Origin of the sequence: Paenibacillus provencensis (assembly GCF_042678545.1) — a bacterium.
Taxonomy (GTDB): Bacteria; Bacillota; Bacilli; order Paenibacillales; family Paenibacillaceae; genus Paenibacillus; species Paenibacillus provencensis.
Genome location: NZ_JBHTKX010000001.1, coordinates 1,728,776 through 1,844,118 on the forward strand (window position 1 = coordinate 1,728,776; position 115,343 = coordinate 1,844,118).

General features: G+C 44.4%; 116 protein-coding genes and 1 pseudogene (2 of these 117 running past the window's edge). 22 read left to right on the top strand and 95 right to left on the bottom strand.

All coding sequences use genetic code 11. The features are described 5' to 3' along the window. On the bottom strand, positions 1-1,868 hold the 5' portion of the coding sequence (locus tag ACFQ3J_RS08235; RefSeq protein ID WP_251583620.1) for a stalk domain-containing protein. Its footprint begins 346 nt before the window's first position; 1,868 of the gene's 2,214 nt are visible here — the first part of the coding sequence; it begins with the start codon at positions 1,866-1,868; its stop codon lies off the left edge, out of view. A 239-nt stretch (positions 1,869-2,107) separates the two neighbouring features. Here ACFQ3J_RS08235 and ACFQ3J_RS08240 point away from each other — a divergent pair, with 239 nt between their 5' ends. Then, on the top strand, positions 2,108-3,298 hold the full coding sequence (locus ACFQ3J_RS08240; protein WP_251583619.1) for an FtsW/RodA/SpoVE family cell cycle protein: 1,191 nt from the start codon (positions 2,108-2,110) through the stop codon (positions 3,296-3,298). Positions 3,299-3,360: 62 nt separating this feature from the next. Here ACFQ3J_RS08240 and ACFQ3J_RS08245 read toward each other — a convergent pair whose 3' ends face one another. The 10 genes from ACFQ3J_RS08245 to ACFQ3J_RS08290 all read right to left on the bottom strand — a co-directional run bounded on the left by ACFQ3J_RS08245 (position 3,361) and on the right by ACFQ3J_RS08290 (position 15,699). Beyond that, positions 3,361-3,552 carry a hypothetical protein gene (locus tag ACFQ3J_RS08245; RefSeq protein ID WP_251583618.1) on the bottom strand — a complete coding sequence of 64 codons (192 nt, stop codon included), beginning with the start codon at positions 3,550-3,552 and terminating at the stop codon, positions 3,361-3,363. A 52-nt stretch (positions 3,553-3,604) separates the two neighbouring features. After that, positions 3,605-4,621 (bottom strand): endo-1,4-beta-xylanase, encoded by a 1,017-nt coding sequence (locus ACFQ3J_RS08250; protein WP_251583617.1) that lies wholly within the window; start codon positions 4,619-4,621, stop codon positions 3,605-3,607. 55 nt (positions 4,622-4,676) lie between these two features. After that, positions 4,677-5,612 (bottom strand): carbohydrate ABC transporter permease, encoded by a 936-nt coding sequence (locus tag ACFQ3J_RS08255; RefSeq protein WP_251583616.1) that lies wholly within the window; start codon positions 5,610-5,612, stop codon positions 4,677-4,679. Between the two features lie 31 nt (positions 5,613-5,643). Beyond that, complete coding sequence (locus tag ACFQ3J_RS08260; protein ID WP_251583668.1) at positions 5,644-6,561, bottom strand: ABC transporter permease; 918 nt, start codon at positions 6,559-6,561, stop codon at positions 5,644-5,646. 194 nt (positions 6,562-6,755) lie between these two features. Beyond that, on the bottom strand, positions 6,756-8,414 hold the full coding sequence (locus ACFQ3J_RS08265) for an ABC transporter substrate-binding protein (protein ID WP_251583667.1): 1,659 nt from the start codon (positions 8,412-8,414) through the stop codon (positions 6,756-6,758). A 161-nt stretch (positions 8,415-8,575) separates the two neighbouring features. Further along, a complete protein-coding gene (locus ACFQ3J_RS08270; protein WP_251583615.1) occupies positions 8,576-10,318 on the bottom strand; it encodes a sensor histidine kinase in 1,743 nt (580 codons plus the stop codon). Beyond that, positions 10,299-11,924: a response regulator transcription factor gene (locus tag ACFQ3J_RS08275; RefSeq protein WP_091155894.1), complete on the bottom strand. Its 1,626-nt coding sequence runs from the start codon at positions 11,922-11,924 to the stop codon at positions 10,299-10,301. The genes ACFQ3J_RS08270 and ACFQ3J_RS08275 overlap by 20 nt, the downstream gene beginning before the upstream one ends. A 165-nt stretch (positions 11,925-12,089) precedes the next feature. Then, on the bottom strand, positions 12,090-12,329 hold the full coding sequence (locus ACFQ3J_RS08280) for a hypothetical protein (RefSeq protein WP_091155893.1): 240 nt from the start codon (positions 12,327-12,329) through the stop codon (positions 12,090-12,092). A 232-nt stretch (positions 12,330-12,561) separates the two neighbouring features. Further along, positions 12,562-14,040, bottom strand: a complete 1,479-nt coding sequence (locus tag ACFQ3J_RS08285; protein WP_251583614.1) for an alanine/glycine:cation symporter family protein — start codon at positions 14,038-14,040, stop codon at positions 12,562-12,564. A gap of 279 nt (positions 14,041-14,319) precedes the next feature. Further along, positions 14,320-15,699: an MATE family efflux transporter gene (locus ACFQ3J_RS08290; protein ID WP_285850188.1), complete on the bottom strand. Its 1,380-nt coding sequence runs from the start codon at positions 15,697-15,699 to the stop codon at positions 14,320-14,322. Positions 15,700-15,860: 161 nt separating this feature from the next. On the opposite strand from ACFQ3J_RS08290, the gene ACFQ3J_RS08295 reads away from it, so the two are divergent. Beyond that, a complete protein-coding gene (locus ACFQ3J_RS08295) occupies positions 15,861-16,727 on the top strand; it encodes an AraC family transcriptional regulator (RefSeq protein ID WP_251583613.1) in 867 nt (288 codons plus the stop codon). 96 nt (positions 16,728-16,823) lie between these two features. On the opposite strand, the gene ACFQ3J_RS08300 is transcribed toward ACFQ3J_RS08295, so the two are convergent. The 8 genes from ACFQ3J_RS08300 to speB (ACFQ3J_RS08335) form a co-directional block, all read right to left on the bottom strand. Further along, a complete protein-coding gene (locus ACFQ3J_RS08300; protein WP_251583612.1) occupies positions 16,824-17,699 on the bottom strand; it encodes a hypothetical protein in 876 nt (291 codons plus the stop codon). 224 nt (positions 17,700-17,923) lie between these two features. Continuing rightward, complete coding sequence (locus ACFQ3J_RS08305) at positions 17,924-19,300, bottom strand: MFS transporter (RefSeq protein ID WP_251583611.1); 1,377 nt, start codon at positions 19,298-19,300, stop codon at positions 17,924-17,926. Then, complete coding sequence (gene opp4C / locus ACFQ3J_RS08310) at positions 19,269-20,156, bottom strand: oligopeptide ABC transporter permease (protein ID WP_251583666.1); 888 nt, start codon at positions 20,154-20,156, stop codon at positions 19,269-19,271. The genes ACFQ3J_RS08305 and opp4C overlap by 32 nt, the downstream gene beginning before the upstream one ends. A gap of 59 nt (positions 20,157-20,215) precedes the next feature. Further along, positions 20,216-21,166 (bottom strand): ABC transporter permease, encoded by a 951-nt coding sequence (locus ACFQ3J_RS08315; protein WP_091155881.1) that lies wholly within the window; start codon positions 21,164-21,166, stop codon positions 20,216-20,218. After that, positions 21,159-22,223 (bottom strand): ABC transporter ATP-binding protein, encoded by a 1,065-nt coding sequence (locus ACFQ3J_RS08320; RefSeq protein ID WP_251583610.1) that lies wholly within the window; start codon positions 22,221-22,223, stop codon positions 21,159-21,161. The genes ACFQ3J_RS08315 and ACFQ3J_RS08320 overlap by 8 nt, the downstream gene beginning before the upstream one ends. Positions 22,224-22,228: 5 nt before the next feature. Beyond that, positions 22,229-23,218 (bottom strand): ABC transporter ATP-binding protein, encoded by a 990-nt coding sequence (locus ACFQ3J_RS08325; protein WP_251583609.1) that lies wholly within the window; start codon positions 23,216-23,218, stop codon positions 22,229-22,231. Positions 23,219-23,247: 29 nt separating this feature from the next. Then, entirely contained in the window at positions 23,248-24,888 is a 1,641-nt protein-coding gene (locus tag ACFQ3J_RS08330) for an ABC transporter substrate-binding protein (RefSeq protein WP_251583608.1), read from the bottom strand. Then, on the bottom strand, positions 24,872-25,873 hold the full coding sequence (gene speB, locus ACFQ3J_RS08335; RefSeq protein ID WP_251583607.1) for an agmatinase: 1,002 nt from the start codon (positions 25,871-25,873) through the stop codon (positions 24,872-24,874). Before speB (ACFQ3J_RS08335) ends, ACFQ3J_RS08330 begins: the two co-directional genes overlap by 17 nt. Positions 25,874-26,219: 346 nt before the next feature. Here speB (ACFQ3J_RS08335) and ACFQ3J_RS08340 point away from each other — a divergent pair, with 346 nt between their 5' ends. Continuing rightward, positions 26,220-26,768 (top strand): ANTAR domain-containing response regulator, encoded by a 549-nt coding sequence (locus ACFQ3J_RS08340; protein ID WP_091155871.1) that lies wholly within the window; start codon positions 26,220-26,222, stop codon positions 26,766-26,768. 80 nt (positions 26,769-26,848) lie between these two features. On the opposite strand, the gene speB (ACFQ3J_RS08345) is transcribed toward ACFQ3J_RS08340, so the two are convergent. The 7 genes from speB (ACFQ3J_RS08345) to ACFQ3J_RS08375 form a co-directional block, all read right to left on the bottom strand. Continuing rightward, on the bottom strand, positions 26,849-27,820 hold the full coding sequence (gene speB / locus ACFQ3J_RS08345; protein WP_251583606.1) for an agmatinase: 972 nt from the start codon (positions 27,818-27,820) through the stop codon (positions 26,849-26,851). A 217-nt stretch (positions 27,821-28,037) separates the two neighbouring features. Beyond that, entirely contained in the window at positions 28,038-28,814 is a 777-nt protein-coding gene (locus tag ACFQ3J_RS08350) for a kanamycin nucleotidyltransferase C-terminal domain-containing protein (protein ID WP_251583605.1), read from the bottom strand. 178 nt (positions 28,815-28,992) lie between these two features. Then, positions 28,993-30,606: a catalase gene (locus ACFQ3J_RS08355; protein ID WP_091155866.1), complete on the bottom strand. Its 1,614-nt coding sequence runs from the start codon at positions 30,604-30,606 to the stop codon at positions 28,993-28,995. 201 nt (positions 30,607-30,807) lie between these two features. Further along, positions 30,808-31,563 carry an SDR family NAD(P)-dependent oxidoreductase gene (locus ACFQ3J_RS08360; protein ID WP_251583604.1) on the bottom strand — a complete coding sequence of 252 codons (756 nt, stop codon included), beginning with the start codon at positions 31,561-31,563 and terminating at the stop codon, positions 30,808-30,810. A gap of 149 nt (positions 31,564-31,712) precedes the next feature. Continuing rightward, the gene (locus tag ACFQ3J_RS08365; RefSeq protein WP_251583603.1) at positions 31,713-32,792 is read right to left on the bottom strand and encodes a Gfo/Idh/MocA family protein; all 1,080 of its coding nucleotides are present in this window, start codon (positions 32,790-32,792) and stop codon (positions 31,713-31,715) included. Between the two features lie 171 nt (positions 32,793-32,963). After that, positions 32,964-34,916 carry an amidase family protein gene (locus ACFQ3J_RS08370; RefSeq protein WP_251583602.1) on the bottom strand — a complete coding sequence of 651 codons (1,953 nt, stop codon included), beginning with the start codon at positions 34,914-34,916 and terminating at the stop codon, positions 32,964-32,966. A 202-nt stretch (positions 34,917-35,118) separates the two neighbouring features. Then, a complete protein-coding gene (locus ACFQ3J_RS08375; RefSeq protein ID WP_285850187.1) occupies positions 35,119-35,979 on the bottom strand; it encodes an aldo/keto reductase in 861 nt (286 codons plus the stop codon). A gap of 242 nt (positions 35,980-36,221) precedes the next feature. Between ACFQ3J_RS08375 and ACFQ3J_RS08380 the strand changes: the two genes are divergently transcribed. Beyond that, positions 36,222-37,001, top strand: coding sequence for an SPL family radical SAM protein (locus tag ACFQ3J_RS08380; protein WP_251583600.1), 780 nt, complete (start codon positions 36,222-36,224; stop codon positions 36,999-37,001). A gap of 271 nt (positions 37,002-37,272) precedes the next feature. On the opposite strand, the gene ACFQ3J_RS08385 is transcribed toward ACFQ3J_RS08380, so the two are convergent. Then, on the bottom strand, positions 37,273-38,739 hold the full coding sequence (locus tag ACFQ3J_RS08385; RefSeq protein ID WP_251583598.1) for a SulP family inorganic anion transporter: 1,467 nt from the start codon (positions 38,737-38,739) through the stop codon (positions 37,273-37,275). A 165-nt stretch (positions 38,740-38,904) separates the two neighbouring features. On the opposite strand from ACFQ3J_RS08385, the gene ACFQ3J_RS08390 reads away from it, so the two are divergent. Together ACFQ3J_RS08390 and csaA are read left to right on the top strand one after the other, a co-directional pair. Further along, entirely contained in the window at positions 38,905-39,453 is a 549-nt protein-coding gene (locus ACFQ3J_RS08390) for a recombinase family protein (protein WP_251583595.1), read from the top strand. A 16-nt stretch (positions 39,454-39,469) separates the two neighbouring features. After that, complete coding sequence (gene csaA / locus ACFQ3J_RS08395; protein ID WP_251583593.1) at positions 39,470-39,799, top strand: chaperone CsaA; 330 nt, start codon at positions 39,470-39,472, stop codon at positions 39,797-39,799. Between the two features lie 134 nt (positions 39,800-39,933). Here csaA and ACFQ3J_RS08400 read toward each other — a convergent pair whose 3' ends face one another. The 4 genes from ACFQ3J_RS08400 to ACFQ3J_RS08415 all read right to left on the bottom strand — a co-directional run bounded on the left by ACFQ3J_RS08400 (position 39,934) and on the right by ACFQ3J_RS08415 (position 44,099). Beyond that, on the bottom strand, positions 39,934-41,079 hold the full coding sequence (locus ACFQ3J_RS08400) for a hypothetical protein (protein ID WP_251583592.1): 1,146 nt from the start codon (positions 41,077-41,079) through the stop codon (positions 39,934-39,936). A 196-nt stretch (positions 41,080-41,275) separates the two neighbouring features. Then, positions 41,276-42,343 carry a glycosyltransferase family 4 protein gene (locus ACFQ3J_RS08405; RefSeq protein WP_251583591.1) on the bottom strand — a complete coding sequence of 356 codons (1,068 nt, stop codon included), beginning with the start codon at positions 42,341-42,343 and terminating at the stop codon, positions 41,276-41,278. Positions 42,344-42,349: 6 nt separating this feature from the next. Then, positions 42,350-43,567: a glycosyltransferase family 2 protein gene (locus ACFQ3J_RS08410; RefSeq protein ID WP_251583590.1), complete on the bottom strand. Its 1,218-nt coding sequence runs from the start codon at positions 43,565-43,567 to the stop codon at positions 42,350-42,352. 160 nt (positions 43,568-43,727) lie between these two features. Then, complete coding sequence (locus tag ACFQ3J_RS08415) at positions 43,728-44,099, bottom strand: hypothetical protein (RefSeq protein WP_091155843.1); 372 nt, start codon at positions 44,097-44,099, stop codon at positions 43,728-43,730. Between the two features lie 176 nt (positions 44,100-44,275). Here ACFQ3J_RS08415 and ACFQ3J_RS08420 point away from each other — a divergent pair, with 176 nt between their 5' ends. Further along, on the top strand, positions 44,276-45,520 hold the full coding sequence (locus ACFQ3J_RS08420; RefSeq protein WP_091155842.1) for a sialidase family protein: 1,245 nt from the start codon (positions 44,276-44,278) through the stop codon (positions 45,518-45,520). 67 nt (positions 45,521-45,587) lie between these two features. Here ACFQ3J_RS08420 and ACFQ3J_RS08425 read toward each other — a convergent pair whose 3' ends face one another. The 7 genes from ACFQ3J_RS08425 to ACFQ3J_RS08455 form a co-directional block, all read right to left on the bottom strand. Further along, positions 45,588-46,034 (bottom strand): PaaI family thioesterase, encoded by a 447-nt coding sequence (locus ACFQ3J_RS08425; RefSeq protein ID WP_091155840.1) that lies wholly within the window; start codon positions 46,032-46,034, stop codon positions 45,588-45,590. Between the two features lie 55 nt (positions 46,035-46,089). Beyond that, positions 46,090-47,766 carry a long-chain-fatty-acid--CoA ligase gene (locus ACFQ3J_RS08430; RefSeq protein WP_251583589.1) on the bottom strand — a complete coding sequence of 559 codons (1,677 nt, stop codon included), beginning with the start codon at positions 47,764-47,766 and terminating at the stop codon, positions 46,090-46,092. A gap of 84 nt (positions 47,767-47,850) precedes the next feature. Beyond that, a complete protein-coding gene (locus tag ACFQ3J_RS08435) occupies positions 47,851-49,641 on the bottom strand; it encodes an acyl-CoA dehydrogenase family protein (protein WP_251583588.1) in 1,791 nt (596 codons plus the stop codon). Positions 49,642-49,689: 48 nt separating this feature from the next. Continuing rightward, positions 49,690-50,802 carry a hypothetical protein gene (locus ACFQ3J_RS08440; RefSeq protein ID WP_379292598.1) on the bottom strand — a complete coding sequence of 371 codons (1,113 nt, stop codon included), beginning with the start codon at positions 50,800-50,802 and terminating at the stop codon, positions 49,690-49,692. A gap of 65 nt (positions 50,803-50,867) precedes the next feature. After that, positions 50,868-52,067, bottom strand: a complete 1,200-nt coding sequence (locus ACFQ3J_RS08445; RefSeq protein ID WP_091155796.1) for an acetyl-CoA C-acyltransferase — start codon at positions 52,065-52,067, stop codon at positions 50,868-50,870. 105 nt (positions 52,068-52,172) lie between these two features. Further along, positions 52,173-54,599 (bottom strand): 3-hydroxyacyl-CoA dehydrogenase/enoyl-CoA hydratase family protein, encoded by a 2,427-nt coding sequence (locus ACFQ3J_RS08450; protein WP_251583664.1) that lies wholly within the window; start codon positions 54,597-54,599, stop codon positions 52,173-52,175. 5 nt (positions 54,600-54,604) lie between these two features. Beyond that, positions 54,605-56,785, bottom strand: a complete 2,181-nt coding sequence (locus ACFQ3J_RS08455; RefSeq protein ID WP_251583585.1) for a (Fe-S)-binding protein — start codon at positions 56,783-56,785, stop codon at positions 54,605-54,607. A 378-nt stretch (positions 56,786-57,163) separates the two neighbouring features. On the opposite strand from ACFQ3J_RS08455, the gene ACFQ3J_RS08460 reads away from it, so the two are divergent. From ACFQ3J_RS08460 to ACFQ3J_RS08475, 4 genes are all read left to right on the top strand, one after another. Then, a complete protein-coding gene (locus ACFQ3J_RS08460) occupies positions 57,164-57,748 on the top strand; it encodes a TetR/AcrR family transcriptional regulator (protein WP_251583584.1) in 585 nt (194 codons plus the stop codon). A 42-nt stretch (positions 57,749-57,790) separates the two neighbouring features. Continuing rightward, a complete protein-coding gene (locus ACFQ3J_RS08465) occupies positions 57,791-58,558 on the top strand; it encodes an electron transfer flavoprotein subunit beta/FixA family protein (RefSeq protein WP_251583583.1) in 768 nt (255 codons plus the stop codon). Positions 58,559-58,757: 199 nt separating this feature from the next. Further along, the gene (locus ACFQ3J_RS08470) at positions 58,758-59,732 is read left to right on the top strand and encodes an electron transfer flavoprotein subunit alpha/FixB family protein (protein WP_091155788.1); all 975 of its coding nucleotides are present in this window, start codon (positions 58,758-58,760) and stop codon (positions 59,730-59,732) included. Positions 59,733-59,825: 93 nt separating this feature from the next. Beyond that, positions 59,826-60,218, top strand: a complete 393-nt coding sequence (locus ACFQ3J_RS08475; protein ID WP_251583582.1) for a hypothetical protein — start codon at positions 59,826-59,828, stop codon at positions 60,216-60,218. Between the two features lie 115 nt (positions 60,219-60,333). On the opposite strand, the gene ACFQ3J_RS08480 is transcribed toward ACFQ3J_RS08475, so the two are convergent. Next, on the bottom strand, positions 60,334-60,960 hold the full coding sequence (locus ACFQ3J_RS08480) for an SGNH/GDSL hydrolase family protein (RefSeq protein ID WP_091155784.1): 627 nt from the start codon (positions 60,958-60,960) through the stop codon (positions 60,334-60,336). Between the two features lie 182 nt (positions 60,961-61,142). On the opposite strand from ACFQ3J_RS08480, the gene ACFQ3J_RS08485 reads away from it, so the two are divergent. Next, positions 61,143-61,685: an isochorismatase family protein gene (locus tag ACFQ3J_RS08485; protein ID WP_091155783.1), complete on the top strand. Its 543-nt coding sequence runs from the start codon at positions 61,143-61,145 to the stop codon at positions 61,683-61,685. Between the two features lie 175 nt (positions 61,686-61,860). On the opposite strand, the gene ACFQ3J_RS08490 is transcribed toward ACFQ3J_RS08485, so the two are convergent. The 5 genes from ACFQ3J_RS08490 to ACFQ3J_RS08510 form a co-directional block, all read right to left on the bottom strand. Beyond that, positions 61,861-62,640 (bottom strand): exodeoxyribonuclease III, encoded by a 780-nt coding sequence (locus ACFQ3J_RS08490; RefSeq protein ID WP_091155780.1) that lies wholly within the window; start codon positions 62,638-62,640, stop codon positions 61,861-61,863. Between the two features lie 241 nt (positions 62,641-62,881). Further along, positions 62,882-63,601: a YebC/PmpR family DNA-binding transcriptional regulator gene (locus ACFQ3J_RS08495; RefSeq protein ID WP_047913983.1), complete on the bottom strand. Its 720-nt coding sequence runs from the start codon at positions 63,599-63,601 to the stop codon at positions 62,882-62,884. A 359-nt stretch (positions 63,602-63,960) separates the two neighbouring features. After that, entirely contained in the window at positions 63,961-65,067 is a 1,107-nt protein-coding gene (locus ACFQ3J_RS08500; protein ID WP_251583581.1) for a DUF5643 domain-containing protein, read from the bottom strand. Between the two features lie 31 nt (positions 65,068-65,098). Continuing rightward, positions 65,099-65,269: a hypothetical protein gene (locus tag ACFQ3J_RS08505; protein WP_251583580.1), complete on the bottom strand. Its 171-nt coding sequence runs from the start codon at positions 65,267-65,269 to the stop codon at positions 65,099-65,101. Between the two features lie 159 nt (positions 65,270-65,428). Continuing rightward, positions 65,429-66,034 carry a GNAT family N-acetyltransferase gene (locus ACFQ3J_RS08510; protein WP_251583579.1) on the bottom strand — a complete coding sequence of 202 codons (606 nt, stop codon included), beginning with the start codon at positions 66,032-66,034 and terminating at the stop codon, positions 65,429-65,431. A gap of 120 nt (positions 66,035-66,154) precedes the next feature. Here ACFQ3J_RS08510 and ACFQ3J_RS08515 point away from each other — a divergent pair, with 120 nt between their 5' ends. Continuing rightward, positions 66,155-66,907 carry a DUF4184 family protein gene (locus tag ACFQ3J_RS08515; RefSeq protein ID WP_251583578.1) on the top strand — a complete coding sequence of 251 codons (753 nt, stop codon included), beginning with the start codon at positions 66,155-66,157 and terminating at the stop codon, positions 66,905-66,907. Positions 66,908-66,920: 13 nt separating this feature from the next. Here the strand turns inward: ACFQ3J_RS08515 and ACFQ3J_RS08520 are convergent, their stop codons facing one another. The 6 genes from ACFQ3J_RS08520 to ACFQ3J_RS08545 all read right to left on the bottom strand — a co-directional run bounded on the left by ACFQ3J_RS08520 (position 66,921) and on the right by ACFQ3J_RS08545 (position 72,453). After that, a complete protein-coding gene (locus ACFQ3J_RS08520; RefSeq protein WP_311287143.1) occupies positions 66,921-67,586 on the bottom strand; it encodes a Gfo/Idh/MocA family protein in 666 nt (221 codons plus the stop codon). Next, positions 67,579-67,908 (bottom strand): Gfo/Idh/MocA family protein, encoded by a 330-nt coding sequence (locus ACFQ3J_RS08525; protein ID WP_311287141.1) that lies wholly within the window; start codon positions 67,906-67,908, stop codon positions 67,579-67,581. Before ACFQ3J_RS08525 ends, ACFQ3J_RS08520 begins: the two co-directional genes overlap by 8 nt. Beyond that, complete coding sequence (locus ACFQ3J_RS08530; RefSeq protein WP_251583576.1) at positions 67,901-68,968, bottom strand: Gfo/Idh/MocA family protein; 1,068 nt, start codon at positions 68,966-68,968, stop codon at positions 67,901-67,903. Before ACFQ3J_RS08530 ends, ACFQ3J_RS08525 begins: the two co-directional genes overlap by 8 nt. Continuing rightward, positions 68,958-70,526 carry an extracellular solute-binding protein gene (locus ACFQ3J_RS08535; RefSeq protein WP_251583663.1) on the bottom strand — a complete coding sequence of 523 codons (1,569 nt, stop codon included), beginning with the start codon at positions 70,524-70,526 and terminating at the stop codon, positions 68,958-68,960. The genes ACFQ3J_RS08530 and ACFQ3J_RS08535 overlap by 11 nt, the downstream gene beginning before the upstream one ends. 92 nt (positions 70,527-70,618) lie before the next feature. Then, positions 70,619-71,500 (bottom strand): carbohydrate ABC transporter permease, encoded by an 882-nt coding sequence (locus ACFQ3J_RS08540; protein ID WP_251583574.1) that lies wholly within the window; start codon positions 71,498-71,500, stop codon positions 70,619-70,621. Positions 71,501-71,517: 17 nt separating this feature from the next. Next, positions 71,518-72,453: an ABC transporter permease gene (locus ACFQ3J_RS08545; protein ID WP_251583572.1), complete on the bottom strand. Its 936-nt coding sequence runs from the start codon at positions 72,451-72,453 to the stop codon at positions 71,518-71,520. 334 nt (positions 72,454-72,787) lie between these two features. On the opposite strand from ACFQ3J_RS08545, the gene ACFQ3J_RS08550 reads away from it, so the two are divergent. Continuing rightward, positions 72,788-75,091, top strand: a complete 2,304-nt coding sequence (locus tag ACFQ3J_RS08550) for a helix-turn-helix domain-containing protein (protein ID WP_251583570.1) — start codon at positions 72,788-72,790, stop codon at positions 75,089-75,091. A gap of 97 nt (positions 75,092-75,188) precedes the next feature. Here ACFQ3J_RS08550 and ACFQ3J_RS08555 read toward each other — a convergent pair whose 3' ends face one another. The 8 genes from ACFQ3J_RS08555 to ACFQ3J_RS08590 form a co-directional block, all read right to left on the bottom strand. Then, positions 75,189-76,409, bottom strand: a complete 1,221-nt coding sequence (locus ACFQ3J_RS08555) for an aminotransferase class I/II-fold pyridoxal phosphate-dependent enzyme (protein ID WP_251583569.1) — start codon at positions 76,407-76,409, stop codon at positions 75,189-75,191. 183 nt (positions 76,410-76,592) lie between these two features. Then, positions 76,593-77,021, bottom strand: coding sequence for a hypothetical protein (locus ACFQ3J_RS08560; RefSeq protein ID WP_091155759.1), 429 nt, complete (start codon positions 77,019-77,021; stop codon positions 76,593-76,595). A 119-nt stretch (positions 77,022-77,140) separates the two neighbouring features. Beyond that, on the bottom strand, positions 77,141-77,641 hold the full coding sequence (locus tag ACFQ3J_RS08565; protein ID WP_251583568.1) for a DinB family protein: 501 nt from the start codon (positions 77,639-77,641) through the stop codon (positions 77,141-77,143). A gap of 243 nt (positions 77,642-77,884) precedes the next feature. Beyond that, positions 77,885-78,349 carry a hypothetical protein gene (locus ACFQ3J_RS08570; protein WP_091155755.1) on the bottom strand — a complete coding sequence of 155 codons (465 nt, stop codon included), beginning with the start codon at positions 78,347-78,349 and terminating at the stop codon, positions 77,885-77,887. A 77-nt stretch (positions 78,350-78,426) separates the two neighbouring features. Then, positions 78,427-78,903 carry a hypothetical protein gene (locus tag ACFQ3J_RS08575; RefSeq protein ID WP_251583567.1) on the bottom strand — a complete coding sequence of 159 codons (477 nt, stop codon included), beginning with the start codon at positions 78,901-78,903 and terminating at the stop codon, positions 78,427-78,429. Between the two features lie 11 nt (positions 78,904-78,914). After that, the gene (locus tag ACFQ3J_RS08580) at positions 78,915-79,454 is read right to left on the bottom strand and encodes a TlpA family protein disulfide reductase (RefSeq protein ID WP_091155751.1); all 540 of its coding nucleotides are present in this window, start codon (positions 79,452-79,454) and stop codon (positions 78,915-78,917) included. Continuing rightward, complete coding sequence (locus tag ACFQ3J_RS08585; protein ID WP_251583566.1) at positions 79,451-79,993, bottom strand: MauE/DoxX family redox-associated membrane protein; 543 nt, start codon at positions 79,991-79,993, stop codon at positions 79,451-79,453. Before ACFQ3J_RS08585 ends, ACFQ3J_RS08580 begins: the two co-directional genes overlap by 4 nt. Positions 79,994-80,083: 90 nt before the next feature. Beyond that, positions 80,084-80,722: a hypothetical protein gene (locus tag ACFQ3J_RS08590; protein WP_244533161.1), complete on the bottom strand. Its 639-nt coding sequence runs from the start codon at positions 80,720-80,722 to the stop codon at positions 80,084-80,086. Between the two features lie 465 nt (positions 80,723-81,187). Between ACFQ3J_RS08590 and ACFQ3J_RS08595 the strand changes: the two genes are divergently transcribed. Beyond that, entirely contained in the window at positions 81,188-81,391 is a 204-nt protein-coding gene (locus ACFQ3J_RS08595; RefSeq protein WP_091155742.1) for a hypothetical protein, read from the top strand. 95 nt (positions 81,392-81,486) lie between these two features. On the opposite strand, the gene ACFQ3J_RS08600 is transcribed toward ACFQ3J_RS08595, so the two are convergent. The 3 genes from ACFQ3J_RS08600 to ACFQ3J_RS08610 all read right to left on the bottom strand — a co-directional run bounded on the left by ACFQ3J_RS08600 (position 81,487) and on the right by ACFQ3J_RS08610 (position 84,492). Then, positions 81,487-83,310, bottom strand: coding sequence for an ABC transporter substrate-binding protein (locus ACFQ3J_RS08600; RefSeq protein WP_251583565.1), 1,824 nt, complete (start codon positions 83,308-83,310; stop codon positions 81,487-81,489). Positions 83,311-83,482: 172 nt separating this feature from the next. Then, complete coding sequence (locus ACFQ3J_RS08605; protein ID WP_091155737.1) at positions 83,483-84,199, bottom strand: 3-ketoacyl-ACP reductase; 717 nt, start codon at positions 84,197-84,199, stop codon at positions 83,483-83,485. Between the two features lie 74 nt (positions 84,200-84,273). Continuing rightward, on the bottom strand, positions 84,274-84,492 hold the full coding sequence (locus ACFQ3J_RS08610) for a hypothetical protein (protein WP_251583564.1): 219 nt from the start codon (positions 84,490-84,492) through the stop codon (positions 84,274-84,276). 218 nt (positions 84,493-84,710) lie between these two features. On the opposite strand from ACFQ3J_RS08610, the gene ACFQ3J_RS08615 reads away from it, so the two are divergent. The 4 genes from ACFQ3J_RS08615 to ACFQ3J_RS08630 all read left to right on the top strand — a co-directional run bounded on the left by ACFQ3J_RS08615 (position 84,711) and on the right by ACFQ3J_RS08630 (position 87,141). Continuing rightward, complete coding sequence (locus ACFQ3J_RS08615) at positions 84,711-85,547, top strand: TrmB family transcriptional regulator (protein ID WP_091155732.1); 837 nt, start codon at positions 84,711-84,713, stop codon at positions 85,545-85,547. After that, positions 85,544-86,272, top strand: coding sequence for an AzlC family ABC transporter permease (locus ACFQ3J_RS08620; RefSeq protein WP_091155728.1), 729 nt, complete (start codon positions 85,544-85,546; stop codon positions 86,270-86,272). The genes ACFQ3J_RS08615 and ACFQ3J_RS08620 overlap by 4 nt, the downstream gene beginning before the upstream one ends. Continuing rightward, positions 86,269-86,592: an AzlD domain-containing protein gene (locus ACFQ3J_RS08625; protein WP_251583563.1), complete on the top strand. Its 324-nt coding sequence runs from the start codon at positions 86,269-86,271 to the stop codon at positions 86,590-86,592. Before ACFQ3J_RS08620 ends, ACFQ3J_RS08625 begins: the two co-directional genes overlap by 4 nt. A 147-nt stretch (positions 86,593-86,739) precedes the next feature. Next, positions 86,740-87,141 (top strand): secondary thiamine-phosphate synthase enzyme YjbQ, encoded by a 402-nt coding sequence (locus ACFQ3J_RS08630; protein WP_091155724.1) that lies wholly within the window; start codon positions 86,740-86,742, stop codon positions 87,139-87,141. A gap of 129 nt (positions 87,142-87,270) precedes the next feature. Here ACFQ3J_RS08630 and ACFQ3J_RS08635 read toward each other — a convergent pair whose 3' ends face one another. The 8 genes and pseudogenes from ACFQ3J_RS08635 to ACFQ3J_RS08670 all read right to left on the bottom strand — a co-directional run bounded on the left by ACFQ3J_RS08635 (position 87,271) and on the right by ACFQ3J_RS08670 (position 93,638). After that, positions 87,271-87,693 carry a hypothetical protein gene (locus ACFQ3J_RS08635; RefSeq protein ID WP_091155723.1) on the bottom strand — a complete coding sequence of 141 codons (423 nt, stop codon included), beginning with the start codon at positions 87,691-87,693 and terminating at the stop codon, positions 87,271-87,273. Between the two features lie 124 nt (positions 87,694-87,817). Beyond that, positions 87,818-88,252: a MarR family winged helix-turn-helix transcriptional regulator gene (locus ACFQ3J_RS08640; RefSeq protein ID WP_091155721.1), complete on the bottom strand. Its 435-nt coding sequence runs from the start codon at positions 88,250-88,252 to the stop codon at positions 87,818-87,820. Positions 88,253-88,375: 123 nt separating this feature from the next. Further along, a complete protein-coding gene (locus tag ACFQ3J_RS08645) occupies positions 88,376-89,407 on the bottom strand; it encodes an NADH:flavin oxidoreductase/NADH oxidase (protein ID WP_251583562.1) in 1,032 nt (343 codons plus the stop codon). 240 nt (positions 89,408-89,647) lie between these two features. After that, positions 89,648-91,129: a serine hydrolase domain-containing protein gene (locus ACFQ3J_RS08650; RefSeq protein ID WP_251583560.1), complete on the bottom strand. Its 1,482-nt coding sequence runs from the start codon at positions 91,127-91,129 to the stop codon at positions 89,648-89,650. After that, positions 91,130-91,654, bottom strand: a complete 525-nt coding sequence (locus ACFQ3J_RS08655; RefSeq protein ID WP_251583558.1) for a hypothetical protein — start codon at positions 91,652-91,654, stop codon at positions 91,130-91,132. Position 91,655: 1 nt separating this feature from the next. Continuing rightward, positions 91,656-91,991 carry a PadR family transcriptional regulator gene (locus ACFQ3J_RS08660; protein WP_091155712.1) on the bottom strand — a complete coding sequence of 112 codons (336 nt, stop codon included), beginning with the start codon at positions 91,989-91,991 and terminating at the stop codon, positions 91,656-91,658. Between the two features lie 186 nt (positions 91,992-92,177). Further along, positions 92,178-93,230: pseudogene (locus tag ACFQ3J_RS08665) on the bottom strand (glutamate--tRNA ligase family protein); the annotation flags it as partial. Between the two features lie 195 nt (positions 93,231-93,425). Continuing rightward, entirely contained in the window at positions 93,426-93,638 is a 213-nt protein-coding gene (locus ACFQ3J_RS08670; RefSeq protein ID WP_379292617.1) for a helix-turn-helix domain-containing protein, read from the bottom strand. Between the two features lie 102 nt (positions 93,639-93,740). On the opposite strand from ACFQ3J_RS08670, the gene ACFQ3J_RS08675 reads away from it, so the two are divergent. Then, the gene (locus ACFQ3J_RS08675) at positions 93,741-93,953 is read left to right on the top strand and encodes a helix-turn-helix domain-containing protein (RefSeq protein ID WP_285850185.1); all 213 of its coding nucleotides are present in this window, start codon (positions 93,741-93,743) and stop codon (positions 93,951-93,953) included. Positions 93,954-94,042: 89 nt separating this feature from the next. On the opposite strand, the gene ACFQ3J_RS08680 is transcribed toward ACFQ3J_RS08675, so the two are convergent. Further along, positions 94,043-94,333 carry a YolD-like family protein gene (locus tag ACFQ3J_RS08680; RefSeq protein WP_251583557.1) on the bottom strand — a complete coding sequence of 97 codons (291 nt, stop codon included), beginning with the start codon at positions 94,331-94,333 and terminating at the stop codon, positions 94,043-94,045. A 162-nt stretch (positions 94,334-94,495) separates the two neighbouring features. Between ACFQ3J_RS08680 and ACFQ3J_RS08685 the strand changes: the two genes are divergently transcribed. Continuing rightward, positions 94,496-94,921 (top strand): hypothetical protein, encoded by a 426-nt coding sequence (locus ACFQ3J_RS08685; RefSeq protein WP_251583555.1) that lies wholly within the window; start codon positions 94,496-94,498, stop codon positions 94,919-94,921. A 338-nt stretch (positions 94,922-95,259) separates the two neighbouring features. On the opposite strand, the gene ACFQ3J_RS08690 is transcribed toward ACFQ3J_RS08685, so the two are convergent. After that, a complete protein-coding gene (locus tag ACFQ3J_RS08690) occupies positions 95,260-95,973 on the bottom strand; it encodes a DUF6060 domain-containing protein (RefSeq protein WP_251583553.1) in 714 nt (237 codons plus the stop codon). Positions 95,974-96,069: 96 nt separating this feature from the next. Between ACFQ3J_RS08690 and ACFQ3J_RS08695 the strand changes: the two genes are divergently transcribed. Beyond that, the gene (locus ACFQ3J_RS08695; RefSeq protein WP_251583551.1) at positions 96,070-96,540 is read left to right on the top strand and encodes a hypothetical protein; all 471 of its coding nucleotides are present in this window, start codon (positions 96,070-96,072) and stop codon (positions 96,538-96,540) included. 110 nt (positions 96,541-96,650) lie between these two features. Here ACFQ3J_RS08695 and ACFQ3J_RS08700 read toward each other — a convergent pair whose 3' ends face one another. The 24 genes from ACFQ3J_RS08700 to ACFQ3J_RS08815 all read right to left on the bottom strand — a co-directional run. Next, positions 96,651-97,373, bottom strand: a complete 723-nt coding sequence (locus ACFQ3J_RS08700; RefSeq protein ID WP_251583550.1) for an N-acetylmuramoyl-L-alanine amidase — start codon at positions 97,371-97,373, stop codon at positions 96,651-96,653. Continuing rightward, entirely contained in the window at positions 97,373-97,639 is a 267-nt protein-coding gene (locus ACFQ3J_RS08705) for a phage holin family protein (protein ID WP_251583549.1), read from the bottom strand. The genes ACFQ3J_RS08700 and ACFQ3J_RS08705 overlap by 1 nt, the downstream gene beginning before the upstream one ends. A 2-nt stretch (positions 97,640-97,641) precedes the next feature. After that, positions 97,642-98,079 (bottom strand): phage holin family protein, encoded by a 438-nt coding sequence (locus ACFQ3J_RS08710; protein ID WP_251583547.1) that lies wholly within the window; start codon positions 98,077-98,079, stop codon positions 97,642-97,644. 87 nt (positions 98,080-98,166) lie between these two features. Continuing rightward, the gene (locus ACFQ3J_RS08715; RefSeq protein WP_251583545.1) at positions 98,167-98,307 is read right to left on the bottom strand and encodes an XkdX family protein; all 141 of its coding nucleotides are present in this window, start codon (positions 98,305-98,307) and stop codon (positions 98,167-98,169) included. Continuing rightward, complete coding sequence (locus ACFQ3J_RS08720) at positions 98,307-98,831, bottom strand: hypothetical protein (protein WP_251583543.1); 525 nt, start codon at positions 98,829-98,831, stop codon at positions 98,307-98,309. The genes ACFQ3J_RS08715 and ACFQ3J_RS08720 overlap by 1 nt, the downstream gene beginning before the upstream one ends. Before the next feature lie 13 nt (positions 98,832-98,844). Further along, entirely contained in the window at positions 98,845-101,031 is a 2,187-nt protein-coding gene (locus ACFQ3J_RS08725; protein ID WP_251583541.1) for a phage tail-collar fiber domain-containing protein, read from the bottom strand. A 12-nt stretch (positions 101,032-101,043) separates the two neighbouring features. Next, complete coding sequence (locus tag ACFQ3J_RS08730; RefSeq protein WP_251583539.1) at positions 101,044-101,595, bottom strand: phage tail protein I; 552 nt, start codon at positions 101,593-101,595, stop codon at positions 101,044-101,046. Further along, entirely contained in the window at positions 101,588-102,715 is a 1,128-nt protein-coding gene (locus tag ACFQ3J_RS08735) for a baseplate assembly protein (protein ID WP_251583537.1), read from the bottom strand. The genes ACFQ3J_RS08730 and ACFQ3J_RS08735 overlap by 8 nt, the downstream gene beginning before the upstream one ends. Beyond that, positions 102,712-103,035 (bottom strand): GPW/gp25 family protein, encoded by a 324-nt coding sequence (locus tag ACFQ3J_RS08740; RefSeq protein ID WP_251583535.1) that lies wholly within the window; start codon positions 103,033-103,035, stop codon positions 102,712-102,714. The genes ACFQ3J_RS08735 and ACFQ3J_RS08740 overlap by 4 nt, the downstream gene beginning before the upstream one ends. Beyond that, entirely contained in the window at positions 103,032-103,439 is a 408-nt protein-coding gene (locus ACFQ3J_RS08745; RefSeq protein WP_251583533.1) for a phage tail protein, read from the bottom strand. The genes ACFQ3J_RS08740 and ACFQ3J_RS08745 overlap by 4 nt, the downstream gene beginning before the upstream one ends. Before the next feature lie 2 nt (positions 103,440-103,441). Next, a complete protein-coding gene (locus tag ACFQ3J_RS08750; protein WP_379292624.1) occupies positions 103,442-103,852 on the bottom strand; it encodes a hypothetical protein in 411 nt (136 codons plus the stop codon). Beyond that, positions 103,852-104,901 (bottom strand): phage late control D family protein, encoded by a 1,050-nt coding sequence (locus ACFQ3J_RS08755; RefSeq protein ID WP_251583529.1) that lies wholly within the window; start codon positions 104,899-104,901, stop codon positions 103,852-103,854. Before ACFQ3J_RS08755 ends, ACFQ3J_RS08750 begins: the two co-directional genes overlap by 1 nt. Continuing rightward, the gene (locus ACFQ3J_RS08760) at positions 104,898-105,110 is read right to left on the bottom strand and encodes a tail protein X (RefSeq protein ID WP_251583521.1); all 213 of its coding nucleotides are present in this window, start codon (positions 105,108-105,110) and stop codon (positions 104,898-104,900) included. The genes ACFQ3J_RS08755 and ACFQ3J_RS08760 overlap by 4 nt, the downstream gene beginning before the upstream one ends. Then, positions 105,107-107,833, bottom strand: coding sequence for a phage tail tape measure protein (locus ACFQ3J_RS08765; RefSeq protein ID WP_251583519.1), 2,727 nt, complete (start codon positions 107,831-107,833; stop codon positions 105,107-105,109). The genes ACFQ3J_RS08760 and ACFQ3J_RS08765 overlap by 4 nt, the downstream gene beginning before the upstream one ends. Positions 107,834-108,000: 167 nt before the next feature. Continuing rightward, positions 108,001-108,351, bottom strand: a complete 351-nt coding sequence (locus ACFQ3J_RS08770) for a phage tail assembly protein (protein WP_251583518.1) — start codon at positions 108,349-108,351, stop codon at positions 108,001-108,003. A 27-nt stretch (positions 108,352-108,378) separates the two neighbouring features. After that, the gene (locus ACFQ3J_RS08775; protein ID WP_251583517.1) at positions 108,379-108,906 is read right to left on the bottom strand and encodes a phage major tail tube protein; all 528 of its coding nucleotides are present in this window, start codon (positions 108,904-108,906) and stop codon (positions 108,379-108,381) included. A 13-nt stretch (positions 108,907-108,919) separates the two neighbouring features. Next, positions 108,920-110,365: a phage tail sheath family protein gene (locus ACFQ3J_RS08780; RefSeq protein WP_251583516.1), complete on the bottom strand. Its 1,446-nt coding sequence runs from the start codon at positions 110,363-110,365 to the stop codon at positions 108,920-108,922. Between the two features lie 3 nt (positions 110,366-110,368). Next, complete coding sequence (locus ACFQ3J_RS08785) at positions 110,369-110,698, bottom strand: hypothetical protein (RefSeq protein ID WP_251583515.1); 330 nt, start codon at positions 110,696-110,698, stop codon at positions 110,369-110,371. Continuing rightward, positions 110,685-111,200 (bottom strand): hypothetical protein, encoded by a 516-nt coding sequence (locus tag ACFQ3J_RS08790; RefSeq protein ID WP_251583514.1) that lies wholly within the window; start codon positions 111,198-111,200, stop codon positions 110,685-110,687. The genes ACFQ3J_RS08785 and ACFQ3J_RS08790 overlap by 14 nt, the downstream gene beginning before the upstream one ends. After that, the gene (locus tag ACFQ3J_RS08795) at positions 111,197-111,763 is read right to left on the bottom strand and encodes a phage tail protein (RefSeq protein WP_251583513.1); all 567 of its coding nucleotides are present in this window, start codon (positions 111,761-111,763) and stop codon (positions 111,197-111,199) included. Before ACFQ3J_RS08795 ends, ACFQ3J_RS08790 begins: the two co-directional genes overlap by 4 nt. Then, complete coding sequence (locus tag ACFQ3J_RS08800; RefSeq protein WP_251583510.1) at positions 111,760-112,107, bottom strand: hypothetical protein; 348 nt, start codon at positions 112,105-112,107, stop codon at positions 111,760-111,762. The genes ACFQ3J_RS08795 and ACFQ3J_RS08800 overlap by 4 nt, the downstream gene beginning before the upstream one ends. After that, entirely contained in the window at positions 112,104-112,469 is a 366-nt protein-coding gene (locus ACFQ3J_RS08805; RefSeq protein WP_251583508.1) for a hypothetical protein, read from the bottom strand. Before ACFQ3J_RS08805 ends, ACFQ3J_RS08800 begins: the two co-directional genes overlap by 4 nt. Then, positions 112,466-114,508 (bottom strand): prohead protease/major capsid protein fusion protein, encoded by a 2,043-nt coding sequence (locus ACFQ3J_RS08810; RefSeq protein ID WP_251583506.1) that lies wholly within the window; start codon positions 114,506-114,508, stop codon positions 112,466-112,468. Before ACFQ3J_RS08810 ends, ACFQ3J_RS08805 begins: the two co-directional genes overlap by 4 nt. Further along, on the bottom strand, positions 114,456-115,343 hold the 3' portion of the coding sequence (locus ACFQ3J_RS08815) for a phage portal protein (RefSeq protein ID WP_251583504.1). The gene runs 615 nt beyond the window's last position; 888 of the gene's 1,503 nt are visible here — the last part of the coding sequence; the start codon falls outside the window, past its right edge; it ends in the stop codon at positions 114,456-114,458. Before ACFQ3J_RS08815 ends, ACFQ3J_RS08810 begins: the two co-directional genes overlap by 53 nt.

A 115,343-nucleotide genomic window follows, 5' to 3' on the forward strand; every position in this document is an offset into this window, starting at 1 on the left:
TCCCCTAGAGCCAAACGCTGCGCTGTATCTCCAACATACTCAGAATAACGAATGACACGAGTCGAATTCGGATAAGTTCCTCGGTTATGCACACCATCGCGATCGAGAACTGGCAGCTCACTGAGCACTGTAAGCGGATCAAGCTTCTCATCAATCATAACGACATTGTACTCAATCGGATAATCGCTGTGCATATCGGAGAACAACGAGATGACATCTCCTTGCTTCATTCTCGTCTTACTGAGTTCTGTCATCACCAGCTTGCTCTCTCCTGGTTCCAGCGTCAGCATCGATTGTTTGGAGCCATTCTGCATGGATTCGAAATAATTGTAAACGGATTTCTTACCCGCTGCTGTTGCGATACCTGTCGGGCCAGCAAAACCAAGGTTCTCTGTCGTAATTGTGGCCTTAGTGGCATTCTTGTTCGTCGCCACTACATACATCTTCACGTTCTTGCCCACATTGTTAACATGGTGAATCATAAAGCGGGTGTCGCCCACAGAGGTTTCTTTATATACGATTCCTTCGCTGTTAACGGTTTCGGGACTGTTACTGCGAATGAGTGTGCTAGGCTCATCATAATATGAGTAGTTGATTTTTGGCAGAGCAGGCACATTAGATCCGTCAAATGAGAATTTCTCGCCAGGAGGCAGAAGCAGCTTGTTAAAGTCATCTGCCGAATAGAGTGTTTCCCCAGTGATAATAATCGTCTTCTCATAGGAAGACGTCAATCCTTTATTGTCCGTTACCGTGAGGCTGATTGTTTTGGGTCCCGGTGTGAAATGCGCATAGGCTTTATTATTCCAATCATGCTTCACAATTTGACCGTCATCCGTACTCTGGTCCGTAATTGTAATGAATTCGCCCATTCGATATTCATCCTTATCCGTCGTGAACATAGCAACCGGCGGCAGATTAGGCTGGATTACGGTTATCGTCTGGCTGTAAGGATCACTCCAGGTACCGTTCTCGTCTTGTACCATGTATGTAATGGTGTACTCGCCTGCCTCAGCATAAATATCCTGTCTTCCTTCCCAGCGTTCGTTAACAATCTCAAGTCCTGAAGGTGAAATCGCTTCCGTCACATAATTGAGTGTAGTTTGGCCTGCATAAATTTCCTTCTCCTGAATTGTGAACCTGGCAACAGGCTTAACCGACACATCCATAATGATACGCTTGCCCACATTGTCTACTTTGTAAGATATATTAAGTGCTTGAGTAATCGCTGTCAGCGGTACCATGAAGGTATTCTTCGTTTGGAAGGATGTGCCTTTCATCGTCTTCGAAACTCCATTAACCGTATACTTGCTGCTGTCGGTTTTGAAACGCAGTTCGTTGGTTCCACTCGTGATAATAGTCTCTTTGGTTCTCTTGTCATAAGTCACCTTATATCCAACACGGTCAACAAGCGCACGAATCGGAACATACGAAACGCCCTTCTTGACTTGCATTGGCTGAGGTGCGTTATATACTTGACCGCCTTGCTCCATCTTCGTGCTGTTAAAGTGCAGTATCAGCTCATTAGCGGAAGCCGCAGGTACAGGTTCGTTCGTAACCGTATTGTCGATTACTTCTGCAGGCGGCCCAGACTCCTCACCTGTTTCAGTCCCAGAAGCTGCGTTTGGTAATGGTGCTGACTCATCCGTATCGGCAGAACTGTTATTTTCAAGTTCCCCTTGAGCACCTTGTTGATCAGTTATGGCAGCTTCGTTTCCAGACTCTTGAGATGTCAGACTCTGCTCGAGAACTTCGCTCACGTCCGATTCTTGTGGAGCATTAATAACGTTGGATTGTGCACTAACCGGGATAGCTGAAGCGATCTGTGACAAGGCCAAGACGGTTAGCATGGATAGTTTCTTCAGTTTCATTCTTTGACTCCTTCTGTTCTATTTTTCTATTCTCCTCTAAAATTCATAGTATTAGACGCTCTGTAACGGAAAAAGTTTCTAATTTTATTCTATATAATTCTAATTCCCACTATAATATCCTGACCTGTCTGATTCATATAGGTAAGTAAGGTTGGATGCAGGCACTCTAGCAATTGGTAAAGATTAGATGTCTGCACTATAATTTAATAGAAGAGATAACAAATAGAGAGGAGTAAACAATGCTATCCCATCTCAAGAAAATAGACTGGACGATTGTTATCATTTTATGCTTTTTTATGATCACGAGCATTCTTCTCATTCACAGCGGCATTCAGTCTGATCCGATCATGGCCGGCTCTGACAAGACAATGCTGCTCTATTATATCCTTGGATTTGTCGTACTCTTTGGGACGGCGTTTGTTAATTACAGGCTGTTCATTAAATATCATTGGATTCTGTTTGCCGCAGGCTTATTGCTCCTTCTCTATATCGCTTTTTACGGAGACGTCCTTAATGGTGCCAAAGGCTGGATCAACTTAGGCCCTGTCAGTGTACAGCCGGCAGAAATATTTAAATTTATATTGATTCTTAGTCTTGCCGCGATTGTTGCAGCCAAGCAGCGTGAGCTCTTATTCTGGAAAGACGTTGTTCCGATTTCTCTCCTCACCTTTGTTCCCTTCGCATTCGTTATGGTGCAGAATGATATGGGAAACGCACTCTGCTATGTTGTTATTCTGCTGGGTATTCTATGGATAGGCAATATGAAAAATATGCATACCCTATTGATTATGCTGCTCATCGCCTTGCTCGTGTATGGAGGAATCAAATCGTATATCGGTTTTCATGATGAAATTACCAGCTTCTTGACGAATATAGACAAAGAGCATTGGCTGGATCGCTTTGATGCTTGGCTCCTTCCCGATGAAGCGAGCAAGGATGCCACCTACCATACCAACAATGCTAAGCTGGCTATTGCCTCAGGCGGACTATTTGGCAAGGGCTTCCTTCAAGGTGCATACATTCAGTCAGGCTTTGTCCCCTACACCTATTCCGACTCCATTATCGTAGTAGCCGCAGAGGAGTTTGGATTTATTGGTGTATCGGTTATTTTATTTCTGTACTTCATTATCGTTCACAGACTCATTACTATTGCGCTGGAGTGTAAACGCACGGAAGGTCCGATTATCATTGTGGGAATCGTATCCATGCTGCTCTATCAAATATTTGAGAATATTGGGATGTTTATCGGTTTGATGCCGCTGACAGGAATTACTCTGCCTTTTCTCAGCTTCGGAGGATCTTCATTGCTTATTAATATGGCCTGCATGGGTGTAGTATTGAGCATTCGGCTATACGATGAAGAACCTGAGGATCTATTTATGAATCCTCACTCTTCTTATCTCATGGAGCAGAAGGAACGCTCATTATAAGTAATAAAAAAAGGAACTCTATCTGATATTCTCAGGAAGAGTTCCTTGCACATCCTACATGCTTACTCGTCATGGTTGTTCATCGTTTTCCGCACTTCTTTAAAGGTCCTTGCTGCATAAATCCCTACAAATACAAGACCAATTAGTATAGGTACAACCCCAATAAATTGATCTCTCCCTGTTAACGTCATGACGAGCAGGCCCACCAGTACAAAGCCGATACCTACATATTTGTTCCATTTATTGTTACGCATTCTGTCAGCTCCACAGTCAATGTTGTTCATTCACTGCAATAATACCATATTTTCACGTTAATGCTCTATTCATTACACTGTAATATGCCAGCTTTGGCTGATGCTGCTCATCGAACAGGAAGGGCCAGTTCTTACGCCCTCTCACCGGAAAATCATCCAGCCAAGTGTAATCATCTGCTGCTCCCCAGAACGTAACCGAGCTGATTACATCCTTGTACTCTCGCAGCAGCCCAAATATTGATTCATAGCGCTGTGCCTGCAGCTCAAGCATTTCCTCCGTCGGCGCTAAGAGATCCGTTCTTCGATCATCGAATTTGAACATGGATACATCCAGCTCGGTCAGCTGTAATTGAACACCAAGACTTGCATATTTCTCAATCGCCTCACGAATTTCATTCAGCGACGGATCGTATAAATTCCAGTGTGCCTGCAGTCCTACACCATGAATTGGAGCTCCTTGATCGAGCAAGGTTCTGACCAGCTTATAAATCTTGTCTCGTTTAACCGGATTGGACTCATTGTAATCGTTATAGAACAAGAGTGCATCGGGATCGGCCGCATGAGCGAACTCGAAGGCCTTGGCTATGAATTCGGCTCCAGCAATCGTCAGCCACTTGGATGGCCGGAGCCATTCATCTTCATGATCAGATATCGCCTCGTTAACAACATCCCAAGCATAGATATCATTTTTATATCGCTTGACTACGGTATCAATGTGAGATTGTAATCTGCTATAGAGCAATTCTTTGCTGCATAATCCTCCACGGTTATCCTCAAATAGCCAATCGGTCGTTTGGTTATGCCATACAAGTGTATGTCCCCGAAGCTTCATCCGATGCTCCCGAGCGTAACTCACAATTTGATCCGCCGCCTCAAAGGTATAGGTATCCTCTGATGGATGGACACTTTCAAATTTCATTTCATTTTCCGCTGTCAAACTGTTGTAGTGATGAGCAAGCAGCTCCTTCTGATGAATAATTGTTCTGGGATTAACGGCTGCGCCGATCAAGAAATGCTCAGAGAATGCTTCCTTTAAGGATGGTGTGCTTGTGATATCATTAGGGTTCATCGCCTTCATTCCTCCTGTTTGGTTAAGCGTCTTCATTGCACATACACTGAGTATATCATCCTTTTACTCCACCAAGGGTCATCCCTTTCACAAAATACTTTTGAAGGAAAGGGTAGACAAGTATAATAGGTACACTTGCTACGATGGTCATCGTAGCCCGGATGGAAGTAGGTGTAACTTGATTTGCTCCTGCCTCTGAATTCGAGAATTGGCTGGCATAATCCTGCCCGGAGTTCATTGAAGTATTCGAGTTCTGCAATATCTTCATGAGTTCATATTGTAGTGTGCTTAACTCAGTGTTAGACGAGTTATATAAGAATACATCAAACCATGAATTCCACTGTGCTACCGCAGTGAACAGAGACACGGTGGCAAGTACGGGTACACACAGCGGCAATACGATCTTCATGAAAGTCGTGAACTCCCCTGCTCCGTCAATTCTCGCAGATTCCAATATTCCTTCGGGAAGCCCTTCGATAAAAGAACGGATTACAATGACATTAAATACTCCGATTAGTCCTGGGATGATATATACCCAGAAGGTTCCAAGCATATCCAGCTCTCGGATCAGGAGGAAGTTCGGAATCAGTCCCCCGCTGAAATACATGGTGAGAATGAATGCGATCGAAATGAATTTACGAAGTACATATTCCGGGCGGCTGATCGTATAGGCAACCATAGCGCAGCAGAATACCGAAGTTACAGTGCCAACCACAGTACGAAGTACGGAGATTAAGGTTGCATGAAATATGGTCGCTTCGTTAAACACATATTTGTAGTTCTCCCATGTGAATACTCTCGGCCATAAATAAATCCCGCCCTTTACCGAATCTGTAGCATTATTGAACGATACCGCCAGCGTATTTAGAAATGGATATAGGGTTACAACCATAATCAGCAGCATGAACAATATATTCAGTGTATCGAATATCCGATCTGAAGGCGATTTGAACCGGGCATGGGTTTTGGTTACGTTCAATGACTTAGCCATACAATAATCCTCCTTATATAGATTGAACGATCTAGAACAGTCGATCTTCACCCATTCTTTTCGCAATGGAATTCGCCGAGAACAATAGAATAAAGCTGACGATCGTCTTGAACATACCAGCAGCAATGGATAAAGAGAAATTCCCCATCTGAATCCCATACTTCAGTACAAAAATATCCAGATTCTCTGAGTAATCCACATTCATTCCATTTCCAAGCAGATATTGCGGCTCGAATCCGGATTCCAGCAAATTACCGATATTCATAATAAGCAAGATGATAACGACCGGCTTAAGTCCCGGTAGTGTTATATGCCAAATCCGCTGCAACCGCCCTGCTCCATCAATTTCTGCCGCCTCATACTGGGCAGGGTCAATCATGGTCATCGCAGCAAGATATATAATCGTGTTCCAGCCGACATTTTTCCATACCTCCGAAGCTCCTAGAATTCCCCAGAAGTATTCACCTTTGCCGAGCCATAAGATCGGTTCATTAATTAGACCCGTCCACATCAGGAGTTCATTCACAATACCGCCGTCTGCGGATAATGCGGTCGAGATAATACTCGCAGCTACCACCCAAGATATAAAGTGAGGTAAATAACTGACCGTTTGGACAAAACGCTTGAATACCACATTACGAAGCTCATTCAGCAGAATGGCCAGTGTAATTGCTGTTACAAATCCGAGCACCAGATTGATGAAACTCATGGCAAGCGTATTGCGCATAACTCTTAGAAAATGTTCATCCTGAAACAAAAAGGCAAAGTGCTGGAAGCCAACCCATTCCTGATCTAGGATCTTTTTTGCCGGTTTAAAGTCCTGAAATGCAATGCTCCAGCCCCATAGTGGCAGATATTTAAAGATAATGAGCCATATCAAGAACGGTACCGACATGAATACGAGTGTTTTCTGCTGTCCAAGCTTTCTCATAAATGTGCCTGGAGTCATTCTTCTTGCCCTCTGCTTGCGCCGTGTTTTTTTATCTAACGACGGAGTGATGGCATTTTCCATGGTCCCTGCTCCTTTCCTCTTCACCGTGAGGGTATGTAATGATCACATCAAATTATACAAATCCTGATCCGAAGACAATGTAAGGCCGGGTTCCAAGACGTATCAAGAGAACCCGGCCCGCCTTTCCTTGATTATTGACCTTCTACAACCGCAATTTTCTTCGCTACCTCTTCCGTGATCAGCTGCTCATAATCTGCTGCACCGAGCTTGTTAAACTCGGTGACATATTCTCCCCACAGGGATTCAAAGTCTGAAGGATTCGCAAGCACGAGCTGAGGGAAATACTTTCTCTGCAGATCGGACTTCTTCTGAGTGAAGATCTGAGAAGGAGAGCCTTGCTCGATCTGAATGCTCCACGCTGGATACCAAGGACGATCATCTGGGTCTGCAAACAATTGGGAGAAGGATGCAATGTCGTATTCCTCCAGCAGCTTCTTATCTCCCTCACTGTAAGACATCTGTGCAACTTCCGGCTGACGGCCTGCTCCTACGGAGTTACCATCCGGCAAGGAAGAACCATTACCGTAGCGCGGCCAGCTATATTCAAAATATTTGAAACCGTATGATTCACGGAATGCATCCGCGTTTGTCTTCTCAATCTGCTCTTCTGTCCGATAGAAGCGTCCATTCTCATCAATGGAGTAGGTCTCGCCTTCAATCCCCCAGTTAGACAACACTTGGTTCTCGTCGGTCAGCAGGTTATTAAAATATTTAATAATACGAACTGGATCCTTCGCACTGACAGATATTCCGACACCGCGGTTATTGACAAAGGAAGGCGGATCCAAATACTGGTCCTTAATACTCTCGTCATAAACGATCGGCAGTGCCATGTATTCAAGATCATCATTGCCCGCTTCACGCAAATTGTTCATCGCTTGCCCTGCCTGCCAGCGGTAATCGAAGAATCCAAGGACTTTGCCCGAGGCAAGCTTCGCCAGATACTGATCATAGTTGTCTACAAATGAGGATTTATCAAACAACCCTTCGCTGTTCAGCTTGTTAAGCTCTTGCAGGTATCGCTTGGTAATATCATCATCCGCATAGTCATTGGCTTGATGCGTTTCCATGTCGATAATGACTCCACCGTCATTCGGATATCCCGCGAGATGCATCGGTGCATTGGTAAAGGCAAAGAACTTATCTTGTGTCGTTAGTGACAAGTAGCCTGTCAGATCTTCCTCTGGATGCTTGCTCACATAATCTCTGATTAAGGCCAAATAGTCATCAAATGTCTTGATATCTGGATACCCGGCTTCCTTGAGCACTCGGCGCTGAATCCAGAAGGCACCTTGTTCAATGTTTGGCGCAGATATGTAATCACCAACCACAGCACTAAGCGGCAGGAAATAAATATTGCCATCTTCTGCTTTCATCAAGTTGTAGTACGGCTCATAGACACGCTTGATGTTAGGGCCGTATTCATCAATGAGGTCATTCAGCGGAATAAATGCACCTGCATCCAGCAGTTTGTCAATTGATGCACCTGGAACAAGAACATCCGGGTACTCATTACTCGCGATAAAGGTTCCTATTTTCGTGTTCTCATCCCCGACCAGATGCTCCATCTTGAAATTGACACCGGTTTGTTCCTCGAATATTTTGCCGATCGTTGTCTCATTCGTATTTTTGTCTTTACCGGCTGCTGCATTGAAATAACTGAAGGTAACCTTTTCTTCCTGTCCTGTTTCCTCACTGCCTGCTGTTGATCCGGGCTCGCTGGTACCGCTGGACCCACTGCTGCAAGCACTAACGATAGAGACCGAGAGAAGCAGGGTAAGACAATTCATCCATAATTTCTTTTTCACGATTCTGACCTTCCCCTTTCGAAAAGCTCGATGAATTTGTAAGCACTTTCATTATAATTTAGAAAGAATTTCTCTTTTACTAGGCAATCTATAGTGAGTACTTAGGAAATCATACTGTTTTCAATTTACTTAAATCCTATCCCTTACGGATCTACTGGAATAATTATAGATACATATGTTCCTATGCCTGGCTCGCTCTCGATCGTGAATTTGAAATTCGCCCCATAATACAGCTTCATACGATAAATGACATTCTGTATCCCGATCCGCTCGCCCATATCCTCATCCTTCGACATATAAGCATTAATCCGGTTTACCTGCTCTGTTGGCATTCCTGCTCCGTTGTCCATTATGGTGCAATACATCAAGTCGTCAATCACTTGCATATTGACCTTGATGGTGCCACCATGCTTGACAGGCTCTATTCCATGAAGGGCCGCATTTTCTACAAAAGTGACAATCGACATTTTGGGGATCAATCGGTCTTTATCCTCCGGATGGATCATTACCTCGTAGTTAATCCTGTCTCCAAAACGATACCGCTGGATCTCCAGGAAACAATGAATGAATTCCACTTCTTCCCTCAAGGTGACCATGTCACGCTTCCACACTAGAGAATTACGTAAGATTTTGGCCAGGTTGTGTATAATCTTTGAGGTTTCTTCCTCTTCTTTCATGAGACTGCGCATCCGAATCGTTTCCAGTGTATTAAACAGAAAATGCGGATTGATCTGACTTTGCAGCGCGTTAAGCTGAGCTTCCTTTCGTTCAATCTCTAGATTTTTCTTCTGAATGTCAGCCACATACACATCATTAATTAAGCTCTTCAGCTGCAGCGTCATCCGATTAAACTCATATGTAAGCTGACCAATTTCATCGATCGTTTCTGAATCGTTAATGGTGTCATAATGCTGATTCTTGACCCTCTTCATGTGCTTCAGAATACGAATGAGCCGAACATTCATGGAACGGCTGATCCAGATCAACACAATGGTTGGCAGCAAGAAGTTCAAGCAAGTCAAGGTAATGATAAAATTGCGGGATTGGCGTACTTCATAGAGAACAACATCTTTAGAGATTGCTGCTGCAATGGTCCAGCTGTTTAGATGATTCGTCATAAATGAAGGCGTCTGAAACTCCAGATATTCATCCGGCAGCTCAATATCTGCATAGGAAACAGCCCCCTTTGATACATTGACATGAGGATCCGTCGTATACTCAATCTCCCCACTGCCGTTCAATAGATATACATTCCCCTGAAGCTGACGATTGCCAAGAATCTGACGAATTGTAGACATTCGGACATCGACTTTGAGCAGCTTGGTATATTCATTTTGTGAGTAATAATAATCCATCTTTCGAATAACACTCATCTTGCCCTGCTGGTTATTCTCACCATGTCGTATGATCAGCGGCTGTGTCTGTTCTGCAGACATGATCTGTTCATACCAGGGCTCTTTTTTCACAGCATCATCTATAAGGCTAATCCCTCCGGAATACAAGAGTGTAGGGTTGTCTGAATATACCGTTATTCCTTCAACAGTGTTATAGACTGCACTTCCTGAATGCAAAATGCGCCTGAGGTAAGAATCGTATGCGGTAATATACTGGGCTGGATGAGGATATGATGTTTCTATAATCTCGTATAGCATGTGATCCGTGTAGAATTCGGAGGAAATTTCGAGTGTATCTTGAAGCTCCCGGGTGAATTCATTTTTTATCTGGGTTAGTGTCAGGTTGATATCTTGAATTCTCTGGTTCTTTACGTTATCCGTCACCCTGGTATAGAAGATGATATTCGTTGCAAGAATCGGCAGGAATACCGCCAGAAAATAAAGAAGCAGCATCTTGTCCCGCAGCCTTACATTATTCAGGCTTGGCTTCATGTGGTTTCTCCTCTGACTTGCCTTCCTTCAGCAGACCTTGGCGGTAATCACTAGGACTCATCTGCATGAGCTTCTCAAATTGAGTGACAAAATAATCCGAATTGCCGTAACCGACGCGTTCTGCAATTTCGTAAATTCGTAAGTCTGTCTGTCTAAGCAGCTTCTTTGCCTCCTGGATTCGAAGGTGGAGCAAGTAATCATTGAAATATAATCCATATGTTTTTTTGAACCGCTGACCAAGATACACAGGATTCATGTAGAACACACCCGCAATGCTCTTGAGACTGATATTGTCTTGAAAATGACTATCTATATATAGCTTGATCTTATGGATACCCCGTGTTCCTTGCTCCTTGCGAAGCTCAGCGATATAGAGTGCACTCTCTGCAGCAAATTTCGTGAATAAATCGCGGATTGCCTTCAAAGAGAGATTGTGGTCGTACCAGGAAGTCATGGGAACCCATGCATCTAGCCGGTCTTCATCTCCTCCCATGTCCTTCAGCACTTTTACAGCATGATTGACACATTGATGAATGTTCATCTTCATCGCTTCTGGTGCATAATTTTTCTCCTGGAAGCTCCGAAACATGGATTCTATAGTGACAGGAAGTGACTCCATATCGGATTCTTCAATCTGTTCCATGACTCGTCTATACATTTGCTCTTCAAGTGGCAGGTACTTTAAAGCTGAATGGTGATTATCATCCAGGATGACGATCCCTGTATCATCATAAATAAATTTATAGAGCAAAGCCTGCTTAGCACTTTCGTAGGATTCACGGATGCTCGCTATCCCTTGAACACGCTTACCGGTATATAAGAACAATCGTCCTTCTAGTTTTACTTCGGTTTGAAGGTGCTCCAGCAAATTTCGTATATTGTTACTGAACATGGACAGCATTCGCTTCGTTATAATGAAGCCAAATCGGTTACGGTGCTCCTGCAAGTACACACGATCAGCACAAGTCACATGCTGAAGCCATCTCAGTATATGTGCTTTGCATTGTTGAATAATGTCAGACTGTCTATCAGCAGACAGATGGAAGATATCATTTATTTCTGCAAACACATAGTAGATCTCTTCACCCGTGTCCATATTTAAACGCTTCTCCCACTCTCGATAAGCACCGGGTTCTCCTTTCTCATTCAGGATGAGATCCATCAGCATACTTGAATTCAAACTTTGATTCAAATGTTCTGCAGTCCGTTCCTGCTGAATACGCAGACTTAATTTTTTGAGCGTAGTGTGGAACTCTTCTTCATCAATCGGCTTCAAAATAAAATCATGAACTCCATATCTGACCGCTTGCTGTGCATAACTGAAGTCATCATAGCCGCTCACAATGATAAAGGATGGTCTGGTTCCTTCATTTTCCTCTTCACTTATCACCTGACGGATTAATCCCATCCCATCAAGAACGGGCATTCGAATATCCGTAATAACTACATCAGGCGACGATTCTCTAATCAGACTTAGGGCATCTTCACCATTGTCGGCCTCTCCGACGATACGAAATCCACATGATTCCCAATCAACGATCTTCATTAATCCTTTGCGGGTAAATACCTCGTCATCCACTAATATAGCTGTATATGTAGACTGCATCCAAAGTCCCCCCTTATAATTGCTGACTTACCGTTATCCTATATGGTAGCGTTTACATATAGGTGTGTTTATTGTAATGAGCGATGTATTTAAGTGTCAAATTAAAAATATGATGAAAATGGGTGAAATGAGAAGACCACCCCCTATAAAAGGCGATGGTCTATCCTACATAGTAAGCTTCTTATATAATTTACTGCCTTCCAAGAGCAGCCTAAGCATAACAGCGGTTTGGGCACGGATGAAAGCTCCTTTAGGACTTGCAAGTGTGGTATCGTCTACAGCCAGCTTATATTCGAACAGTAATTGCTCCACATAAGGAGCAGACCACGGACTGAACATAGCTATGCGCTTTTTCATGCCATCAGCTATAGCGTCTAAACCATCAATACTCTGCCGATTTGGCATGACTCTAGTCTAGGAACATCTTATCGCAAAGAGATTCCACGACATACCCGATGAATTATAGGTTTTACTTCATTAATTTAATGTTTAGAAATAAGAATTTTGCATAAATCCCAAAATGAACGATCCTGAAATATATAGCAAAAAAATCCCCGCCTCTCTTTCGAGAAACGAGGATTGCTGTGGATCATTGAATGATCCCAAACATATGTCACTCATGCCATGATGATATAAGTTAGAAATTCAACGTGTTGTTGCTCGGCTTATCTGCAGGCGGGTCTGGGACGTATTCCTTTTCCCAAAACTCTGCATTTCGAATACCCAGCTTAACTGGATCGAATACGGGGTCTTTGCCCTCTTTCTTCTGGGCTTCATAATCTCTAAGCACTTTGAGGGCAGGCTTGGTGAGTAGAAGAATCGCAATAATATTCAGCCATGCCATACTGCCAACGCCTATATCTCCGAGTCCCCATGCAAGGCTCGCTGTCTTCACACTGCCGTAGAATGTGGCGCCTAATATTACCAATTTGAGCACATATTCTAACCAAATCCGGCGCGTTTTTTGATTAATATAAGCAAGATTAGTTTCAGCCATATAATAGTAGGCCATGATGGTTGTGAAAGCAAAGAATAACAGCGCAATCGCAATGAACGGTGCACCAAAACCTGGCATGAAGGTCTCAACAGCCTTGATCGTGAAATCTGGACCTGGACTAACATCCCCCAGATTATTCACAATCGGTGCTGTTCCTTCTGGGATAACATTGTACATTCCAGTGATCAATATCATGAATGCCGTTGCAGTACATACAAACAGCGTATCAATATAGATTGAAAATGCCTGCACCAAGCCTTGCTTCGCAGGATGGGATACTTCTGCAGCGGCTGCCGCATGCGGCGCTGTTCCCTGTCCTGCTTCATTGGAATAAATTCCACGCTTAACACCCCAGCTAATCGCAGCCCCTAAAATACCGCCAAAGGCAGCATGCGCTCCAAATGCACTTGAGAAAATCATGCTCAATACTGCTGGAATTTCAGAGAAATTCACGATCACAATAAGGACTGCCATTATGATATATCCTGCCGCCATAAATGGAACCGCTACTTGGGCGACATTGGCAATCCGCTTAACCCCACCAAAGATAATGACCGCCAGAAGAACTACAAGAATGATGCCAGTAACGACAGGATCAATATTAAATGCCGTTGACATTCCCGAAGCGATACTATTCGCTTGAACACCTGGCAGAAGCAGACCAGTAGCCAATACGGTCACGATTGCAAACAAGACCGCATACCATTTCATATTCAGTCCTTTTTCGATGTAATATGCTGGGCCTCCGCGAAATTGTCCATCCTGCTTCGTCTTATACACTTGGCCCAGCGCTGCTTCGACAAATGCAGATCCTGCACCAAGGAAGGCAATCAGCCACATCCAAAATACCGCACCCGGTCCGCCAAAAGCGATGGCAGTTGCTACACCTGCGATATTTCCTGTTCCGACTCTTCCCGCCAAAGCCATGGATAAGGCTTGGAAGGAAGATATTCCCGCATCAGAGCTTTTTCCTTTAAACATCAGCTTAAACATATCCTTAATCATTCTTACCTGCATAAAACGTGTTGCAAAAGTATAAAAGAGTCCTGTCGCTAAACAAAGATAAATTAATGCATCGCTCCATATAATACCGTTTAACCAATTAACAAATGACTCCATTTGCAAACCTCCCGGAATTTATACTTTTACTTTTCATTGCGTCATATAAATTAACTTCATTCTCCCTACATTGAGTTATTATAGTCCGAACACACCATATCATGTCAATATATATTTCATATAAGTATCAATAAAGAGTTAGATCGCTGGCATTAGAGAAGAAACGGGCATTTTGTAATTTATACAGCAGCATGTCAATGTTTATGTCAATCGTGGGCGAAACAAATAAAGAGCCCTGTCTTATACTAAGACGGACTCTTCGTTGAACGAGCATTTCAATTATGTTGCTGCTATCGTTTCAAGAGACGGAGGGGTTACAGCTTCGTTGCTGCTCACTTCTGCCTTCTTCAAATATTTCTTTCCCCTCCATCTATAATAAGAAAGGATGCCTCTCAAATATTCGTCAGCGATCATGCAGGAATAGATTCCGACCAGTCCCCATCCCATGTGAACTCCAAGTACGTAAGAGAGACCGGTAGCTACAATCCACATCGATCCTAATGAGATATACATCGTGAACCTCGTATCTCCAATCGCATTTAGCGAACTGCCGAGTGCCATATTGAGCATTTTCCCCGGCTGCAATATTAGATTCATCCCTAGTAACGAGGCTCCAATTGCAATAATGGTCTGATCATCGGTAAACAGGCCTAATATATGTCTTCCGAATACAAAGAGTATGAACGCATTAACTACAACATATATCGCCCCGATGCCTAGTGCCCTGTAGGCGCTGCGGTATGCCTCCTGAATTCTTCCTGCACCAAACAAATGAGCAATTTGAATTTGGGCTGCCATTGCAATGGATGAACCGAGCAGGAAACAGAATGACTCCAGTGTATTCATGTATGTTCTGGCTGCCAGTTCCGCAGATCCTAGTGTTGCGATAAACGAGTACAGGATGAGCTGTGTAAAGACCCAGCAAGAGGAATTGACTCCCAGCGGCCAGCCAATCTTCATAATCTCGCCAAACAAAGGCTTGTTAAAAATCCGGAATTCCTTCCATTGAATCTTATAATCAAATGAGCGAAGGTACATGTAGAACAGCAACAATACAGCCAGAAGGCGACTTACAACCGTTGATATAGCTACCCCGGTGAGTCCCCACTGTGGGAAACCGAAGGCCCCGAATATGAAGCCATAGTTAAAGAAGACGTGAATGATATTCATCCCAATTGCAACATACATCGGCCCCTTCGTATTCCCTGTATTCCGAATCACAGTGCTCATCGTCGCCATCATGGACACAAGCACCATACCTCCGCCTACGATCGAAATGTAAGTCCCTGCGAGCGGAAGCAATCCTGCTGGGAGCTGCAGCATGGAAGAAATCTGTTCTGGAAACACAAACAGAACGACACTGCATAGAATGCCGATCAGCGTAGTCACGCTAAAAGCCATAATACCGATAATTCGGGCATCTTGCATCTTGCCTGAGCCCAGCTTCTGGGCAATCAGAATCCCTGCTCCGCTGGCGATCGTTGTAAACAACACGGTCATTGCCTGAAACAGCTGATTGGAGAAACCGACAACGGCAACGGCATCATCGGAAATCCGGCTTACCATTAATGTATCAACTGCTCCGAGCAGAAACTGCAGAAACAGTTCAATAAATATGGGCCATGCCAGCACCCATAACGTAAACTTTTTATTATCCATATCTAATATTCCAACCTCCACAACAAAATAAGCGTTTATCAAAAAATCGATCCGAACGCCTCAACATTTTAAAATTATAGATGGTATACTAAAAGGATAATATCATTTTATGAACTCAAACTTATAATATTCAAACCTAAGGATATGAAAGGGCTTTTACTATGACTATTCTTCATTTTTCGGTTCCTCCGCTGCCGGAATATATCATGAGCGGGATCTGTAATGGACCGATGGCGGGTAAGCACCCAAACCGTAAGAACATCGGCATATTTGATTTGCTCGTTGTTATCTCTGGGGAGCTTGACGTCACGGAGAACGGCACTGCCTATCGCATTAGCACAGGTAAATATTTGATTCTAAGGCCGGATGCGCATCATTACGGAACGAAAGAATGCTCAGAGGATACAACCTATTACTGGCTGCACTTTCAATCGTCTGGCTCGTGGAGCACGGATTCGTCATCTCTGAAGCTTCCCAGCCATGATTCTTCCGAGCTGCAGTTAATGGTGCCGAATTACTTCACGGTAAATATCCCTCAGTTCGGCACGCTGCCAAGCATAGACAAAACAGAGGCATTGCTTCGAACATTAACAGGACTCGTACAGCATGGTCATCATACTCAATCCTTATGGAAGCAGCAGCTTGTTTTTCAAGAGCTGATGGAGCAGCTGGCCGGGGCACTGGAGCCGCCGATCTCCTCGCCATCCTCCGCCTGTGCCAGTAAGGCCGCTGCTTATATACGTAAACATTATCGTGAGGAATTTAAAGCGCAGACCATGGGAGAACGTATCAACTTTCACCCTGTCTATATCGCACGGTGCATGCAGAAGGAATTCAATCGTTCACCCGTCGAGTATTTACTGCATTACCGCATCGAACAGGCAAAGCTGCTGCTGCTGCAAACAGATCTCTCCATTAGCCGGGTCGCTGAGGAAGTCGGCTTTAACCAAGCTGCATACTTCACATCCTGCTTCACTAAACAGGAGGGCATATCACCACGAAATTTTCGGAAGCGTCTGTTTATGTAGTGATAACTCCAGAATATCGATCAGAGCTATTCATAGAGTTCATCTCACCAAGAGTAAAGGTCCGAACCATTAATCGGTATCGGACCTTCACACAAACTACTGATCAAGCTCAATTGTATTTATGGAAGCATAAGCATGTGGTTTAAATCCTTCCGTCGGTTCTCCTTGCGGTATTGCAACCTCATATATAAACCAAGTACCATCCATATCCTTAACGATATATTCGTAAGAGTCTCCAGTAGCTTCTTCCCGAACTTTTAGAAACAGGCTTGCATCATGAATGCTATCATGCTCCAGCTCTTCAACTGCTCCAAATGCTGAGAGCTTAGTCATCCCCTCTTCTTTTAACTGTGCAAGCTCGGTATCTCCGCTCTGCTGACCAATCTTCACCTCATAGCTTGGATCGACATCCATGGACAGCACACCTGTCTCTGGATTGAAGGTGAATATATCAAATACATACAGTGAATATCCATCAGCTGCTTTTACCAGCTCTGCTTCTTTCTGCTCAGTCATACCCTCAAGCTGTAGTTCAACCTCTGTAACAGAAGGTCGTTCGTCTCCCGGCGTTTTTGGCTCTGCCGTATCAGGACCCTCGCTTCCCTGTGCAGAACTTATAATCTCAATGAGAACCCGCTGCTGTAACGTATCCTCGCCTTCAATCGGCCGCTCTTCATATTTAAATTCAAGGACGCTGTTCTCTCCCACCTCCGCAATGGCAGCCTGCATTCCCTCGCCTAACTGAAAGGCTGTCGGCTCGCCATCTATTACAATCTCAACCGTGTGCGGATCAGCAAGACCTGTAAGAGTTCCTTTGGCTTCCTTCACTTCTACCTCGGGCTCATTCGGTTCTACGATTCCCTGGTCAACTCCGGGTTCAGGGACTGGGTCTGCTTCATTAGTTTGAGCACAACCTGCAATCGCGAATGTAAGCAGCAGCAGCAATATCATTTTGGATTGGATCTTCATCATCAGCACCTCCTCTAGTTTATGACGCGATTGGATACTACAAAGTTGCTTGTAAACACATTTTAGGCTCTGACCATTCGTATGTCTTTTAGATGAAGATTGGTGAAGATTGGTCAATATATTGACCTGAACAGTAAATACAAAGGCCGAATCTAGCTGCACAAAAAACCGTCATTTGTACTTAAACAAACGACGGTTTTGTGCTGCTCCATTATGAAACAGTGAGCTTATTTCCCCAGGGTCTCTGCCCTCAACGACAAGCCATGCACAGGCTCTTCATTCTTGTTTAAATTGGAATGGATATAAAACATCACAAGTGCAGCAAATGAAGACATCGTGCCAAGAAAAATTACCGGGATGATCCCCCAGAGATCATATACATTACCAAACATTAACGGGCCAATCATTCTTCCCACATTTGAAAACCCTCCTGACAATCCCATATAGAAAGGTGCGTAATGGCCTGTTCGTTCAGAGAAAAAAGTAGGGATTGTAGGCAGCAGCAACATTTCTCCGATTGTAGCCAGGATCATACCGAGGACCAGATAAATGTACTGTTCATGGAAGAATAGAATGAAGGAAAAAGCCATAGCTGAGAATATCGCACTTACAAACATTTGCCTGACAATCGTTTGTGCAAAACGACTTTTAATCCAGGCAGTAAACGGTTGCCCAAACAAGATCACAAAACCATTGATCGTCCACAGCAGACTGTAGAACTTAAGATCCATCCCCTTCTCGTTAATGTAAGGGGCTATTCCAGTTGACCAGAGAGAAAACGAAAACCAGAAGAACATGGCACCAAGAGAAATAAACAAATATATGCTTATATTTTTCAATAAGCTTTTTCGATCCAAATGGGCCTCTTCCATAATAAACGGATTTTTTTCTTCTGCTATAGTGGATTTCTTATCCGTTTTCTGACTTGAGTGAGGATGTGAATTTGAAGCTGCGCCTCCACTCACGCGCATAAAAAAAAGCAGAAAAATTGCAAACAATAGAGTTGTCGTCCCTGTAAACGTATAGGTCAATGTGAAAGAAATGGATGCAATCAGACCACCGACCATCGCTCCAATAGACAACCCGAAATTGTTGCAGACATACATAAGGTTATACAGCGTTCTTCGATGCTCTTTCCAACGAAACCCAACATAGGCATTTAAGGATGGGAGTGCAATTCCGTTAACAAAACCAAGCAAGCACACGCACAGGATATACGCAGGCCAGCTGTCAGTGAAGGCTATACCATACAGTGCGGAAGCGGACAGAATAAACGAGCCGGCAATCAGCAATTTCGGACCAAGCCGGTAATACAAATTACCGCCTACAATTTCACCTATTACACTGCACAGCGCTTGATACAGCACGATTAATCCAGCTTCACCATAGGATTTTCCCATGATGTTGTGAACATATAGGGTAGTTAATGGCCACATGATTGCTTTGCCTGTTGAATTAACGAAGCTGGCGGCAATAAACAGCAGCGCATCTTTCGGATATATTTTCAGCAAATTGAGATTGGTAAACGATATGAGAAAGATAACAAGTGAACTCTTCATATGACCTCTACTTTCACGCCCCCGTCCTGCGTGGGTCCATCGCATCCCGAATACCATCACCTATAAAATTAATGGATAGCACAGAAAGAATTATAACCAGACCTGGCGGAATCCATAGCCAAGGCTGAGTCGTCAGTGCAGTGATGGACTGTGCCGCATTCAGCATATTCCCCCAGCTTGCAGCCGGCGGCTGAACTCCCATCCCCAGAAAGCTTAGAGAGGATTCCGATAGAATCGCGGCAGCTGCACCAAATGTAGCATTTACGAGAATAGGTCCAATCGCATTCGGTAAGATATGGCCGAAGATGAGACGCGGTGAGCTAAAACCGAGTGCTATTCCGGCCCGTACAAATTCGGATTGGCGAAGCGAGAGCACACTGCCTCTCACCAGTCTTGCAACCGCCGGCCAACCAAGCAGCGCAAGCACGATAATAATATTCGAGAGCCCCGTGCCGAGTACCGTTACAAGTACAAGAATGACCATCATGCTGGGAAATGACATAAATACATCAATGATTCGATTGATCAGCATATCCACCCATCCACCGATATAACCAGCAATGGCCCCAACCACTGTACCTATTAGAACATACAGGATTACGGTTATAACACCCACTGCAAGCGATACTCGGGTAGCATAAATCAACCTGCTGAGTACATCTCTGCCTACCTGATCGGTTCCAAGCCAGTGTGCACCAGAAGGTGGTGCAGAGAAAGCTCCTATAATCGCATTCGGATCGTATGGCGCGATCCATGGCGCGAATATCCCAACGAGAATCAAGAATCCCATGATAATAAGTCCTGCTACAGCAAGCTTGTGCTGCATAAATCGCTGTCTAATCATTCTCCAGTAGCTATCCGCTTCATAGGAAGGCACGTGAGCCGTGGCTGCTGATGTCATATCTTCTGATGCTGCAATAGGCTGCACATTTAGTGAAGGCATACATCTCACTCCTTTCATTAACTATATTTGATTCGTGGATCAACGACCGCATACATAACATCAGACCATAGATTTGCGGCTAGCACAGACAAGGCGGCAAGCATATTTACACCCATAAGCAGCGGAAAATCTCTTGAGAATATGGCTTGAATGGTGAGCTGGCCCATTCCGTTCCACTGAAATATAGTTTCTGTAATTACTGCACCGCCGATCAGTATTGGAATATCAAGACCGGCAATGGTGATAAGAGGGATCAGCGCATTTTTTAGTGCATGTTTGTTAATAACGATGAATTCCTTCATCCCCTTAGCCCGAGCTGTCCTTAGATACTCTTGTCCAAGCACTTCAATGACACTTGATCGCACATAACGGATCATGCCTCCGGATATCGAGGTTCCTAGAGTAATCGTAGGCAGGATGAGATGAGTCAGTGTATCCCAGAACCCTCCGCTGCCTCCCATTGAGTTCATACCACCGGTTGGAAGTATACCTAGCAGAACACCGAAGATATAAATAAGACCTAAACCAAGAAAAAAATTGGGGATGGATACACCCAGAAGAGATCCGGTTGACATCAAGTAATCAAATTTGGATCCGGATTTGACAGCACAGTATATACCAATAGGTATAGCAATCAAATAACCAAACAATATGGAAGCTCCGACTAACAGCAAGGTCGGGCCAATGCGTTCTGAAATCATGGTTGTAACAGGCTGGAACGAACTGAAGGAATGCCCAAGATCACCCTGTAATAGATTCGCTAGCCATTTAAAATAACGGATCATGAACGGATCATTCAGTCCTAGCGCTTCCCTCCGAATCTGCTTGTCCTCCTCCGTTACATCTGGGTTCACGTACATGTCCACCGGATCTCCTGGAGCCAGGTTAATTAGCACAAAGTTAAGAAAGGTGACACCAAGAAGCACCGGGAGTGCAATGAGCAATCTTCGAATAATGTAATTAAACATAGATCAACCTCTCTTCACTAGACCTCTCTATTTCGTTACTTACAAGCGGATAATGACAGGCATAGTGATGGTCCGGGTCAGATCGATTCTCAGTAAGCAGAGGTTCCTCTTCCTTACATTTATTGTTTGCCAGTGGACAACGGGTGTGAAAACGACAGCCTGCTGGTGGTGCTGATGGACTCGGAACATCCCCTTGCAGGAGGATGCGTTCTTTATTTCGAAGATGTGGATTAGGTACAGGATATGCATCCAACAGCGCCTTGGTATATGGATGCTTCGGACGATGGAACAAGGCTTTGGCAGAAGCAAATTCGACGATTTTCCCTAAATACATGACTGCAATTCGGTCACTCATATATTTAACCGAGCCTAGTCCATGCCCGATGAACAGATATGTCAGGCTAAACTCTTGCTGCAAATCCTTTAGCAGGTTCAAGATTTGAGCTTGGATCGACACATCCAGTGCTGAGACGGGTTCGTCACAGACGATTAGTTTTGGCTTCAAGGCCACTGCACGAGCAATGCCAATTCTCTGACGTTGCCCTCCCGAGAATTCGTGAGGATATTTACCAAGACTCGATAGAGGCAATCCCACAATTTCCATCAGCCAGGAAGTCTGCTGTATTGCCTCTGCATCCGTCATTCCCCGTAGAACTTTGAGAGGCTCTGTCATCAAGTCCACGATCCGCTTTCTCGGATTCAAGGATGAATATGGATCTTGAAAAATCATTTGCAAATCGCGCCGTACCCCCCGCACTGCACCAAGAGGCAGTGGAGCAATATCCTTTCCCTCAAATAGGACTTTGCCTTTACTAACCTCCTCCAGCTTAACAATGCTCCTCCCAAGCGTCGATTTTCCGCAGCCTGATTCCCCTACAAGCCCGACAGTTTCACCAGGGAACACCGTTAAGTTCACCCCATCCACTGCTTTGATGTGACCGATGGTTTTGGAGAACACTCCTTTTTTGATTGAGTAATATTTATGAACAGCTTCTAGTTGAAGCAAAGGCGTTGCGGCCTTGATGTTCTCCTTTTTATTCATCTGTATGGTAGACATCGAATTCACCCCTCGATCTTGGACAAATTGTCCGTCATCATTGGATACCAGCATCTTACTTTGTGAGCTGCTTTAATCTCTGTAAGTGGAGGAAGTGAATTACACAGTTCCCCAGCTTTTGTGCATCGCTTCATGAATCTGCAGCCTGTAGGCATCTCTTGCAGGGAAGGAACCGATCCTTGAATAGAGTGAAGCCTCGCGTCATCTATCTCAATATGAGGGATGGATTCCATCAAGCCATTGGTATAGGGGTGAGCGGGATGATCAAACAGCTCGAATACTTCCGCTTCCTCAACTACCTGACCGGCATACATGACGATAATTCGATCCGCCATCTCTGCAACAACACCTAGGTCATGGGTAATCAACATGATTGAAGTACCGTATTCGGAGCGAATATCTTTAATCAGCTGGAGAATTTGGGCTTGAATCGTCACATCCAGAGCTGTCGTTGGTTCATCCGCAATCAGGAGCTTGGGTTTACAGGCAAGAGCCATGGCAATCATGACCCGCTGTCTCATTCCACCTGATAATGTATGGGGATATTGACCAAGAATCTGCTCTGCTCTCGAAAATCCAACTTGCTTAAGTAAGGATACTGCGTGCTCTCTGGCTTGTTTAGTGTTCAAACCCAAATGCATCCGGATAACCTCAATTAACTGATTTCCGATCGTAAAAACGGGATTTAGCGAGGACATCGGGTCCTGAAATATCATGGAGATATCTTTGCCCCGAAGTTTAATTAGCTCAGCTTCTGGAAGCTCCGCCAGTTCCTTATCCTGGAACCGAATGGATCCGTGCGATATATAACCGCTGCGCCCAAGCAAGCGCAGGATGGATAGAGATGTTACACTTTTTCCACAGCCAGATTCGCCAACGATACATAAGGTCTCACCTTCTTGAAGAGAGAAGCTGACGTCATCAACGGAAGTCACTTCTCCTGTTTCTGTACGGAAATTGGTTTTCAGCTCTCGAACCGTCAGTAATTCGTTCATGCTGCACCTCCTTCGATTATTGCAGATCTTTATCTACGTTCCCATGTGTTGACGTCATAGTGCATGCCATCGACGACCCCACCCTTGCCGTTGATGTCCTCTCCTATTGCCACAAGGTTATACTCTGAGTAAACCGTGATGAGTGGAACATCCTCCTGAATGATATTCTGAAGCTTGTCATAGATCTCACTCCGTTTCTCAGGATCCGTCTCTGCCATGCCCGCATCAAACAGCTTGTCTACATCCGGATTGTTATATCGCATATCGTTAAGAGCTGCAGTTGATCGGTAGACCGTTGCCGGCCCATCCGGATCGATAATGCTCCCGAAACTGCTGAGCGCAAGATCGAAATCTCCGGAAACAAGCTTAGATACCGTTGTCGGAAAATCGAAATTGACCTGATTCACCTTCAGGCCTATTGCCTGAAAATTTTGTTGAATAATATTCCCTGCCATTTCTCGTGTTCTATCTCCTGTTGGAACAATAAGCTCAATGGGAGTATTCATGTCGAACCCTGCTTCAGCTAACATTTGTTTGGCAAGTTCTGGATCGTAGGAATATTTGAGGATATTCTCGTCATGGTAAGGATGGCTATTCGAATAAGGACCGTCTTGCAGCTCTCCTGTTCCAGGCATCAGCTGATCTACAATCATCTGACGATCAATTGCGTAGGCAAGAGCTTGGCGCACTTTTTTATCGGGGAACCGTTCGGTATTAATTTCGATGGAATTATATCTACGGGTCTGCTCTTCAAGCGTCTTTAGTCCTTCAATCGATTTGACCGTGCTCCACTCCGTAGCCGGAATGTTTCCGACGCCTTGCGCAGCATTCATATTGAGCTCACCTGACTTTAATTGGGCGACCATATTGGCAGCTGGCATAATTTTAATAAATATTTTCTCTATCTTCGGCTCTCCCCGGTAATAATCTGGATTGGCAGCCAGCTCAACATACGATTTGTTCTCATACTTAACAAAAGAATACGGTCCGGATGTTACATTGGGACTACGCCAAAACGGATGTTGGTTCAGTTCCGCAGGGTTCACCTCAGACAACACATGCTTAGGTACAATCAGCACATCTGAGAAGCGTTCATATACGAGATTGGGATCAACCGGGGTTTTGGTGCGCAGCTCCAGATGCTTGTCATCAATGACTTTAATGGATTCGAGCTTGTCCGTTCCTTCCGGCAGCATTCCTTTCTCATTCAGACCATCCAATGAAAAAATAGCACTGCGCTGGGTAGTTATAGTGTTTGGATTTGCAATCAGATTGATCGTAAATTCAACGTCTTCTGCTGTGATTGGTGCACCATCTGTCCAGTTTGCATCGGGATGGATAGCAATTTTGAATGTTTGATTATCCTCTGTATCAAAAGACTCTGCCAGCTGAAGGTCAAATTGAAGCGGTCCTGTCGTCTTGATCAAACTGTCAAAGAAATAACGATACGTAAATACAGCACCGCTCGACCCACTTCCATCCGAATCAATCGGGTTAAACATAAGCGGAGGATTGGTGATTCCGATAGTCAACTGGTTTGCTTGTGAAGTACCACCACCGGAAGACGCACCCACTGCGGTTACGGATCCTTCTCCCTGCGAGCCGCAGCCTGTTATTAATAGCATGCCTAACAGGGGGTATAATGCCATTTTTTCAAACCATTTTCTCATAAGACACATCCCCTTCCACCTTAGTCACCAGTTCCGAGTTATCTCTACGCTTTACCGCAAGCAAGCTGATAAACTCGAACCCAATATTAGCTGCATTCAGTGCCGTCACTTGACTTGGATCACGGTCAGGCAGAACCTCTACCAGATCAAAACCAATAAAATCAATACCTGCCAAGCCTCTCAGCATCTTCTGAGCTTCATAGGTTGTAAAGCCTCCGACCTCTGGTGTGCCCGTTCCAGGCGCATAGACCGGATCAAGAAAATCAATATCAAAGGTAAGGAACACCGGGCGATCTCCGACACGCTCTTTAACCTTGCGACAAAGTTCAGGAATAGTTAAATCTCTGACATCATCTGTCGTCAACACCTCAAAACCCATAGCTCTAGCTTCCTCCAGCCCTCCTGCACGGTACGTTGTTCCTCTCATTCCCATCTGGATTGAATGATAAGGATCAATTAGGCCCTCATCTACTGCATAACTGAAAACAGCTCCATGCGACCACATTCTTTCCGGATGTTTGGATCGTCCAGTATCGGAATGGGAATCGAAATGCACCAGACATACAGGACCATGCTTCTTGGCTGCTGCTCTTAAGTGGGGTAATGATATGGAATGATCTCCTCCCAGCAATATCGGTACTATACCTGCTCCAAATACTGGAGTCAGCTGATCTTCAATTGCCTGATAAGACTGTTCGATATAGCCTGGATGAACGATTAGATCCCCATAATCTACTCCTGATAAATATTCAGAAATATCAATCTGGTGTACGGGAGAGATGGGCCTGATCCGCTGAGACATGCTACGAATCGCTGATGGTCCGAACCTAGCACCAATTCCATAACTGACACCCGTGTCAAACGGAACGCCGATTACGGCAAAATCAACGTCTTCTTCCAGGTTCTGAACATAAGGCAAATGCATAAAAGTATGGATTCCTGAATACAACGGTTTCCCCATTTCAATCTGTGGACGATATTTCATCTTCATCTCACTCCATTCTATTTTCTAAGAAAAAAGCAAAAAGAGGCCGCTTATGATTAAGCGGCCTCTTTGCCATAGACAAACATCCCATTCCAGAGGATGCATGCTTGTATGCAGTTGTGTAATGCAATTATAGAAACAGGAATTAGTTATGTCAATATGTTTAACATATTATCCTGAAAATTATTATTTTTTGTACAAATATGTCATGTTACTTTACCTAATCTGTTGACTTTTAAATAGATGTATTATATAAATTATCATTAATCAGGTTCATTCACCTTTGTACATACACAAAACACGAAAGCTGTTGTCTCAATTCCTACTTCGAGGTGATGGGTAAATTATGAAACCAAGATTATTGCATGTTCATGATATCCCGACGAACAAATGTCAAGTTGATGTCAAGCTTAAGGAACTAGGTTATCGTGTTGAGTCTGTTGAAGCTGAATGTATGGGAGAACTTACACAGAACAGGTTTGAAATGATCATCCTCGATTTGCCTGCTTGCCGACTGAAGAAATGGCTTCATTCTGCTAACTCCTTATTTTCTTTCCCTATTCTGTGGTGGTGCGATGAACGAAAACCAGCTACCGCCGCTCCCCATGAGAAGCTCGACGGCGTGCTTTGCTCAGGTATGAATGACAATGAACTTCAATGGTCATTGCTCATAGGAGTAAAGAACTATCAGATGCGGGTCCATTTGGAACGTGAGTATCGTTTCTTATCTAGCAAGCTTGATGAAATCAAGCGTGTTGAAAGCGCCAAGCTGTCACTTAGCAGGCAGAAAAATATAAGTGAGAACAAAGCCTATGAAATGATGCGCACACAAGCAATGAATGAACGGAGAAAATTAATCGAGGTCGCTGATTCTGTACTAAGTCAGCCTATATGATATGACATTAAGCAGTCCTAACAACCTTAATACATCCGCTGAATATGCTTCAGCGGATGTTTTTTTTATAAAACACGAAGTTAGACAGTCATAGATTCTGCAGCCAATCGCTTTTGGCTCCGGCGATGTATAGCTAGAAGTGTAATAAACTCCGATACAATCGTGGCCGCATTAAGAGCCGTTACCCTTGTTGGATCACGGTCGGGCAGCACTTCTACAAGATCACATCCGACAATATGTATTCCAGCAAGTCCTCTTAGCATCTGAATTGCTTCATAAGTCGTAAATCCCCCGACTTCAGGCGTACCAGTACCTGGTGCATACACCGGATCAAGAAAATCTATATCAAAGGTTAGAAAGACAGGCGTGTCTTTAACTCTGTCCTTCACTCTTTGACACAACTGCTCCGTCCCCATTCTCTTCACATCATCTGTAGTAAGGAGGTCAAAACCAAGCGCACGAGTTTCTTCATAATGGGTTAAACTCGAATGCCCCCGCATTCCCATTTGAATTGAGGTCTGAGTATTGATCCAGCATTCTTTAGCTCCATGATAAAACATATTACCATGAGAAAACTTACGTGTATCATCCATAGGTTCCCAGGCATCCGAATGGGAATCAAAATGAACCAGGCTGATGGGACCATATTTGGCTGCAGCAGCCTTCACATGTGGATAGGATATGGAATGGTCTCCTCCTAGAATAATGGGAACAATACCGTTATCGTAGACTGGAGCAAGCTGCTCTTGAACGGTTTCATACGTCTGTTCAATATAACCAGGATATATGGAGAGGTCCCCATAATCAATTCCAGACAAATACTCGCTGCTATCAATCCCTTGAGCAGGATTTGTCGTTCTAATTCGCTGTGACATTTCCCGAATCGCCGACGGACCAAATCTTGTGCCCACTGCGTAACCCGCGCCAGTATCAAAAGGATTTCCGATGATTGCATAATCGACATGATCCAATGTCTTGATATGCGGAAGATGCATAAATGTGCGGATTCCTCCAAATGCAGGTTTGCCTTTCTCTGTTAAAGGTCGATACATGTACAACACTCCTCTAATTGATTATTAAAAAATGCATAATTAAACAAAAAGAGCCGCTCCCTTATCTTCTTAGATAAGTAAGCGGCTCTATTGCCGATCAAGTAGCAGCCCCGTCTCGGAAAGACTACTTGAGATATGCATTTGTTGTGTAAGTAATATAACAAACAATGGAAATATGGTCAATACAGTGATTAAATTATATATCTAAAGAACTATATTATATCGAAAGTTGCTTGCTGACATATACAATACCGAGCTGTGAATACCTCTCGTTTAATCCCGTCCATAAGTCTTCACATAGATGATAAAGCTCCTCTTTGTTCCGCAGATCCCCCTCGATTACTTTCGCAACGAGCGCTTGATAACCAGAAGGAATAGATGGCATGAGAAGAGATTCTTTATATGTCGCAGCCCTGGTACTGTAATATTGTTTATTTGCAAGACCGATCAATTTTGCCGTTTGCCAGGTTATATCATAAGCTGCACGAGAGAGATAAGTAAGGTCACCATTGTTATAGCAATTACGAATTTTGCCCATCGTTTCGTACGGTTCCCAGATCATGAATTCACGCATTATCGTCTTTATTTTTTCATCAGATATCGATAATTCCAATTTCTTCACTGTAGCAAAGAAACCTTCCGAGTCGTACAAGGAAATGATATGAACGAAAGCTCCATACCAAATCGCCCAGCTGTCATCCACACGTCTTAATTTAGCCAGCCATTTTGTCCGTTCTGTAACTCCAATTTCCAGTTTGAATGGCGGATACACGATCTCAAGCTCAGCAATGCTTGTACCATCTTTGGTTACAACGTGAAGCTCAATATCGGAATACGCCCCATCTGAGTGCTGTCCAATGGAACCATATACTCCAATCGCTATAATAATGTCTTCATGCTTAGCCAGAAGCCTGTCTTTGATCTGTTCTATAAATCTCCACTTTTCTTCCCTGGATGTATTATAAGGATAAGCTAGAATTTTGATCCCCTCCATGTGATCTAACGAAACTACGTTTCCATCTTATCATACAGCATAAAAAATCCCTCAACAGCATGAATATGGTTCATGTGTTGAGGGTTACTTTATTTTTCAGACCCAAGAGAACTTGCGCCTATGTATTTCATTAACCACTGATGACCGCACTCAGTCAGCTAACATGTGCAAGCAATCCTTAATAAGGATCCTGTTCATGTCCTTTTTGAATTGCCTCATCCACTGCCTGAGGTGCATCATTGGCTCCAAGCGGATGTGTCTGTGAGACACTATTGTTGTCACCCATCATTTTGATCTTCTCTGCGATGCCTTCTCTCAAGCGGCGGCCATAGTCTTCATCAGCCTGCTCCGCAAGAGCAATCATCTTATCTTGAATATCCTTCGGACAGATGGCAATGTCATTCACCATGTTGCTGATCAGCTCATCTTTTTCCCACTGCTCAAAATCACGGTAGGTTTGGCCTGCCTGCTTCGTATTGTCATTGCGATCAATTGACTCCCGCACGAGATGGCCTTCAACATATGGTGTGTGCTCTTTGCCCGTCTGCTCCGCTTCCTTCAATCCGCCCATACTGGATGGCTCGTAGTTCACATGCAGGTTCTGCCCAGGTGCCTTATCGTTGTAATAACGAAGCTGTCCGCCCTCCTGGTTGGTTGCGACACGCTTCTTTGCGGCATTAATCGGCAGCTGCAAATAGTTCGCACCTACACGATAGCGCTGTGTATCGGAATAGGAGAAGGTTCGCCCCTGCAGCATTTTGTCATCCGAGAAATCAAGTCCGTCCACCAATACCCCTGTACCAAAAGCAGACTGCTCCACTTCATTGAAATAGTTCTCAGGAGACTTGTTCAGCACCATGCGGCCAACCTTTTTCCATGGGAACTGATCATTTGGCCACAGCTTTGTGTCATCAAGCGGATCAAAATCAAGCTCTGCATTCGGACCATCCTCCATGATCTGCACGAACAGCTCCCACTCAGGGTAGTTACCATTCTCGATGGCCTCGTACAAATCCTGTGTCGCATGGTTGAAGTTCTTTCCTTGAATCTCCTCAGCTTCCTTCGCAGTGAGGTTCTTAATACCTTGCTTTGGCTCCCAATGGTATTTGACCAGCACTGCTTTACCTTCTTGATTCACCCATTTGTATGTGTTAACTCCCGAGCCTTGCATCATTCGGTAGTTAGCTGGAATTCCCCATGGAGAATAGACAAACGTCACCATGTGAAAGGATTCCGGCGAATTGGCACAGAAATCGAAGAACCGTCTCGCATCTTGAATATTTGTCACCGGATCTGGGCGGAAGGCATGGATCATATCAGGAAATTTCATCGCATCTCGTATAAAGAAGATTTTGAGGTTATTCCCAACAAGGTCCCAATTGCCATCCTCTGTATAAAATTTAACTGCAAATCCCCGTGGGTCACGCACGGTTTCAGGCGAGTGCAATCCATGTACCACGGTAGAGAAACGCACAAAGACCGGGGTCTGCTTTCCTTTTTCCTGAAACAGCTTAGCACGAGTGTACTTGGATATGGGCTCATCTCCGCATGTACCATAGGCTTCAAAATAACCATGGGCACCTGCTCCTCTGGCGTGTACAATTCGTTCCGGCACTTTTTCCCGGTCAAAATGACTGATCTTTTCGATAAAATCGTAGTTTTCCAGTGTAGCGGGTCCCCGGTTGCTGACGGTTCTAATATTCTGATTATTCGTAATCGGATGGCCTTGTCGATTCGTTAAAGTTCCCTCGTCTTCTATGTTCGTTCTTGGATCCGTATTATTTGTATCCAACTCATGTACCTACTTTCCTATAGTATGGGTTAGGTCAAGCCTACCCCTTGTATATTTTCCACAACTGGAATTTTTATTCTGATAATTAATGCATAAATTAGAAGCATAGGGTACAGAATGGCAGCCTTACATCACAAAAAACCCTTCTCAGCCGCATAGCCGAAAAGGGTTATCGATTACTGTGTATTGTAGTTACATGAATTACATCGCACCCATACCGCCATCAACGCGATACTGCACACCAGTAATAAATGCACTATCGTCGGAAGCAAGGAATAATACAAGATTAGCAATATCACTGGATTCCGCATAACGTCCGAGCGGGATGGATTTCGCCAACGTCTCTTGATCCGTATGCATCCCCGTTTCCAAGGAACGCATCATACGTGTGTTGACAGGTGAAGGATGAATGGAATTTACCCGGACATTTTTGCTGGCTACTTCGAGCGCCGTTGCCTTGGTCAGTCCTACAACCGCGTGCTTGGAGGCAATATATGGCGTTACCCCAATGCTGCCGCTTAAGCCGGCAACGGATGAAGTGTTGATTACACTACCATAGCCTTGGTTGACAAGTACCTTAAGCACATGCTTCAATCCCAGGAAAACACCTCTGACATTAACAGAGATTACTTTATCGAAATCCTCAACCTTTTGTTCCATGATCGGCGCAACTTTTCCTTCAATCCCGGCGTTGTTGAAGAAAATATCAATTTTGCCAAATTGATCAACAGTCGCTTTTACATACTTCTCAACATCCGCTTCATTTGATACATCTGCTTGTATTGCGACGATTTCTCCGAGGGATGACAACTCCGACTTCACGGTATCCAGTGTATCCTGCATAAGGTCCACAATAACAACTTTTGCGCCTTCCTTAAGAAAAAGCTCTGCTGTTACTTTACCGATTCCGCCGGCCCCTCCCGTAATGATCGCCACTTTGTCTGTTAATTTAGCCATTTTCGCATGTCTCCTGTCAGTCATTTATATTCTGGTATATAACTCGACTTAAGTAATTTACCCAAATGACAGAAAAATACGAGGTTTACGTTTAAAATAATGAACCATTTGTGTATTGGGAACAACGGAGTCTGTTTGGCGAGTGCTGCTCACCTGCTTGACCACGGCATAATTTCAGTGACGACCTCTTGGCCTTCTTTAATCGATCTCTTCATCATAAGGGATAAATAATGATCCTGCGCTGCCTTTGCAAAACTATAGAATGACGGTCCCAGATCTAACGCGTACAGACCCATCTTATACATGCTTGTCGCAACAGCAATCTCATCGTCTGACAGTCTTCCACTCTCAAATCGATTCTCATAGATCATCTCCGACTCAAACTGAATTCCACGGTGCGCGTATCCTTCCAGATTCCCACCATGCCCTGTATCTATTCTTCTCAGTAGGGACGTGATTGGCGTTCTGAAATCCTTCAGATAAGTCACCTCATCATTGACGATTTCTCCACGGTCGCCGCGAACCAATATCCGATCCCCCCGAATCCATGAGAAATATTGAACATTTGAAAAATCAAACACCGCTGTTTTCACTCCAAATTGAAATATTGCCAGCTCTTGAACGGACTGTACCTTCTCTTCGGATTCAGGCAAGCCCTGTCTGTCCGGTCCTTTCACAATTGGACTTGTCAATTGATGTCCTGTGATTTTCGCCTTCTCATAACCGACACCTAGCAATTCCCTGATCAAGCTTATTCCATGATACCCATGGGCGGCTGATACTTGAACATGAGATACTTCACCAAGGATGCCGGACCGGGTGAGACGAATTCTGGCTGCATGCATAGGCTGATATAAGTACTGCTCTGCAATTTCCACCTTAGCATTTGAAGGCAGCTCCTCATGCAGCTTCAATAGTCCGTCAATATCTGGTGCAGGAGGAGTCTCTGCGAGTACAGGAATTCCCTGCTTGCTCAGCTCGGCTATGTAATTCGGATTGGCATCCCAAGGTACGGAAATAATCGCATACGAATAATCCCGCTTCTCTAAGAATTGATCCAATGTCGTTACGCTTGGTATGCCCCATTTCTTTTGAAATCTGTCTGCCTTAGCTTCATTTCTGACCAGCACTCTGCTTACTTCAAACAAATCCGGAAGCATTGCAGCAATTCGCAGAAAAAATTCAGCTCTCCATCCAGCCCCAATAACAGCAAATACGATTTTATTCATCTCTCATCCTCAACCTTCCATTTCATATAAGACCGAAGCTATCAGAACTCATTTTACCTGATCCATCATATTTATAACACAGCGTCTGAGGGAATGACTCAGCTGCCTGATTTGACACACAGAAAAAACAGCGGAATCAAAAGTCCGCCGTTCGTTCACGTTCACTGATCTTTAGGGAGTTAACGCAGGAGCAGTACGATGCTTGGTATGCTGTTCATAGGAATACGCAAGCTTAATTAGTGTAGGTTCACTGAAAGGCCTCCCGATAAAATCCAATCCAACCGGCATGCGGTCAGAAGCTCTGAAGCCAGCCGGAACCGTTATTGTCGGGTACCCTGTGAAAGAGCTGAGTTTAAATCCGTCGCCAATCGTTTGCTCATCCCCAATATCAGAAACGGGATTGGCTGATGTAGGAAAAATAAGGGCATCCAGATCATAATCGGCCATCATCTTAAGTACGGCATCCTGTGCTAATTTCGTACGATAAAGAACAATGTCTTTGTATGACTCATCTTCAAGGGATTCCCGATCATTGCGTTCAATGAGCTGTGTCTTCACAGATTCATCGTACAAACCAGAATCAATAATAGCGGCAAGGTCCTCATACTCGCGATCCTCTCCCAGCGTTTCGAGATAATCATTAAACTGGAATTTGAACTCCCATCCGCTGAGGCTCGCATAACTGTTGATCTGCTCAAAGTTAGGAATTTGAACATCATCAATTAATACTGCACCCTGATCTCTCATATCCTGAATTGCCTCATCCATTACATAATTGATATCTGGATCGGAACCAAACACTTCACGGACAATTCCAATCCTTGCACCACGGAGTCCCGCGGGGTCCAAATAATGGAGATATGATTCCGGAATGCGGTCGATACTTGCTGCTGTCGTCACATCATCAGGGTCATAACCTACTGTAGCGTCAAGTATCGCAGCAGCGTCAGCAACAGTTCTTGCAATCGGCCCCCCTGTATCCTGTGTCAATGCCAAAGGCATGATCCCGTCACGACTCGATAAACCAATAGTAGGTCGAATACCGACCAGATTATTGAATGAAGACGGCACCCGAATTGAACCCCCGGTATCACTTCCCATTCCTGCCGCGGCAAAGCTCGCCGCAATCGATGCACCCGTCCCCCCACTTGATCCTCCTGGTACTTTGGATAGGTTATACGGATTAAGCGTCTGACCAGACACCGAGCTTACTGTTGTATACCCAAATGCAAATTCATGCAGGTTAGACTTCGCTAATATGATTGCGCCGGCTTCTTTTAGCTTCTCTACTTGATAAGCGTCATCCACGGGAATACTATCTACTAATGCTAACGAGCCTCCCGTTGTCGGCATATCCGCTGTATCGAAATTATCTTTGAGAATAATAGGAATGCCATGCAGTGCTCCTCTTGCTCCACTTTGTCCACGCTCCGTATCCAGCTCTTCAGCAAGCTCGTCCGCCTGTTCGTTGACGGAAATAATAGAGTTAAGCTTCGGACCCTGTGCATCGTATTTTTCGATTCGCTCCAGATACATATCCACCAGCTCTTTCGAGGTGACTCTTCCGGAAGTCATAGCCTTCTGCAAATCCGAGATGGATGTCTCTGCAACACTCACCGGCTGTAAATATTGATAGAGCCTGAGGGCAACAATTGCTGCATCTCCCTTGGTGAGTGGTTTGCCATAACCATATGTATACTCAGCAACTCCCTTCATTAGGCCCGCCGTAGTGATTACACCGATAGAGCTTGCATAATAGCTGTTTATCGGAATGTCCTGATACATCATTTCTTCAACGTAAGGTACATCAATGATCTCATCCAATAAGAGTGCTGCAATTTCTCGGTTAATCTTGCCCGATTGCGGAACTTCCGTAATAAGGCGCTCCGATCCTGCTTCTTTCGCCGCTAGATTAATGAGCTCAGCAAACTGTTCTGTACTGATGGTCTTTACCCATTCTTTCTCTGCAGTCCATTCACTCGGAGCCCAGTCTAGGTTCAGAAAATCAGTCAATTCCGTGTTTACAGATGCTGCTGCTTCACTCTCGCTGGGAAAGCCTGCCACTGGGAGCAGCAGCCCGCCAGCCAAGAGAACACTCATTATTCGCTGTTTGCCATTCCTCATACTTATAATCCCTCACTCTCAATCTATTTGTGTTATTAAAATTAACATATACTAGACTGATAGTATTGTAAATAAGGGAATTTAAGTAATATTTTGGCTGATTATAGGTAGATTGAATTACTTTGAAACAAAACAAGAAGATTTATGTCATGTTTAATAACATATATCTTCTTGTTGAATCATTTATACAAAAGCCTCCTTACTAGATCATCTCGAGCGGTACTTTATGATCTGGCTTCGGGAATGCTGAATCCAAGTCCTTGAGATCTTCTTCAGTTAGCTGCGCCTCATATGCAGCAGCGTTCTGTTTCACGTGCTCTTCCTTGGAGGATTTAGGTATGGCGAGTACTTGGCCGTTCCGAATACTCCAGGCAAGCATTAATTGAAGTGGTGTAATACGGTGCTTCTCTGCGACTGCCTGCACAGTCCCATTGCCAATAATTTCACGCCGCAATGTACCTCCCTGCGCAAGTGGAGAATAGGCCATGATTGGGATCTGACGCTCGGTCTGCCATGGCATTAGATCAACCTCAATTCCCCTCGAGCCGAGGTGATATAATACCTGATTAACCGCACAGTTACTGCCTTTAGATATGGAGAGGAGTTCCTCCATATCGTCTGTATCCAGATTGGAAACACCCCAACGCGCAATTTTGCCGTCCTGTACAAGCTTCTCCATTCCTTCTACGGTTTCAGCAAGTGGTACGTCTCCTCGCCAGTGGAGCAAATACAAATCCAGGTAATCTGTCTTTAGTCTGCGCAAGCTTTGTTCACAACGGGTAATGATCCGGTTTCGTCCTGCATTATGCGGATATACTTTGGAGACGAGGAATACTTCTTCCCGTATGCCCTGAACAGCTTCCCCTACAAGGGATTCTGCCAGGCCCTCGCCATACATTTCTGCGGTATCAATAACATGCATTCCCAGTTCTACACCAAGACGCAGTGCGGCAATTTCTTCATTTCGTACAGAAGGATCATCTCCCATATGCCAAGTTCCTTGCCCAATTGCAGGAAGCACGGTTCCATCTGCCAGCTTGATTGTATTTCGCTTGATCATCATTACATCTCCTTTTTATGCTGTGATATGACTTCAAATAATGTAGGTAATTGTGGATTATCCAGCTACGCCTTTTATACCCGAATGTCATAACTTATAACCTAACTATTTAAATCAAATAACAAGAATGTATGTTCCTATATTATGATTCATGTATTATAATGGAGTATGTTCTTTAAGAATCGAGGTGATCATCTATACCGAAGAGAGATATTCAATATTTATATAAGACTCCAAAGACGCTCATGAACAAAGGGACGGGATTCCTGTCCGGATACAGCCATACGTTAAATCCGTATACAGGTTGTACGTTCGGATGCTCGTATTGCTATGTACGACGAATGCCTGTATCTATATTTCGCGGGTCGGAATGGGGAACTTGGGTAGATGTTAAGCAGGAAGCGTCATCTGTATTTCTCAAGGAATTAAAGCGCGCTAAGGCTAAGGGTCCAGTTACGATCTTTATGTCATCCAGTACAGATCCTTATCAGCCCATCGAATATAAGGAGCAGATTACTCGTTCGCTGCTCGAAGTGATGTGCGAATCTCCGCCCGATTTTTTACTGGTGCAAACCAGAAGCCCACTCGTCACGCGGGATATAGATCTATTCACAGCACTGGGAGACAAAGTTCGTGTCAGTCTTACGATCGAAACAGATCTTGATGAGGTCAGAAAACATTTCTCTCCCTCAGCTCCTCCTATTGCCGCTCGTTTAAAGGCACTGAAGGAATTAACGGAGACAGGTATTCCGACTCAAGCAGCCATCGCCCCAGTTCTGCCCAGCAGTGAGGCATTTGCTTCCAAGATTTATAATATTACCAACCGTGTTACCATTGATGATTACTTCATGGGAGATGGCAGCGGCGGCAAAAGAACAAGACAACTGGGAATCCATACTTTGTATAATGAAATCGGTTCAACAGAGTGGTATAACTCAGCTGCATATCAAGTCGTCCTTTCTCGAATGAGAAAAATTTTTCCAGAAGATTGTGTATATATTAGTCAACAGGGTTTTGAGCCTTAGAATATACGCAAGGAGGTCCTGTTCTGCATATGCAGCAGAGCAGGACCTCCTTATTATTTCATCAAGTACATCACTCTTGATCCTAACTACTTCACAACAAGGAAGGGACAATGTACATTCTTCACTACTTTATGACTAACACGACCAAGCACCTTATGATGTAACATAACGAGTGAGGAGGAATATCAATGTACTAACGGATCTTACTGGCTGCAGATGGTTCTGAGAATTCGCTTCGTATTTCCTGCAGAGCATTTAAACCGCACCTGTCTTAATGTGTACTCAATTTTCCCTTGCTATCTGTAAATACCGCCAGCTTATCAATCATACGCTGACTCGCTTCATTCAGTCCGGTCAGTCTTACTTCATTGTTATTCTCCCTGTATTTCAAGATGACTTTATCAATCGCGCCTACAGCGGAATCATCCCAAATATGAGAATTGGAAAAGTCGATCACAATGTCGCGGTCTTGTACAGACAGGTCAAACGATTGCTCAAACGTTGTTGTAGAAGCAAAGAATAATTGCCCTTTAACTTTGAACACCTGTTTCTTGTCACCCTCCGTTTTCTCGATCACTTCCAGTTTGGATATCTTCGCCACGAAGAACACAGCCCTTAAGAGGACACCGGCAATGACGCCTTTGGATAGATCATGAGTAGCAACGACAATAATGACTGTAACCAGCATGACAAGTGCGTCCGAGCGGGGCGCTTTTTTCAAATATTTGAATGAAGACCAATCAAACGTCCCGATACTTACCATCACCATGATTCCAGCTAGAACGGGCATCGGCATCAAGACAACTAGATCGCCGAGTACAAGAATCAAGAACATGAGGAATAGTCCGGCCACAAGCGTAGACAATCGGCTGCGTCCGCCTGACTTGACGTTAATCATGGATTGACCGATCATTGCACATCCTGCCATACCACCGAAGAAGGCTGTTACAAAGTTGGCTATTCCTTGGCCCCTTGCTTCACGGTTCTTGTCACTTTGAGTATCTGTCATATCATCTATAATAGATGAGGTAAGCAGAGATTCGAGCAAACCGACAATTGCGAGCGCAAAAGAATATGGTAATATAATCTGTAGTGTTTCTAAAGAAAATGGCACGTTCGGGATCAGTAATGACGGCAAGGTCTGTGTAATGTTCCCCATATCTCCTACGTTCTGAAGATTAAATCCCGTAAATACGGATACAACAGTTAACAATACGATGGCAATCAGTGGTGCAGGAATGGCCTTGAAGAATCGAGGCACAACGTATACGATGAGCAGCGTGATTCCGAGGAATACATAGGTGGCTCCATTAATTCCCCAGAAATAAGGGACCTGCGCCATAAAGATGAGAATTGCCAGTGAATTGACAAAGCCAATCATAACGGCACGTGGGATAAATTTCATCAGTGAAGCCACTTTGAACACGCCAAGCAGAAATTGAATAATACCTGTTAAAATGGTAGCCGCGAGCATATACTCGATTCCGTGCTCCCTAACCAGGGGAGCGAGTACCAGGGCCATAGCCCCTGTCGCTGCAGAGATCATCGCTGGTCTGCCCCCAGCAAAGGCAATAATTACAGCGATACAGAAGGAAGCATACAAACCGACCATAGGGTCCACGCCGGCAATTAGCGAGAAGGCAATGGCTTCCGGGATCAGGGCAAGAGCAACAACAATACCGGACAGAATATCAGCTCTTACATTAAAAAACCATGTTCTCTTTAGATTTTCTAACACTCTTTCTCCACACCTCTTTGTATATTTTTAAATGCCTGACTTTTAAGTCTCATAAAAGTCAAGTCACCATAAACAGCAAGTCTATCAATACCTTCGTTAGTTTATCACGAATCGTTCCAAAATGGAACCTTTTTGAGACTAGTGAATGTCCAAGGAGTTTTATTCATGTTAATCGGATATGTAAGACCTTATCAGGATGATTTACTATGTAACGATCAGCAAGCCATATTGGCACAATATGCCTGCGATTATATCATTGCCGAGGAGCACGGCTCTGCCAAGAAGCGAACCGGGTTGTATGGTCTATTGGACAAGCTCGAGTCTGGCGATCATATCGTGGTAGCTAAATTATTTGCCCTAGCGGATTCAACCAGACACCTTGCCGAATTGCTCGATGAGCTCAGCAATAAAGGTTGCTATCTTATTTCAGCAAAAGAAGGCATCGATACAAGTGCTTCTCCGGGATTGATCTTTCAAGAGATGGTGCACTATCTGCTCGACTTTCAAAGCGATGTGATCAGTGAAAAGACAAAAAAAGGACTCTATGAAGCAAAACAGAAGGGAATAAGACCTGGGCGCCCCAAGAAGCCGGACGAAAATGTCAAAAAAGCGATCGTCATGTATCAAAGCAATCAGTACAGCCTAGCTCAAATCAAAGATGAAACAGGAATCAGCAAATCTACACTGTATCGTTATCTTGATTCCGAAAATTAAACATGGAGGATATAACATGGCAACCATTGATGACTTCTTAAAGCTGGATATCCGTATCGGCACCATTGTTAAGGCAGAGGCTTTTCCGGAAGCAAGGAAGCCCGCAATCAAGCTGGAGATTCATTTCGGAGAACTAGGTATCAAGCATTCCTCTGCACAAATTACGAAACGATATACGCCCGATGAATTAATCGGGAGGCAAATCGCTGCAGTTGTAAACTTTCCTCCGCGCCGAATCGCCGGATATGTATCCGAAGTACTCGTACTTGGCGGCATTCCCGAGTCAGGCGATGTTATCTTGCTCAGACCGGATGAAGAAGTGCCCAATGGAACACCGATCGCTTAAAAAAGTTGATCTCATACCTCACAGAGGAGCAAACATTGGATGATTAATCCCAATCTGCTCCTCTGTTAATCCACTCTGTAAATTCATATCCTATTACTCTCATTAGCTTTATCTGTCTTGCCGAGTATGATGAATCAATCGTTAGGCTGCTCCAGCACCAAGACCTCGGTCCAATGTTGACCTCCGTCTATCGTTCGATAGATCGCAGGATGCGTTAAGCTCGTATCCGCCATCCAGCCTGACTTAATATTCGTGAATGAAATGACACTACCATATCCTTCAATAGAAGGCTGGTTAGTCCACGTCTTTCCCCCATCAAATGAGCTTCCGACACCGATCTTCTCACCTGCCGGCGAGAATCCAGCAAGATAGGCCGCTCCATTCACCAGTGATAAATTCCCAGGATGCCCGGCAGGTGCTGCAGGACCGACATCGATATACCCTGCAGAGTTACCCGGCGCAGGTCCAGCTCCAGCTGTATCTTGACTGATCACTTTGTAGAAGCTCTGACCTGCATTCCTCGAAGCATACAAGGCGTAAGATTGCTGAGACATACCAGCTCCTCCATTCAGTCTCACCCATACCTCCTGACCGTTCACAGCAATTTCGCCGCCACTGACTGACTCGGATGCAACGGAGAGCCGAACATCCCAATCCTTGCCACCATTGGTCGTTTGATGCAGCTTATATCCGTATCCCGGATGAACCGTTAGTGCATATCCTTTCTTCGGATCAGAGAATACAGCATATCTTGTGTTAGTTGGGGTTGCAATCTTGCTCCAGCTGCTGCCTCCATCGGAGGTGTAGTAAGTGTATGCCCTTGAGAAGCCAAACCCTTGATCCTTCTCCCGGAAATCGATTCGCTGCAGATACATTGAACCTGTCCTTATCTTGAGTAATGATTTTCCGCCATCATCCGTATACAATAATGCGTTCGGACCCCCACTTACTGATTTCGCAAGCGCGTAACCCTCTCTATTGTTGATGAAATCAAGCTGAGTAAACTGCCATGTGCCTGTGTAAATGTTCTGCCAGTGATCACCGGCATCCGATGTACCGATCATATATCCATTGCCTGCTGCTCGTCCCGTCGTTCCGTTTAGAAACTGAATATCACTGATATAGAAGTCTTCTCCTCCTGCAGGCTTATTTCCCGTGAGTGCACTCGTATCCTCCGCTGAAACAGTACCCATAACAGCCATGGATCCTGTCAGAGCCAACGTTAATGTTAATTTAGTTATTCTAGCGAATGGAGCTAATCTTCCGTTTGTTCTTCCCATGATCAATTCTCCCCTTTTATATCAACAACTTAGATCCTGAATTTGTGAATCCCGAATCCATATAGTTATTTAACCAATTAACTTCATTTCTTATTACCATCTTTCTAGATTGTCTAATTTAGATCTTGAAGCATCGCATGACTAAAAAGACGGGAGAAAACGATCCCCCATCTCGTATCACGATTCAGTTCAGAAACTATGTCGTTAGCTTAGATACCATGGACTGAAATTGATTGCAGTAGATAGAGGTGGAAAATTCGTTTTTAATATGCTGCTCAGCAGCGGAAATTATCTGGTTCCTCAAGTCCCGATTTCTCATTAAGGTCAGAGATTCACCAACTGCATGCTTAATATCTCCGAGGTTGTAATATTTGCCTGTTACATTATGCGTAATAAGCCGCTTTACTCCATCCGAATCGGTTGATAGTACCGGACATCTGCATAGCATCGCTTCCGCAACTGCGTAACCAAAGCCCTCTCTAATAGATGTTGAACACAAGAATCCCCCTGAATCTCCAATTATCGATAGATAGTCTGCCATTTGCTCATGCGGGATATTGGAATATCGAATTAACCGTTCAGACAAGTTTAGTGTACGTACGCTAAATTCGAAATAATCTCTTTGCGAGGGATCAGATAGTGTATCATCATCAAACATCCATAAATATAGGTCTGGAATCTGTTTTCTTAATTCAAAACCTATTCTTAAGTACTCGGTCCAATTCTTGTTCTGTTCGATACGGCCAATCCAGCCGATAATCGGAAAGGGTTTAACAGGGTATGAGACATATCCAAAATGCTCTGTATCGAGAGGATCATCAAAACAGAACTGCGGAATTTCAGGAAAGATTTGCTCAAACCATTGCTTTAGGTGCGAAGTTCGGGGATATAACAACGCGTCTGCAAATTCTCGAATACTTGGATCGAATACCTTAAGCAGTTCAAGAGCAGTATCTGTTGTACCCAGACCTTGAATCTCAAAGACAGCTTTGCCACGAAAGCCCATTTCTTTTATCTTTTGAAGCAGGTGAATGTCTGTGCAAACGACGATCATGTCATAATTCTCTGACTCAATGATGCGTTTAATTTCCTCATTATCGTTGGTTACAAATGTTTTTATCCCTTTTATATTTTTGCGGCCTTCACCATCAACAGCATATAATAGATGGCATTCATATCCACGATCCATAAGTGCCTTGCTTCTCACACGATTTAACGTTTCCATACCGCCGCTCGGATTAAAAAATGTAAAAAGTATTTTCATCTTCCACTACCACGCATTCTTATATTTAAATTTTAATGCCTGTTCTAGATGCTCGGTTTTGAACATTTCATTATAGTAATCAAGCTTCTGTGGTAAATAAGGGGAAAAGCGATAACCGATTTGAGAATGATCTGGTGTGTAAAAATTGGACATCACGCTAGGCTCGGACTTGGATAATTCATTTAGCAAGGTTTCCATCTCCATAACGTCTGTCGTACAAGCATTGCCCAGGATCATCGTATAAGGCGTTTGAACCATCTGGACGGCAATGAGACTTGCTACATTTTCGTTCACTGTGGGATACCACTTGAAATCCGTTATTGGATGGGGGACTTCGGACAACAGCGTTTGAACACTCTGATCTGTGGTAAGATCCAGTACATAACAGTAGTAATTGCTGAAACTTTGCTCGTACAAGTTCTCCAATCTCATGAGGGATGCTTCATTTGCCATGCTTATGGGAAACAATACCGTCACTTGAGGCTTCATTTTTCTTCTTGATCGAGCCAAATGACGAGCCAAATGATACGTGTATCTCCATCTTCGATGCTGCTCACTTGATTTGAGTGTCGCCGATACGCTAAAGGTCGAATTCACTCTGTAGTCCATCAATTCGACGGGAATGTAGCGGATCTCGCAATTTTCCGTCAAACGGAGCCAATAATCATAATCCTCTACAGGTACAAGATGATAACCATCAATCATTTTGGCATACTTAGTTTTATACATAAACGAAACACCGATAATCGATGAATCTAGCAGCTTCTCCTTTGGCCTGCTCTGGTATTTACGGAGCGCTGCCAGCTGGTGTTCATTGTAAAGACGATTCCCCATATTATCTATGGACTGGAAAGAGCTGTAAACTAGCCCCAGTTCGTCTGAACCCTTTTTCAGTTTCTTCCGCAAGGTTTCCAGAAAAAAGGGGTAGTACACATTATCACTTGAGACCCACGTCAAGTACTCTATATGTTTGTCCAAGAACAAATACTGGAATCCGGTATTAAGCGCATGCGCAACACCTTGATTATTGGCGTAAGCTACGATTTCAACACGCTTATCTCCCTTTACTATGCTCTTGACCAGCGGTTCCATCTCTGGCGCACCGTCAATAACAATCACCATTTTGAATTTACTAAAAGATTGGTTTAACATGGATTCCAATGCTTCTTGGAGAAATTCGGGCTTTTGTATATATACTGGCATGACCACACCTAAATCAACCAAGCCCACTCACCTCTGCTTCCGCACATTTAGTTATATTGTATGAATCGTTCAACCAATGGATTGTGCGGCTATCCCCATTCCAATAATTCAGATAAACTCAAATAACCCATTGTTATCAACAATGGGCCAATCATGAACAAAACAGAATTTATCTTTAAATTTATAAGGACAATGCACTGATCGGTGTTAGTTCCGATTGAAGGACGCCTTGCTCTGTTACCAGATTACCAAATTCATCTAATCCGTAAGTGGAAATTGCCGCTTCGGTGAGCGTCGTATTAATATTGTATTGCACTTCATACGCCACATTTCCTGCAATATTAAAAGAGCGAATGTCTGCACTACGTGCGGCGACCGAATAACTGGATACATATAATGGTGTCAGTGTCAAAGTCGAGATGGGAACAACAAATACCGCTACGATGATATTGGCAACGGAGGTTCCTACATTACGAACACTAACTACAATGTTCGTAGAAGCTGTACCAGAGGCTCTTGTATTTGTAATTAGTCCCGTTGTATAGACCGGCATATATTTCTCCTCCTTTCATCTTACACTATCATTCATATTCAAAAGATTCAGAGAGTTATAGACAAACACCTTTACATGTGCGGATTTTAGTAAAAATGGGTGTTGTCTCAAACAAAAGCTAGGATGTGAAAATAGAATAAGACAAGATAAAACTATTTAAAGCGAGGGGATTACAGTTGACCAATTTTAACTTTCAGGTCACTCCTGTTGGTAACCCTAAATTTGAACCCAGTGTAGCAGTAAACCTTCTGATCCCTGGCATTATGGTTGCTACTGCAGTGGATACAACGACAGGAGTCCCGTTAATTGGGGTGTACCAATCCTTAAACGGTGGATTTTCTTGGTCCAATGCCCTCCTGCCCCTACCTCCCGGATTTACAGGAGCAGAGGCATCAGCCGTTGCTTATGCCTTTCCTAATACATTTGTCATTACTGCGCATGCTTTCCCTGGTGCATCTGATGGGACAGCGATCATTTATATTTCAACCGACAATGGGGCAACGTTTAGCGCACCCAGAATTGTAAATCAGGGATATGGTACCTATATTAATAATGATGAGACCAATGTAATATGCGATACAGCGCAGTCCAGTCCTTATCTAGGAAATATATATGTCACATATAATCACCAATTCAATGTAGCCAATGGTGGAAACTCAACGGCATTCTTCAGCCGCTCCACAGATGGAGGGAACACTTGGCAAACCCCCATACTACTATCTAGTGAAGCTGATCAAGTGGAGCGCCCGGAAGTTGCCGTAGGTCTAGCTGGAATAGTATATGGGGCCTGGATTACAGTTGATCCGTCTGCACGCTTTGTTATTCGCCGTTCGTTGGATGGGGGAGCCACTTTTGAACCACCAGTGCTTGTTTCGATGATTTCACTTGTACCCATTGTGCTTCCTGTTACCGGATACGGCTTCCGCGTTCTTACCTTTGCCAGTATTTCAACTGATCGCTCTATAGGTCCTTACACAGATGCAGTTTATGCGGTATGGCAGGATTATCGACTTGGGTACTCGGATATATTCATGTCGATATCTACTGACCTCGGAGAAACATGGTCTGAACCCGTAAGTATTACTGGGGCACCTACTGGATCACAAAACTTCTTCCCTTCCGTTGACGTAGATCCACTCACTGGAGTAGTCAATATCATATATTACAGCAACCAGATTGATGGGTTTAATCTCGATGTATACGTTGCCCGCTCCATCAATGGAGGTCAAACTTTTACCAATACACGTATCACGAACGTCTCTTTTAATCCCAACGGCTCAAGCCCCACTCCAGTTCCATTAATTGGAGATTATATTGATATTATTAGTGTGCCTCCAGGGGGCTATATTGGAGTGTGGACAGATACCAGTACCGGAGCTCAAAGCATTTTCTCAGGATACTCGGATATTGTCATTACTTGAATCCACCAAAAATAGATCATTCGTCATTTAACGAATGATCTATTTTTTCGCTTATGCCTCTGCGGCCCTATTTCAGCCTAAAGGATGCAGTGCTAAGTGCAATCAGCTCTCCTCGTGAATTAGTAATTCTCGATTCCGCCGTAATGGATCGACCGGTTTCATGTACAATTTTGCCGGTAACCGTAAGATACTCTTGCTTGGCAGGCATTACAAAATGTACGTTCAGATTGCTGGTAACACTAGGACGATTCGGATATTTCAGCATGACGGCAACGCCCATCGTGTTGTCCAATAAGGAAGACAGAACACCACCGTGGACGATTCCCATGAGGTTCAAATGATGTGGAAGCGGATCAAGCGACACGACGACTTCATCACTTCCAGCATGCTCAAGTTTACATCCCAGATAACCCCAAAACGTGGATTCTGCTGCCTTTGTAATCGACTCAATGTACTCCCTTTGTTCGTCTGTCTGACCACGGGCATCCTCTTGTTCATGATCTATCCTGACCACTGCTCTCCCTCTCTTCTGTATTCATGTATCTATCTTGGGACTGATGGACATTGATTTACGCTGTTGGCTGCTCTTCTTCCTCCTCGAGCAATTTCCGCCTTAGCACTTTGCCCACCATCGTTTTAGGCAGTGACTCTCTAAATACATATTGCCTTGGCACTTTATATGCCGCCAATTGACTGCGACAGAACTGTTCGAGAGAAGCCGGATCAGGCTCTGCTCCATCCTTAAGCACGATATAAGCCTTCACCGACTCTCCACGATAACTGTCCTTCACCCCAACAACAACGGCTTCCTTCACAGAGGGGTGCTCATACAGCACCTCTTCAATTTCCCTCGGATAGATATTGTATCCGCTCGCAATAATCATATCCTTTTTACGGTCAATGATCGTAAAGTAACCCTCTTCATCCATCGTAGCCATATCACCTGTGAAGAGCCAGCCATTCCGGATCGCATCAAAGGTCTCTTCCGGTCTTCCCCAGTAGCCCTTCATCACTTGAGGACCTTTGACAATCAGCTCACCCGGTTCTCCGACAGGCATTTCCTCTCCTGTTTCGGGATGGATCACTCTTGCCTCCGTATCAGGAAAAGGAATGCCGATGGTGCCTATCTTGCGTCTGCCCCATATGGGATTGGCATGAGTTACGGGAGATGCCTCCGTTAATCCATAACCTTCAATGAGACGGCCCTTCGTCATCTCCTCGAATGTATCCTGAACCTCTACTGGAAGCGCAGCCGATCCACTGATACAAGCATTAATTGACGATAGATCATACTCTTTGATCCTGGGATGATTGATGAGGGCAATATACATGGTTGGAGCTCCCGGAAATAGTGTTGGCTTCTTCTTACGAATTAGATTCAATATCATATTGACTTCAAATTTTGGTACCAATATCATCAGCCCAGCTCTGTAAATAGCCTGATTTAATACACATGTCAGTCCGAAGACATGAAAACAGGGCAGTGCCGCCAAATATCGTTCTTGGCCATCCTGGGCCTGGTGGCACCAGTTCCCGGACTGGATTGTATTTGCGATCAGGTTCTTATGGGTGAGCATCACACCCTTCGGTACACCCGTTGTACCTCCCGTATATTGGAGCTGCGCCAATTCTTCCTCCGCATCGACCGACTCCAATATTGGATCTGCAGCTGCGCTTTTGATCAGTTTTGTAAAGGAATGGACTTGGTTATTGTAAGGAATTACAGGCAATAGTCCCTCCTTTTTGGCCTTTATAGGATAGAGCCACTTCTTAATCAACGGAAGGTAGTCTTTAACACCTGTAATGATCGTGTGCTTGATCTCCGTTTCCTGCACAATGTTCTCAACCCGGGAATAGAAGGTATCCAGTGTAATGATCAGCTTCGCTCCGGAATCCTTCATCTGGTAGGCAAGCTCGCGTTCCATATATAGTGGATTGGTCATCACCGCTACGCCGCCAATCAGCAGCGTACCATAATAGGCAATGACCACCTGGGGACAATTGGGCAGCATAATGGCTACCCTGTCTCCTTTCTTCAATCCTAAGCCTCGCAGCACGTGTGCCATTTGATAAGACAGCATTAGCAGACTCTTGTAGCTAATCGTCTTGCCCATAAAATACATCGCAGGCCGATGGGGAAACTTCTGTGCTGACGTGACCAGAAACGCGGCCAAGTTCTGATTCGGATACTCATAAGATGGGGCCACTTCGGCCTCATAAAACGGCAGCCAGGGCTTATCGTTCATGACAATCATCCCTTTCATTCTCTTTCATCGAGAATGCTTCCTCGCTGACCTACTCCTCATCCAAAACCATCTGATCTCTTCAGATTAAACCGTATAACGTTCATTATTGATAACACGAGCAGCGATGCTGCGTTTATACTGTGTTGTATTCACCGGATTGCTTCTCGTCAGCTTTTTGAGTACTGATAATTGCATACGCAGCATATCTCCGGACTCCACAGTAGTCAGCAGTTCTTTTGCCACAGATTCTACTCTCAAGAATGCTTCGTAAGCAAACACTTTTGTCATTTCAATCATATTTTGCGTTCTCTCTTCAGAGGTTCTCGCTAGTTGTTTGTTCGTACGGGTAAGCACACTTTCGAGTGCAAAAATATCTATCATCATATCGGCAAGACCCGCGAGCACTTCCTGCTCCTTCTCGAGCTTCGTCCCGTATTTCTGTACGGCAAGACCTCCAGCTAGTAAGAATATCTTCTTGCTCATATCTAGAAAATGCTCTTCTTGCTCTAAGATCCCTTCAAACGTTTGATTCGGTATGATTTGCAGTATCTCATTTTGTAGAGCCTGTGCTTTTTGGAGGAGTGCTAACTCTCCCTTTAGTGCCTTCTTCACGAGTGTGCCTGGAATCAGAAGCCGATTGATCTCATTGGTCCCTTCAAATATCCGATTAATCCGTGAATCGCGGTATAAACGCTCAATTTTGTATTCTTGAATGTAGCCGTAGCCGCCATGGATTTGTACACCTTCATCCGCGATTGAGTCTAGGTTCTCGGAAGAAAACACCTTATTGATCGAGCATTCAATCGCATAATCGGAGATTGCAGCTGCAGCCCGTGTTCCTGCATCATTCGCTATATAATCAATATCCTGCATCGCCTCGTCCAGTAGTCCAGCTGTACGATATACCATACTCTCAACTGCAAATGTTCGAATATTCATCTCTGCCAGCTTCTTGCGAATAAGCGGAAAATTCGAGATTGGTGTCTCAAACTGTTTTCGTGTATTCGCATATTTCGTGCTGAGCTCAACCGCTTCCTTGGCCGCTCCTACAGAGCCTGCCGCCAGTTTGTATCGACCGATATTCAGGATATTAAAAGCAATTCGATGGCCTTTGCCGATCTCGCCTAACAAATTCTCCTTCGGTACCTTAACATCCTCAAAGTAAAGGGGGCGTGTGGATGAGCCTTTGATTCCCATCTTCTTCTCTTCCGGTCCAAGCGTAAAGCCTTCCATTTCTTTCTCTACAATAAAAGCGGTAAAGTGCTCACCATCGATCTTCGCGTACACAATGAAGATATCTGCGAATCCCGCGTTTGTAATGTAGAGCTTAGATCCATTCAAAATATAATGTTCACCATCTTCCGATAACACAGCGGTCGTTTTTGCGCTCATTGCATCCGAGCCCGAGGTGGGTTCCGTTAAGCAATAGGCGGCAATTTTGGCCCCAGATGCAAGATCGGGCAAATACTTTTCCTTTTGTTCCCGTGTACCGAAAAATACGATCGGCAATGTCCCAATACCGACATGAGCACCGAAGGACAAGGCAAAGGATGAACCCTTGGCCAGCGACTCGCTGATGATGGTCGAGCTGACTTTATCGAGGCCGATTCCGCCGAATTCTTCCGGCACATCAGCCCCAAGCAGTCCAAGCTCACCGGCCTTTCGAAGCAGCTCTACGGTGAGGTCATAATTCAGCTTCTCGATCTCCTCATCTCTTGTTACCACTTCACCATCGATGAAGTCGTGAACGGTCTCTGCAATCATGCGATGCTCCTCGGTAAAATCTTCGGGCGTCAGGATGCGATCAAGATCTGCCTTGTCTATGACAAAGCTTCCACCTTTGATTTTTGGTTCTTTGGTTTGGTTGTCGCTCATGAGAATTAGCTCCTTTCGGGGTAGGTGATGGTTGATCGATGAAGAAAGTTAGTGTGCATGTGTGCGATAAGATGAAATGAGTGCAGCAATGATGGTGTGAGTGGTTCGATGATGATATGAGTACTGCTGTGGGTGCTCCGATGGCGAATCGGGTTCCGAGCCTTCTTGCCCTTGGATTTCTTCTGATTCCACTCTAATGGTGAATTCCAAGGGCAAATACGCACGCTTCGCTTCTTCACCCGATTTCGCCCTCTCCGCTTGATGCTGCACTCCTTGCGTAAAGTGCAATTCTTCCTCTCTCAACCTTGTGGGTTTGAGAGGGGGGGACGGCTTCCTTTCCTTTGGTTTATGGAAGTCGTCTGTTTCTTTAAGTTCAGGGGAAACTGTAGAGCTTCGATGATGATGTGAGTGCTGCTGTGGGCGCTCCGATGGCGAATCGGGTTCCGAGCCTTCTTGCCCTTGGATTTCTTCTGATTCCACTCTAATGGTGAATTCCAAGAGCAAATACGCACGCTTCGCTTCTCCACCCGATTTCGCCCTCTCCGCTGATGCTGCACTCCTTGCGTAAAGTGCAATTCTTCCTCTCTCAACCTTGTGGGTATGAGAGGGGGGACGGCTTCCTTTCCTTCGTCTTAAGGAAGTCGTCTGTTTCTTTAAGTTCAGGGGAAACTGTGAGCTTCGATGATGATGTGAGTGCTGCTGTGGGCGCTCCGATGGCGAATCGGGTTCCGAGCCTTCTTGCCCTTGGATTTCTTCTGATTCCACTCTAATGGTGAATTCCAAGAGCAAATACGCACGCTTCGCTTCTCCACCCGATTTCGCCCTCTCCGCTGATGCTGCACTCCTTGCGTAAAGTGCAATTCTTCCTCTCTCAACCTTGTGGGTATGAGAGGGGGGACGGCTTCCTTTCCTTCGTCTTAAGGAAGTCGTCTGTTTCTTTAAGTTCAGGGGAAACTGTGAGCTTCGATGATGATGTGAGTGCTGCTGTGGGCGCTCCGATGGCGAATCGGGTTCCGAGCCTTCTTGCCCTTGGATTTCTTCTGATTCCACTCTAATGGTGAATTCCAAGGGCAAATACGCACACTTCGCTTCTTCACCCGATTTCGCCCTCTCCGCTGATGCTGCACTCCAATACGTGAAGAGCAGTTCTTCCTCTCTCAACCTTGTGGGTATGAGAGGGGGGACGGCTTCCTTTCCTTCGTCTTAAGGAAGTCGTCTAATGCAACCTAGGCTGTGCTGGCTGTCTGCCCATGCACCTCGAACACACCCGCTGCACCCATACCTCCACCGATGCACATGCTCACTACTCCATATCCTCCGCCTCTACGGGCAAGCTCGGAGACCAGGCTCACGGTAAGCTTCGCTCCTGTACAGCCTAACGGATGACCAAGAGCAATGGCACCTCCGTTCACATTGACCTTCTCTTCGTCAATATTGAGGGTACGGATGATATGCAGGCATTGGGAAGCAAACGCTTCGTTAATTTCAAACAGCGCCACCTGATCCAGCTCAATACCTGCCATTCTCAGCGCTTTCGGTATAGCCTCGACAGGTCCTACACCCATGATTTCCGGCTCCACACCTGCCAAAGCAAACGAGCGGAAGGTCGCCAGGGGCTCAAGGCCGAGCGCCTCTGCTTTTTCCCTGCTCATTACAGCAACCGCTGCTGCACCATCGCTCGTTTGAGATGCATTGCCTGCAGTAACCGTGCCTTTAACCGAAAAAGCAGGTCTCAAACGAGCCAACCCCTCTGCTGAGGTATCTGGACGTACGCCTTCATCGGTATCAAAGGTAAACTTCCGGTTCCTGATACGGCTATTGTCATCAATGGACGTATGGGTAACCTCAACTGGCACAATTTCATCCTTGAATCGGCCTGCAGCGATTGCCGCATGGGCTTTCCGATGACTGTTTACGGCATAGGCATCCTGCGCCTCCCGATTAACCCCGAACCTACGGGCAACCTCTTCAGCTGTGTGTCCCATACCCATATATACTTCCGGCATCTCCTCCACAATTCGGTAATGTGGAGCAGGCTTAAATCCGGTCATAGGCACATGACTCATACTCTCCACGCCTCCCGCAACAATGACTTCAGCAGATCCAAGCATAATCCGTTCCGCCGCAAATGCGATCGCTTGCAGGCCAGAGGAACAGAACCGATTGATCGTCAATGCAGGAACGGTAACAGGGAAGCCGGAATACAAGGAAATGATGCGAGCAACGTTCAACCCTTGCTCTCCTTCCGGCATTGCACAGCCAAGGATAATATCCTCGACATCTTCCTTTTTCAACCCTGGTGCTCGTTCAATGACCGCTTCAAGCACGGCTTTGCCCAAATCCTCTACTCGTGTATCCGCCAGGCTCCCTTTCTTGGCCTTGCCTACAGCGGTTCGGGCAAGTGACACAATGACCGCTTCTCTCATACAAATCACCTCAACCTTTAAAGGATATAGGTACTGATAGTTTTAATGAGTGTATTTCATAAGTTCTGTTGGTTGTTGATACGTTGCAGTCAGCTTAGATGCCTCCTAATTGCGAAGAGGCTTCCCTTTGGCAAGCATGTGCTGCATGCGCTGCTGTGTTTTCACTTCACCTAGAAGACTCAAGAAGGCTTCCCGTTCAAGGTCCAATAAATACTGTTCTGACACGCAGGTACCTGCCGGTACATCACCCCCTGCCAGTATATGAGCAAGCTTCTTCGCAATGAGGTAATCATGATCACTAATATATCCGCTCTGCTTCATACCAAGCGCTCCCAGCTGAAGCACCGCACGTCCGTCACGCCCTGCAACTCTTGCCTTACCTGAAGGAGCAGGTGTGTAACCTTCACGATCCAACTCAAGTACCGCCTGCTTGGCTTCATAGATGCGATAATCCTGATTCATCACGACACGATCGTGGGAGCGGCCATATCCCATTTGTAGTGCTTCGTGTCCACTGGATGATGTTTTGGCAAGTGCAATCATTTCAAATATCCGGTTAAGCTCAGGCTGAAGGTCCGCCTGTTGATCCGGGAAACGCTCGCTCGTCATTCGCACCAGTTCTTTACATCCGCCACCAGCCGGAATCAAGCCTACTCCTGTTTCTACCAAGCCAAAATAGGTTTCCGCGGAGAAAACAATACGGTCCGCTGGAAGACAGGCTTCTACGCCTCCTCCAAGCGTCATTCGATGTGGAGCAGCCGCAACCGGTTTAGCTAATTGCTTAAGCTTCATCATGCTTCCTTGGAACAATCGGATAATGTCATCAACCTCATCCCAATCTCCACTTTGAGCTTCCATGAGCATCAGCATCAAATTAGCGCCTACACAGAAGTTTCGGCCTTCATTGGCAAGCACCAGGCCTCTATAATTGGCTTCGACTTCTTCGGCTGCCTGCTGAATCATGACCAGAATGTCGGCGCCAATGGCATTGTTCGGAGAGGTGAATTCCAGAAGGGCGACCTCATCTCCAATATCAATCAGATTTGCGCCTGTGTTTGAACGGATGATTTTATTTTGCGCTTTCAACGATGCTAAGGATATGATCTCAGGCTGTTTCTCTACCGCTCGGTACTCCCCTTTAAGATATTGGAATACGTCTCCGTCCTTTTGCCGATAAAAGGAGTTGTTCCCTGCAGCGATCCAGCTCTTCACCCATGCAGGCACGACCAATCCCTCGGCTTCCATACGGTCAACCGACGCTGGCAGACCGATCAGATCCCAGGTCTCAAACGGACCCAGCTCCCAATTAAATCCCCATTTCATCGCATTATCGATATCCTCGATGGAATCCGCAATTTCTCCGAGCTTCTCGGCGGAATAGATCAGCACTTGCTTTAGTACATTCCATGCAAGCTCTGAATATCGGTCCTTCGTATTCAGAAAGGCCTTGATCTTCTTCCCCGCACCTTTGACTGCCTTCGCAGCTTCAAGCGATGCTGAGCTGATCTTGGCGCTTGGACTGTATTCCATATTAGCTAGGTTGAGCGATAGAATCTGACTGCCGTGATCTCCTTTCACTTTTTTGTAGAACCCCTGACCACTCTTCTCACCAATCCAGCCTCTTGACAACAATTCCTGCAGTGCGACAGGCACTTCAAATATGTCCCTTTCTGCACCATCCGGCACGGAATCATATACGTTCTTCGCCACATGAACAAAAGTATCAATCCCCACCAAATCCAGCGTACGGAACGTTGCACTCTTAGGTCTGCCGAGCACCGGTCCTGTTGCGGCATCCACTTCCTCCACCGTGTAACCGTTTTGCGCCATTTCCCTCAACGTGACAAGCAGCCCATAAGTCCCGATACGGTTTGATATAAAATTTGGTGTATCCTTGGCGATGACGACGCCTTTTCCTAACCTTTTCTCACAAAATTCTTTCATGAATGACGTAATCTCGGGATCTGTGTCGAACCCTGGGATGATCTCCAGCAGCTTCATATGCCGTGGTGGATTAAAAAAATGCGTGCCTAGAAAATGACTCCGAAACTCCTCACTGCAATCCTCCGCCATGGCATTCACCGAAATTCCGGACGTGTTCGTGCTGACAATGGTTCCTTTTGTACGCACCGATTCGATCTGTTTCATGATGGACTTCTTAATTTCAAGCTTTTCAGTAACGACTTCAATGATCCAATCGACTTGTTTCAGTAGATTCAAGTGATCCTCTATGTTACCTGGTGTAATGCGTTCTGCAAAATGGGGAGCATACAGTGGAGCCGCACTTGATTTAGGAAGTGCAGCAATCGCTTGCTTAGCAAGTCGGTTACGTACTGCAGGATGTTCCAGTGACAGCCCCGCTTGCTCTTCTTCTGATGATAATTTAGCAGGCACAATGTCCAAGAGCAGACAAGACAGTCCCGCATTCGCTAGATGTGCAGCAATTCCTGCACCCATGACTCCGGAGCCAATAACGGCAGCTTTTGATATGGACCTCTTCTTAATCGCAGTTGTATGCGTAGGACTTAACATTTGGTTCACTTCGCAACGACCTCCTGTTCATTAATTTCGGCAACACCGAAGACGGATGCTTCCAATATTTCTGCAATATCCTTCGTCTGCACTTTTGCTTCTACTTCTTTAAGCTTCGTACCATCCTCCAGCATCGTCAGACAGTAGGGACAAGCAGAGCTGATCATCGTCGGGGATACAGATAGTGCCTGTTCAGTCCGAGCTAGATTTACACGCTTGCCGGTATCCTCCTCCATCCACATCTGTCCTCCGCCGGCACCGCAGCACATCCCGTTCTCTCGACTACGTTCCATTTCCACGAGCTCGACTCCTGGAATGGCGCGCAGCACATCACGCGGCTGATCATACACATCGTTATATCTTCCGAGATAACAGGAGTCATGATAGGTGATTTTTTCATGTAAAGTATGCTTGGGAATCAGTCTGCCGGTCTTGACCAGCTCATCCAGCAGCTCGGTATGATGAAGCACTTCTGCTGTAAGGCCAAACTCGGGATATTCGTTCTTAAACACGTTGAATGTATGGGGACAGGCTGTAACGATTTTTTGAACACCATATTTATTAAAAATTTCAATGTTTTCCGTACACAGCTGCTGGAACAAGAATTCATTCCCCATACGTCTCGGTGTATCACCCGAATTCTTCTCTTCATTGCCCAAGATCGCAAAGTTGACACCTGCCTCATTCATCAAATGAACTAGGGAACGCGTAACCTTACGGCTCCGATTGTCATATGACCCCATTGAACCTACAAACAATAGAATGTCAAAGTCCGGATTCTCCTTCACCGTCGGAATGGTCAAATTCAAGGTACCGTCCGGGTCAATTTCCTTCACCCATTTGCTGCGTTCTGCACGACTGATGCCCCATGGATTGCCTTGGCGCTCAATATTCTGCATCGCTCGTTGTCCTTCATGAGGTACACTTCCTTCCATCAACACGAGATGACGCCGGAGATCCACGATCTTATCAACGTGCTCGTTAGCAACAGGACACTGATCCTCACAATTACGGCAAGTTGTACAAGCCCATATTTCTTCTTCTGTCATGACTCCTCCGATGAGCTGGACATCCTTGGCACTGACACCTTCAACTTGATGCCAGGCTCTTTTTTGCACACCCATGGTCGGACGAATGTCGGTAATTCCTTCCCCTGTCCAATCGGTAAGAGATAGGTCTGCAGCTCTCATTTCATGTACACCGGCGTAACCGAACACACTAGCAGGCATCCAGGCCGACTTTGACGTAAGTGCCTCACCCTTTTCCGTTAAATGATCTCTTAACTTGATAATCATGTGCATGGGTGACAGGAGCTTGCCGGTATTCGTCGCCGGGCATACATGGGTACATCGCCCACACTCTACACAAGCATAGAAATCGAGCATTTGCTTCTGGGTAAAATCTTCGATTTGGCCGACACCATAGGACTCTGCCTCTTCATCTTCCAAATCAAGCTTGCTTAGCTTGCCTGGTGAATCTGTTCGTCGAAACAGGATGTTAATGGGTGCGGTAATGAGATGAAAGTGCTTCGATTGTGGGACGTATAGTAGAAAGGAGAGCAGGATCAACAGATGAATCCACCAAAAAAGGTAATACACTGTGGTCACTGCAAATTCGGGCATCCATGTAAATAAGGAAGCAATTCCTGATGAGATGGGTGCATACAATGAAGATGGCAAATCCTCTCTCAGACGTTCAAATGCCATAGTGAGTAGAACGGATATCATTAATGACGTGATAAAAAAGACAACCAGGCTTGGCTTCCAGCCTCTCTTTAACCGATGCAGCTTCTCCCCGTATCTTCGGTAGGCAGCGTATCCTATGGCGAGAAGAATAAGTACGACCGTGATCTCCTGGGTCAAAATAAATCCTTCGTAGCCCGGTATAGGCAAACTGTGCCCCGTGAGCCCCTTCCAGATAATGTCCAGCGCACCGAACTGCAGAATAATAAATCCGTAAAAAACGATAAAGTGCATGATTCCGCTTTTCGGATCTTTGAATAGCTTGCTCTGACCGAAGACCTGCACCATAAATGCAGTAATCCTGTCTTTAATATCCTTACGAAGATTCGCAGGTTTGCCTAATTTGATATATAAATAACGGTGGTATACAACTCTGGCGAATAGATAAACCGCCCAGCCGGTAATGAGGGTAAAGAGCAGCGCATTGATCATTTGTAGAATCATCCTCATCAAGCCCCTTGTAATCATAAGATTTAAATTTCAGCTTGCATGGCGGATCACTGATTGTTGAACTTCACTCCTTTCGGACAAAAACACCTCTTGCCATTGACAAGGCAAATTCGATTCAATAATTAAGCGCTTACAATGCGTCTGCAAAAACAGACCTCCACATCGTTTGGACTTTAGACAATTGGATTGTCATACTCGCTGCAAACCTTGATATGAACGCCTAACGAATCGTCTCAACCTTTGTATAACGATTTCTCACTTCAACAGGGATTGAATCGTTGACAATGACTTGAACGTATTTTATAGTGGTTACAAGAAATGAATGAGTATTCATTCAGAAATTTAACTGTATTCTAACACCGGGGTGAACATATGACAAGTAAAAAAACAGAAAAATATCAACTCATTCTTCAAGGCGCCCTCAAAGTGTTTGCCGAGAATGGCTACCATCGATCCCAAGTCTCCAAGATTGCCAAAGCAGCCGGCGTAGCCGATGGCACAATCTACCTCTACTTTAAGAGAAAGGAGGATATCCTGATTCATCTGTTTCAACAGAAGCTTGGCGAGCTGGTGGAGAAATTTCATGACAGTGTCGCTGGCAGCTCTGACCCTACTCAGGCCCTCCGCACGGTATGCCGCATTCATTTTACAGAGCTTGAGAATAATCCCGAGCTTGCGTACGTCACGCAGGTTGAGCTAAGGCAAAGTGATATTGAGCTTCGCAAAGAGATTGGCAAATCACTCAAGCCATATATTGAGCTGATCGAGAATATTCTAGAGCAGGGTATAGAGCTGGGACAGTTTAGAGAAGACCTTAATCTAAAGCTGGTCCGGAACCTCATCTTCGGCTCCATGGATGAAGCCGTTACCTCATGGCTGATCGCAGGACAGAAATATTCGCTTCAGGATCAGGTTGACGACACCCTTGGCTTCTTTCTTCATGGTGTTTCCAAATAAATCAATTTCATAACTCATGTTTTTGAAGGGAGACGATTGAATATGAAGATCGTTGTATTGTTAAAGCAGACTTTTGATACAGAGGAAAAGATCACTCTGCAGAATGGAGTCGTTTCTGAGGATGGTGTGAAATTTGTTATTAATCCATACGACGAATATGCGGTAGAAGAAGCTGTCAAGCTTCGAGATAAGCACGGCGGCAGTGTGACTCTCCTCTCGGTCGGGCCCGAACGTGCGACAGAAGCACTTCGAACAGCGCTTGCGATGGGCGCAGATGAAGCGGTTCTGATTTCGGATGAGCGAATTCCGGATGACGAATATGCTGTTTCTAAAGTGCTGCACGCCTATCTGTCCCAGGAAAATCCGGATCTCATTCTTGGCGGTAACTTCTCCGTAGATCGCGGATCAGGTCAAGTCGCTATCCGTTTGGCTGAGCTTCTTCGCATTCCTCATGCCTCATCCATTACCAAGCTTACGATTGAAGGTACAACAGCAGAAGTTCATCGAGATGCCGAAGGGGATCTTGAAGTGCTTAGCGTATCGCTTCCTGCGCTGTTTACAGCTCAGCAAGGACTCAACGAACCAAGGTATCCTTCCCTGCCCGGCATTATGAAAGCGAAGAAGAAGCCGTTCAAGACTTTGTTGCTGGAAGACCTTGATCTCACTGAAGCAGAAGTTCAGCCTGCTACGAAGCAAGTTGAGCTCACGCTTCCTCCTGAACGCGGCGCGGGTAGAATCCTTAAGGGTGATGCCGAGGATGTTGCCCGCGAACTTGTCGGATTACTGCGCACCGAATCCAAAGTCATTTGAACGGTATAATACGTACGGTATCGTAAGTTTATTGAGCAATGGTGGACTCTATCATGCCATACACATACTTTTGTATGCGGTTTCAATAATATGCAGCTGATCTACCTAAAGTGTATGGTCAATAGAATGTCCAACATGCGTTATTTTTCAAGTATTTAATCATGCATCCTATTTCGGATGACCCTAGGAGGTTCTTGTTATGAGTAAAACATTGCTTGTATATGCCGAGAATCGAGATGGTAAACTTCGTCAGGTAGCACTAGAAACGTTAGGAGCTGCGCAGCAAATAGCTGGTGCTCAGGATCGTATCCAGGTAGTAGTTGCCGGGTCTGACATAACGTCCGCCGTGAGTGAACTTGTTCCCTATGGTGCCGATGTGATCTATACCATTGAGCATCCAGAGCTTGAACACTATAACCCCGAAGCTTATATATCAGTATTAAAATCTGTCTTACAACAGGCAGCACCCGATCTTGTCCTGTTCGGTCATACCGCTCTGGGTAAGGATTTGGCTCCACTGGTTGCAGCCCATCTTGCGGCGGGACAAATCTCGGATATTACTGCCATTGAGGTAGAAGAAGGTAATGCGGTATTTACTAGACCCCTGTATGCCGGTAAAGCCTTTGAAAAACGTGTGTTTGAGAATGGGCCAGCCGTCATTACCATTCGTCCGAACAATGTTGCTGCAGCGACTGCACCGGAAGGTAGTGCTTCCCCCATTGAAGATATTGCTTATCCATCTCCATCGCTACGCACGATCGTAAAGGATGTCGTTCAGAAGACGACAGGCAAGATTGATCTTAGCGAGGCAAAAATTGTGGTCTCTGGAGGCCGAGGAGTGAAGAGCGTAGACGGCTTCAAGCCACTTGAAGAGCTCGCTGATCTGCTCGGCGGAGCTGTTGGTGCTTCCCGCGGAGCGTGTGATGCAGGCTATTGCGATTATTCGCTGCAAATTGGTCAGACAGGGAAAGTCGTTACGCCCGAAATTTATATTGCATGCGGCATTAGCGGTGCCATACAGCATTTGGCTGGAATGAGCCAATCGCGTGTTATTATTGCGATTAACAAGGATCCTGAAGCTCCCATCTTTAAGGTTGCCGATTACGGCATTGTCGGTGATCTGTTTGATGTTGTGCCTCTGTTGACTGCGGAGTTTCGGAAGGTACTCGTATAGGCGTTCCATAATTGGACGCCGCTCTCCGGTTGCTCGCAACCGTTGATTTGAATTTTTATAAATTTCACTTAGAAGTAGGAGAAGAATTTCTTTGTGGGTGAAGCTAGCGTTGCATTTTTTGGCTCCCTCTCTCCGGTTGCTTCGCAAAAGTCGTTCGGTATCCAAAAAATTTCACTTGTAGCTGGGGGGAAATTCTTTGAAGGTGAAGCTAGCGTTACATTTTTTGGCTCCCTCTCTCCGGTTGCTTCGCAAAAGTCGTTCGGTATCCAAAAAATTTCACTTGTAGCTGGGGGAAAATTCTTTGTGGGTGAAGCTAGCGTTGCATTTTTTGAGCTCCCTCTCTCCGGTTGCTTCGCAAAAGTCGTTCGGTATCCAAAAAATTTCACTTGTAGCTGGGGGAAGAATTCTTACGCGTGGTGCAGGCGTTGCATTTTTTTGGGCTCCTTCCCTTCGTTTGCTCGCAAAAGTCGAAGGAGCTTTCAATAATTTCACTTGTAGGAAACAAAAAGACTGCTCTTGTTCCTGTTGGAATTTAGAGCAGTCTTTTGGGTCCGTCAACATGAGGCTTGCCGCTAATACATGGAATCTATTTAGTAATAGCTTAAGCTTTAACTGCATCAAGCCATGCTTTTGCAATGAGAGCATGACCCGCATCAGTCGGGTGCACACCATCTCCTGCCCAGAAAGCAGGCTCCGCCTTGGCGCTCGCTTGAGCGAACAAGCCATCCAGTGGAACGTAGTAGGTTCCGAACTCTCGAGCCAGATCACGAATTGCATGAATTTTTGGATCAAGATCTACTCTCCATCCCTTCCGATCTTCTGGAACAGGCAGTACAAATGGTTCAATCAATACGATATTTGCATTCGTATGTTCTTTTGTCCGCACAATCAACTCACGGTATGTACGATAAAATTCATCTGCAGAGGTCTCTGCCTTGGAATCGTACCAGCGCCAGGTATCATTAATTCCAATGTAAATAGAGACCCAGGTTGGGTTATGCGCCAGACAATCCTGCTCCCACCTTTGTTCAAGATCAGTGACACGGTTGCCATTAATGCCGCGATTAATAAACTGAATTTGTTTCTCGGGATAACGCAGATTAAGTTCTGCCGCAACCATCATCGCATAGCCCCTGCCAAGGTCACTTCTATTATCGTAATTTCTACCACAATCCGTAATGCTGTCTCCGATAAATAACACTGTAGCTTGGTCTTCAATCCGTGTCATATGTATATTTGCTCCTTTAGAAATGATATGAAGTTCTGAACTTATGATAGCGCTATCAGCATGGACTTGCAACGCCATATATCACTAATTTGTTAGATTACCTGTTAGATTCCATTCATCAAGAGGATTTATCGCATATCTGTAGAATTACCAATTGTTACATAATTCCAGGAGGTGATCTAATGAAAGCACTGCTAGTTATTGATGTACAGAACGCCATTGTCCGGCTAAAGGATTTCACGAAGGAACTCACATTAATGGAACAGGTAATTCAAGATTTCAAAAGAGACGGAAAACCGGTCATTTTCATCAGACATATTGACGATCAGGAAGAAAGTCCATTGTACCGTGATTCAGAGGGATCAAATATACATGATTCACTTCTTGAATATGCCGAAACTGTAGTTGAGAAGCAGACTCCGAGTGCATTTTTTAATACAAATCTTGCAGAGACACTGGAGAAGTTAGGCGTCAATCAATTATTCATCGTAGGATTTGAGACGGAGTTCTGCTGTTTGTTTACGGCGATATCAGCCTATGACCGCGGATATAAAGTGACCTTGATTAAGGATGCAACAGGTACGGGGAATACACCGGATACGTATGAGATGAAGGATTTGGACATCAAGGGTTTTGTCGGAAAAGTGCTTGATTGGTCAGGTGCCATTGAGGTGCTCGATCACGATAGCTATGTTCGGAAATATACCGTACACAATACAATCTAAATCTATTTTATACAAATCTATTTCAGTATAAAGGGATGAACCAAGGTCACATAGTGCTTGGGGCACAATCAATTAAACAGCACTAATCATTTATCAGACTTTTAAATGAATTTCCATATGACTTTATATAAAAATGCCTTGCTCATCCCTAAAAACTATTTATAACGGTTAGCAGTTAAGCACTTTGAAGAGATTCATCAAGCTCCATCTCCAAGTAAACCGGACAATGATCACTTCCCATGATATGACAGTCTGCCCCTGAATCCTTCAAGTACGGTGCGAGCCGGTTCGAAGCAAGGAAGTAATCAATACGCCAACCAATATTCCGCTCCCTGACTTTTGCCATATAAGACCACCAGGTGTACACATCCGTCCGATCGGGATAAAAGTAACGGAAAGAATCGATGAAGCCTGAATCCAGCAGAAGAGTCATTTTCTCGCGTTCTTCGAGCGTAAAGCCTGAATTACCACGGTTTGATTTTGCATTCTTGAGGTCAATCTCCTGGTGTGCTACGTTCATGTCTCCACATACGACCACAGGCTTATACTTGTCCAGCTCATTAAGATATGCTCGAAAACGTTCCTCCCAATCCAGACGAAGCGGTAGACGAGATAAATCCCTTCTCGCATTCGGTGTGTACACATTTACCAGATAAAATTGCTCAAACTCCAGCGTGATCATTCGACCCTCCGGATCTGGATCATCCTCACTCATGCCGTACTGTACAGAGATTGGCTTGATTCTTGTAAACACTGCAGTTCCTGAATAACCCTTCTTCTCTGCATAATTCCAATAATCCTCGTAGGCGTCGTCCAGCTCCATCTGAATTTGGCCCTCTTGCAGCTTTGTCTCCTGCAGACAAAAAATGTCCGCATCCATCTGATGAAAATAATCCATAAATCCTTTATTTACACAGGCTCTCAGCCCGTTTACATTCCAAGATACCAGCTTCACTGTAGATGAACTCTCCCCTTTTCGTAAATTTTCTTTGCTCTTACCGTAGTCTTAAATAGACAACCATAAAATTATAACATAGAAAATTCCTTACTCCCTTGCTGCTGTTCAGGTTTCAGCACAGCTTCACGCAATGTACATTTTTACAGATATTACGTTCATATAAAAACCTCCCATTTATCCCGTGATAAATGAGAGGCTGATGACAAAATTTCAACTTTCATCAGAAAGTTGTATGATTTTATTCTTCAAACTCCACGTTATGATACACCTGCTGTACATCCTCCAGGTCTTCAAGCACATCAATGAGCTTCTCAAATTGTGTAAGTGCATCGCCTTCCAAGGATACAAAGGTTTGCGGCAGCATCGTTAGCTCAGCTACAGTAAACTCCGTTACACCTGCATTTTTAAATGCATCTTGTACTGCATGGAATTGATCCGGCTCCGCATATACGATAACCGCTTCATCTTCTTCCACAATATCACGGACATCCAGATCAGCTTCCATCAGCAGCTCAAGCACTTCATCTGCAGATTTGCCTTCCACCCCGATGACTGCGGTAGAGTCAAACATGTAGCTGACAGAACCACTGACACCCAGATTACCGCCATTCTTCGTAAAGGTTGAACGAACTTCAGAAGCCGTACGGTTTACATTGTTCGTAAGTGCATCCACAATGACCATCGATCCATTTGGACCAAAGCCTTCGTAACGAAGCTCATCAAAGTTCTCTTCTGATCCGCCCTTCGCTTTTTCCAGTGCACGGTCAATGATCGCTTTCGGTACGTTGTAAGTCTTAGCACGCTCCAGAACGACCTTTAGCGCACGGTTCGATTCCGGATCAGGCTCGCCTTGACGGGCAACAACATAAATCTCACGTCCGAACTTCGCATATACGCGACTTGTGCTTGCGTCTTTGGACGCCTTCTTTTCTTTAATATTATTCCACTTACGACCCATATCAATATTCGCTCGCTTTCAATAGAGATTCTAAACAATCCTTTATATTATAGCTTTTATGGGCCGGCTTGAAAAGTTACCATGCTGCAGTACTCACGATTTATCTAAGGTCTACTCTAGTTTATATGAAAATAAAACTGTATCATACTATACATAAAATTCCATAAGTAATTCTGACTATGAATATAGGAGTGAACTAATTAAGATGAATCGAATTGCCATCATTTTAGAGAAGAATCTGGAGCTCGGCGCTGCATCTAATGTATTGTAAAAAGCATAAAGAGATCCGCAACTGGAGCAACGCATCTCATGTTGCGGATCACTTCAATTTTTCACCTAACTGAATCCTCACTACAATGTTAGTACACAGGAATCTCAATCTTCTGATCTACTTTCCCCGGATATTCGTTAATCTCAAAAGTTAAGGGTTGTTCATAATCTTCATTTGGAATGTTCACCATGTATAGAAGTGTAGTCCTATTATCTCCAAAACTAAATGCGGATTGAGGTGAGCCTGTTATCTTATATTTTATACCTGCAGCGTCAGTAAACACGCTATCTTCTTTAAGCAAACGTAATACTCGATACGGTGGTTTATTAAATGATTCTTCCGGATCATTATACTCAAGCTGAATATATACATAATCCTGATTCCGATCTATTTCTGCAATCTTCAACCGATGATCAGGAGCTTCTACCATTTCTAAAGTATCTGTATTGAGCACAAACTCTAAATTCTTGTCAGACAGACTAACGCCATCTAGCATTATGGATAGATGATCTGGCTTGTCAAAGTAAATACTATCCATGTATGCAATGTACGATCCTGAGCTTATATCCCCAGATCCGTTCGTTCCATTTGAGATTTCAGCCCAATGGTTCCCTTTATTGTCGGTTAACCTGAACCCATTCAAATGGTTAATATTCTTTGTATTCTCCGTATCCGTTTCCATTCGGATCATGGTTTGCAGCGGCGTAATCTCCATATCATGAAACGTTAGAGTTTGGTTATCGATGACAATAGTTTTATTGATATCCATGTGTTCTCGCATACCTGCAAACCGAGAGTGATCTACTGGGAATGTAACTTCAAGAGGCTGCTCGTTTATATTCATCTCAAGCTTAAGCTCATTGGGAAGTAGCTCACCATGTTCCATATTTAGCTGAATACTTTGATAAATGATCGTCTCGTCTTCGTTTAGCGAAGTATGACCATAACCAATCGAATGAGGAGCATCTTCGTCGATAATTAACTCAATAGCATCAGTTGCGTCTTGGTGTTCCTTAAGATCGGGACCGCTCACGGAATACAGGATTACAGCTTCTTCCTCATCGGCAATGATTCCGCCAACAGCCAGTTCATACTCTCCGCTTGTATCCGATACATGTAGTTCCTGCAGCAGATCATGTTGAGCAGCCAGCATGAAGTTCTGATCATAATCAATGACTTCTATATACTTTTGCATTTTCGGTGAATAACGACTCTTGGCATCAGTTTCAGATAATACGTGCCTCCATCACCAAATATCCTGCTAACAGCATTGCAGCCGCAGAAGCTATAATTAAAAACAAGCGTTTCTTTTTGTTGCGATCCCCCGGATGTTTAGCTTCATCATTCAAATGCTCATCACTGACAGATTTTTCTTCATTCCTGTGATCTGAATTCATTGTCTACCTCCCACCTAGTCACGTACCAATGTTCTAAATCTATAAACGTAATGGGTGGACGGTTGGTTTGCTGAAATTACAAAAGTACTATATTAAAACTTGAAATTTGCACACTAAATAAAAGTTGTCATTCCGTAAAAACTATTTCATTTCTTTACGCTATATATTTGTACGTTCCACTGTCTTTACCATATACAGCTTCTCATTAAAGCCAATTTTTTTGCGAAACAGTCGTTGCTTTACAGCCTTATAGGTATGAAACCCCTGCTTTTCATAAATAGATCTTGCACCTATATTTGTATCAACCACTTCTAGTTTGAACACGGTAAAAGGAAGCTGTTGCATTAATTCAAGCAGCAATGCTGTCGCGATGCCCCTCCCCCGATACTTAGGGTCTGTTGCTACTGCCTCCAAAAAGCACTCATCTCTAAGAATTGGAGCGGGTACGTGAAATTGTTTTGCCAGGAAATAATGAACTACACTGCCTTGAACCTTACCTAGTATGCTTCTTAGGAAGCCTTTATCAAAATGCTGAGAGCGAGTGATGCTCGTCGAGTATGCGATAATTCCGACAACTTGACCATCAATGGTAGCAGCGTAGAATTGATCTTTATTCAATGACGCTTTTATTATTTTCTTTAACATACTTTTATCTTTCGACATCGAGCTTAACTCGTTATAATAACTATTCACGTAGACGTCCGCGGCCTGCATTAGCTGCTCCTCAGTAAGCTCTGTCAGCTTTACAATGTTTATTAATTCCATCCGTCTTTGCCTCCAATTTATAGCCTAACGGTTTATGCTATAATTTAACGTGTCTGAGCTCGGTAATACATACATCTAGAGACTGATTTTGACCCATTAAAAAGGAGACTTCATACAACGATGCCATTTACTTTCGCCCATCCTGCTGCTGTTCTGCCTTTCTCTCGCAAGAGCAAGTATCTTCATTTTACAGCTCTGGTGCTGGGGAGCATGGCCCCGGATTTTGAATACTTTCTACGAGGTCAGCCTGCAGGGATGACCGGACACACCTTTGCCGGTTTCTTCTATTTTAATTTGCCGCTGGTCGCGGTGGTCTATCTGATCTATCATTATTGGATACATAACAGCCTATTCGATCATTTGCCTGTATTTATGCAGGACCGTTATCAGCGCATCTCTAATTTGGGTTTACCAGCTAAAATAATCATCTTCTGCTACTCTGCCTTGCTTGGGATGTTAACGCATGTGGTGTGGGATGCTTTTACGCATCAACATGGATTTGTTGTTGATCGGATACCGTTCCTAAGCGCTGACCTGCAAGTATTGGGCTATGAGATTCCCATCTACAAAATACTACAGCATGGCGGAACGCTGGCCGGACTATCATTGATTGTTATTTACTTACTCTATCGAGCAAGAAAATATAAAGCATTAGCCAATCGCAGTACTCCTTCTAACCAAAAGTGGATGTACTGGCTTTCCATTGGTCTACTATCTATAGTATTCTTCATTATTTGGTTTATCGCTGATTTGGTACCTATTCATAGCATAGGTGTTCATGTCGTCAGATTGATCGATTCCGGTTTGATTAGTCTGCTCGTTGTATCGATCTTCTTTAAACTTAAAAATAACAAGGTGCGCCTCCATCGTTGAGGCGCACCTTGTTTCAAATTATAGATTTCGATCTTCTCTCCAGGTAATCATAGGCCGACAAAGCTACCTCGGCTGCGGCGTACCCGTCTTCTCCCGTAATTGCTACTGGTCTTCCTTCAAGAATACAGTTCACAAAATCCTGAAGCATGTAATAATCCATCTTGTCTCCAAAGTAGCTGTACCTTGCCCTCCCTTGCTCTATACTGAACACTTCATTGACTTGGGCAAAAGCATCCATTCTTATGATTCCTTGGGTCCCGATAATATCCAGCTTAACATCTCCCCAATAAGGAAACACAGGATTACGAGACCAGCTTGTATCGATGACTCCAATCACGCCATTCGCAAACTCCAAATGAACAATACCGGAATCCTCGACAGGAATATGGTGAAATAGTGTCCCCTTCTCAGCATGAACAACTCGGGGCTGTACTCCGAGCATCCAGTTCAGCAAATCGGCAACATGTACCGTATGATCGAGCAGCGCACCACCGCCTGATCGTACCGGATCGACAAACCAGCCGCCTGGCATTCTGCCTCTGTTATACCCTTTAACGGCCATGACTTCACCAATCTCGCCTTGATCTAGTGCTTCCTTAACCCGAATCACAGACGGAAGGTAGCGGCAAGGAAAGGCGGTCATTAACTGTACCTGCATTTCTTGGCAAATATCAATCATATGCCTCATTTCCCCTGCGTCCTGTTCCAAGGGGCTTCTCGCATAATATATGCTTGCCTGCCTTCGCACTGTCAGTAACGAGTGAGGCATGATGAACATTCTCTGAACAAATGATGACTGCATCTAAATCCGGCAGCTGGAGCAGCTCCCGATGATCTTGATAGAAATGAACATGGTCGCGTTCAACTATCGCTTGGACCCGATCATATTGGTGATCTGCGATCGCTGTTACCTCAGCATTCTTAATATGCTGCAGCTGCCTGTAATAGCTGAAAGCATGGGAATGAGCAAAGCTGATCATGCCGATACGAAGCTTACGCATCCCGCCACCATCCTTCTGTTAAACGAAATGATTTCATCGTCACCGCTTGCCCATTCTTTGCCGAATAAGCAGCTGCCTGCACTATAACTGCCGCCTTCCATGAGTCCTGCAGCGTTATATCAGGGTCAGCCTTATGAGCTGCAATATGAAGCACAGATCGCATGAATCCGTCGGCCGCATCCTCAAAGGCAGGACTCACCATGCTGAATTCGGAACGGTGCTTAGGATGAGCACAATCTGTAATCACATACTTTGCAGACGGGGAGCTCACTCTTCTGATCTCCACCGATGTGCTCATCTTCGGACTAGAACGAATAATTCCTTGATTACCTGCCATCTCGAATTCAGATGATTCCGGAATCGGATAACCTAACATGCCTTCCAAATTCACAATGGTTCCACATTGATACTTTAGTGTCAACAGCGCATACTCAGCCCACTCCTTACGAATATGCTGTGCGAATACGCTCTCCACTTCACCTAACAAATGACACATAAATTCAATTTCTTCAATAAAAAGTGCCATGATGGTTCCGTTACGATGAGCAGAGGATGAAGGCAAATGGCTGCCGCCAGCTTCCTCTCTTGTCATCATGCGTCTCACATGAACGACGCCTGGGCTGCCGATCACTCCCGCTCTCACCTGCCGTGCCAAATCCGAATAATCCGGTCTGAACAAGGCCTCGTGAGAAGGAATTATTTTTACACCATGCTGTTTGCACATCGCAACAAGCTGATTCATATCTGTTGATGACAAGCCGAAGGGCTTCTCGCAGATCATAAGAACTCCCGCTTCCGCAGCGAAGTGCAGATCAGCCAAGTGCTCCTTCACCGGAAGTGTAAAATGAAGGATATCCGGCTTCTGTTCTGCCAGCAGCTCTGGCAGGCTATGGAATACGGTCAAATGAACGTGCTCTGCCCACTCTTCAGCGTCACCCATACTTGGAACACACACACCAGATAACTGAATCGCAGGATGCTGCGCATAGCGCTGTGCATATTTAGCAGCTCCGGCACGGTATCCCATAATCGCTATTTTCATCGGTTGTTTAGCTTGCATTATAACGTTCATAAGCAGCTTGGTAGATCTTCATATACTCTTCAAGTCCCATTTTGTCAATGGTCTCCACATACGTGTCCCACTCATCAAAAGAGGCACTTCCATTAACGAATTTTGCTTCCATTTCGCCAATATAATCATGAATGTCTTTACCAACCGAGGACATAAAATCCGTCTCTTCGTTCGTAAAGTTAAAGTTGTACCAAATATCTTCCACTGCGTCTGGTTCAGCCTTCTCTGCGGCTTCCATCGAATTTGGCAAGGTTTCTGATCCTTTAAAATATTCGCCTTTCACATAACCAGGATAACTTCCGCCTGTCCAGGTGAAATATTGAGTAAGCGCCTGATCCATCGTGAGTCCATCCGGGTTATTTGTAATTTCTTCAATGTATTCAAGCTCGCCATCCGCATTTTTGTTATAAGTGGTGCCTTCTTCTCCCATGAAGAAGAACGTTGCACCTTCCTGTCCGAAGAAGTGATCCATCCAGCGGATCGTTGCTTCCGGATGCTCGTTCTTATCTGTAATTGCAAAGGCTCCTACATGCACCATCGGAACCTTCACATGGGAATACAGCTTATCGCCATGCGGCCCTTCCAATGCGCCGAGTCCGATGTAGTTATTCTTGCCCATTACCGTATCCGGGTTCGGAACGATGGTGGAACCGAGCAGGTCGGCCTGTCCCTTGGCGTTCAGAGCACTGCTCTCAATTGTGAATATTTCTTTGTCAATTAATCCTTCTGTGTACAGCTTATTCATAAATTGCAGCATTTCCTTGTACTCTGGCAGCGTCTTCGTGAAACGGAGCTCATTCGTGTCCGGATCCACATCGACGAATTTATGTCCAAGACCTTTCGTTCCTAGACCCCATGCCCCTTTGACCTGATCGATGATTGATGTAATACCGGTACCTCCAAATGGAATTTCATCATTCTTGCCATTTCCATTCAGATCGGTCTCCTTGACCGCCGTTAGATAATTATAGAATTCATCAATAGTATCCGGCTCATCCATGCCCAGCTCCTTCAGCCAGTCTTCATTAATCCATAAAGGTGTACCGATAAGCATGGATAAGAAGTTGGGATCATAGAAAGAAGGCAGAGAGTAAATATTCCCGTCCGGCATCGTCAGACCTTTACGAATTCCCGGATTCTTATCCATCAGCTTCTTGAAATTGGGAGCATACTGATTAATCAGATCATTCAGTGGGATGAATACCCCTTGCGGTCCATATCGGGTCAGTTCAGCAGAGCCTACTCTTGCGGAGTAGAAGACATCCGGATAATCTCCGCCGGCCAGTGCCAAATTGCGCTTCTCTGTCAGCGTTTCAAAAGGAACTAGATTAAAGTTCACATCAATATTGGACAGCTCCTGATACTTCTCCCACACGAGCACTTCATCGTAATTGCTGCTGTTTCCTGCCCACTTCCCGGTGAAAAAATCAAGCGTAATTTTCTCATTGACGATCGGCATTCCCGTCTCATTCAAATTGGATGTTGCTTCAGTAGCAGATTCTCCTTCGGCTTCTCCGCTGCCTTCACTTGAGCCGCAGCCCGCCATTAAGCTTGCTGCAATAACCAACGACAAAGAAAGTCTCCCCCATTTTTTCCACACCTTCTAATTCACTCCTCTATAATAGTATAAAATCTCAGTTATCCTTTAATAGCGCCAATCATGACACCTTTAATGAAATATTTTTGCAGGAACGGATAAAGGATGAGCATCGGCAGATTCGTCACCATGACGGCTGCGTATTTGATGGCTTCAACCTCCATCAAGCTTTTGGAATATGTATCGCTGCCCAAGTCCACCATATTTTGCATTTGATTCTGAATTAGAATTTCTCTTAAAAACAGCTGCAGCGGATACTTATCCCTGTCAGATAGATAGATCAGAGCGTTGAAATAGCTGTTCCAATGACCTACGGCATAAAATAATACCATAACCGCCAGCACCGGCCCGGACAGCGGAAGGATAATCCGGACAAGCAGCTTCAGGTTGGAGCATCCATCCAGAAATGCTGCCTCCTGCAGCTCTCTTGGAATGGAGCTTTGGAAGAACGTCCTCATAATTAGAATGTTCCACACGGATACCGCTGTAGGCAGAATCATCGCCCAGAACGTATCCAGCATCCCCAGATCCTTAATCAACAGATAGGATGGGATCATGCCTCCGCTGAAGAACATCGTAAATACGATCAGGATCGTAAAAACATTTCTCCCTTTGAAGTCCTGACGAGACAGCGGATATGCCGCAGCAATCGTCATCACCACATTGAGTAGGGTTCCAAAGAACGTGTATAGAATCGTGTTGAGGTAACCCTTCATCAATTCGTTATTCTCAAATATCCGTTCATAACCGACGAGAGACAAACTTTTCGGCCAGAGCCATACCTTGCCCAGCATAACATCCTCCGGACTGCTAAAAGAGGCGATCAGTACAAAATATATCGGATATAAGACAATGAGAGAGACGAGTCCAAGCAGAATGTATATTGCAGTCATGACGTAACGATCTCCCCGGCTTTCTGCCATGCTTACAGGCCTCCTTTCTACCAAAGACTGCTTGAGCTGACTTTACGTGCAATCCGGTTAACCGTGAGTAACATAATGAAATTAACGACAGAATTGAATAGTCCGACTGCGGCCGAGAAGCTGTACTGTGCCCCGAGTATACCGCTGCGATAGACATTGGTAGAGATCACATCCGAGCTTTCCATATTCAAGTCGTTTTGCATCAGGAATACTTTCTCGAACCCGACGCCAAGAATGGAGCCCATGTTCAAGATGAGCAGTACGATAATCGTTGGCGCGATGCCCGGTAAATTGATATGCCATATTCTACGGAGCCTGGATGCTCCATCCACTCTGGCTGCTTCATGAAGCTGCGGATCAATCCCGGCAAGAGCTGCGATATAGATAATGGAGCTCCAGCCCATCGTTTGCCATACACCGGACCATACGTAGATGCTCTTGAACCAGCCAGGTTCTGTCATGAAGCTGATTGGCTCCCCGCCAAATAACGAGATGACTACATTAATGAGTCCAGATGCGGGAGACAAGAACATCATGATCATGCCCACCATGACAATCGTGGATAGGAAGTGCGGCATGTACGTGACGGTTTGCACAAATTTTCGAAACTTGCCTGTTCTCAGCTCATGGATCATGAGTGCAAGGATAATCGGAATGGGAAACCCGACGATCAGTTCGTATATGCCAATCCCCAGCGTGTTCTTAATAATTCTCCAGAAATAGAAGCTGTCAAAGAATCTCTCAAAATGCTCGAAACCGACCCAAGGACTTCCCATGATCCCTTTGTACGCGATGAAGTCCTTGAAGGCAATTTGCACTCCATACATCGGAATATAATGAAAGATAATGAAGTAAGCGAGCACAGGCAGAAACAATAAGTACAGCTCCCAATTTCGGGTCCATGCTCGCAGGCTGCTTCTCTGCTTCCATTTCTTTCTCTCAGTTACCTGCATCTTGGTTGCTATATCCTTCCCAATACTTAACACCCCCTTTTTACAGTTACAAATGCAAGCACTGTGATGTCACTTCCAAGTCACATGATACAAGAGCTTTTGCTAGAAGGGTATTTACCGTTCTTTGGTTTGTAGACATCTATTCAGAACTTTACAAAACCTATCATCTTTTCTTAAAAACACAACACAATCTTAAAAAATACACAGCTGTATTTTACATCTGATTTACAATGGTGCCCCTGCGATTTAATACTGTCTTGCTACAATAAGCCGATTAAGAAGGATTCGGTCAAGCATTGGCAGCACAGAAATAACGTTAGGAGATGAATGTACGATGAAGTGGATCTGGGCCCGCAAGCGTTCTTTATACTTTAAAATATTTGTGAGCTTTCTCACCCTCATTCTGTTGTTTGGCTGCTTCTATGTGCTTATCTATACAATGTTTCGTAATGGACTTGAGCAGGAAATTATGCGCAGCAGTCAGACGCAGACGGAGAATACAGCAGAGAGATTTGCCCAGCATTTTGAGAGAATACAGATTCTGCTCTTTCATCTATATCACAATCCGGATCTGATCAGCTTTAATAGTGAACTGACGAGGTATGGCATTGACGGAGCGAATTTCTTGAAAGCCAAGGAGGTTATTGAGGAGATTCGACGAGAGGCCTATAATTCGTTGTTTATGATCCAAGATGTCATTGTCCATTTGGATCAGGCTGATCTTGCGTTTGGCAAGAGCGGCAGCAGCAGCAGTGAATATATGTTTGAGCGTTTTTATCATAATGTGAACTATACCCTATCCGATTGGCAAGAAGAGCTTAATCAGCAAGATTCATTTCAAATGCTGACTGCTTCTAACTTCGAGCTTGCGGCGATGAACATCGAGTCCAAGAAGCTGATGCCATATATATTCCACTATCCCGACACCTCTTATCAGCTTGTAGCAATGATTGATATTGAGCAGGCGGCAGATGCATTTTACGGGACGACAGGTCAAGGAAATTTAATGCTGATGGATGAAACAGGAAATATCCTGTACAGCAAGGATGGAAGTGCTCAAGCTGATCAGATTCCCCAATTCAATCAAGATGAGAACATAGTGAAGCACAATGGAGTTTATTATTTCAAGACCACTGGCAGTGACGGAATCACCTACATTACATCGACTCCAGACACACAAATCACCGTTCAGCTGCAGCATATCTCCAAATATTTACTGCTGGTGTTTATCGCTTCACTCGCGGTCGCCATTATAGCTGCAGTTGTACTTAGCAGAAAGCTTCACTCCCCTGTGAAGCAAATGCTCTCAGTTCTGTTGGATCGAACTCAGGGCGATGCTGGCGAAAGTGAACCTCCTATGGGGAATGAATCCAATACGGCGGGACAGATCTGGGAATATGATCTTATCCACAGCCGAATTCAACAGCTTCAGAAAGAAAAAGAGATGGTTATCCAGCGGATGAAGGAGCAAAAAGCAGCGCTCCAAAGCTATACCTATATGAATCAGCTCAAAAATATCAACACCGACATTAATGAGTGGTCAGACTTCCTGAACAGCTCGGGGCGATATCATATTGTTTATTATGATATTCGTTTGCGCCAAGCCGGAATGGAGGCTCAGGAAAATAAGATCCGGGTTATCCGCCATTTGCTGGAGCATATCCATCTGATTTCTTCAGAATGTGTGCAGGATACACATACATTCCAGCTGGAGAGCGATGAAATCGTCTCCGTATTGAAAGGAGCCTCTGCACAGGATTTGAACATGCTGCTAGAACGAATCAAGCAAACGTTCGATGCGGACCAAGAGCATTATCTTGTGACCGTAGGCGTCAGTCCGCATGTTGCTGATGCTTCCGGATTTAATGAGGCGTATCAACGTTTACGAAATCTGTCATCACAAGCCTATTTAATAGAAGAAACTCAAATTATATTTGAGGAAAGAGCGCTTCCTGAGCTTCCTCCCATTTCTTCAGCCATGCAAAAAAATCTACATCAAGCTCTACAATCAGGGGATGAGGAACGCTGTATGGAGCTAATTGAAGAACTGCTGGTGCCATTTTATAAGCAAGGAGCTGGAATACAGCAGTTCCAGGAGTATGCTCATCTCATTGCTGTAAAACTGTTGGAGAGTACCAAGGAGCTTCTGCCCGGCGAGGATACCTACCCTGCACTGAAGCTGTGGATGGAAGGAATAGAGCATTGTCATTCCTTTGCCGAGTATCGTTCAGGCTTCCTTCCATTTGTCTCGGCTGCATGCGCGCTTACTCGCAAACGCCAGGACTTAACATCAGAGCCCATCGTCGTTATGTTCTTCGAAATTATTCAGCACAAGTATATGGAGGACATTTCGCTGGATTACTTATCCGACAAGCTCAATTTATCCAGCGCATATCTCTCAGCCTATATTAAAGAGAAGACAGGAATGAATTTCAGCGAGCATTTGCAGGGAGTGCGCATGTCCAAGGCATGCGAGCTGCTTGTGACTACGGACCTGAATGTGAACGAGATCAGCCAGCTCGTTGGATATCATAATATCACCTCCTTTAACCGATCGTTTAAGAAGCTGACCAACATGACGCCTGGTGCGTATCGGAAACAGCGTGTTCTGCAGGAGCATAAGCTGAGCAATGGATGAAAAAAACACCTTCAAGAACATGTCCGCATTTTGTCAGGATGTGCGGTATGCATTGAAGGTGTTTCTCGTCTTCCCATAATATTTAACATCTCACTTATTAAATTTCGTACTGACGGATAAACCTGCCCATTCGTTTTGCCGCTTCTATTAGCCTTTCCTGTTCTTGTACGAGAGCAATCCGAACGTATCCCTCTCCTTCGGTTCCGAAGGCTTCGCCAGGGATGACCACAACCCCTGTTGCCAGCAGTAATTCACGGGCAAATCTCCGTGAGGCCTCTGCCGATCCTTTAAAACTCGCAGGAAGCGGAGCCCATAAGAACATCGTCGCTTTTGGTTTCGGAACATTCCAGCCCTCGGCTGCAAGCGCCTCGACAAAAGCATTTCGGCGAGCCTCATATAATGGAGCAACTCCCCGATCTCCTTTCCCCTTACTCATCGCCTCTTCCAGCGCAGCAATCGCTGCTGCCTGAATGGGTTCGAATACTCCGTAATCAATGTTGCTCTTCAGGTCACGAAGTGCGGCTACCACTTCCGGGTTACCAGCTAAGAAGCCAATTCTGCAGCCAGCCATATTAAAGCTCTTCGAGAAGGAATGAAATTCAACGGCGATATCCTTCGCGCCTGGAAGTTCAAGAATACTCATAGGCCGATAATCATCAAATGCCATCTCAGAGTACGCCAAGTCATGTACAATGAGTACGTTCCACTTTGTCGCGATTCGAATCAATTTCTCATAAAATTCTGTATCCGCTGTCACCGCAATCGGATTTCCGGGAATATTAAGCAGTATGAATACAGCTTCCTCCCATACTTGATCAGGGACATTATCTAAATCAGGTAGAAAATCGTTTTCTTCCTTCAGTGGAAGATACCAAGGCTTCACCCCAGCAATGGCAAGAGAACCAGCGTATATCGGATATCCGGGATCAGGAACAATGGCCAGATCTCCAGGATTACATATGGCCTGAGCCAGGTGTGCCAGCCCATCTTGAGACCCCATAAGGGCTAAAACCTCTGTATTTGGATCTACATCCACCTCAAATCGATGCTTCATCCATGCAGAAGCCTGCTGACGGAAAGGCTGGCTGCCGGAAGTCCCCGGATAAGCATAATTGCTCTCATTAAGAACGGCTTCACTCAATATGTTTCGAATATGAGCCGTGGGCCCGCGGTCAGGGCTTCCAATGCCCAGATCAATGATCTCATTGCCGGAAGAGCGTGCTTCTTCTTTCCAATCTGCAACTTCTGTAAATATAGACGAACCCAAATATGATAATTTCTCGGCCCTCCAGGACCGCTTTATTTTCTTAAATGTCAATGCATGCACCCACTCTTGTTTTTTCCATCTATTATATCATGAATGAATTTCAACATATGAAATTGATTCGCATGGAGGATTCATGTGGCAGGTAGAACAATAGACAAAAACTCTGCCAGTGGCAGAGTCTGTCATACCATTCTTACGAATATACTAATGAAAAATTAATGAAAAATATCTAGATTATACAGCATCAGAAACAAGAATGCCGCTGAAGTTCTCAGGCCCTACCCGAACGGTTCCGAGCAAGTTAGATGTAACAAACGCTGTATACGTTAATTGTGGTGCTATCGGCGGGTTAAAATCTGCCGCGTTGAACGTAATAACTTGAGGAGCAAGTACACTTAAATTAAAAGTTGAAGTCGCTGAATAAACGAGGGGATCTGTTGAGGCGGTCCCTCTGACGATCGTAATCGTAATCCCTACGAGAGCAAGAGGAAGCTGCAATGATATCGTCCCTTGTAAAACGACACGTGGATTTGCACCAGCCCCTGCGGTTTGAAGTCCGATCTGACCAAATAATTGCGGAGTATTAATGACTAGAATCGGGATGGAAATGGAGTTGGCAAAGCTGGCGTTCTGTGAGGTTCTGGAATCAATAAACTCTGACATAACCTTACCCCCAATCCTATTAAGATATAATATAGTATGTTACATGACAGATTTGGTATGGGTGATTAATAGGAGGTAAGCATCTAAATATATGAACCGAAGAGGTATATCGACAAAAGCTAGATTCCTTGATTGTGAACGGTTTGCGGTTGAATGAGTCCTCTTCCTATTACATTTGGAGATAGAGGCGGCTTACCGATCTCCCTTGCCCACAACGATATTTGTCCAATATGATGAATCTGGTGTGCAATCGTGTGCCGCATAATCTCTCCCCATGCATCGACGTTCACTTGACCTGTAGGTTCGTCAAAATAAAATGGAGTTTCCTCCATACTGTCGTTCCAATTCTCAATAAACTCCTTGATGTCCAGACGGTAACGTCGATCGAGCTCCTGAATCTTGTCCACTGTATTGAACTCATCGAAATTCTCCTCATCATGGGACTTCCCTTGCATCATTTGGATCCAGCTCCACTCCACATCAACAATGTGAAACAGTGTTCGCATGATGCTGCCGACACCGCCAGTACGCTCCTTGACCAGTTCCTCATAAGGAACATCCCTGCACCATTCATACCACTGTTCTCTCAGCTGCCAATTATGCTTAAACCATACCTTCATCCTATCATCCTCCCGTAAAATATTGGAATAACACGGATATTATATCAAACACCACTCCCTTTGTAAGCACATATGTTCTTCATTCAACTAAAATATACCTCAAAACTTAAATTTGAATGATTGAAGAAACTGCATTGAATAAAAAATAAAAACTACGGGGAATCCCGCAGTTTTATCCGATCAACTTTCCTTAATGTATGATCCTAAATTTCGAATTGTCCCTCCAATCCCTTATCGTGCGAACTAAATCAATAAACTGAGTGTAAGCAAATTGAACAATGTGAGGGGTAAAATAACGTTCGGGTTTGGCCCTGAGCCGAAACCTGGGCCATATCCAGGACCTGGCCCAAATCCGGGGCCGCCATGACCAGGTCCATATGGCCCATTACCTCCACCGGGTCCCCAGCCTGAGCCAGGTCCTCCGAGTCCGGGTCCTCCGGGACCGAACCCAGGTCCTCCGGGACCAAACCCAGGTCCGAATCCTGGGCCGCCAAATCCCCGCTGTTCATGAACTCTGATATATACATGATGAGGGTCTACATTTACGATGGTACCTTCAAATGTTTCGCCATCCAATGTTTGTATGCTGACGTCATGGTTCATGAATTGCTCACAGGACTCTTTTACATATTGCCGATACTTCTTCAAATAATCCGCTGTCTCATGTTCACATTGAAACATCAATTGTCGTTCACGCTGAGTAGACATGACGTTCCTCCCTGTTCTCTTCTTTGTTATGCAGTATATGCAAATGCCCATATATAAGTGTTTGCTAATTGCAAATGTTAATATAATAAGGTCGATTGACATCCACAAATGACATATTCTCCATTAATACGTGCACCTTGGTAACACCAGTTTCCCGGCGTATACGGCATAATTTGCTGAGTCACACAATCCGTGCATTTGGTCCTTAACCCTACAGGATCACTGGTATACCACCATCCCGAAGGATGCGGGCACAAGCCTCTGCAGCCCATAAGCGCATTGTATGTTGTGCATGTCACATAAGTGGAAGGACAGGCACCGTCTGAACCACACCCGCGGCACAGCTGACCATGTGGAGGAAAACAGGCCCCCGAGAGATAAGAAATTTGGGCCGTATTACGATCACGAATGAATAACCTGGCTAGTGCTACCGCTATCGCCTCGGCAGCTTTATTCAAGACTTTGCTTACCCCATAAGCATAATTCCATTTTCTAACTTGCCTGCTGATGAAGTCCTGGATCTTTTCATCTTTATTTTTTGGATTTCGCCACATACTTCACCTCTTCATGAAGCTTTTGAAGCCTTAACATATAATTCCAGTTGGTCTCTGCTGTTAACTAGACCTTTGTGCTTGATTATGCCATCCCGGTCAATCGCATAGGCGAACGGTGTTACCTGAACATCGAGCTGATTCGCCAAATCCGGACTTACCAGCATCACCTCATCTGTATAATTGATCTTTCTCACATACTCAGAAGCAAGCTCAGCAGTTGAGAATAACAGAAGGATCGGCTTCACCTCATTTAACTCCGCTATGCGCTTGAAATCCGGCATTATCTCTGCACATTCTTTACAGGTTGGAGAACCAAAGAGCATCAAGGAGGGGGAGCCGAGCAACTCGACTGTCGACCACTCCTCCCCTTCTAGCCTCAAGGCTGCAGCTGCAGGTATCTTATTCCCAATAGGAATTCCAGACTGATTCACTCCCCGGGCCGTTCCCATAATCATGATCCCGAGCTGCCTGAACAGCACTAGATTCAGAATAACGAGCGGAACGACCAACAGCCACAGTATGATATACGATAGCCAAAATAAAATATTCAACCTCCGCCTCCTCCCCGCTTGCTTATGACTTGCCGGTTTAGACCAGCAACGGACCGGTATGCTGCAATGGCATACAGCGCATCAGGCACGCCTACAGCAATGAGTAGAGCGAGCAGTACAAGAATCATATAGATTAATACACCTTCGGGTATAATGACGGGTTCGTAGATTTGGTAAGTAAAATAACAGATCCATATCCCAGCAAAGACAAACAATAGGTTCAGTAGAACGAGCTTATAGCTTAATTTGGAGCTCACCTGAGGGCCTAGACAGCCGCAAGCTACCTTACCTTTTGTATGCATGATGAACAGAACCCCTATAGCTTGAGACAGATAAACCAGTGACAGAAGAATAAAGCTGAAGGAAGATTGGTAAATGAAGACGATAAGAGCAGCAAGAATTTGTACACTGATGAGTGCCTTATAGAGGGATGGATGTGCTGGAAAATTACTCGGATCACCAAGTACTTTTCCCCAAATGAAACTGGCTGCCGACATGAGTAATGGGAAAGACATAAGGATAGCAAGAAGTTCGTACATACCTCTACCACTCCATCTCCATATCACTCTTGAACACTAGCCCAATCACAATCATTCTTATGATTAGAAATACCCATTGGCTTCGTCACATTAGGAGACTAACAGTACCGCAATAGAGCCCAAGATAAGCAAGTAGGACAGCGTCAGCCTTATTGCCGTGAGGAGTGTATAATGTCCGGCTCTTTTTTCAAGCAATCGATACACCAACGAACGGACCACAGGGAGACTGTACACCGTCCCTCTTATGCATCCGAAACAGCATCCAGCGACAACACTTGCCCACCACGGTGAAGTGAATAACGAGACAATGACGTAAGTATGAAACAGCACACCTGCCTGCAATGTGAGGAAGCCCAGCCCCAGTATATTTCCCCACAAGGCCGCAGTCCGATAATCCGCCTTGCTAATCCAAGAAGAAGGCACGATAAAGTTGCCTGAAGGCAGGATCGCGGACTTGTTGAACATCTCAAGAAGCATAACAATAATAAAACATGTGATCAGAATAGGCTCGTAATAGGCAGAGACTGCCGTTAGGCTGATGATCGCATTCAGCCCACTAATGATCAAGCCGGTCACGGTCCCACCAGCCATGCAAGAGATAATATAGATGAATGCATATTTGACTTTGTTCCCCTTCGTATGCTCAAGACTTCCCAATACGTTAAGTCCACAGGTGGTATCTACACTTGCAACAGCAGCACTTATGGCAAACAAGAACAGGATCAGCAATAGCAGTGTTCTCCTCCCTTCGAATGCTCTTTACGCCCCATCTATTTCAGCATATGAACCATTCACGTTATTTATTTCTTAATTCAAGAGCGTGGCTATAGGTTATTTCGTTAAATTGACATTTGCCCTGACATTCGTACCTGATGATCTTTCATTCTCAAGCATACAATAGGTATGTACGATTTGATCTCATAACGTAGAGTGCAGGTGTGCCGAGTGAAAAAGAAGAATCAATTATATGTAAGAATAGAGCAGGATCACAGCCATCAACAAGGGCAGCAAGCATGGCAAGAAGCATCCTAATCATCATCCGTATCCAAAACGTCACAGCAAGAATCGTCATGTAAAGCCATACTTCCCAATGAAGCTGAATGGTTAAAAGGGGAAATAATCGGTGTAAGGTTTACACTTTTTAGAAGCTATTCTCAGCCTCATAATAAAGACATCAAGAAGGAGGTCTTTATTATGGATGATTACACACAGCACAAGCTGTATGAATATCAGCAACAAATTTGGGAACATCAGGACCGCAGAGGGATATTAAGAGCTTATTCAAGCAGCAGCGCAAAGAAAAGGATGAAACTAAGGTCTCATGTTGGATTTATTAATCTAAGCCTGTTATATGGTTTCTTCCGGAAACGCCGGTCACGAAAAGCAAAATCCTCTTAAAAAATGAACAGGTGGATTCAAAGAAAGAGCAGGTCTGCTAAAATGCAGCCTGCTCTTTTATTTCAGAATTTTGTATAACTCAATTTACCTTTGAGCTATGCTTTCCAAATTTCCTTGAAATCAATCCATCCGAGCGAATTAATAGCTACTCCTTTGAAGGAAGCATCGGATTGTATTTGAAAGCTTGAATGATTGAGAAACAGCACATGGGCTTCTCTTCTCAAATATTCCTCAACCTCTTCGAGCATGGCCATTCGTTCATCAGCCCATTTGCAAGCCAGAGCACGATCTATCCGCTCGTGTACCCAATCCGCTATACCGGGGTCCAGCAACTCTTTAACATAACTGCCGTGCTGTTCATAATTCTCGACCAGGCACACCTCTTCACCCGGAAGGACAACGGAATGAATAATACAGTCCAGCTCTTCTACTAAATGGTCTTCCAGAATATTGGTCATGCTTTTGGCAACAACAATCGCCTCAATGTTCAGGTCAGCAAGTCTTCCCCTAATCCATTCTGCGTCACGCACATGCAGTCCATAGCTGCCAATAACAAGGGGTGATCCATCGTATCCCGATTCCTTCAATAACGCTCTGGCATACTGCTCATCCACATGATGTGCTTGCCTTGAATAGCGGTTGTCTGCAAGAAAGGAATGGGCCGGGTGGGAGCGATGCTCTCCTAATTCCTGTATCATTCTCGCTCTGTCCAGATACAGATTAACCGCATGACGAAACTGGGCCGTTTGCTGACTCCCCTCTTTTGTCATGTTCCAGGTAAGAAGTCCGGTGCAGTAATGCTCAGAACCAATATTGTCAAGCGGCTTTATGTCCTCCGGAGCTTGAGTATCCAATGCAGCAGCACTAGTGTCCATTACACTTTCAGCAGTCAAACTGTTCAGACAGCTCCATTTTCTAGACGAACCTCCTATAATTCCTGCCTCCTCCGGCAGCGTAGCAACAATTACGCTGTCTAAGTAAGGCCGACCCTGGTAGTAATAAGGATGAGCATTCATGGTGAAGCAGCCTTCCGTCCATTCGGCAAACTGAAACGGCCCTGTTCCAATCGGATGCTTCCAATACTCCTCTTCTGAGAGCCCCGCATAATCCTTAGGAAGAATGGACATGGATACCGCTGTAACGAATCGGAGAAAGATCCAGTTCGGGCGATATAATACGAAGCGAATGGCATGAGATGACAGGACTTCAATTTGCTTAAGAGACCTGAGAATCCAGCTATTTCTTCTATTTAAGGCAAGCCTCTCCATCGTAAAACGGACATCCTCAGAGGTTAACTTCGTTCCATTATGAAACAAGACTCCTTTTCTAAGGTGAAACGTCCACTCCGTAGCATCTTCATTGGATTCCCAGTGGTGCGCCAGGGCCGGAATAAACCGCTCTGTATTTATATCGTAGATCACTAACCGGTCATAGAGCTGCTGTATCATGTGAGCGGACAGGCTGCAGAAGCAATCCGCAGGGTCCATTGTATTTATTGGCCGATAGATCGGTATTCTTAGTACATCCTTTGTCTCACTGCCCGTTTTATGTTCTTTTTCGAGTCCAAAATAACCATCCAGCCATAGAGAGAACTGATCAATCGAATTCTGTTCTCCATGAGTATGGAGCATCTCGAAGGCTTGTTTAAATTGTCCCTTTCGGGCAAGATCTTTGGCTATTGTGATCAGCATCTCTTCCCGATCGACAAGGAACGTAAGCCTTGATCTATTCCCTCTGCCCCTGCCGGATACAAAATTGATCCAGCCTTGTTCTGTCATTTTTCGTATAACCAGTTTCGCATTTCTCGTCGTGCAAAATAGGATCTCAGCGATACTCTTAACGGTAACCTCAATGGAGACATCGCCTGTTCCTCTGGTACGCAGCTTCTGGTTTAGTACAAGATATTGCTCATACAGCATGATCACTCAGCCCCTCCTTTGGTAAGAGAGTTTCCTATCCATACATTGTACTCCTTAGGATGGAGCTTAGGAATTATTTTTTCATCGAAAAAACCATCCGTGGTTTATTACGAATGGTTTTATATTGGTCGTTGGTATGTGGTGACTAATGCACCCTGTATCTAAGCCAACATTATGGATTAGTTGACCACATTCCGGCTGATTTAATGAAGATTCTGGAATTCAGCTTCAGCTGTGCCAGCATATACTCAGCGAGATCTTCTGGCTGCATTACTTTTTCCGGGTTGCCATCTGTCAGGTTCAGTTCTACCGCCATATCGGTTGCAACCGTACTAGGGGTTAAGGCGCTCACACGGATATTGTGCTTTCTCGCTTCTAGCATCAGAGATTCTGTCATAGCCAGTACCGCTGCCTTCGATGCACTATAAGCGCTCGATACCGGGGAACCCTTCTGCCCTGCTGTAGAGGATATATTAATGATGTCTCCCGTCTTACGTTCGATCATTTGCGGTAATACCGCTCTAGTTACATAATAAACGCCAAGCACGTTCACCTTGATGATTTGCTCCCACTCAGCTGGCTCAAGCTCCAGGAATCCGCCAAATTTGCCGATACCCGCGTTGTTGATCAGAATATCTATAGGTCCAAGCTCACTCGTAATATGATTCACTGCTTGATTCACAGATTCAAGATCAGCCACATCCGCACTTGCCAATGAAACACGAACTCCGTATTCTGTTAGCTCAGCAGCCACCTTCTCCAAATTCTCAACACTTCTTCCCAGCAGTCCAACATGAATACCTTCCTTAGCAAAATAAATGGCGGTTGTTCGGCCTATCCCTCTGCCTGCACCTGTAATGAGCGCTGTTTTACCTCTAAGATCCTGCATGTTGATTCTCTCCTTTATTTATATCTAAATTTTTATGTAATCGTCAGTCACTCCATTATAACTTTTCCGTTCATTCATTTCCAGCCGTTGATAGCCAAGTGCACCTTGAACATTTCGCTCGTATTCGAATGCTCTTCCTTAAGAATCCATTGATCGTGACTACAGATACCCGCCTGTTTAAACGCCCGCGGGCAATGCACGAAACACTTCTCAGCCTCCAATACAACGGCAAGACCTGTGCGGTTACCCGGCCGATCTGGGAATGCCAGATGCTTCTCGTCCAATATCTTCACAAAACCCGGTTCGTCTCCCGCGGTGAGACGTCTGCCTTACGCTCCAAACTGGAAGTAGCCAGAAAGAAGATCGAAGATTTGGACTCATAATCCCGAATGCTCTCATCAATGATACTAATCGACTTCTTCACGATCGCGAAAAAACATTGACAATATTCCTTACCTTACCTATAGTGATTGGTACACTAACTACTACAACAAAGGAGCCATCTGACCTCATGGACGAAGAAATCTATCGATCACTTCAAAAATTGGGCTACTCCACCTATGAATGCAAGGCATATATCGGTCTATTGAAGCATTCACCTATTACAGGCTACGAAATCAGCAAACGAACCGGTGTACCACGATCTATGATCTATGAAGTGCTAGGGAAACTCCTGGATAAAGGTGCTGTTCACACGGTACCAAGTGATCCTGTAACCTATGCTCCTCTGCCTGCGAGAGAACTCATCAATAGAACCCGCAGCGAATTTGAACAATCCTTTCAGTATCTCGAAACGAGACTGACCGCTTTGGAAGGAGAACGGGAGGTAGACGTGATTCATCGTATTCATAGTGATGCTCATGTCATTGCGGAGATGAACACGATGATTAAGCAGGCAGAAGAAGAACTGTGGTTCTCCATATGGGAGAATGAATTTTCGTATATACAAGATGAAGCAATCAACAGGCAGGAGCAGAAGCTCCCTATATACGCGATCGTATTTGGTCCCGATCAGATCAAGCTCGGGTTTACAACCCATCACAACTACATGTCTCCGCAGGTAGCAGAAGAACGCATGGGCGGCAGACTGACCATTATTGCTAGAGATAACAAGGAAGTGCTGATCGCTAATTTCTCGCCGGGGTCAACAGCTTGGGCTATCAAAACAGAAGATCCTGCACTCGTTCTGGTTGCCATGGAATACATTCGCCACGACATCATGTTCTCAGAGCTCGTCAAGAAAGTCGGCTCCGATAAAGCAGAAGCATTATGGAGAGGACACAAGGATTTGTATCATGTTGTAACAGGCAAATGGGCAGGGCATCAATCGGAGGATTTAAAGAGATGAGTATTCAAGCTGAAAGCAATATCCCTATGTCCAAAGATCAAAATTCATTTATTCAAGGCATTAAAGACTGTGTACCTACCCTGCTGGGTTATATGAGCATCGGCTTTGCCTTTGGAATTGTAGGCGTATCCTCGGGGCTCAGTATATTCGAAATTGCGCTTATGTCCATTCTCGTCTATGCCGGTTCCGCACAGTTCATTATTTGTGCCCTGCTTGTTGTAAACACGCCTGCTTCAGCTATTATCTTAACCACCTTTATTGTGAATCTAAGACATTTTCTGCTCAGCCTTACGATTGCTCCTTATCTGACAAGATATTCTATCTCTAAAAATATTGGCTTCGGCGCACTTCTTACCGATGAAACGTTCGGAGTAGCAGCGAATCGCATTGCAGAACAGGGCTCTCTATCAGGTAAATGGATGAATGGACTTAACCTAACGGCATACTTATGCTGGATCGCAGCATGTACGCTCGGGGGAATATCAGGGCAGTGGATCGCTGATCCGGAAGCATTGGGACTAGATTTTGCTCTTGTTGCCATGTTTGCTGCTCTGCTTGTACTTCAGCTGAACAGTACCGAGAGATCCAAGCTGAAGCACCGCCTTTCACTGGTTCTATATATGGTCATCTGCATGATCGTGTTGTCTTACTTCGTTCCGTCTCATGTAGCGGTATTACTCTCCACTGTCATTGTAGCAACGATCGGGGTGGTGACTGAACGATGAATACAAGCATGACGATGATATGGCTGTTCGCAGGCTGTGCACTTGTGACTCTGCTGCCTCGAATCATCCCGTTTATTTTTGTTCGAAGTGTCCGGATGCCTGATGTCGTATTGAAGTGGCTCTCCTATATTCCAATCTGTATTTTGTCAGCTCTTGTTATTGAGAGCATGATATCAGAGATGGGTGATCAGATTGCGATAGATTGGAGTACATTCATTGCTCTTATTCCTACGCTTGCCGTTGCTGTGTGGACTAAAAGCTTGTCTGCAACGGTTATCGTGGGTGTTGTATGTATGGCCGTGATCAGACTTTTTATGTAACTGTATTGTGATCTATACAAGTGAGACGACAACGTAACCCCCTGTTGCTGCAGCTTCCGATTACGGCATTCATGGAGCACTAGTTGCGCTCATTCGACATGAGGGTACAATATTAAGGAATAGAATACTTATTCTTGGAGGGATTAGATGCTGCAAAAATTGGAGCTTAGAACATCCAGCAGAGATGAGATGAGGGATGTTACACAGGAAGTGAGAGCTGTGGTTGCGAAGAGCGGTATTACGGATGGGATTGCGATTATTTATTGTCCTCATACTACCGCCGGGATCACCATTAATGAGAATGCTGATCCCGATGTCAAGCACGATGTACTGCTCCGGCTTGATGAAGTATTCCCATGGAATCATCCCAAATACTTGCATGCCGAAGGAAACACGGCTTCGCATTTGAAGGCAATAACGACGGGAACATCGCAAACGGTAATTATTCAAGAAGGAAGACTAGTTCTAGGCCGCTGGCAAGGTATTTACTTCTGTGAATTCGACGGTCCCCGCGATCGAGAATACCATGTGAAGATCATGGAAGGCTAGCAGCCTAATACAAAATAACCGGCTTATGGAATCTTTTCTTCCAAGCCGGTTTTTGTTATTCATTTTTCTAGCCCTTCTTCATAGCCACCATCTTATTAGGGTGTGAGTCCTCTTGCTTCTATTAGCACATTAATCCGAATACAACTGGCCATTGAAGGATTCCGGGCCTACCCGAATGGTTCCAAGCACGTTAGCTGCGACAAACGCAGAATAGGTAAGCTGAGGCTGAATTGGCGGGTTAAAATCCGTAGCCGTGAAATTAATAATTTGCGGTGCAAGTAAGCTTAAATCAAAGGTTGAAATGGCTGAATAGACGACAGGATCGGTTGGCTGCGTACCTCTGACTACCGTTATTGTAATACCTGCAAGTGCCAGTGGAAGCTGCAATCCGATCGTTCCACTGAATACAACACGCGGATTTGTGCCGACACCTGCTGTTTGTAAGCCAATCTGACCAAACAGCTGTGGCGTTCCGATGACAAGAATCGGTATTGCGATGGAGTTGGAAGAAGTCGCATTTTGCGATGTTCTTGAATCAATGAACTGAGCCATTATTTCACTACCTCCTGACAAGAATCGTTAACATATCCTATGCCAGCGGAGCCTATTTCAGTCCTATCGCTAACCTCAAAAAACAAGCCAAGAAGGTTAACTGCCTTCTTGGCTTGTTTCAGGTTTATCCCTGCTTAACACGAATTATAGATCCAAGCAGCGCTTCTATATCAGTGTAGGGCAAAGCCTTAATGAGTACTTCATTAAAGGTATGAAACGCTTGGTTCACTTTCTCCTGACCGATATCCGTAAGAGAAGTATATACACTTCGCCGGTCTTCTTCACAAGCTGATCTTCTCAGCGCACCGCATCCTTTGGCCTCAAAGCGAGCCACAAATCTAGACATGGCGCTCTGACTAAGACCTACCATCGACTCTAGCTGCTGCAGCTTCAATCTTCTTAGCGGAGCTTGAGATAAGAAGTACAGCATATAAAATTCATTTAATGACAGATCATGTTTAGACTGCAGTGACTGATCAAGCAAATTCTCTATATTCATTTGGATGTGAGTCAGTGATAACCAGCTCGTTATAAGGTCATGCTCTTGATTCATGTCCATAAGTAATTCTCCTCAGCTTCATAAGATGAATCTCTAACAAAAAATCTTACTACTCATAATCTTCATTATAACAAACTACCTCAGATTACAGAAGTTCGATTCATCCCGAAGAAGCAAAAGAGATTAGCCTAACCGGAACCCTCCGGCATATTGTCTTGGAACATCCGTTTGCTTACGCAGCGATTCGGCAGCAGTTAAGGGCCAGTACGGATTCTTAAGCATCCCTCTGCCTACAGCAACCAGATCGGCATCCTCATTACCGATAACGGAATTGGCTAATGCCGGCTCATCCAGTCTCCCCACAGCAATAACCGGAACATTCAAGCCCTGCTTGATCTCTCTTGCAAGCGGCACCTGATAAGCCGTGTGAGTACCTGGTCGTCCATCCGCGCCAATAGGACCTTCTCCTCCAGAGCTTACATGGAACATATCAACGCCCGCTTCTTTATATGCCTTGCTGAATTCAAGGCTTTCCTTAATGCCATATCCACCTTTAACATATTCTTTAGCCGAGATCCGCATGATGAGCGGCATATCCTCCGGCATTTCACTCTTCACAGCACGAATGATCTCCACACCGAATTTCGTCAGATCTTGTCCGTATTCATCAGATCTTCTATTCGTGAGCGGAGAGTGGAATTGATGGATCAGATAGCCGTGTGCACCATGAAGCTCGATGACATCGACACCTGCCTGAACGGCACGACGAACAGCAAGTCTGAATTTTTCTACCATTTCCTTCACTTCCTCTGTAGAAAGCTCGCGAGGGGTCTTGGATTGGTCGTCAAAGGCAATAGGTGAAGGAGCAACCGGCACCTCAGCATCTTCTGCTTTACGTCCGGCATGGGCGATTTGAACACCTACTTTTGCACCATATTTGTGCGCATCTTCTACAATACGAGCCAATGGAGCAATCTGTTCATCTGACCACAGGCCGAGATCATAGTCGGTAATTCTTCCGTCGGGCTCTACATCGGTCATCTCAATAATAATCAGCCCTGTTCCGCCAATGGCACGGCTGACATAATGCGTATGATGCCAATCATTCGCAATTCCATCTTTTTGAGTAACCGAATATTGACACATCGGAGGCATTACAATCCTATTCTTAAGCTCAAGTCCTTTAAGTTTGTATTCGCTGAACATATCGATCATTTAGCATATCTCTCCTTTAATTCATCTAAGTTTCAAGCCACTATCTTGTACTTACACAGAGTTTTATAATGCACCGAACCGCAGCAAATATGTTTTCTGTTTAAATATTTTCTGCATATTGCGTGTAACTCATGTCTTCTCGATAATGTATGTACATGCATATATATTATCGGATCAATAATACTGTGTCAATTCTATAATCAAGAACAGCCTGCAACTTACCTTTGCGTAAATCACAGGCTACTTATACAATTCAAGCCGCCTTCCTTTGCTTATCTTTTTTCGTGGCCATAACAGAACGAGCCCGTTAAGCAGTACTAACAATGCAGACATTAACATTAATATAGCAACATCTGGTGCAAACAATATAACCGAGTGAAATGGGGAATCTGTATAATATCTGACCAGGGGAACAGTTAGAATCGAAGCAAGCTGCATAACAGTTCCTATTATCACTCTTAATGCGGTGTAACGGATCTTTGCTCTCCGTCTGGCTAATATAATATATAAGAGAAGTATAATGCATATTAAAACAAAGAGTGTGAGGAACAACTGGGTATTTCGAGACAAGCCAGGAATGTCCTCAGGCTGCTCATTATTTACAAGCTGTATGATTCCTTTTTTTAAAGCAGGTAACGCAGATTCTTCTAAGATATGATTCTTGTTCGTTAAGATCACTCCACCTAAGCCCTCTTCAGGAAAGTAAAACAATTCTCCATGCGAATCAGGTGTGGAACCAGAATGCCATAGCGATAACTCTCCACCTTTCTTATCAGGCAACGTCGTGCGTAAACCGTAACCATAGTAGCGGTTCTCTCTTACCTGAACGAGAGGTGTCAAATATTTGTTCAAGTAATCATCATTAAGAAGTCTATTTGTACTGGTGTTACTGATAAGCTTTAGAAACTTCGCAAGATCTTCCGAACTAGCCGTAATATAGCCATACGATGAACCGCTGTTGTCATATTCCACTGTGCTTTTTACTGGATAACCAAATAACGATTGATATCCTGTCCGATATCCATTACGAATTGCGGTAGTTAATTCTGCTGCTGCATTATCCATGCCAAGTGGTTCAAAAATTCGCTGATGCATGTAATCTGAATAGGTTTGTTTTGACACTTCTTCAATAATTGCTCCGAGTATAATATAATTCGCATTGCTATATTGATGCTTCTCTCCAGGCATTGCGGTGAGCTTTGCCTCTGATAATTTCTCAGTCATTGATTTGTAGGTTATAGATGTTACGAGTTCTTGATCAGATAACAATAAGCCTGTGTATGTAGTAAATCCGCTAGTGTGGCTAAGTAAATGCTTAATCGTCATCGTTGTTGCTGCTTGCTGATCTTGCAATGTAAACCAAGGTAAATATTTCTGTACCGGTGCTTCTAGATCGACCAGCCCTTCTTGTTCCAACTTAACCATAGCAAGTCCAGTAAACGATTTACTAATTGAACCGATTGTAAAAGGTGTACTTGAAGTAATGGGTTGTTCGTCTTCACCAGTAACTCCCCAATTTTTCTGATATATCACATCTTCTCCCTTAAGAAGCATAATGGAAGCACCAGGTATCCTCTGTTCATTCATAAACTCTTCAATATAGCTGTCCAGACGTATTTGTAGATCGCGACCATTTGCAGTAACGTTTGCTTCCGCTCCAATGGAATAATACAAAATAAATAGCGAGCACATCATTATTATAAACCGATTGATAAGCTTCATTTACTTTGCTCCTCGACTTAACCTATTCGCAGCTATCTTCAATGTGAGCATTGAGGAAGAGATTGCAGTTATGATACTGATCATGATTAAAATTGCGTTCCACCAGTTATTTTCGGCTATATTATAATTGAGGTTATAATTAAAGGTTTCAGAAACAAATGAATCTGTCAGAAACATAGAAAGGAGAAACTGAGACACCAAAAATACAGCAGCGAAGGTTATCACAGCCGTGCCTGCGTGCTTTATCTTAGATGCTACTGAATGTCTTCTTATCTCTGGCTGTTCGGTCCGTGTATCACTTGCAAATGAAGCTATACCTTGCACATCCATGAAATCCTTAATAAACTCTCTCGGATCCCCTAATTCGTGCAGAGCATCTCTCCCTTCCTCTCGTGACTCTTGAATATGTTCCAAAATTTGTTGTTCAACAATTTGAACATCATACTTATCTACTTGATTAATTACAAGACCTTTTCTCACCTCGTCCAAAAACAGTTGTTCTCCCCTGTTAAGTTTAATGTACATATTAGTTGATCTCCTTACCATTACTACGAAGTAGGGATACGATATCCTGTTGTAGTTCCAGCCACTCATTAATCTTATATTGAAGATGTGCTTCGCCTGCCTCATTTATTTGATAATAGACCCTCATTTTCCCGCTCTCGGTGATCTCTCTGTGCATTTCAACCCATTCCTGCTCCTTTAATTTCGTAAGAATTGGATAAATACTTCCTACTCCTTTCAGCTTCAGATTATGCTCTTCTAGTTCCTTCATAATTTCATAGCCATAACTTTTGCCTTTTGACAAAATTGATAACACAAACATTTCCAAATGACCTTTAATCAAATTTGTTCTATCCATAAAATAAATTTAACATAATTATATATCGGAATCAAATATATTATACACAACAAAAATAGTCCTTCCGGCATAAATGGCTCTACCAGAAGGACTGTATGAAAAATCATAATACAACACGAAGCTAAATTTATTGGCCGATCTATTTAATTTAAAAGCTTGTATTGTATATTAAACGAAAAGCCAAGATTATGACTGGTTTTTCTTCCACCCATCCTTCAAGGCAACAATCCGGTTAAAGACAAGACCAGCTGATTCAGGAGATCTGGGATCCACACTGAAATAGCCGTGCCGTATAAATTGGTACGTATCACCCGGATTTGCCTTTGTTAAATACGGTTCAATCCACGCATTCATCACCGTAATCGAATGAGGATTTACAAGCTCTTCCCAATGATTATCCGATTCTGCTACAACGGCATCTTCTTTAAGCAAGGAATCATACAATCGGACTTCTGCCTTCTTCGCATGGGATGCGGATACCCAGTGAATAGTCGATTTCACTTTTCTTCCATTGTAGCCAGTTCCGCTTTTGGTCTCGGGATCATACGTACAGTGAAGCTCTGTGATTTCCCCGGTGACCGGGTCCTTAATGACAGACTCGCATCTGATATAATACGCCCCTTTTAACCGAACCTCTTGTCCGGGAGATAGTCTAAAATATCCTTTCATCGGATGCTCCATAAAATCTTCTCTCTCGATGTACAGCTCTCGTGAAAAAGGTACTTGACGCTCTCCTAATTGCTCATTTGCTTCATTGTTTTTGATCGGAAGCATCTCTACCTCTCCATCAGGAAAATTCGTGATGACGACTTTCAGGGGATCTAACACAGCCATGGCACTGATTGCTTTACCCTTCAGATCTTGACGAATAAAATGATCAAGCATAGCAGATTCTACTGTGCTGTTCTGACGAAGCATCCCCACCTCGGTCATAAACCGAAAGATACTCTCTGGAGACACACCTCTTCTGCGATAGGCCATAAGCGTAGGAAGCCTTGGGTCATCCCAGCCATCAACAAATCCGCCTTCGACCAGCTCTCTTAAATATCGTTTGCTCGTCACTAGACCCGTAACATTCAATCGGCCAAACTCCCTTTGTATTGGAGGCTCCGGTATTTCCAATTCCTGCAGCACCCACTCATACAAGGGGCGATGTTCCTTGAACTCTGCCGAGCACAGCGAGTGCGTAATCCCTTCAATGGCATCTTGAATCGGATGGGCAAAATCATACATCGGGTAAGTATATTATCACTTGTACCAATAACAACCCTAAAAATCCTTAACCTTATAAGAACGCCTTTCTTCCCACTTTCTTTGTACCAATAACATCTTCAAAAAACTATCAAAACCAATAACATTTTTAATTTTTGTGGGAAGCGTGTGGGAACAAAAAGAAACAGCAGTGTGCATCCGCTGCTGTTTCTTTTGACTTTATTAAACCTTAATTTGATCCATAGAGGATATCTCATAAAACCTCAAAATTCTGTCAGCGACTGAGAGAGGAATCTCCTGGGGTTCACGCTCATATTTAAGAAGCATATCATTATGTAACCCTAAACTCTTTGCAGCTTCAGCAACCGTTAGCTGTCTTGATTTTCTTATTTCTATGATTGTCCTTGGAAGTTCCGTACGATTCATACTGCACATGTTGCATACCCCCAATTTATTTTATTTACTATTGATCGTACAACGTGATAAATTTGTATAGAATAACTACCAAGTTTTGCCCCAAGAGAGGAGATAGGAAAGTTGGCTCTCGCCCGTGGGAGATGCCGACTAAGATATCTATTAGCACGTGCAAGAATGTCACAGGCCGAATTGGGAAGAAGAACGGATTATTCACCTCAACAAATTTCTAATTGGGTGAATGAACGTGAAAAAATCCCATGGGATGCAGCGCTCAATATTGCGTATGTACTTTCCTGTAGCATGGAAGACCTGTACGAAGTAGTAGACATCTGAGCCGGTCGGCTCTCCTCGGTTAAATCTATAGTATATACTATAGATTCTCCTCCTAAAAATATCCAATGGTAATATATAATATCCCAGAGTCAGAATGACTCCGGGTCAGCAACTTTCAATATGTCTATAAAAGGAACCCTCATTGGTCCCCCGAATTTCTCATTAATATGTACGAGTTTCGTGCCGCCATCTAACTTCTCAATCATACCTATGATCGGCTCTTCCTTCTTCCACACGAACAATGTCAACGTCTTTTTATCTTCCCTTGCTTCTTGAAGTTTGACCGCCAATTCTTCCAGCTCAAAATCATCACGTTTTGGGCGTGATTCCTTCTGATTTTTAGCTGAAGGTTTTGGAGCTGCTGTTAATGAAAACATCATAATCACCCTTTCAGAACATTTGTTCTCATTATATGACGTATTGTTATAGATTTCAACAATATTCCATATATTCATTTACGTGGACATGAAAAAATATAATATAGAAATAATTTCCTAGTTCTGATAGACTATGCTCAAAGATTATGTATTGGAGGATGGAACATGGGTTTCTTTGGTAAAATGAAAGAGGACTTCAAAAAAGCTACAGAAGACGGTAAAGCAATGGCTGCAGGAAAAGCGGTCCGACTCGAATACTTAGGTGGTCATCCCAAGGTACAAGCTGGACTTATTACAGTATCAAGTAGCACGGAAGAATATAAACTTCTGATTGATGGCAATGAAGTCCAAGTAGTTAAAATGGAATGGGACGAGAAAGGAAAACGCAGTGGTGGGAAAGCTGCTGCAGGAGCAATTGTAGGCGGAGTGCTTACTGGAGGTCTCGGGTTGCTAGCAGGCGCAGCTATTGGAGGAAGAAAGAAAGATAATTCCCTTGCAGTCATTACATATCAAGATGGACCACTTGAAGGAACAGCATATTTTAGATGCGACCAAAAGGAGTATCAAAAGTTAGCCGCATTACTCGCATGATGAAGTTTGGAATACGCAAACCGAGTGCAAGGAAACGAGCATCGGCCCGATCCAGCATTAAAAGACAGATCATTCACCGAGCAGGTTTGAAAAAGCCAAGGGGATGGGATGGATCACCAACCCAAAGAAAGCAGCCTATAACAAGATTTATAAAAAGATAAAGAAGATGTTAAAATAGAATTTCAAATAAAGCCCTGTCCTAAGGACAGGGCTTTTGTTTTGCTGCTTCTTATTAGCTACCAACTCTTTGAAGATAGTGCAATAACTTCACACTTTTTCCGAATGTAATGGTAGGAAGTGTTAGCCGCAAAACAGCTGTATGAATTACTAGTATTTAATCAATATCTTACAAGAAGAAAGTAACCTGCCGCATTACCAGTTCCGTCAATCAATGGAGCAGTGACTGTTGCTGTTTCAGTACTAACAATTGTTCTGCTTACTCCTTGTTGATGGAAATAGTTCAAGTCTCCTACCCATTTATTTAGTTTAGGTTTGAAACCAAGGTAAGCTCTCTCACCAACAGGTATGTATAATGTTTGAGATGTTTGATTAGATTTAGCAGTACTTATAGAATATCCTGCACCGGCTTTAAGTGCTGCTTTTTTCTGAGTAGAATCAATACCTAAATTAGCTGTAAAAGTTTCAGTCACAGTAGTTTGTTGTGTAGCAGATATCGGACAAGGTTGTGCTCCATTACAGGAAATGCCTTGTGCCACCATTCTAGGTCCTTCATAATATTGGGAGAAACTTTCGTATAAGAACTCATAACCGTAAAAATCATATGGGAAAAGGGTGAAGTCTGGTTTGGGTGAAGTAGGGTTATCATTTTTCTTAGTACTATTTGCGGTCTTGTCCATTTCTGCTTCATATTCTTCAAAAGATACTTCAATAAAATTTCCATTCTCGTCAACTTCATAAACTGCTAAAATTTCTTCCCCAGTTATCTCATCAGTATAAACTTCTGATGTTAGGTCATCGTTGTTTGCCAATGCAGATGCTGATACGCAAAAAACCAAAAAAATTGCCAATAACGAAGATGTAATTTTCTTCATTTTTTTCCACATCCTTTAATTTATTTTGGATACATAGTATATTAAAAGCATAAATTTGGTAATTGTCAACCATTATTTGGAAGGAGGTGAATTAAAATGTCAAAAAAAGGATTGATCTTAATTTTTTTTATTGTGTTACTTGCTGGTTGTTCTTCTTATAAAGATCAGAGTATATCCTCATTCCCTAATCCTGATCAAGCCATTGATTTTGGACTTTCTAAGGAAAACGCCGAAGAAGTTACACGGGTGGTAGTTGAAGGTGAAGAGACATTAATTTTCTATAAGCTCAATAACGAAGATGTAACCGGGGTTGGAAGTGTATCTAAAGTAGATGATCAATATGAATGGAAAAGCACCTCAACCAAATTTAAAGCTGAAATGGCCAGCGGAGATTATAAAACAACCAGCGGAAAGATCCTTTCATACGTCTCTGGTAAAATTCTTGATACAGAAGCTAGGCAAGTAAAAGTCAAAACTACTAATGATGAAAAAATCTTTGATGTGCATAAACAGTTTTATTTTGGGTTGGCAAATGGCGATATCGTAGAAGTAACTCCTATCTATTAATGTTTTGCTTTGCCCCGCAACAAAGCGGGGCAATTCTTATTTATGTTTTTGATTTGCCGCAGTGTTCCTTCAGCTTAGCGATATTTTCGGAACAAACGTTGCAATAAGTTTTAAATATCATTTAACACTCTACTTAATACAGCTGCCAGCTCTTCCCGAGTGACCGGAGCTCCCGGGCGTGTACCGTCAAAGTATCCCTTTTCCGACATCTGCTCCCATACATTCTGGAACACTGGGCTGACCTTATGAATATCCCTCTCTGTAGCCACCTTTGCCGTCTCCTTCCGCTTAAGACCGAAGTATGATGCAATTCCCTTAACATGACCGTCTATGATGGCCTGAATGACCTCTGGACGCTTCAGGCGGTCAGCGTCAGCTTTGACATCAATAAATAGATTCTCTGTTAAAACTGCTGGCATTTTACTCTCACGGACCATATGCAAGTTCTTGACCTTCTGTTTTCGATCAATAACGCCAAACGGCTTCAGCTCTGCCATTATAGCCGTGTGTAAGGCTGCCTGAAGCTTGATAGAGTTTTGACTTGCTTTGGTATAGCGGTACGTCTCGAAACCTCCATCACCGCCAGCCGCGTTACAATGAACCGAAACGAGAGCATCAACGTTAAGCTTGTTCATCATATCCGTGCGCTCATCGAGCGTAAGGGCAACGTCTGTGCTGCGCGTCATATAAACCTGAATCCCTTCGTAATCTCTCTCTAGCTGCTTCTTAATCTCCAAACAGACATTGAGAGCAATGACTTTTTCAAGCAATGAGTAGTGTCCAGCTCCTCCATCCCTTCCACCATGTCCCGGATCAAGCCCTAATTTAATCATTACTGACCAGCTCCTTTTACGCCTTGTTTCAGGAGCTGATTCCCATAAATCGCAACAGCTCCAGTCAACACACCTTGTATTAGCGACTCAGGCCCCCATCCTAGAATCCAAATGGTCAGCCCAATAGAGAAGATAGTAACAGCATAAACAATCGTCCAGTTGGGTACTTTCGGCGTTTGCTTGAGGACGTAACCAATCACCCAACAAGCAGCCAGAACAATAATAAGACGTGGATCAAGTAACTCTGCAATTGTGTTCCATTCCATACCTATTTCATCTCCTTAGTAGATTGATTTTCAACTTGCTTTTCGGTACCACTTTTCGACTCAAAAATCTTAACGGCGTTCAAAATTACATTCGGGATAGGAAGCCCCATTCGCCCTACATTCTCGACAACGGATAACAGTTCATTGGCTAGGTAAAAGAAAATTACAATATCACGAAAGTAATGAGCATTACCAAGTACAACATCAATTAAATGAGCAATCATAACCATGACAAATATGCCGACTTTTCGGGCAATTCCGTAGTAACCGACTCTGCTCTTCAGTTCTCCATTCATCCATGCAGCTGCCCAACCTGAGAGCCAATCCGCTACTACTAAAATAAGCAATAGTGTAAGCAAAACTGTCCAACCTCCAAGCGTATAGCCGATCAGCGCCCCAGCTGACAAGCTCTTAATAAGGATCTCTATCTTCTCCCCCATGACCTTCACTTTCCCCTCCCTCAAATAGAAAAAGCCCTCTGGATTAGAGGGCACAAAAAAACACGCTGCCGCTTAGATCGGTGCGTGTTACTGAGTGTATTCTTTGTCTGTGATAAGCTTGTATTGATTGGCTGTAATCATCTGAGCGACAACAAAAGTCTTTAGACTTTCGTCTGTGTAGAGTGGATGACCATTATCATAGTATCGTTTAATAGTTGAATACCACATTATGCAGCACCTCCTTTCAATGCTGCTACTTCAAATAATAGATTACCCATTGTTTCTTCTAACCCCATAATCGTTGCTTTATCTGCGGCACTTTCGATTAATAGGTTGCCCATCGTTTCTTCCATAGTGGAAATTGTCATTTTGTCTTCGGCACTTTGAAATAACAAATTCCCCATATCTTCGTTAAGGCGCACGTTTTCTTGCTGTAATTCCTCTACTTTCTTCGTTAACGGCTCCGTATAAATGGGTTCCGGGTCATCTGAAGGATATACAAACTCTAATTCCATAGTTTCTAAATTGAGTCGTACGGAAATAGATAACTGCAAATCGTCCTCGTATTCTCCTTCTTCTAATTCCAAATAAATAACTGCATCCAATACATACTGGTTAAGGCTTGATATTGAAGCGAAGTCTTCTTCCACTGTAGGAAGTTTGGCTATTCCGCCAGTGCCATGATCATTAAGATACGTTCTATGAATAAATTCCCCGGTATCTTTTCTGAAATAAAGTCGATTAAGAAACATTTTAAAACCTCCTTTATGCTATTGCTATCCATCCATTAACAAGAAAATCGCCTGTAGAGCTGTAGTTACCTGTATACTCTATATATCTTTCAAGTGTAAATCCCGTATCCGTAAAGTTAGCTCTGAACCTAATTGAAGTTGCAATATCTTTGTAATAATAAGATGATCCACTATTACTTATAAGTACTGCATAATCATAATTCATTGCTCCGCCCGATCCATCGCTGTAGTAAGCAGATTTAAACCGTATTTTTAGAATTAGCAACGTAGGTCTAAATGTAATTGATGTTGATCTGTTTAGCACTTGTGTCCATGTATTCCAGTTGCTTTTGGACAACATGTAAAGATCTTCGCCTGATTCTACATACTTCTTACCTGTATACAGCCCCCTAATCTTTGTATGCAACGTTGACCATATATCACTTGTGGATGCACTGCCACCCATGGCGTTAATGGCATCCACCGTGCCTTGTTTAGCATCAACGCCAGATTGAAAAACGTCTTGCGACCAAGCGCCCCACGTACCTGCATGTTTAATTCTCACGTATAAAGTAGGAGTAGAAGAACCGTTAAGCTTTGTAGCTCTTTGCATAACGTAATCAGTGCTATTTGTATGGGATAGAACCTCAACATAATACCAATCACCCGCACTTGTAGCAGTAGGCGCATTTACCAAATTACTACCGTTATACATTCCCGTAGTAACTAAGTTATTAAGATCGTTTCCTGATGAGATTTGAAGAACCGTTCCGTTATCCGCAGTGACTTTATGTCTTTGCCAATTACTTATAGACGCTATATCTGACTCGTTAGAATATGGAGTATCAAGCGCCCCACCATGTATAAATGCTAATTTAATACGAGAAAACGCTTTTACTTGAGTATTAGCTGTTCCGGCTACAGTTAACCTGATACGAATCTGAGAGACTCCGGTAGGAATTTGAAATGTTCCTACTTTCCTATGCCACCATTTATTTAAATCAGCGTCAATCTTTCCGTAAGTTGTAGTCTTATCAACATTTATGATTTCTACCGAAACCCGTTCTGATGTCGTTCCGGAGGTGTGGAACATTGCCTGTAGTTGATAGTTGCTACCTGCAGAAACATGTATAGGATCAGAATCGAGATATGATCCAAATCCTGTGGGAATAGATGCACTTATCTGAAAATGTCCGCCAATCGAAGAAATATTATTTTCCGTTCTCCATGCTGATGGAGAATCTCCCGACGGTGTCCAACCTTGCAAACCCAGATGCCCTGATGAATTTTTTATGAGGTTCGGTGTCTGGATTTGCGACGGTTTAGCGAAATTGTCATCAACATATTTTTTAACGGCGATTTCTTGCCACCCCGTAAAATTAGGCGTAACATTAACGTCCCAATAACCAAACCATTTACGAGCATACTCGCTGCCTCCCTGTATAAAACTCAACTCGACTCTATACTCTCTATGACGTCTAATGTGCAGAATACCCGCTGTGGCTGGATAAGCCGCTGACGTATTAGACGTAATTTTCATAAAACGCAATTCCGATTTATCCGGCATGGATCGAACAATGGCGTCTATTGTTTCAGCACCTGCGGTCAAACCAAGCTCTGTGATATCATTGTAGGTTTTCCAACCTCCCATAGCTTCTAATCCACGCCGCAAAGCATCCGCAGACGGTGCTTTTGTTTTATCTGTACTGGTTGTACTGTCTATTACGTCAAAATCAATGTTTGAAAGAGCCTCTTCAAGTTCTGGATGAGTAACGTAAACGAGTGAATTATTGATATTTGCGCTCACATTAGGTGCCTGACCAACAAAAGCTAAAACATCAAAACTTTCCTCGATGATGTTACTGCCTCCCGCTGCCGGAATATAGTCAGCTGTATCCCCTGCATTTGCATACAAATACAGTATCTCACCTTCGTCTGGATCATTAGCGTAAAGACCAAGTTCCCGGAAATAGAAGCCAGTTGTTACATCCTGATTGGATAGTACAAACCCTATAGTTGCCTGGTTTGGGAACTCCATTTTTCGTTTAGTAATCGGCATTGTTTTTTTTGCGTTGATTACGTTTGTTAATGCAGACATAGCTTGTCCGTTCAGCTTCCCATCACCTATAACGAAACGAGTAAATTTAAGCTCAACACCTGTTTGGGCTTTTGCTTGCAACGCAATGCCTTTATTTGTGAGTGCCTTTGTGAAAGAAGACATTAAACCACCTACCTAAATTCGAATGTTTTTCCCAACATGTATAGCAAAGCCGTTATATACATGAATCGTTTCAGATTGAGCCAAAATCACGGTTTCTAGATGGGCCGTTCCTCTCTTGATTGAATCGACGGCCTTAATAAACTCCTGGGCCTTCTCTTGTGTTACCTCGGGATTGTTGGTGATTACTCGAAAGTAACCACGCTGTCCACCGTATTCGAACCATTCCTCGACTTTTCCATAACCAAAGAGAATAGTAATCAACTCTTCAACAGCTGCCGGTGTACCCTTTTTTCGATGGAAGCGATAAGCATTCTTTACCAGTTCACGCTTCTGCTCGATTGGAAGGCTGACATCATAAAAGCTCACATTAAATCCCCAGGCAAGCTGATCCGCTTCTTCATCATTTAATTCATTCAAACGTGAAAAAATAGGAATCTTACGAGCCTCTGCCTTCACTTCCTTGAGCTCAATGTCCAAAGCTTCAGCGTAAGCAATTACTTTCGGATCATACCGAATGCTTATAGGAAGAAGGTCCAAGAGACTCATATTCTCAAGATCAGTCATCAACAAGACCTCCATAAACCAAGTTTACGTTTACCTCCTGAGCCACTTGCATTTTACCAACCTCAACAAAAGAGGGGCTACGAACTTCGATTCGAGAAGAACCGGCTTGTCTGCCAAGAAAAATAAGCTCAGAGGGGTTAATATCCCTACCGAGCTTAGATCTTTGCCACAACTGATATTCTGCAAAAGCGTTCATCGCACTTTCCTTGATGTTGGACTCCTGGGTCGCGTCTTGTGAGGATATATAATAGGTCAGATCAATATCGTATGAAATTACTTCTGGCCTTTGGACAATGACCTTATCTGTAAGAGGCCGTACCTCCCTATCATTTAAGGTCTCATATATCGCATTTATGACTTCCTCTGTGGGAAGCTCTCCTCCTTGCAATAGAGGTACAATCGTCATTTCACTTGGAGCAAGTGAATCAGCCTCGATGTCAATAATCAGTGGGCTTGCTGTCTTGGCCCAATAAATATAAGCCCCTCTCGGTCCAGCAACACTAAAAGTTTCCGGGGAGAGATGAATTCTCTCTCTAAAAGAATCGTCAGATTCTTCATCGGAACCCCCGGCGCTCTCTGTTATGTTTACTGCACTTGTGACATAAGGAAGAGGGTCCATAATGGCATTGATTTGTCCAGGAATAAACCCATTTGCTGAAATGCCTACAACATTCGCGGCGGCCTGTCCATCTCCAGTTAACTCTCCAGCTCGAATCGTTATGTTCTGGATGGTAGAAAAGTATAATGAACCACCGCTATCCTGAACGCCTACTCTTGTTCCAGCAGGTATGATTAAGTCTTCCAATTGCGGTATGGAAAGCGTAAACCGTAAAGTAGTGAGCGCAAATTGAGCCAACAATCTTGATACATTTGAAAACGCACCCATATGATCCAGCGCTTCTTTACGTGAGTATTTCAGGGAATTTGATTTTTTTAATTGATCAACAAGAATACGTAATTGAATGATTTCATCGACCAAAGCAAGGAATAATATCCGTTCCGGATCGGCTCGATTCATGATTTTTCCGGTCTTAGCTTCCACATTGGAAAGGGCCCGATCCCGAATAACCTGCATTTGTTGTTCGGTGTATTGAATATCGGGTAAATCAGCTAATGTCATTCGTCCTCCACCTCCTCTGTCAAAACAAATTTAACTGTCGGACTCAGCTTCGAATCACCGTCGGTTGTCATAGTAATATCTGTAACCGTTACTCTTGGTTCTTGCTCCTGGATCGCTCTTAAGATATTGACCTGTATCAGCGCCTGTGCTACCGGTAGACTTCGATCTATAAAGACCGGGTCAACACCGAGAGAGCGGTCCAGCGGACAGGTTCCGACTACTGTCGTACAGATCAAGCGAATGTTTTGTTTTATGGATTCTAAGCCAGTCAGACCGAACTTAATTTCTGGCGAATCTGCCGTCACACTATACATACTCATTGGACATATTCCTCCAAAGTTAGTGTATAGGAAGCTCTGAGAAGATTTCCTTTATCGTCAATACGTTCCCAATTCTGAACGTAGTTAATAATTTTTACTCGATCCATACCTAACCCTTTACCGCCGATAACAAGTGGCATCACTCTGCCCTTGCGGCTGTATTCAACCAACTTGTCCACCTCTTTACGCGGATTCAGTCCAAGCCTTGCATCGACAACAACGGTCATATCGTATTGATCTAGTCCGGGTCCTAGAAACTGAGAACGTGGCTTTTTATGAATGATATCGTTTGTGGCCCACCGATCCGCAATTGTGCGTGTGAAGCCCGTAAACGTCCGTATTTTGTAATGGGTCGATATAAAAACAATATCGCCTAATACGCCAATCCCTTCAGGGAGAGCCATTACTAACCCCCTCCTAGATTTGAAGCTGAAACGGTGCCTGACACTGTTAAATCTCCCTCGATGACCACACCGCTATTGGCTTTAATCATTAACTTTTGAACTGCCTGATCATAATAAACATAGCTGCCATCCTCAAAATAAACGCCTTCCGTTGCTTTCGTACCTGGCATCCTTTCAGGAATAATCCCTAGACAAACCCCGTCGCTTCGCCCATTCCCAAACATGAGGCAAACAACGGTGTCGCCTGGGCTTGGCATACCATTAGATGCACCGAATCCACCGGCACAAACCACAGGTAAATCCTTTGTTACATTGTCTTCTCGATCAGGAAAAGTCGCTGTAATGGTCCCAGAGGTAAAATCAACTGTAGAGCAGTAACCCATTCTGACGAGTGAAGTGATACTACTTTTCATTACCAACCCAGCACCTTTCGCACTTGAATATCTGTTGTGTATGCCGCTGTTGCACTTATTTGATGTGTTGCATCTATAACGATGTACTTTCCATCAAAGTAACCCCAGCCTTTTAAATTTATTGTTTGACCAGCTGCTATTCGAGTATCTCCCTCAATGGTGAGGTTTGCTAAACCTGCTTTCTTGTTTTGCTCTCGAAGTCGATTTCTGGCCACTCGGTTTGCTTCAGCAACAGTTTCCACTTGCTCGTGAATTCGTAGTGTTGGCATATAACCAGGATTAGGAAGCGTAAATGATCCCTTAATGGTTTTAGACGGCTCTTTTGATGTCTTTGGCGTTGTGTATACCACCTCACAAGAACCGTAGGCCACGCTCTCACTGTTTGTTTCGAACTGGTAGGACAGGATATTATCCTTACCTCGGGTCAGATCAAAGACAGCAGCAGCCTTCTCAAACTCTGACTCTTCGAACATGACCAAACTTTTACTGCTCACCTTCAGGGTTATCCCCTCTTTAATAGCCGGTTCAATTAAAAATTCAAAGTCGGTTTGTTCTGATTGATCCAGGCGCTCATACGTAGGATTGGATTTGGCCTCATAGACGAGTTTAAGTTTTGCCCTGTCCGCAATCTCTTTAGCTACCGTTTTAAGTTGAACCTTCTCCCATGACTTCGAGCGCTTTTGCTGTTTGGCTGCGTTCCCTTCCACCGGAAGTGCACTAGCTTCAATCGTAACGACATTAGGCATTCCTGCATAAACAAAAGATTTAAGATAAAATTTACCGCAAGGCAGTTTTTTCTTTTCCTTTTGCTTGTCCCAGTGGTAGGTGACGATTTCCGCTCGGATCTCATCCCCGATCACGGGAACCCATTCTTTCATCCATTTATTTTCGCTGTCATCCAGCTGTATAGTAATGTCGTCTGCCTGTCCTGAGTACCCATCGTGAAAGGTAAAACTCATTAAATCTTTATCCAAATAACTGTCGACCTGTTTACCGTTAAAATAAAGAGAGAGGAAGGCATACCGCCCGTAACCGACAAGGCTGCTCATGCTTCTTCCTCCCTTCTCCAAATGGGCAAGTGTTCCGATGTTTCTGCTTCATACTCAGGGATTTGAAGCACGGTACCGGCTTCGAATATCCCTGTATTTATATAATCAGGATTCGCTTGTATGAGCGGAGTCATAAAAGATTCGCTTCCAGTTAGCCGATAAGCGATTGCATCCCAGGTGTCTCCCTGGATTGTGCGATACGTCTTCACGCTAAGTTCCTCCTTGCTTGTTGCCTTTGAAGATTTGCCATATGTTGCTCCCATTTTCGCTGAGAGTCATCTGCGGCTTTTCGTACCATCTGCTCATTCACTGGTCCGTAAAATTCAAATTTGGGGCTATATACCGGCGCAAAATGTCCGCTTGATGACATACCTAGCGCATTACCAGCTGCTGCATATAAATCTTTAGAGCGCTGCGAGTTGTTCACCGGGATAATGTACTCGTTATCGCCACCCTCACCAACCCAAGCAAGTTCTGGTTTCGTAATGAGACCACCTTCCGCGTAACCATTAAAACCCGGATCGCGGAGCGCTATGCGCCGAGAAGCTTTGCCTTCAGGCGTTGAAAAATCAGGCATCCGTCCGGTTTGCTGATAGACAACCGAAACGTCGATTTTCTTCGATTCAGGAAGCATATCCATAGCCGCATTCAGCTCTTCAATTTCTAGAATGGCCTGGTCAAAACGCTGCTTTTCCGAACTGGAAAGCTCGTCATACTTAGCAGCCAGGTCCTCCAGACTTCCACCAAGCTCCATTTCAATTAGACTCGCCTGTTTGTCATATAAAGACTGGAAAGACTCCTCCATGGCCCCGATTTCCGTTTGTAAGGTCTGCATCCTCTCAGGTAATTCCTCGAAGGACTGTCGCATGCCGTCCATTTCGGCGATGAAGTCACCCATATTGCCATCTTTATCAATGCCTAAAAGGTTCTGATACTCCGCGATGAGGTCCCGGATTTTTTGGTTCTGTTCCTCAATAGACAAGGTGCGGTCAGCTCTAATCGACGCCTCTTTTGCCTCGTACTGGTCAATCTGCTCATACTGACGACGAAGATTGTCATAATTGTTTGCAAGATCGGAAAGTTGACCGCTCAAATTGCCATACTCATTCTCTAATTCCGGCAGTTCAGATTTTCCGATGGTAACCTCGGAATCCAATATAATCTTGGTCGTATTCGATCGGGTTTCGAGCAACTCGTTTGCTAAGTCAATTTGGTCTCTGAATGAAGCTTTTTTCGCGTCCTCCGCTTTCAAAATTTCAGGATTCAGCTGTATCAGTTCTTCTTCCACCAGCTTCATTTTTCGGCGAGCTTCGGTTAACTGTGCGGCGGGTGTTTCGGCATCTCGGATCTTAGCAGATAGCCGGTCATACTCTTTGGTCAGCTCTTCCGTTCGTTTTCTGCTTTGTTCGACAGCTTCATAATCAGAAAAAGCTTTGTCAATATCCTCACCCATATGAATGAGTTCTTGTCTGGCTTCCTCTTGGTGTTCTTTATACGCAATGACCCCTGTCGTAATCAGCCCGAGCGCTCCCACAGCCAGACCAATGGGATTGGGAAGCAAACTAAATGCTTTCCCGAATCGCCCAGCGTCACTTGATGTATCTAGAAAGCTTCTCTGCACATTAGACAAATCTCTCGTAATGCCGATGACGTTCTTGGCAAGTATTCCTGCTGGCACGCCTAGCGCAATCACTTTGAGCAGATCCGTATTATCTGAAGCCCATTCCGTTAAGTTTTGAAGCGTCGGCATCAAATCCTCACCAATCGGAATGACAATTTCATCCATCATCTGTCTTCCAAGCTCACGGATATCTTTGATGAGGCTGTCATATTTGACATCCTCCATCTGCTGCATTGTATCTAGCGTCCGTGAAAACTCTCCGTTTGTTTCTTGGAGTGCTTGGACTGCGGAGTCTCGAAGATCTTCATATTGGGTTCCGAATAATCCGACAGCAATTTCATTCCGCTGATTTGCATCTTCCATTTGATCTAGCTCGGTAATGATCTGATCTAGCGCATCCCTGGCTTGTATTGACCCGTCAGCTAAACCGTCAATTATGGTATCCCTACCCGCTGAACCAAACAGGCCACCCATCGCATCACTAACAGCTTTGTCACCGCTCTGGATTCGGATGGTGAACTCTTTCATGAGGTCGCCCATCTTATCCAAATTGAAAGCACCGTTCTTTATTCCGGACTCTAAAATACTGAACATTTCTTCAGCAGAATAGCCAGCATCACTAAAATGCACAGAATACTCATTAAGTGTATCTAGCAAGTCGCCTGAACGGTTCAAGCCTTTCTGTGATCCCTGGGCAATCAGGTTAAAAGCTTCGTCTGCTGTGAGCCCCATGTTTCGCATAAGAGCGTCCACCGTGCGGACCGTTTCACTAACATCATAATTAAAGGTATCTCGAAGTATAAGGGCATCTCTCGTCGCGTTCTGGAGTGCTTCCCCGCTGAGGTCTGTCACTTGCCTTACGTTCACCAGGGAATCGGCGATATCTTTAAAACCCTCTCCGACATTCGCGTTGTAAATATCTTCGATAGTGTCTTTAAACTGCGCCATTTCTTCCGTGGTTGCGCCCGTAGCAGCGCCCATATGTCCGACAGAATCGTCCAGGGCTCCAAATTCGCCAACCATATTTCCTAATGCTCCAGCAGTCCCCGTAATAATGGCATGTGCTCCGGTAAACTGAAGCGTTCTTTCGAACACATCCCTGAACTGCTGAACGTCTTCCGTAAGCTGACGGAATGTTCCTCTGGCTTCCATGGCATCCCGATCTAACTTCCGAAGTCCTCCGGTCCTACGCAAGCTTTCCAGATCGTCGCCAAGGTCTCGGACATCCCTAGACATTGTATCGAACGTCCGAGTAAGCTTGGGGTCAATGTCGCCATTTAGCTCAAACGACATTTCATATTTTTTTGGCACGAATTACTCCCCTTCCTTCGGAGGGTTCTCCTGCTCGCACAGCTCTCTTTGAGCCGTAATCCATTCAAATAAAACCCAAAGAGGACGGCTCATCCAATAAGAAGGATCGCCGCCCGCCCGGGACATTTTTAAAGATACTTTCATGAGTCGTTTGACAGGATCTTGACTTAAGCCAAACCTTTCAAAAAAAGCTTTGCAGCACCTGACACTTTCAGAAATTCCTTTGCTTTCAGCTTTTTCATCACATTTGGATGGACTCCTGCTGCCTTTGCTGCCAATACCGCATGATACCCTGGGTGCTCATTTTTGTAATAGATAAATACATTTTTAACACCAGCGATAAAGTCCATAAACTCACCTTCAACCATCAGGATGTCATCCCCGGTTAACTGATCAAAGTCAAGTTTCAATTCAGTGATCGTTTCACCTTCCCACTCGATAGGTTTAGGCAATACGATGACATTCGCTTGTTGCTTAACCTCTACCTTTTCATTCTCTTTTAAAGTGTTTTCATTCATTTTTAATTTCTCCCTTCACATTTTAAATTAAGCTAATCCTAACGCTTTTCTGATATCTGCCATATCGTCTTCGCCATTTACCCGGCTAACATAATTGAACTTGTCCAATTCAAAAACGGACGTGCCATCAATAAAAATTTTAATGTAGGTGACTTCTATCGTGTTGCTCGTGTTAGATGCCGCATTTTGAACGAGCGTTCCAAGTTCGACCCCTTTACCAAAACCACGGACCACGATTTTTATCGCCTTCGTGACCGTGACACCTCTCGTATTATCAAACTCTTTAAATGCACCCCGAATTTCAAGTCCCTTCATCTGTGAACTTACGAGTTTGAATACATCTTTATTAATGGTTTTCCAAGCAATTCCGACCTGCATCGAACTGTAGTGACCTGAAGAGGGGACCTCTACATCCCCCAGAATTCCAGCTCCATTTACGGTATCCGTCATGGGTGTTAAGGTGGGAAGAGTGACATCCCCTGTAGCAACCTGCTGATTTAGCCCCTCCAGAAAGACTGCCAACCCTGCTAAGTTAATTGGAATACTTTGAGTCATGCTGTTTCCTCCTTTACGCTGCGGTTAGTGATGCTAAGTAAGAGGCATCGTATGCAGCAATGTATTCGATTTCTTGTGCCGGCCCTGGTGGAGTGATAAAAATTCGATAAACCGTCTTCCCGCTTTCCAATTGTTCCGTTGGATTGTCAGATGCATTAAATTCGACCCTGCCTCCAAGCAGATATCCACTCGCGACAAGTCCATTAATCCAAATGTTCGTATCATCAACATTGGATTCGATCAATCTTCGGCTTAGTGGATTGTCCACCTTACGCCAGTGACGAAGAACTAGGTTATTTTTCACGTAACTGAACATCCGACGAACCGGAATAAAAGTCCGCTGTGCATCCTCATACGATGGATATGCGCCTGTATAGTTTCCCCACACGTTAAATTGCCCTTGCCAATTCAGCGCCGTCACAATGCCGTTAGCATTAAGTACATTCGCCTGATCATAAGGGATTCTCGCGGGTGAACCATCTTTATAAACCATGGCGTCTCCTGTCATCGCTTGGTTCGATGGGGATTGATAAGGAACGCCGTTATTCTGTGAATCCGTAGCCAGCATGGTTGCTGTTACATGAGTTGATAGGTGATACATCCGATCTCCATTCTTGATCATCGGATAGGTATTAATTTGGAGATATCCATTGTAATCATTGTCTTCTTTCCACTGAGCAATGGACATGTATTTCTGACTCGCATCTAGATCCGTTACCGCATAAGCCTCAAACAACCCGTTAATGCTCTCTGCCTTCGCCTCCATGATCGCTGCAATTTCCGGCTGATCGGAAAAGCCGGGAGCGACGATGAGATTAGGCACAAGGTACGTAGATAAGAACACTTCTTCGATCAATTCGAGCCCTGTGCGCTCACCAGTTTCAATGTCTGTTCCACCAATGATACGGCTTGCCGTAATCAATGAAGGGTCAAGCACATCGTATCCCAACTGAACAGAATTACCGGCAATACTTCCACCGGCAATAATCGAGAGGACCAAGTAACCTTCATCGTTAAATGTCAGCGTGTAATCCTGGTTCAGTACATAAGACGTTGACCCGTCTTCAGAAGAGACAGTAACAGAAGATTTAAGCACGCCTGATCTTTCAATGATGTACATGCCCTCAAACAGCGAAACAGCTGCTGCTGAAACGGCTTCTTTATCCGTAGATGGATCGAGCACATTGACAAAGGCAATAGGAGATTGTTCGTTCTCCACAAAATGTGCGTAAGCCGCTTCACAAAGCGTAAAAGAAGCCCAATCCTCCGAGTAGCCGAATTTTCGTTTGAAATCATCCAAATTTGTAGCCAAAATCACCTTGTTTACCGCTGACTCAGGATCGGTAATTAAGTGGATAGGCGCTGTTCCAAAATAGACCGGCAAAGTATTTGTCTGTTCTACCCTGGTTTTGCCTTGGCTGAAGGTTTCTTTTGCTCTAACTCCATGATTTAGTGACATGGTTTACTCCACCCCCAATGAACGGATTGCGATATTAAGCGCGGACCCCGTTTGTTTTAATGTTTTCTTCGCTGCCTGATACTGATCCACTGGAACAAACAAGCTCTTTAGCAGTGGATACTCTGCGTAAAGGGTCTCTATATGGGTCGGATACCCACCCTTAAACACTTGGCTTGTCCTTAGCTGAACACCATTTTTCTTTACGTTAGGGCCAATGTAAATCAGTTGATCCGGTGCAGTAACCTCTTGTTTAGCTGTTCGCTGCTTGAGCTTGGTTGTTTTTGAATCTACGGCATCCGTTTTAGTTGCCTGTGCTTCGTCATTCATAGCCATTTTTCCATACCTCCGGTTGAATAGATGTGGTTGCCCAATTGGTTGATATATAGCCCGTCCAGAAAGGGTCAGATTGTTCTTCATAAAAGCCCATGTTTAGCGGCTTCACTAACTGGAAAGGCCACCCCTCATACGTTTCACGTAAAAAAGAGGCTCGGACAGTTTCCATGAGATGCAGCACATCCATGTACCCGTCTGGGCCTCTTCCTTCTACACCAAATATAAAATCAATTTGCGGCGTCCGATATCCTTCCTCATTGTCCTCTGCATCGTTAAAGTAGATGACAATGAAAGGCCAGCGTTCGTCGCGCTCCTCTGAAACCTGCAAGTCCACAGGTGGTATATCCGTCTCACTTGTTTCCTGCGTCACATGCTCAACAGCTCTTGGCGGTAGATCCACCATATATACGTTAGGCGAGAGCCGGTGAGGACCAAAAAACATTTCCTTTGTCAGCTGTTCAAGATATTCTTTAAGCAGCTTCATCATGGCTACCGGTGTCAAATTTTCAGCCTCCCTAATGTTCGGTCAAGTTCATGAGGAAGTCTTTTTTGCATTTCAGTACCATAGGTGTCATTCACATGATTCCGCACCTCCTCATTTGATGCCATGGAAGGGACCGCTGGCCCCCGTAATTCTTTGATCGGGAGCCGCCTCCTTCCCACACGTTCAAACACACCTGTATGCCGTCCAGCCTGTGCAATAAAAGCTCCGGGTATTGGCTTCTTAGCTCCTCCACGAAGAACAGCTGCCTTTAAAACTTTAGGCGCGCGATTTAATCGACGTTTTGGAGTCACGCCAAAACGAATGAGCGGTACGGTATGACCTTTTGAAGTCAGTACCGCACGCATTGCATCCCCCTGGGCCTTACGGATCGTGATGGTTTCTACAACCTCTTTTTGCTTCACAATATACCGTTCACGAACTTTACGCCCTGTTTCCGTTTTCGCTCGCTGACTTGCCCGGTTAATTGCAGAGATATAAGCGCGTCTAACCGCCTTATCCATCTGCCTCAGTGACCTGTTGGCTTGCTTCAAGTTATGTTTTACTTTGATGAGGTTACTCATGGCCTTGTTCCATTTCGTTGAAGTGCTATTTTTATCATTCCGACTTCATCTGCCACATCAATGACGATATACTTCATGTAATCCAAGAAAAATTCTTGATCAACACGCGGCCTAAAGCTTAAAACTCCTTCCTGAACAAATAGAACAAGATTATGGACCGATACACCTTGAGCATGTTGTACCGGCCTTCCATCTAGAGTAAAAGCTTCAACAATCATAGGAACAATTTGATCTTTACGGTTTTTATTACTGTCGTATGTCGTCACCGTATGATCCTCTGCCATTTCCTCCACATTAAAAAAGACTCTCATGTCATCGGCTAGAGAGTCTTTAAAAATGCTCATGACTGAAGTTCCTTGAGCTTCTTTTCAAGTAATTTGACTGCACCTGCTCTCGTCTGATCGCTTGCCTGTTCTTGTTCTAGTAGCAAATTGATTTCCTCAACTTCACTTACGCCCTTCAGATACTCCTCTAGCTCGGCAACAGAACGGTTAGGAGAAAAAACTTGCGGATTGTCGTTATCCTGAGTTTGTGGATCTTGGCTCGATTCAGAACCTTCCTGTTCAGTTCCAGAAAGTTCCGAGTCTTTAAATAACCCTTTACCTTTCAGCTGCTCAATCATGTCCAGCGGCAATTGACCTTTGACATTCTCGCCTGCTTCATACAATCGACCAGCAAAGTTCAGCGGACTTTTTAAAATCATCATCCAGTCACCGCCTCTCCTGGGTTCATGAACAGACCACGGCTATCGAGCACCGTTACTCCGTAATCAAAGTAAATGCGGAAGTCAATGCCTAAGCGGTCAAACGGGATATCGGTTTCGAGTGTTGGAAGTTCTTGACCTCGAAGATAGGTCACTTCGATGGTGTCCGCGATATTCGCAGCTGCTGCTAAATACCACGCATTAGAAGAGTACTGATCCAGTTCAGCATCAACGACGATGTCATAGGCATTGCGGAACACATTAGCTACGCCGCTATGACCAGCAGATGGGTCAGCCTCACTCCGCTGATACTGTGCCGCTGCCGTCTCCATAGCTGCCGGTACAATGAGATATTTAGGAGCAATATTCAGTGTAGCAATCCCACGTTGATCTTTCTGAGTTCGCATTTTTGTCCGCGCTTCACTCATCGTCTCTGTGTTAATGCCTCCAGCGGTACCCAGGTTTCTATGGGCTGCGCTAAACAGCGGTTCGCTATCAAAAATGACCGGATTTTGAGCAAGCATTTTATAAACGAGACTGTTAATTCCTCGTTTTGCCGCAATGACGTAAGCTGCGGGCACTCTGGAAAGCATACTAAGATCATCATTGATAAAAGCTTGGCGTGTAAATCCCCAGCGTTCAGAATAAGTTAGAACGGCTTTAGTCACTTTTTCATCTTGCATCGGGGAATCATAAGGAATCGGTGCATTTTGTGGCGTGAGTTGTAAATGACCAGCCTCAGAGATTCGGTAATGTTCTGCTGCTTTAAAATCTGAGTTAGATCCTACCCCTACCCAATGCTGAAACGTCGTTGGAGCCTCCTCATAAGCCTGTGACAGCGTTTTGTTGGCTGCATTCGATAGAATACCTTGGAAAGTGCTATCAGGCGAAAGAGCCCGTCTTAGAAGGTCTTCATCACGGAGCAAGTGAGCACCGTTATCTCCTGCACGTTGTACGCACTCCACAGCCAAATCCCGAAGTCGAAGATTTCTCAGTTCAGTAGCCCCCGGAGCTGGCTTCACAATACCACGCCCTGCCCGTAAAAGAAGGCTGTCTGTAGCAGCTGAACGGAATTTATCCACTTCCTCTGCTACTACTGTGACAGAAGGGGTATGCGGCTTCTTATCTTGAATTTGTTTTTCCAAAATCGCGCTTTTCACAAATTCAACCGTGCTTCCATTCGTAATGTACTCAGATGGGTCCATGCTAAAATTACGGCAAAGCGTATTGATTTCCGTAACCCGACTCCGTTCACCTTCAGCTGCCAAGCGCTGTAACTCTGCTGTGTTTACGGGCGGTGGTGGCGGCGTTGCACCTCGATGATGATCATCCGGGCTTCCTGTACCGGCACTACCTCCTGCACCTGCGCCTGTATCTGGAGCAAGTCTAATTCCTTGGGCTTCTAGTGCCAATCTTTTTAGTTGTTTCATTGTCTCGTCCTCGCTTTCTGAATTTAAATGACTACGTCCAACACCAACGGAAGGATCTGCTGGTGTCGGTTCTATAGATATTTCAAAGGGCTGCCACTTTAAAGCCACATATGCCGGTCCTGTAAAGCGTCCATTGGCAGAAGTTTTCCCTGCCCTTACTTCCTCCCAAGAGCTAACCGAATAACCTACGGATACCCCTTTGATAATGCCTTTCTTCACTTTCTGGAATACTTTCTCGCTGTCCTCATCGTCATCAAACTTTACCAGGGCACGGGCTTTTCTGGAGTTCTGATCAATCCATACCTTTTCGATTGTACCGATGGGCATGCGACCATAGTTCATGTCTCGACCATGGGCAAATAATAAAACCCCGACTTCGTTGAGCCTGGAAAGGTCAATCGCTTCGGGGTCATGGCTTAAAATCTCAGAACCAAAATATCGTTCATATGGCTGCTCTGAAGAAAAAGACAGTTCAATGGTTCGATCTTCCTCATTGAGTGTTTCCCGGTTTAGGGTAAGCATCCGGGAAAATTCGTTAACTGTTGGTTCAGTCACATTCCTATGCAGCACTTGCGGCATCGTCGTCATCTTCGTCTTCTTCATCTGGGTCATGATCGTCACCCCCTCCTTTCACAGACTCTCCCATGAGTTCCTTCTCTAAGTTCTTTTCAGCTGCACGCTGTGTAATGACATCGCGCCAATCTTCCCCACGTTCGGCACAAATCCGTGCCAATGTATCCTGATTGGTTTCGAGAGCCACCTTGTTTGCATCGGCCTCTTTCTTCGGATCAATCCAGGTGCTGCCCGGCGGAACCCATACATGCGTGATATACTGCTCCTTGTTTTTTGAGTATCCTGGAATGCCCAGCTTGCCGTTAAGGTCCATAGAATCCAGAAACTCCAAATAGACCGGCGTTAAGAGACGGTCAATAATCATTTTCTGCATTTTTTTATAAACCTTACGGTCCTCGATAAGCCCCTGACGTGCAGAAGAATAGTTGACCTGTGACAAATCCCGTGAAACAGCCTCATAAGATAGTCCAAGTCCAGCAGCGATCATTCGTACCAGCGTCGTTATAAACTCTCTGCTGTTCGATGCTTGTCCCGACGGAATAACCGTCTGCACTTCGTCGCCTGGATTCAGTTCTCCTATCATACCTGGAGACAAAGAAACACCATCATAGCTGATTTGCTCAGAAGATTGGCGAACCCCTCTCCCTACTCCTCCGGTTGGCGTATCTTTTTTAATAAATACTGCCATACAAGCCATGACTCGCTCCTTAATGGAGATAGCCTCGACAAACTGATTCACGTCTTTGATCCTGGACATAGCGGTCACAAGCTGTGACACTTCCCTAATCTGCTGCGGATTCGTTTTTTTGAAGAGGAAAATAACGTCTTCTGCACTGATCCGCACGGTTTCGGTTGAATGAACAAGATACCCATC

What these genes read in the sequence shown, in the direction of transcription:
- ACFQ3J_RS08240 (WP_251583619.1), top strand. Translation starts at nt 2,108, where the DNA reads ATGCTATCCCATCTCAAGAAAATAGACTGGACGATTGTTATCATTTTA.
- ACFQ3J_RS08245 (WP_251583618.1), bottom strand. Translation starts at nt 3,552, where the DNA reads ATGCGTAACAATAAATGGAACAAATATGTAGGTATCGGCTTTGTACTG.
- ACFQ3J_RS08250 (WP_251583617.1), bottom strand. Translation starts at nt 4,621, where the DNA reads ATGAACCCTAATGATATCACAAGCACACCATCCTTAAAGGAAGCATTC.
- ACFQ3J_RS08255 (WP_251583616.1), bottom strand. Translation starts at nt 5,612, where the DNA reads ATGGCTAAGTCATTGAACGTAACCAAAACCCATGCCCGGTTCAAATCG.
- ACFQ3J_RS08260 (WP_251583668.1), bottom strand. Translation starts at nt 6,561, where the DNA reads ATGACTCCAGGCACATTTATGAGAAAGCTTGGACAGCAGAAAACACTC.
- ACFQ3J_RS08265 (WP_251583667.1), bottom strand. Translation starts at nt 8,414, where the DNA reads ATGAATTGTCTTACCCTGCTTCTCTCGGTCTCTATCGTTAGTGCTTGC.
- ACFQ3J_RS08270 (WP_251583615.1), bottom strand. Translation starts at nt 10,318, where the DNA reads ATGAAGCCAAGCCTGAATAATGTAAGGCTGCGGGACAAGATGCTGCTT.
- ACFQ3J_RS08275 (WP_091155894.1), bottom strand. Translation starts at nt 11,924, where the DNA reads ATGCAGTCTACATATACAGCTATATTAGTGGATGACGAGGTATTTACC.
- ACFQ3J_RS08280 (WP_091155893.1), bottom strand. Translation starts at nt 12,329, where the DNA reads ATGCCAAATCGGCAGAGTATTGATGGTTTAGACGCTATAGCTGATGGC.
- ACFQ3J_RS08285 (WP_251583614.1), bottom strand. Translation starts at nt 14,040, where the DNA reads ATGGAGTCATTTGTTAATTGGTTAAACGGTATTATATGGAGCGATGCA.
- ACFQ3J_RS08290 (WP_285850188.1), bottom strand. Translation starts at nt 15,699, where the DNA reads ATGGATAATAAAAAGTTTACGTTATGGGTGCTGGCATGGCCCATATTT.
- ACFQ3J_RS08295 (WP_251583613.1), top strand. Translation starts at nt 15,861, where the DNA reads ATGACTATTCTTCATTTTTCGGTTCCTCCGCTGCCGGAATATATCATG.
- ACFQ3J_RS08300 (WP_251583612.1), bottom strand. Translation starts at nt 17,699, where the DNA reads ATGATGAAGATCCAATCCAAAATGATATTGCTGCTGCTGCTTACATTC.
- ACFQ3J_RS08305 (WP_251583611.1), bottom strand. Translation starts at nt 19,300, where the DNA reads ATGCGATGGACCCACGCAGGACGGGGGCGTGAAAGTAGAGGTCATATG.
- opp4C (WP_251583666.1), bottom strand. Translation starts at nt 20,156, where the DNA reads ATGACATCAGCAGCCACGGCTCACGTGCCTTCCTATGAAGCGGATAGC.
- ACFQ3J_RS08315 (WP_091155881.1), bottom strand. Translation starts at nt 21,166, where the DNA reads ATGTTTAATTACATTATTCGAAGATTGCTCATTGCACTCCCGGTGCTT.
- ACFQ3J_RS08320 (WP_251583610.1), bottom strand. Translation starts at nt 22,223, where the DNA reads ATGTCTACCATACAGATGAATAAAAAGGAGAACATCAAGGCCGCAACG.
- ACFQ3J_RS08325 (WP_251583609.1), bottom strand. Translation starts at nt 23,218, where the DNA reads ATGAACGAATTACTGACGGTTCGAGAGCTGAAAACCAATTTCCGTACA.
- ACFQ3J_RS08330 (WP_251583608.1), bottom strand. Translation starts at nt 24,888, where the DNA reads ATGAGAAAATGGTTTGAAAAAATGGCATTATACCCCCTGTTAGGCATG.
- speB (WP_251583607.1), bottom strand. Translation starts at nt 25,873, where the DNA reads ATGAAATATCGTCCACAGATTGAAATGGGGAAACCGTTGTATTCAGGA.
- ACFQ3J_RS08340 (WP_091155871.1), top strand. Translation starts at nt 26,220, where the DNA reads ATGAAACCAAGATTATTGCATGTTCATGATATCCCGACGAACAAATGT.
- speB (WP_251583606.1), bottom strand. Translation starts at nt 27,820, where the DNA reads ATGTATCGACCTTTAACAGAGAAAGGCAAACCTGCATTTGGAGGAATC.
- ACFQ3J_RS08350 (WP_251583605.1), bottom strand. Translation starts at nt 28,814, where the DNA reads ATGGAGGGGATCAAAATTCTAGCTTATCCTTATAATACATCCAGGGAA.
- ACFQ3J_RS08360 (WP_251583604.1), bottom strand. Translation starts at nt 31,563, where the DNA reads ATGGCTAAATTAACAGACAAAGTGGCGATCATTACGGGAGGGGCCGGC.
- ACFQ3J_RS08365 (WP_251583603.1), bottom strand. Translation starts at nt 32,792, where the DNA reads ATGAATAAAATCGTATTTGCTGTTATTGGGGCTGGATGGAGAGCTGAA.
- ACFQ3J_RS08370 (WP_251583602.1), bottom strand. Translation starts at nt 34,916, where the DNA reads ATGAGGAATGGCAAACAGCGAATAATGAGTGTTCTCTTGGCTGGCGGG.
- ACFQ3J_RS08375 (WP_285850187.1), bottom strand. Translation starts at nt 35,979, where the DNA reads ATGATGATCAAGCGAAATACAATCAAGCTGGCAGATGGAACCGTGCTT.
- ACFQ3J_RS08380 (WP_251583600.1), top strand. Translation starts at nt 36,222, where the DNA reads ATGAACAAAGGGACGGGATTCCTGTCCGGATACAGCCATACGTTAAAT.
- ACFQ3J_RS08390 (WP_251583595.1), top strand. Translation starts at nt 38,905, where the DNA reads ATGTTAATCGGATATGTAAGACCTTATCAGGATGATTTACTATGTAAC.
- csaA (WP_251583593.1), top strand. Translation starts at nt 39,470, where the DNA reads ATGGCAACCATTGATGACTTCTTAAAGCTGGATATCCGTATCGGCACC.
- ACFQ3J_RS08400 (WP_251583592.1), bottom strand. Translation starts at nt 41,079, where the DNA reads ATGGGAAGAACAAACGGAAGATTAGCTCCATTCGCTAGAATAACTAAA.
- ACFQ3J_RS08405 (WP_251583591.1), bottom strand. Translation starts at nt 42,343, where the DNA reads ATGAAAATACTTTTTACATTTTTTAATCCGAGCGGCGGTATGGAAACG.
- ACFQ3J_RS08415 (WP_091155843.1), bottom strand. Translation starts at nt 44,099, where the DNA reads ATGCCGGTCTATACAACGGGACTAATTACAAATACAAGAGCCTCTGGT.
- ACFQ3J_RS08430 (WP_251583589.1), bottom strand. Translation starts at nt 47,766, where the DNA reads ATGAACGATAAGCCCTGGCTGCCGTTTTATGAGGCCGAAGTGGCCCCA.
- ACFQ3J_RS08435 (WP_251583588.1), bottom strand. Translation starts at nt 49,641, where the DNA reads ATGAGCGACAACCAAACCAAAGAACCAAAAATCAAAGGTGGAAGCTTT.
- ACFQ3J_RS08445 (WP_091155796.1), bottom strand. Translation starts at nt 52,067, where the DNA reads ATGAGAGAAGCGGTCATTGTGTCACTTGCCCGAACCGCTGTAGGCAAG.
- ACFQ3J_RS08450 (WP_251583664.1), bottom strand. Translation starts at nt 54,599, where the DNA reads ATGTTAAGTCCTACGCATACAACTGCGATTAAGAAGAGGTCCATATCA.
- ACFQ3J_RS08455 (WP_251583585.1), bottom strand. Translation starts at nt 56,785, where the DNA reads ATGATTCTACAAATGATCAATGCGCTGCTCTTTACCCTCATTACCGGC.
- ACFQ3J_RS08460 (WP_251583584.1), top strand. Translation starts at nt 57,164, where the DNA reads ATGACAAGTAAAAAAACAGAAAAATATCAACTCATTCTTCAAGGCGCC.
- ACFQ3J_RS08465 (WP_251583583.1), top strand. Translation starts at nt 57,791, where the DNA reads ATGAAGATCGTTGTATTGTTAAAGCAGACTTTTGATACAGAGGAAAAG.
- ACFQ3J_RS08470 (WP_091155788.1), top strand. Translation starts at nt 58,758, where the DNA reads ATGAGTAAAACATTGCTTGTATATGCCGAGAATCGAGATGGTAAACTT.
- ACFQ3J_RS08480 (WP_091155784.1), bottom strand. Translation starts at nt 60,960, where the DNA reads ATGACACGGATTGAAGACCAAGCTACAGTGTTATTTATCGGAGACAGC.
- ACFQ3J_RS08485 (WP_091155783.1), top strand. Translation starts at nt 61,143, where the DNA reads ATGAAAGCACTGCTAGTTATTGATGTACAGAACGCCATTGTCCGGCTA.
- ACFQ3J_RS08495 (WP_047913983.1), bottom strand. Translation starts at nt 63,601, where the DNA reads ATGGGTCGTAAGTGGAATAATATTAAAGAAAAGAAGGCGTCCAAAGAC.
- ACFQ3J_RS08500 (WP_251583581.1), bottom strand. Translation starts at nt 65,067, where the DNA reads ATGCAAAAGTATATAGAAGTCATTGATTATGATCAGAACTTCATGCTG.
- ACFQ3J_RS08505 (WP_251583580.1), bottom strand. Translation starts at nt 65,269, where the DNA reads ATGAATTCAGATCACAGGAATGAAGAAAAATCTGTCAGTGATGAGCAT.
- ACFQ3J_RS08510 (WP_251583579.1), bottom strand. Translation starts at nt 66,034, where the DNA reads ATGGAATTAATAAACATTGTAAAGCTGACAGAGCTTACTGAGGAGCAG.
- ACFQ3J_RS08515 (WP_251583578.1), top strand. Translation starts at nt 66,155, where the DNA reads ATGCCATTTACTTTCGCCCATCCTGCTGCTGTTCTGCCTTTCTCTCGC.
- ACFQ3J_RS08520 (WP_311287143.1), bottom strand. Translation starts at nt 67,586, where the DNA reads ATGATTGATATTTGCCAAGAAATGCAGGTACAGTTAATGACCGCCTTT.
- ACFQ3J_RS08525 (WP_311287141.1), bottom strand. Translation starts at nt 67,908, where the DNA reads ATGCGTAAGCTTCGTATCGGCATGATCAGCTTTGCTCATTCCCATGCT.
- ACFQ3J_RS08530 (WP_251583576.1), bottom strand. Translation starts at nt 68,968, where the DNA reads ATGCAAGCTAAACAACCGATGAAAATAGCGATTATGGGATACCGTGCC.
- ACFQ3J_RS08535 (WP_251583663.1), bottom strand. Translation starts at nt 70,526, where the DNA reads ATGGCGGGCTGCGGCTCAAGTGAAGGCAGCGGAGAAGCCGAAGGAGAA.
- ACFQ3J_RS08540 (WP_251583574.1), bottom strand. Translation starts at nt 71,500, where the DNA reads ATGGCAGAAAGCCGGGGAGATCGTTACGTCATGACTGCAATATACATT.
- ACFQ3J_RS08545 (WP_251583572.1), bottom strand. Translation starts at nt 72,453, where the DNA reads ATGCAGGTAACTGAGAGAAAGAAATGGAAGCAGAGAAGCAGCCTGCGA.
- ACFQ3J_RS08550 (WP_251583570.1), top strand. Translation starts at nt 72,788, where the DNA reads ATGAAGTGGATCTGGGCCCGCAAGCGTTCTTTATACTTTAAAATATTT.
- ACFQ3J_RS08560 (WP_091155759.1), bottom strand. Translation starts at nt 77,021, where the DNA reads ATGTCAGAGTTTATTGATTCCAGAACCTCACAGAACGCCAGCTTTGCC.
- ACFQ3J_RS08565 (WP_251583568.1), bottom strand. Translation starts at nt 77,641, where the DNA reads ATGAAGGTATGGTTTAAGCATAATTGGCAGCTGAGAGAACAGTGGTAT.
- ACFQ3J_RS08570 (WP_091155755.1), bottom strand. Translation starts at nt 78,349, where the DNA reads ATGTCTACTCAGCGTGAACGACAATTGATGTTTCAATGTGAACATGAG.
- ACFQ3J_RS08575 (WP_251583567.1), bottom strand. Translation starts at nt 78,903, where the DNA reads ATGTGGCGAAATCCAAAAAATAAAGATGAAAAGATCCAGGACTTCATC.
- ACFQ3J_RS08585 (WP_251583566.1), bottom strand. Translation starts at nt 79,993, where the DNA reads ATGTACGAACTTCTTGCTATCCTTATGTCTTTCCCATTACTCATGTCG.
- ACFQ3J_RS08595 (WP_091155742.1), top strand. Translation starts at nt 81,188, where the DNA reads ATGGATGATTACACACAGCACAAGCTGTATGAATATCAGCAACAAATT.
- ACFQ3J_RS08600 (WP_251583565.1), bottom strand. Translation starts at nt 83,310, where the DNA reads ATGCTGTATGAGCAATATCTTGTACTAAACCAGAAGCTGCGTACCAGA.
- ACFQ3J_RS08605 (WP_091155737.1), bottom strand. Translation starts at nt 84,199, where the DNA reads ATGCAGGATCTTAGAGGTAAAACAGCGCTCATTACAGGTGCAGGCAGA.
- ACFQ3J_RS08615 (WP_091155732.1), top strand. Translation starts at nt 84,711, where the DNA reads ATGGACGAAGAAATCTATCGATCACTTCAAAAATTGGGCTACTCCACC.
- ACFQ3J_RS08620 (WP_091155728.1), top strand. Translation starts at nt 85,544, where the DNA reads ATGAGTATTCAAGCTGAAAGCAATATCCCTATGTCCAAAGATCAAAAT.
- ACFQ3J_RS08625 (WP_251583563.1), top strand. Translation starts at nt 86,269, where the DNA reads ATGAATACAAGCATGACGATGATATGGCTGTTCGCAGGCTGTGCACTT.
- ACFQ3J_RS08630 (WP_091155724.1), top strand. Translation starts at nt 86,740, where the DNA reads ATGCTGCAAAAATTGGAGCTTAGAACATCCAGCAGAGATGAGATGAGG.
- ACFQ3J_RS08635 (WP_091155723.1), bottom strand. Translation starts at nt 87,693, where the DNA reads ATGGCTCAGTTCATTGATTCAAGAACATCGCAAAATGCGACTTCTTCC.
- ACFQ3J_RS08640 (WP_091155721.1), bottom strand. Translation starts at nt 88,252, where the DNA reads ATGGACATGAATCAAGAGCATGACCTTATAACGAGCTGGTTATCACTG.
- ACFQ3J_RS08645 (WP_251583562.1), bottom strand. Translation starts at nt 89,407, where the DNA reads ATGATCGATATGTTCAGCGAATACAAACTTAAAGGACTTGAGCTTAAG.
- ACFQ3J_RS08650 (WP_251583560.1), bottom strand. Translation starts at nt 91,129, where the DNA reads ATGAAGCTTATCAATCGGTTTATAATAATGATGTGCTCGCTATTTATT.
- ACFQ3J_RS08655 (WP_251583558.1), bottom strand. Translation starts at nt 91,654, where the DNA reads ATGTACATTAAACTTAACAGGGGAGAACAACTGTTTTTGGACGAGGTG.
- ACFQ3J_RS08660 (WP_091155712.1), bottom strand. Translation starts at nt 91,991, where the DNA reads ATGGATAGAACAAATTTGATTAAAGGTCATTTGGAAATGTTTGTGTTA.
- ACFQ3J_RS08670 (WP_379292617.1), bottom strand. Translation starts at nt 93,638, where the DNA reads ATGTGCAGTATGAATCGTACGGAACTTCCAAGGACAATCATAGAAATA.
- ACFQ3J_RS08680 (WP_251583557.1), bottom strand. Translation starts at nt 94,333, where the DNA reads ATGATGTTTTCATTAACAGCAGCTCCAAAACCTTCAGCTAAAAATCAG.
- ACFQ3J_RS08685 (WP_251583555.1), top strand. Translation starts at nt 94,496, where the DNA reads ATGGGTTTCTTTGGTAAAATGAAAGAGGACTTCAAAAAAGCTACAGAA.
- ACFQ3J_RS08690 (WP_251583553.1), bottom strand. Translation starts at nt 95,973, where the DNA reads ATGAAGAAAATTACATCTTCGTTATTGGCAATTTTTTTGGTTTTTTGC.
- ACFQ3J_RS08695 (WP_251583551.1), top strand. Translation starts at nt 96,070, where the DNA reads ATGTCAAAAAAAGGATTGATCTTAATTTTTTTTATTGTGTTACTTGCT.
- ACFQ3J_RS08700 (WP_251583550.1), bottom strand. Translation starts at nt 97,373, where the DNA reads ATGATTAAATTAGGGCTTGATCCGGGACATGGTGGAAGGGATGGAGGA.
- ACFQ3J_RS08705 (WP_251583549.1), bottom strand. Translation starts at nt 97,639, where the DNA reads ATGGAATGGAACACAATTGCAGAGTTACTTGATCCACGTCTTATTATT.
- ACFQ3J_RS08710 (WP_251583547.1), bottom strand. Translation starts at nt 98,079, where the DNA reads ATGGGGGAGAAGATAGAGATCCTTATTAAGAGCTTGTCAGCTGGGGCG.
- ACFQ3J_RS08715 (WP_251583545.1), bottom strand. Translation starts at nt 98,307, where the DNA reads ATGTGGTATTCAACTATTAAACGATACTATGATAATGGTCATCCACTC.
- ACFQ3J_RS08720 (WP_251583543.1), bottom strand. Translation starts at nt 98,831, where the DNA reads ATGTTTCTTAATCGACTTTATTTCAGAAAAGATACCGGGGAATTTATT.
- ACFQ3J_RS08725 (WP_251583541.1), bottom strand. Translation starts at nt 101,031, where the DNA reads ATGTCTTCTTTCACAAAGGCACTCACAAATAAAGGCATTGCGTTGCAA.
- ACFQ3J_RS08730 (WP_251583539.1), bottom strand. Translation starts at nt 101,595, where the DNA reads ATGACTGATCTTGAGAATATGAGTCTCTTGGACCTTCTTCCTATAAGC.
- ACFQ3J_RS08735 (WP_251583537.1), bottom strand. Translation starts at nt 102,715, where the DNA reads ATGACATTAGCTGATTTACCCGATATTCAATACACCGAACAACAAATG.
- ACFQ3J_RS08740 (WP_251583535.1), bottom strand. Translation starts at nt 103,035, where the DNA reads ATGAGTATGTATAGTGTGACGGCAGATTCGCCAGAAATTAAGTTCGGT.
- ACFQ3J_RS08745 (WP_251583533.1), bottom strand. Translation starts at nt 103,439, where the DNA reads ATGGCTCTCCCTGAAGGGATTGGCGTATTAGGCGATATTGTTTTTATA.
- ACFQ3J_RS08750 (WP_379292624.1), bottom strand. Translation starts at nt 103,852, where the DNA reads ATGAAAAGTAGTATCACTTCACTCGTCAGAATGGGTTACTGCTCTACA.
- ACFQ3J_RS08755 (WP_251583529.1), bottom strand. Translation starts at nt 104,901, where the DNA reads ATGAGCAGCCTTGTCGGTTACGGGCGGTATGCCTTCCTCTCTCTTTAT.
- ACFQ3J_RS08770 (WP_251583518.1), bottom strand. Translation starts at nt 108,351, where the DNA reads ATGAATGAAAACACTTTAAAAGAGAATGAAAAGGTAGAGGTTAAGCAA.
- ACFQ3J_RS08775 (WP_251583517.1), bottom strand. Translation starts at nt 108,906, where the DNA reads ATGACTCAAAGTATTCCAATTAACTTAGCAGGGTTGGCAGTCTTTCTG.
- ACFQ3J_RS08780 (WP_251583516.1), bottom strand. Translation starts at nt 110,365, where the DNA reads ATGTCACTAAATCATGGAGTTAGAGCAAAAGAAACCTTCAGCCAAGGC.
- ACFQ3J_RS08785 (WP_251583515.1), bottom strand. Translation starts at nt 110,698, where the DNA reads ATGGCTATGAATGACGAAGCACAGGCAACTAAAACGGATGCCGTAGAT.
- ACFQ3J_RS08795 (WP_251583513.1), bottom strand. Translation starts at nt 111,763, where the DNA reads ATGAGTAACCTCATCAAAGTAAAACATAACTTGAAGCAAGCCAACAGG.
- ACFQ3J_RS08800 (WP_251583510.1), bottom strand. Translation starts at nt 112,107, where the DNA reads ATGAGCATTTTTAAAGACTCTCTAGCCGATGACATGAGAGTCTTTTTT.
- ACFQ3J_RS08805 (WP_251583508.1), bottom strand. Translation starts at nt 112,469, where the DNA reads ATGATGATTTTAAAAAGTCCGCTGAACTTTGCTGGTCGATTGTATGAA.
- ACFQ3J_RS08810 (WP_251583506.1), bottom strand. Translation starts at nt 114,508, where the DNA reads ATGACCCAGATGAAGAAGACGAAGATGACGACGATGCCGCAAGTGCTG.